86 protein-coding genes (2 of these 86 cut by a window edge) are annotated in these 115,343 nt (G+C 71.2%); 28 read left to right on the top strand and 58 right to left on the bottom strand.

Annotation, left to right across the window (positions count from 1 at the left end):
- From ACZ7CD_RS18275 to ACZ7CD_RS18300, 6 genes are all read right to left on the bottom strand, one after another.
- Nucleotides 1–258, bottom strand: the start of a protein-coding gene (locus tag ACZ7CD_RS18275) for a family 43 glycosylhydrolase (RefSeq protein ID WP_470379308.1). The gene continues 1,701 nt to the left of window position 1, outside the view; 258 of the gene's 1,959 nt are visible here — the first part of the coding sequence; it begins with the start codon at nucleotides 256–258; its stop codon lies off the left edge, out of view.
- On the bottom strand, nucleotides 255–1,901 hold the full coding sequence (locus ACZ7CD_RS18280; protein WP_458431836.1) for a glycoside hydrolase family 27 protein: 1,647 nt from the start codon (nucleotides 1,899–1,901) through the stop codon (nucleotides 255–257). The genes ACZ7CD_RS18275 and ACZ7CD_RS18280 overlap by 4 nt, the downstream gene beginning before the upstream one ends.
- A 98-nt stretch (nucleotides 1,902–1,999) precedes the next feature.
- The gene (locus ACZ7CD_RS18285) at nucleotides 2,000–3,472 is read right to left on the bottom strand and encodes a glycoside hydrolase family 62 protein (RefSeq protein ID WP_470379309.1); all 1,473 of its coding nucleotides are present in this window, start codon (nucleotides 3,470–3,472) and stop codon (nucleotides 2,000–2,002) included.
- A gap of 37 nt (nucleotides 3,473–3,509) precedes the next feature.
- On the bottom strand, nucleotides 3,510–4,532 hold the full coding sequence (locus ACZ7CD_RS18290; RefSeq protein ID WP_470379310.1) for a cellulose binding domain-containing protein: 1,023 nt from the start codon (nucleotides 4,530–4,532) through the stop codon (nucleotides 3,510–3,512).
- A gap of 230 nt (nucleotides 4,533–4,762) precedes the next feature.
- The gene (locus ACZ7CD_RS18295) at nucleotides 4,763–5,806 is read right to left on the bottom strand and encodes a LacI family DNA-binding transcriptional regulator (RefSeq protein WP_360389352.1); all 1,044 of its coding nucleotides are present in this window, start codon (nucleotides 5,804–5,806) and stop codon (nucleotides 4,763–4,765) included.
- A 157-nt stretch (nucleotides 5,807–5,963) separates the two neighbouring features.
- On the bottom strand, nucleotides 5,964–6,737 hold the full coding sequence (locus tag ACZ7CD_RS18300; protein ID WP_360389354.1) for a FadR/GntR family transcriptional regulator: 774 nt from the start codon (nucleotides 6,735–6,737) through the stop codon (nucleotides 5,964–5,966).
- A gap of 272 nt (nucleotides 6,738–7,009) precedes the next feature.
- Here ACZ7CD_RS18300 and ACZ7CD_RS18305 point away from each other — a divergent pair, with 272 nt between their 5' ends.
- Entirely contained in the window at nucleotides 7,010–9,379 is a 2,370-nt protein-coding gene (locus tag ACZ7CD_RS18305) for an RICIN domain-containing protein (RefSeq protein WP_360389357.1), read from the top strand.
- A 178-nt stretch (nucleotides 9,380–9,557) separates the two neighbouring features.
- Here ACZ7CD_RS18305 and ACZ7CD_RS18310 read toward each other — a convergent pair whose 3' ends face one another.
- Nucleotides 9,558–10,967, bottom strand: a complete 1,410-nt coding sequence (locus ACZ7CD_RS18310) for a glycoside hydrolase family 6 protein (protein WP_470379311.1) — start codon at nucleotides 10,965–10,967, stop codon at nucleotides 9,558–9,560.
- A 461-nt stretch (nucleotides 10,968–11,428) separates the two neighbouring features.
- Between ACZ7CD_RS18310 and ACZ7CD_RS18315 the strand changes: the two genes are divergently transcribed.
- From ACZ7CD_RS18315 to ACZ7CD_RS18340, 6 genes are all read left to right on the top strand, one after another.
- A complete protein-coding gene (locus ACZ7CD_RS18315) occupies nucleotides 11,429–12,784 on the top strand; it encodes a glycoside hydrolase family 10 protein (RefSeq protein WP_360389362.1) in 1,356 nt (451 codons plus the stop codon).
- 88 nt (nucleotides 12,785–12,872) lie between these two features.
- The gene (locus ACZ7CD_RS18320; protein ID WP_470370461.1) at nucleotides 12,873–14,342 is read left to right on the top strand and encodes a glycoside hydrolase family 43 protein; all 1,470 of its coding nucleotides are present in this window, start codon (nucleotides 12,873–12,875) and stop codon (nucleotides 14,340–14,342) included.
- Nucleotides 14,339–15,682: an extracellular catalytic domain type 1 short-chain-length polyhydroxyalkanoate depolymerase gene (locus tag ACZ7CD_RS18325; protein ID WP_470379312.1), complete on the top strand. Its 1,344-nt coding sequence runs from the start codon at nucleotides 14,339–14,341 to the stop codon at nucleotides 15,680–15,682. The genes ACZ7CD_RS18320 and ACZ7CD_RS18325 overlap by 4 nt, the downstream gene beginning before the upstream one ends.
- 133 nt (nucleotides 15,683–15,815) lie before the next feature.
- On the top strand, nucleotides 15,816–18,659 hold the full coding sequence (locus ACZ7CD_RS18330) for a glycosyl hydrolase family 95 catalytic domain-containing protein (protein ID WP_458431830.1): 2,844 nt from the start codon (nucleotides 15,816–15,818) through the stop codon (nucleotides 18,657–18,659).
- A gap of 72 nt (nucleotides 18,660–18,731) precedes the next feature.
- Nucleotides 18,732–20,012, top strand: coding sequence for a CE1 family esterase (locus ACZ7CD_RS18335; protein WP_470379477.1), 1,281 nt, complete (start codon nucleotides 18,732–18,734; stop codon nucleotides 20,010–20,012).
- The gene (locus tag ACZ7CD_RS18340) at nucleotides 20,009–21,331 is read left to right on the top strand and encodes a ricin-type beta-trefoil lectin domain protein (protein WP_360389375.1); all 1,323 of its coding nucleotides are present in this window, start codon (nucleotides 20,009–20,011) and stop codon (nucleotides 21,329–21,331) included. Before ACZ7CD_RS18335 ends, ACZ7CD_RS18340 begins: the two co-directional genes overlap by 4 nt.
- A 182-nt stretch (nucleotides 21,332–21,513) precedes the next feature.
- Here ACZ7CD_RS18340 and ACZ7CD_RS18345 read toward each other — a convergent pair whose 3' ends face one another.
- From ACZ7CD_RS18345 to ACZ7CD_RS18370, 6 genes are all read right to left on the bottom strand, one after another.
- Nucleotides 21,514–22,554 carry a LacI family DNA-binding transcriptional regulator gene (locus tag ACZ7CD_RS18345; protein WP_458431828.1) on the bottom strand — a complete coding sequence of 347 codons (1,041 nt, stop codon included), beginning with the start codon at nucleotides 22,552–22,554 and terminating at the stop codon, nucleotides 21,514–21,516.
- A gap of 165 nt (nucleotides 22,555–22,719) precedes the next feature.
- Complete coding sequence (locus tag ACZ7CD_RS18350; RefSeq protein WP_470379313.1) at nucleotides 22,720–25,158, bottom strand: glycoside hydrolase family 127 protein; 2,439 nt, start codon at nucleotides 25,156–25,158, stop codon at nucleotides 22,720–22,722.
- Between the two features lie 245 nt (nucleotides 25,159–25,403).
- On the bottom strand, nucleotides 25,404–27,143 hold the full coding sequence (locus ACZ7CD_RS18355) for a glycoside hydrolase family 6 protein (protein WP_360389384.1): 1,740 nt from the start codon (nucleotides 27,141–27,143) through the stop codon (nucleotides 25,404–25,406).
- A gap of 22 nt (nucleotides 27,144–27,165) precedes the next feature.
- Nucleotides 27,166–27,633, bottom strand: a complete 468-nt coding sequence (locus tag ACZ7CD_RS18360; protein WP_360389387.1) for a hypothetical protein — start codon at nucleotides 27,631–27,633, stop codon at nucleotides 27,166–27,168.
- Nucleotides 27,618–28,883 carry a lytic polysaccharide monooxygenase gene (locus ACZ7CD_RS18365; RefSeq protein WP_470379314.1) on the bottom strand — a complete coding sequence of 422 codons (1,266 nt, stop codon included), beginning with the start codon at nucleotides 28,881–28,883 and terminating at the stop codon, nucleotides 27,618–27,620. The genes ACZ7CD_RS18360 and ACZ7CD_RS18365 overlap by 16 nt, the downstream gene beginning before the upstream one ends.
- Nucleotides 28,884–28,908: 25 nt before the next feature.
- Nucleotides 28,909–31,692 (bottom strand): glycoside hydrolase family 48 protein, encoded by a 2,784-nt coding sequence (locus tag ACZ7CD_RS18370; RefSeq protein WP_360389393.1) that lies wholly within the window; start codon nucleotides 31,690–31,692, stop codon nucleotides 28,909–28,911.
- A gap of 742 nt (nucleotides 31,693–32,434) precedes the next feature.
- Here ACZ7CD_RS18370 and ACZ7CD_RS18375 point away from each other — a divergent pair.
- From ACZ7CD_RS18375 to ACZ7CD_RS18395, 5 genes are all read left to right on the top strand, one after another.
- Nucleotides 32,435–33,721: a cytochrome P450 gene (locus ACZ7CD_RS18375; protein ID WP_470379315.1), complete on the top strand. Its 1,287-nt coding sequence runs from the start codon at nucleotides 32,435–32,437 to the stop codon at nucleotides 33,719–33,721.
- Between the two features lie 69 nt (nucleotides 33,722–33,790).
- On the top strand, nucleotides 33,791–35,434 hold the full coding sequence (locus ACZ7CD_RS18380; RefSeq protein WP_470379316.1) for an AMP-binding protein: 1,644 nt from the start codon (nucleotides 33,791–33,793) through the stop codon (nucleotides 35,432–35,434).
- Between the two features lie 47 nt (nucleotides 35,435–35,481).
- Complete coding sequence (locus ACZ7CD_RS18385) at nucleotides 35,482–35,757, top strand: hypothetical protein (protein WP_360389405.1); 276 nt, start codon at nucleotides 35,482–35,484, stop codon at nucleotides 35,755–35,757.
- Complete coding sequence (locus tag ACZ7CD_RS18390) at nucleotides 35,754–36,950, top strand: cytochrome P450 family protein (protein ID WP_360389408.1); 1,197 nt, start codon at nucleotides 35,754–35,756, stop codon at nucleotides 36,948–36,950. The genes ACZ7CD_RS18385 and ACZ7CD_RS18390 overlap by 4 nt, the downstream gene beginning before the upstream one ends.
- A complete protein-coding gene (locus tag ACZ7CD_RS18395; RefSeq protein WP_458431823.1) occupies nucleotides 36,947–37,903 on the top strand; it encodes a ketoacyl-ACP synthase III family protein in 957 nt (318 codons plus the stop codon). Before ACZ7CD_RS18390 ends, ACZ7CD_RS18395 begins: the two co-directional genes overlap by 4 nt.
- A 94-nt stretch (nucleotides 37,904–37,997) precedes the next feature.
- On the opposite strand, the gene ACZ7CD_RS18400 is transcribed toward ACZ7CD_RS18395, so the two are convergent.
- Nucleotides 37,998–39,272, bottom strand: a complete 1,275-nt coding sequence (locus ACZ7CD_RS18400) for a PrnB family protein (RefSeq protein ID WP_470379317.1) — start codon at nucleotides 39,270–39,272, stop codon at nucleotides 37,998–38,000.
- Entirely contained in the window at nucleotides 39,265–40,077 is an 813-nt protein-coding gene (locus ACZ7CD_RS18405) for a cytochrome b5-like heme/steroid binding domain-containing protein (protein ID WP_470379318.1), read from the bottom strand. The genes ACZ7CD_RS18400 and ACZ7CD_RS18405 overlap by 8 nt, the downstream gene beginning before the upstream one ends.
- 269 nt (nucleotides 40,078–40,346) lie before the next feature.
- On the opposite strand from ACZ7CD_RS18405, the gene ACZ7CD_RS18410 reads away from it, so the two are divergent.
- Entirely contained in the window at nucleotides 40,347–41,111 is a 765-nt protein-coding gene (locus ACZ7CD_RS18410; protein ID WP_360389420.1) for a pectate lyase, read from the top strand.
- Nucleotides 41,112–41,150: 39 nt separating this feature from the next.
- Here ACZ7CD_RS18410 and ACZ7CD_RS18415 read toward each other — a convergent pair whose 3' ends face one another.
- The 6 genes from ACZ7CD_RS18415 to ACZ7CD_RS18440 form a co-directional block, all read right to left on the bottom strand.
- Entirely contained in the window at nucleotides 41,151–42,296 is a 1,146-nt protein-coding gene (locus tag ACZ7CD_RS18415; RefSeq protein ID WP_360389423.1) for an enolase C-terminal domain-like protein, read from the bottom strand.
- Entirely contained in the window at nucleotides 42,293–43,561 is a 1,269-nt protein-coding gene (locus tag ACZ7CD_RS18420; RefSeq protein ID WP_470379319.1) for an ABC transporter substrate-binding protein, read from the bottom strand. Before ACZ7CD_RS18420 ends, ACZ7CD_RS18415 begins: the two co-directional genes overlap by 4 nt.
- 9 nt (nucleotides 43,562–43,570) lie before the next feature.
- Nucleotides 43,571–44,452, bottom strand: coding sequence for a carbohydrate ABC transporter permease (locus ACZ7CD_RS18425; protein WP_470379320.1), 882 nt, complete (start codon nucleotides 44,450–44,452; stop codon nucleotides 43,571–43,573).
- On the bottom strand, nucleotides 44,449–45,324 hold the full coding sequence (locus ACZ7CD_RS18430; protein ID WP_360389432.1) for a carbohydrate ABC transporter permease: 876 nt from the start codon (nucleotides 45,322–45,324) through the stop codon (nucleotides 44,449–44,451). Before ACZ7CD_RS18430 ends, ACZ7CD_RS18425 begins: the two co-directional genes overlap by 4 nt.
- Nucleotides 45,321–47,504: a pectinesterase family protein gene (locus ACZ7CD_RS18435; protein WP_470379321.1), complete on the bottom strand. Its 2,184-nt coding sequence runs from the start codon at nucleotides 47,502–47,504 to the stop codon at nucleotides 45,321–45,323. Before ACZ7CD_RS18435 ends, ACZ7CD_RS18430 begins: the two co-directional genes overlap by 4 nt.
- Nucleotides 47,505–47,860: 356 nt before the next feature.
- On the bottom strand, nucleotides 47,861–49,057 hold the full coding sequence (locus tag ACZ7CD_RS18440; RefSeq protein ID WP_470370450.1) for an MFS transporter: 1,197 nt from the start codon (nucleotides 49,055–49,057) through the stop codon (nucleotides 47,861–47,863).
- Between the two features lie 71 nt (nucleotides 49,058–49,128).
- Between ACZ7CD_RS18440 and ACZ7CD_RS18445 the strand changes: the two genes are divergently transcribed.
- On the top strand, nucleotides 49,129–50,112 hold the full coding sequence (locus tag ACZ7CD_RS18445) for a LacI family DNA-binding transcriptional regulator (RefSeq protein WP_470379322.1): 984 nt from the start codon (nucleotides 49,129–49,131) through the stop codon (nucleotides 50,110–50,112).
- Nucleotides 50,113–50,116: 4 nt separating this feature from the next.
- On the opposite strand, the gene ACZ7CD_RS18450 is transcribed toward ACZ7CD_RS18445, so the two are convergent.
- Nucleotides 50,117–51,046 carry a cellulose binding domain-containing protein gene (locus ACZ7CD_RS18450; RefSeq protein ID WP_470379323.1) on the bottom strand — a complete coding sequence of 310 codons (930 nt, stop codon included), beginning with the start codon at nucleotides 51,044–51,046 and terminating at the stop codon, nucleotides 50,117–50,119.
- Between the two features lie 299 nt (nucleotides 51,047–51,345).
- Entirely contained in the window at nucleotides 51,346–52,155 is an 810-nt protein-coding gene (locus ACZ7CD_RS18455; protein WP_470379324.1) for a hypothetical protein, read from the bottom strand.
- A 157-nt stretch (nucleotides 52,156–52,312) separates the two neighbouring features.
- Between ACZ7CD_RS18455 and ACZ7CD_RS18460 the strand changes: the two genes are divergently transcribed.
- The gene (locus tag ACZ7CD_RS18460; protein ID WP_470379325.1) at nucleotides 52,313–53,140 is read left to right on the top strand and encodes an alpha/beta fold hydrolase; all 828 of its coding nucleotides are present in this window, start codon (nucleotides 52,313–52,315) and stop codon (nucleotides 53,138–53,140) included.
- Here the strand turns inward: ACZ7CD_RS18460 and araA are convergent.
- The 6 genes from araA to ACZ7CD_RS18490 form a co-directional block, all read right to left on the bottom strand.
- Nucleotides 53,110–54,612, bottom strand: a complete 1,503-nt coding sequence (gene araA / locus ACZ7CD_RS18465) for an L-arabinose isomerase (RefSeq protein ID WP_360389452.1) — start codon at nucleotides 54,610–54,612, stop codon at nucleotides 53,110–53,112. The genes ACZ7CD_RS18460 and araA overlap by 31 nt on opposite strands.
- Before the next feature lie 17 nt (nucleotides 54,613–54,629).
- Nucleotides 54,630–55,283, bottom strand: coding sequence for an L-ribulose-5-phosphate 4-epimerase (locus ACZ7CD_RS18470; protein ID WP_360389454.1), 654 nt, complete (start codon nucleotides 55,281–55,283; stop codon nucleotides 54,630–54,632).
- A complete protein-coding gene (gene araB, locus ACZ7CD_RS18475) occupies nucleotides 55,283–56,956 on the bottom strand; it encodes a ribulokinase (RefSeq protein WP_470379478.1) in 1,674 nt (557 codons plus the stop codon). The genes ACZ7CD_RS18470 and araB overlap by 1 nt, the downstream gene beginning before the upstream one ends.
- A 238-nt stretch (nucleotides 56,957–57,194) precedes the next feature.
- On the bottom strand, nucleotides 57,195–58,178 hold the full coding sequence (locus ACZ7CD_RS18480) for a LacI family DNA-binding transcriptional regulator (RefSeq protein WP_458434383.1): 984 nt from the start codon (nucleotides 58,176–58,178) through the stop codon (nucleotides 57,195–57,197).
- A 113-nt stretch (nucleotides 58,179–58,291) separates the two neighbouring features.
- Complete coding sequence (locus ACZ7CD_RS18485; protein WP_360389460.1) at nucleotides 58,292–59,734, bottom strand: family 43 glycosylhydrolase; 1,443 nt, start codon at nucleotides 59,732–59,734, stop codon at nucleotides 58,292–58,294.
- On the bottom strand, nucleotides 59,731–62,214 hold the full coding sequence (locus ACZ7CD_RS18490; RefSeq protein WP_360389463.1) for an alpha-L-arabinofuranosidase C-terminal domain-containing protein: 2,484 nt from the start codon (nucleotides 62,212–62,214) through the stop codon (nucleotides 59,731–59,733). The genes ACZ7CD_RS18485 and ACZ7CD_RS18490 overlap by 4 nt, the downstream gene beginning before the upstream one ends.
- Nucleotides 62,215–62,377: 163 nt before the next feature.
- On the opposite strand from ACZ7CD_RS18490, the gene ACZ7CD_RS18495 reads away from it, so the two are divergent.
- The 6 genes from ACZ7CD_RS18495 to ACZ7CD_RS18520 all read left to right on the top strand — a co-directional run bounded on the left by ACZ7CD_RS18495 (nucleotide 62,378) and on the right by ACZ7CD_RS18520 (nucleotide 68,286).
- Nucleotides 62,378–63,352 carry an ABC transporter substrate-binding protein gene (locus ACZ7CD_RS18495; RefSeq protein WP_360389466.1) on the top strand — a complete coding sequence of 325 codons (975 nt, stop codon included), beginning with the start codon at nucleotides 62,378–62,380 and terminating at the stop codon, nucleotides 63,350–63,352.
- Between the two features lie 139 nt (nucleotides 63,353–63,491).
- On the top strand, nucleotides 63,492–65,024 hold the full coding sequence (locus ACZ7CD_RS18500; RefSeq protein ID WP_360389468.1) for a sugar ABC transporter ATP-binding protein: 1,533 nt from the start codon (nucleotides 63,492–63,494) through the stop codon (nucleotides 65,022–65,024).
- Nucleotides 65,021–66,001 carry an ABC transporter permease gene (locus tag ACZ7CD_RS18505; RefSeq protein WP_458431811.1) on the top strand — a complete coding sequence of 327 codons (981 nt, stop codon included), beginning with the start codon at nucleotides 65,021–65,023 and terminating at the stop codon, nucleotides 65,999–66,001. The genes ACZ7CD_RS18500 and ACZ7CD_RS18505 overlap by 4 nt, the downstream gene beginning before the upstream one ends.
- A complete protein-coding gene (gene yjfF / locus ACZ7CD_RS18510; protein WP_360389474.1) occupies nucleotides 65,998–66,969 on the top strand; it encodes a galactofuranose ABC transporter, permease protein YjfF in 972 nt (323 codons plus the stop codon). The genes ACZ7CD_RS18505 and yjfF overlap by 4 nt, the downstream gene beginning before the upstream one ends.
- Nucleotides 66,966–67,808: an expansin EXLX1 family cellulose-binding protein gene (locus ACZ7CD_RS18515; protein WP_470379326.1), complete on the top strand. Its 843-nt coding sequence runs from the start codon at nucleotides 66,966–66,968 to the stop codon at nucleotides 67,806–67,808. Before yjfF ends, ACZ7CD_RS18515 begins: the two co-directional genes overlap by 4 nt.
- 46 nt (nucleotides 67,809–67,854) lie before the next feature.
- Complete coding sequence (locus ACZ7CD_RS18520; protein ID WP_470379327.1) at nucleotides 67,855–68,286, top strand: nitroreductase family deazaflavin-dependent oxidoreductase; 432 nt, start codon at nucleotides 67,855–67,857, stop codon at nucleotides 68,284–68,286.
- Between the two features lie 40 nt (nucleotides 68,287–68,326).
- Here the strand turns inward: ACZ7CD_RS18520 and ACZ7CD_RS18525 are convergent, their stop codons facing one another.
- From ACZ7CD_RS18525 to ACZ7CD_RS18580, 12 genes are all read right to left on the bottom strand, one after another.
- Nucleotides 68,327–69,748, bottom strand: coding sequence for a cellulose binding domain-containing protein (locus ACZ7CD_RS18525; protein ID WP_470379328.1), 1,422 nt, complete (start codon nucleotides 69,746–69,748; stop codon nucleotides 68,327–68,329).
- Nucleotides 69,749–69,910: 162 nt separating this feature from the next.
- Nucleotides 69,911–71,218 (bottom strand): jacalin-like lectin, encoded by a 1,308-nt coding sequence (locus ACZ7CD_RS18530; RefSeq protein ID WP_470379329.1) that lies wholly within the window; start codon nucleotides 71,216–71,218, stop codon nucleotides 69,911–69,913.
- Between the two features lie 161 nt (nucleotides 71,219–71,379).
- Nucleotides 71,380–72,042: an NADPH-dependent F420 reductase gene (locus ACZ7CD_RS18535; RefSeq protein WP_458431772.1), complete on the bottom strand. Its 663-nt coding sequence runs from the start codon at nucleotides 72,040–72,042 to the stop codon at nucleotides 71,380–71,382.
- A gap of 317 nt (nucleotides 72,043–72,359) precedes the next feature.
- Nucleotides 72,360–74,372: a cellulase family glycosylhydrolase gene (locus tag ACZ7CD_RS18540; protein ID WP_470379330.1), complete on the bottom strand. Its 2,013-nt coding sequence runs from the start codon at nucleotides 74,370–74,372 to the stop codon at nucleotides 72,360–72,362.
- A 24-nt stretch (nucleotides 74,373–74,396) separates the two neighbouring features.
- Complete coding sequence (locus ACZ7CD_RS18545) at nucleotides 74,397–75,878, bottom strand: glycoside hydrolase family 43 protein (protein ID WP_470379331.1); 1,482 nt, start codon at nucleotides 75,876–75,878, stop codon at nucleotides 74,397–74,399.
- A gap of 3 nt (nucleotides 75,879–75,881) precedes the next feature.
- Complete coding sequence (locus ACZ7CD_RS18550; RefSeq protein WP_470379332.1) at nucleotides 75,882–77,921, bottom strand: alpha-galactosidase; 2,040 nt, start codon at nucleotides 77,919–77,921, stop codon at nucleotides 75,882–75,884.
- Nucleotides 77,918–79,906 carry a beta-galactosidase gene (locus ACZ7CD_RS18555; protein WP_470379333.1) on the bottom strand — a complete coding sequence of 663 codons (1,989 nt, stop codon included), beginning with the start codon at nucleotides 79,904–79,906 and terminating at the stop codon, nucleotides 77,918–77,920. The genes ACZ7CD_RS18550 and ACZ7CD_RS18555 overlap by 4 nt, the downstream gene beginning before the upstream one ends.
- Nucleotides 79,903–81,942 (bottom strand): glycoside hydrolase family 31 protein, encoded by a 2,040-nt coding sequence (locus ACZ7CD_RS18560; protein WP_470379334.1) that lies wholly within the window; start codon nucleotides 81,940–81,942, stop codon nucleotides 79,903–79,905. The genes ACZ7CD_RS18555 and ACZ7CD_RS18560 overlap by 4 nt, the downstream gene beginning before the upstream one ends.
- Nucleotides 81,943–82,004: 62 nt before the next feature.
- Nucleotides 82,005–83,033, bottom strand: a complete 1,029-nt coding sequence (locus ACZ7CD_RS18565) for a LacI family DNA-binding transcriptional regulator (RefSeq protein ID WP_360389504.1) — start codon at nucleotides 83,031–83,033, stop codon at nucleotides 82,005–82,007.
- A gap of 6 nt (nucleotides 83,034–83,039) precedes the next feature.
- A complete protein-coding gene (locus ACZ7CD_RS18570) occupies nucleotides 83,040–84,017 on the bottom strand; it encodes a carbohydrate ABC transporter permease (RefSeq protein ID WP_470379335.1) in 978 nt (325 codons plus the stop codon).
- On the bottom strand, nucleotides 84,014–84,961 hold the full coding sequence (locus ACZ7CD_RS18575) for an ABC transporter permease (protein WP_458431765.1): 948 nt from the start codon (nucleotides 84,959–84,961) through the stop codon (nucleotides 84,014–84,016). The genes ACZ7CD_RS18570 and ACZ7CD_RS18575 overlap by 4 nt, the downstream gene beginning before the upstream one ends.
- Entirely contained in the window at nucleotides 84,958–86,637 is a 1,680-nt protein-coding gene (locus ACZ7CD_RS18580; RefSeq protein WP_470379336.1) for a type 2 periplasmic-binding domain-containing protein, read from the bottom strand. Before ACZ7CD_RS18580 ends, ACZ7CD_RS18575 begins: the two co-directional genes overlap by 4 nt.
- A 176-nt stretch (nucleotides 86,638–86,813) precedes the next feature.
- Here ACZ7CD_RS18580 and ACZ7CD_RS18585 point away from each other — a divergent pair, with 176 nt between their 5' ends.
- A complete protein-coding gene (locus ACZ7CD_RS18585; protein ID WP_470379337.1) occupies nucleotides 86,814–89,633 on the top strand; it encodes a glycoside hydrolase family 3 C-terminal domain-containing protein in 2,820 nt (939 codons plus the stop codon).
- 126 nt (nucleotides 89,634–89,759) lie between these two features.
- The gene (locus tag ACZ7CD_RS18590; RefSeq protein WP_470379338.1) at nucleotides 89,760–90,746 is read left to right on the top strand and encodes an acetylxylan esterase; all 987 of its coding nucleotides are present in this window, start codon (nucleotides 89,760–89,762) and stop codon (nucleotides 90,744–90,746) included.
- 67 nt (nucleotides 90,747–90,813) lie between these two features.
- On the opposite strand, the gene ACZ7CD_RS18595 is transcribed toward ACZ7CD_RS18590, so the two are convergent.
- On the bottom strand, nucleotides 90,814–91,506 hold the full coding sequence (locus ACZ7CD_RS18595; RefSeq protein WP_360389519.1) for a GH12 family glycosyl hydrolase domain-containing protein: 693 nt from the start codon (nucleotides 91,504–91,506) through the stop codon (nucleotides 90,814–90,816).
- Between the two features lie 139 nt (nucleotides 91,507–91,645).
- A complete protein-coding gene (locus ACZ7CD_RS18600) occupies nucleotides 91,646–92,644 on the bottom strand; it encodes a LacI family DNA-binding transcriptional regulator (protein WP_360389522.1) in 999 nt (332 codons plus the stop codon).
- A 233-nt stretch (nucleotides 92,645–92,877) separates the two neighbouring features.
- On the opposite strand from ACZ7CD_RS18600, the gene ACZ7CD_RS18605 reads away from it, so the two are divergent.
- On the top strand, nucleotides 92,878–93,879 hold the full coding sequence (locus ACZ7CD_RS18605; RefSeq protein WP_470379339.1) for a LacI family DNA-binding transcriptional regulator: 1,002 nt from the start codon (nucleotides 92,878–92,880) through the stop codon (nucleotides 93,877–93,879).
- Nucleotides 93,880–94,117: 238 nt separating this feature from the next.
- Nucleotides 94,118–94,963 carry a cellulose binding domain-containing protein gene (locus ACZ7CD_RS18610; RefSeq protein WP_470379340.1) on the top strand — a complete coding sequence of 282 codons (846 nt, stop codon included), beginning with the start codon at nucleotides 94,118–94,120 and terminating at the stop codon, nucleotides 94,961–94,963.
- Here ACZ7CD_RS18610 and ACZ7CD_RS18615 read toward each other — a convergent pair whose 3' ends face one another.
- A complete protein-coding gene (locus ACZ7CD_RS18615) occupies nucleotides 94,964–97,210 on the bottom strand; it encodes a glycosyl hydrolase family 95 catalytic domain-containing protein (RefSeq protein ID WP_470379341.1) in 2,247 nt (748 codons plus the stop codon).
- Between the two features lie 72 nt (nucleotides 97,211–97,282).
- The gene (locus ACZ7CD_RS18620; RefSeq protein WP_470379342.1) at nucleotides 97,283–98,686 is read right to left on the bottom strand and encodes an RICIN domain-containing protein; all 1,404 of its coding nucleotides are present in this window, start codon (nucleotides 98,684–98,686) and stop codon (nucleotides 97,283–97,285) included.
- Between the two features lie 343 nt (nucleotides 98,687–99,029).
- Between ACZ7CD_RS18620 and ACZ7CD_RS18625 the strand changes: the two genes are divergently transcribed.
- Together ACZ7CD_RS18625 and ACZ7CD_RS18630 are read left to right on the top strand one after the other, a co-directional pair.
- On the top strand, nucleotides 99,030–99,404 hold the full coding sequence (locus tag ACZ7CD_RS18625; RefSeq protein WP_360389536.1) for a hypothetical protein: 375 nt from the start codon (nucleotides 99,030–99,032) through the stop codon (nucleotides 99,402–99,404).
- Between the two features lie 5 nt (nucleotides 99,405–99,409).
- The gene (locus ACZ7CD_RS18630; RefSeq protein ID WP_470370613.1) at nucleotides 99,410–99,886 is read left to right on the top strand and encodes a roadblock/LC7 domain-containing protein; all 477 of its coding nucleotides are present in this window, start codon (nucleotides 99,410–99,412) and stop codon (nucleotides 99,884–99,886) included.
- Nucleotides 99,887–99,981: 95 nt separating this feature from the next.
- Here ACZ7CD_RS18630 and ACZ7CD_RS18635 read toward each other — a convergent pair whose 3' ends face one another.
- From ACZ7CD_RS18635 to ACZ7CD_RS18680, 10 genes are all read right to left on the bottom strand, one after another.
- Entirely contained in the window at nucleotides 99,982–100,299 is a 318-nt protein-coding gene (locus ACZ7CD_RS18635; RefSeq protein WP_360389539.1) for a helix-turn-helix domain-containing protein, read from the bottom strand.
- Nucleotides 100,296–101,684 (bottom strand): alkaline phosphatase family protein, encoded by a 1,389-nt coding sequence (locus ACZ7CD_RS18640; protein ID WP_470379343.1) that lies wholly within the window; start codon nucleotides 101,682–101,684, stop codon nucleotides 100,296–100,298. The genes ACZ7CD_RS18635 and ACZ7CD_RS18640 overlap by 4 nt, the downstream gene beginning before the upstream one ends.
- Nucleotides 101,681–102,763: a metabolite traffic protein EboE gene (gene eboE / locus ACZ7CD_RS18645; RefSeq protein WP_470370405.1), complete on the bottom strand. Its 1,083-nt coding sequence runs from the start codon at nucleotides 102,761–102,763 to the stop codon at nucleotides 101,681–101,683. Before eboE ends, ACZ7CD_RS18640 begins: the two co-directional genes overlap by 4 nt.
- Nucleotides 102,760–103,614 carry a TatD family hydrolase gene (locus ACZ7CD_RS18650; RefSeq protein WP_470379344.1) on the bottom strand — a complete coding sequence of 285 codons (855 nt, stop codon included), beginning with the start codon at nucleotides 103,612–103,614 and terminating at the stop codon, nucleotides 102,760–102,762. The genes eboE and ACZ7CD_RS18650 overlap by 4 nt, the downstream gene beginning before the upstream one ends.
- Entirely contained in the window at nucleotides 103,614–104,942 is a 1,329-nt protein-coding gene (locus ACZ7CD_RS18655; protein WP_458431754.1) for an EboA domain-containing protein, read from the bottom strand. The genes ACZ7CD_RS18650 and ACZ7CD_RS18655 overlap by 1 nt, the downstream gene beginning before the upstream one ends.
- On the bottom strand, nucleotides 104,939–105,718 hold the full coding sequence (locus tag ACZ7CD_RS18660) for an SCO3242 family prenyltransferase (RefSeq protein WP_470379345.1): 780 nt from the start codon (nucleotides 105,716–105,718) through the stop codon (nucleotides 104,939–104,941). Before ACZ7CD_RS18660 ends, ACZ7CD_RS18655 begins: the two co-directional genes overlap by 4 nt.
- Nucleotides 105,719–105,725: 7 nt before the next feature.
- Nucleotides 105,726–106,919, bottom strand: a complete 1,194-nt coding sequence (locus ACZ7CD_RS18665; RefSeq protein WP_470379346.1) for a substrate-binding domain-containing protein — start codon at nucleotides 106,917–106,919, stop codon at nucleotides 105,726–105,728.
- Nucleotides 106,920–106,989: 70 nt separating this feature from the next.
- On the bottom strand, nucleotides 106,990–107,976 hold the full coding sequence (locus ACZ7CD_RS18670; protein ID WP_470379347.1) for an ABC transporter permease: 987 nt from the start codon (nucleotides 107,974–107,976) through the stop codon (nucleotides 106,990–106,992).
- A complete protein-coding gene (locus ACZ7CD_RS18675) occupies nucleotides 107,973–108,965 on the bottom strand; it encodes an ABC transporter permease (protein ID WP_470370612.1) in 993 nt (330 codons plus the stop codon). Before ACZ7CD_RS18675 ends, ACZ7CD_RS18670 begins: the two co-directional genes overlap by 4 nt.
- 5 nt (nucleotides 108,966–108,970) lie before the next feature.
- A complete protein-coding gene (locus ACZ7CD_RS18680; RefSeq protein WP_470379348.1) occupies nucleotides 108,971–110,455 on the bottom strand; it encodes a sugar ABC transporter ATP-binding protein in 1,485 nt (494 codons plus the stop codon).
- A 156-nt stretch (nucleotides 110,456–110,611) separates the two neighbouring features.
- Here ACZ7CD_RS18680 and ACZ7CD_RS18685 point away from each other — a divergent pair, with 156 nt between their 5' ends.
- A complete protein-coding gene (locus tag ACZ7CD_RS18685; RefSeq protein WP_360389565.1) occupies nucleotides 110,612–111,787 on the top strand; it encodes an ROK family transcriptional regulator in 1,176 nt (391 codons plus the stop codon).
- Nucleotides 111,788–111,805: 18 nt separating this feature from the next.
- Here ACZ7CD_RS18685 and ACZ7CD_RS18690 read toward each other — a convergent pair whose 3' ends face one another.
- The 3 genes in view from ACZ7CD_RS18690 to ACZ7CD_RS18700 are tightly spaced (at most 56 nt apart) and all read right to left on the bottom strand, a layout consistent with a single transcriptional unit that may run on beyond the window.
- The gene (locus ACZ7CD_RS18690) at nucleotides 111,806–112,780 is read right to left on the bottom strand and encodes a polyprenyl synthetase family protein (RefSeq protein WP_470379349.1); all 975 of its coding nucleotides are present in this window, start codon (nucleotides 112,778–112,780) and stop codon (nucleotides 111,806–111,808) included.
- Nucleotides 112,777–113,421: a hypothetical protein gene (locus ACZ7CD_RS18695; RefSeq protein WP_470379350.1), complete on the bottom strand. Its 645-nt coding sequence runs from the start codon at nucleotides 113,419–113,421 to the stop codon at nucleotides 112,777–112,779. The genes ACZ7CD_RS18690 and ACZ7CD_RS18695 overlap by 4 nt, the downstream gene beginning before the upstream one ends.
- 56 nt (nucleotides 113,422–113,477) lie before the next feature.
- A protein-coding gene (locus tag ACZ7CD_RS18700) for a ThuA domain-containing protein (protein ID WP_470379351.1) crosses the window boundary here: on the bottom strand, nucleotides 113,478–115,343 show its 3' portion. Its footprint extends 1,572 nt past the window's final position; only the last 1,866 of its 3,438 coding nucleotides appear in the window; its start codon lies off the right edge, out of view — the gene reads right to left on this strand; the stop codon is at nucleotides 113,478–113,480.

Consider the following 115,343-nt stretch of genomic DNA (forward strand, 5'->3'; position numbering starts at 1 on the left):
GCCGCTCTGCGTGATCACGGCGTTCCAGTGCTGCCCGACCTGCTGACCGGAGGCGTAGGTCCATTCGAGGGTCCAGCCGTTGATCGCGTCACCGGTGTTGGTGATCGCCACGGACGCGCCGAAGCCGCCCTGCCACTCGGAGGTCTTGGTGTAGGTCACCGAACAGCCGGGTGCGGCCTGGGCCGCGGTGCTCGCGGCGAGCCCGCCCGCCACCAGGGTGACCGCGGCGAGTGCGGCCGCGTACGGTGCGCGCCTCATGACCGGCTCCACTTCTGGTTCGACTGGCCGTTGCAGGTCCACAGCACGAGCCGGGAGCCGTTCGCGGTCGCCGCCCGTTCGACGTCCAGGCACAGACCGGCCTGGGTGTTGCGCAGCGACCCGTCGGCCTCCGCGGTCCAGCGCTGGTTGGCCTGGCCGTTGCACTGCCAGATGATGACCCGCGTGCCGTTGGCGGTGCCCTGGTTGTAGGCGTCGAGGCACTTGTCGCCGAACACCCGCACCTCACCGCCCGCCCAGCTGGTCCACTGCTGGCTGGCGGCGGTGGCGCAGTCCTGGATCGTGGCGTTCGCGCCCGCCGCGGTCGAGCTGTTCTCCACGTCGAGGCACCGGTTCGAGCCCGCACCGCGCAGTCGTGCGGTGGTCGACTGCACCGGGCTGCCGCCGCTCACCCGGAACGCGGCCACGCCGTGCGCCGGGACGGACGCGGAGATCGCGCCGGAGGTCGACGACGTGCCACCGGTCCACAGGTCGGTCAGCGTGAAGCTGCTGCCGGACAAGCCGATCTGGGCGGCCGTGGTGGACACCGTCGCGGTGCCGCCGCCCCGGTTGAACAGGCCCACGGCGACCGAGCCGTCCGACAGCGGCTTGGCGAACACCTCGGTGTTGCCGTCGTCGCGCACCCGTCGGCCACCGGCGCCCAGTGCGTCCTGGTTGACCGCGATCAGCCTGGTGTTGCGCAGCACCGCGCTCACGTCCGCGGACATGGTGCGGATGTCGTTGCCCGCCATCAGCGGAGCGGCCATCAACGCCCACAGCGCGAAGTGCGCGCGGGACTCGGTCAGCGTGAGGCCCGGCCGGCCGACGACCAGCATGTCGGGGTCGTTCCAGTGGCCGGGACCGGCCTGCGCTGCCAGCGGGGCGGTGACGTCGAGGACGTTGCCCACGCCCATGGGGTAGCTGTTGACGTTGCCGTTCTGCCAGATGTCCAGCAGGTCCTCGGTCGTGCGCCAGAGGTCGGCGATCTCGCCCCAGTTGTACTTGTCACCGGTAGGGGCGTGGAAGCTGTTGGAGTTGATGCTGTAGACGATCGGGCGGCCGGTGGCGCGCAGCGCGTCGCGCATGATCGTGAAGCGAGCGATCTGCTCGTCGCGGGTGCCGCTGCCCGAGCACCAGTCGTACTTCAGGTAGTCCACGCCCCAGGACGCGAACGAGCGGGCGTCCTGGGCCTCGTGGCCCTTGCTGCCGGTCGAACCGGGGTGCGTGCCGACGCCCTGCGCGCACGTCTTCTCGTTCGGCGCCTGGTAGATGCCGAACTTCAGGCCGCGCGAGTGGATGTAGTCGCCCAGCGCCTTCATCCCGCTGGGGAACTTCGACGGGTGCGCCCGCAGGTTGCCCGCGGAGTCGCGTTGCGGGTCGAACCAGCAGTCGTCCACGACCACGTACTGGTAGCCGGCGTCGCGCATGCCGGAGGACACCATCGCGTCCGCGGCCTGGCGGACCTGGCCCTCGGTGATGCCGCAGCCGAAGCTGTTCCAGCTGTTCCAGCCCAGCGGCGGGGTGAGCGCCGGGCTGCCGGGCGCGGCGACGACGGGGGACGCGGTGACCTGGCTCGCCGTGACGGCGGCGACCGCGGTCAGCAGGGCGGCGGCGAGGTGCGCCAGTCTTCTCGACCGGGTGGGCATCGTTGCCTTCTCTCGGACAGGGAGGGTGTGGGGCGGTTCTGCGGCAGTGGGAGGACGCCGCCGGGGCGGGTGTCCGGCGGCGTCCGGCTGGGGGGCGGTCAGCAGGTCGAGTTGGTCTGCGTCAGCAGGCCGAGCTTCCAGGGCAGCTGGTTGTAGTCACCACCCGCGTTGGGGTCCATGCCCTGGTAGAGGAACTTCAGCTGGCACGGGCTGATCTCCATCGTCTGGTCCACACCGGAGCGGATCATCTCGCCGTGGCTGATGTCACGCGTCCACTGCCCACCGGGGAACGTCACGTTGTTCGCGCGGGCGAACGGGTTCGACTCCTCCGCGGCCAGCGGGGTCCACGGGCCGGTGATCGCCGGTGCGGTCCAGGTGCGGAACCAGCGCCGGCCGTCCGAGCCGATCGCCTCGTGCACCAGCAGGTACTGGTTCTTGCCCGCGATCTTGTAGACGTTGGACGCCTCGAACAACCGGTTGCGGTTGGAGTCCTGCATCGCGATCACGGTGTTGGTGAACCCGTTGGGGTACTGGGCGAGCGTCGTCTCCGAGCGGTACAGGTGGCCGTTGTCGTCGGAGGAGAACAGGTAGCACTTGGCGGTGTCGCAGACGACCCAGAAGTCGACCCAGTAGCCGTTGCCGATGTTGTCGCGGATGATCTGCGGCATGCCGCCCGCGTAGAAGTTCTTCGGCGCCGACCACGAGGACGGGTTCGAGATGTCCGTGGTCGTGGAGTACGACGCGTTCGAGCCCGTCTGGTACACGAGGTACCACAGGCGCTGGGGCGCGAAGTAGAACACGTGCGGCGCGGCCTTGTACCCGGTGCCCACGGCCGTGCGGTCCAGGTAGTAGTGCGGTGCCGAGGACGCCTGCGAGAAGTCCGTGAAGCTCGTGTACATGATGTTGTAGCCGGTCGTGTAGACCGACGCGAACACGTGGTACTTGCCGTTGTGGTAGACGATGCTCGGGTCCTTGACCGAGTACACCCTCGGGTGCGCGGAGTCCGGCTTCGGCGAGATCAGCGCACCGCCGGAGGACCAGCGGAAGCTCGACGGCAGGTTCCCGACCGGCGGGTTGTCCGACGTGGTGGTGGTCGTCGTCGTCGTCGTCGTGGTGGTGGTCGTGGGGCCGACGTCACCGGTGCACAGCGTGCCGTTGAGGGTGAACGCGGTGGGGTTCGGGGAGTTCGTGCCGGACGCGGTCCCGTTGAACCCGAACTCGACCTTGCCGCCGGTGCCGATCTGCGCGTTGTAGGCGACGTTGCGCGCGGTGACGTCGGCGCCGGACTGGGTCACCTGGGCGTTCCAGGCCTGCGACACCTTCTGCCCCGCGTCGTAGCTCCAGGTCAGCGTCCAGCCGTCGACCGCGTCACCGAGGTTGGTGACGCTGACGTTCGCGGTGAACCCGCCGTCCCACTGCGACGGTGCGGAGTAGGTGACCGAGCAGCCGGGGGCGGCCGAGGCGGGCGGCAGCGCGACCGCGGTCAGCGCGGTCACCGCCAGCAGCGGCACCGCGGTGAGCGCGGTGAGCCGGGCTCTGCGGGAGGAGAACAGTCGTCGTACGAGGAACATGATCACCCTTCGACGTCGGAGGGAGGGACCGGCCGGGTCACGCGCAGGTGGCGGTGCCGACCGAGGGCGCACCGGACCCGGAGGCGAGGAAGCCGAACGTGGTGGTGGCGCCGGGGGCGAGCGCGCCGTTGTGGGGGGCGTTGGTGACGGTCACCGCGCCGCTGGCGGTACCGCCCCAGAGCTGGGAGATGGTGTGGCCGCCGGGGAGCGCGAACCGGACGGTCCACCCGGTCAGCGCGGTGGCGGTGGGGTTGGCGACGGTCACCTCGGCCTGGAAGCCGCCGTTCCAGGTGCCGGTGACCTGGGCGGTGGCCGTGCACGATCCGCCGGGCTGCGGTTGCTGCGGGTCGCCGACGCTGCCCGGCACCGAGCGCAGCGCGGTGAACCAGGTGGCCGCCATCTTGGCGTAGCCGGCGGCGTTCGGGTGGATGCCGTCGGGCAGGTCCGAGATCGGGACCGACGGGTACATGTCCACGACGTGCACCCGCTTGCCCGCCGCCGCCTTCGCGCGCAGCAACGGCACGATCGCCGCGTTGTAGCCGCGCACGGTGGCGTCGGCGAACCGGATCGGGATGATCGTCGAGACGAACACCTCCGCGTTCGGCGCCTGCGCGATGATCTTGTCGACCAGCGCGGACAGCCGCCGCGGCGCACCGCCCGGATCGCTGCCGTACATGTCGTTGGTGCCGATGTGCAGCAGAACCGTGCGCGGTGTGTAGGTGCGCAGCCAGTTCACGACGTTCGCGTCGACCTGCGCGATGGTCCAGCCGGGGTGGCCCTCGTGGTTGCGGTCGGGCATCGAGGACGGGCCGTCGGCCAGTGACCCGACGAAGTCGACGGACCGCCCGTCGGCCCGCAGCTTCGCCCCCAGGTCGAGCCGGTAGCCGCCGATCGAACCGCCCTGGGTGATGGAGTCACCGAGCGGCATGACCCGCACCGGGTCCGCCGCGACGTCCACAGTGGACTGACCGGGCGACGTGGACTCCTCGGCCGCCACAGGCGGTGCCGCCAGCAGGACGGCGAGCGCGGCTGCGCACAGGGCGGTGAGCGGGCTCGGCATGGGTGGGCCTTCCCGGGAGACCGGGGTGGCAGGCCCGTGGTCTCCCTGCGTCGTCGCTGACGAGCGGTCCGCGGCAGGGGTCCGACTCCGGCCAATGTAACCAGGCCGTCACAGCCGGTCAAAGCTAAAGTTGTGAGCGTTAACCTTTAGCTTCACCCACGAGAAGCCGTCGAATTTCATTCGATCGAGCCAAGCACTGTTAACGCACACATCGACCGTCGAGTCCTCCGTCAACGACGCGGAGCGGCCACCGATCCCCCCTCGCGCACCGGCATCGGCACCCGGTGGACCATCGGCGCGCGGGCGTCGCGACCCCGCCGTTCCACCACGTCCACCAGCACCGCGACCGCCTTCGCGCCGAGCTCGTGGTGCGGCAGCGCGACCGTGGTCAGCCGGGGCCGCATCCACGAGGCGACCGGGTGGTCGTCGAAGCCGATCACCGAGACGTCGCCGGGCACCGAGAGCCCGGCCTCGGCGAGCGCCTGGTAGGCGCCGAACGCCAGCCGGTCGTTGAAGCACACCAGCGCCTTCGGGCAGTGCCTGCGCAGCAGGGCGCGGGTGGCCTCGTAGCCGTACTCCGGTGTCCACTTCGGACAGCGGTGGGCGCCGGCCACCTCGACCCCGGCCGCGGTGAACACGTCGCGCAACCCGAGGAGCCGTTCCACCGCCGCGATGCTGTTCGGCGGCACGTCGTAGGCACCGGGTCCGGCGCCGATCAGGTGCACGCCCCGGTCGTGCCCGGCCTCGACCAGCACCAGCGCCGCCGAGCGACCGGCCTGCAGCTCGTCGGGCACCACCGACGGCGCCCGCGTCCTGGTCCACGCCGTGGCGTTGAGCAGCACGGCGGGGCCGTCGTGCACGCTGTCGGGCACCACGATGGCCCTGGTGTGCATGGCGGCGAAGATGACGCCGTCCGCACGCCGGTCGCGCATCGCCTCGACCAGCGACCGCTCCACCACCGGGTCACCGCCGGACTCGCCGACGAACAGCATGAAACCGTTCTGGTAGGCCGCGTCCGCGGCACCGCGCACCATGTCGCCCGCGAGGCCGGAGGAGGCCACCGCGTCGGACACGAAGCCGATCGTCTGCGACCGGCCGGTGCGCTGGCCCGCCGCGAGGGTGCTGCCGCGCCGGTAGCCCAGCTCCTGCGCCGTGGAGCGCACCCTGCGCTCGGCGGCCTCGGAGATGCGCAGCTCCCGTGCTCTGCCGGTCAGGACGAGCGAGGCGGTGGTGACCGACACCCCGCTCGCCGCCGCCACGTCGGCCAGTGTCACGCGCGTTCGTCCCACTCCGGATCCGCCTCCCGTCGCAGTACGGGCCCCGACCGCGTTGGCCCGGTCGGGAGGTTGCACGAAATGCTCGTGGTCACACGTCTTCACACCGGGCGTTCGCCGACCGGTCCTGGCGGAGGGACCGGCGGCGGGCACCCGCCTAGCGCTTCAGCCGGCCGGGATCGCCGGCGGCACCGCGGCGCACCAGCCACGCCTCGGTGATGTGGGTGAACATCGCCGCCGCGGCGCCGGGTGCGTCGTGGGCGGCGATGCGCTCGTAGATGCGGCGGTGGCCGCGGTTGGAGGCCTTGCACATGTCCCGGCCGCTCTTGCCCTGGTAGCCGGACGAGTTGATGACCTGCCCCTCCAGCGAACGCACGACACCGCGGGCGATGCGGTTGCCGGAGGCCTGCATGATCGTGTCGTGGAACTGCCGGTCGTGCTGCTCGTAGGTCGCGGTGTCGTCGACCAGCTCGTCCATCCGGTCGACCAGCTCCCGCAACCGGTCCAGCACGTCCTGCCCGGCCGTGAGCGCGGCGACCTGGGCCATGTCGGACTCCAGCAGCCGCCGGGTCACGACGACGTCGTCGAGGATCGCGAGCGTCTCGTCCTCGGCGATGGTGGCGGCGAGGACCAGCTCGTCGAGCATGTTCCACTGCGCCTGCTGGGTGACCGTGGTGCCCGCGCCCTGGCGGACCCGGACCAGCCCCTTCTCCTGGAGGATCTTGACCGCCTCGCGGATCACCGTCCTGCTCACCGAGAACGTCTCGCACAGCACCGGTTCCGGGGGCAGCGTCGTCCCCGGCGGGTAGCTGCCGCGCACGACCCGCTGCACCAGCTCGGCGGTCACCGCCGCGGCCAGGTTCGCCGGTCGCCGCGTCCAACCGGGAGGCGCGGTGGTGACCGGCTCCGGCTGCGAACGTGTCGCTGACATCTGGCCTCCGTTGCGCTCCACGACGTCGTTGACGGCGATCCGACAGTATACGTAACACCATTGACGTCACACGTCATACGAGTTACGTTCCGATCTGTTTCCGGACGCGGGTGTTGACACCACGTCCGCGGCCCCTGGTGCGCCAGCCGGGGCCGCGGCCACCCGCCGGGTCGTTCCACGTCTCAGCCACGTCTCCGTCCACACCGGACATCACTCCGCCCGTCGCCGCAACGGGAGGGTGACCAGGCCACACCCCTGCACGAGGAGGTCCCTTGTCCACGTCCCCCACAGCGCGCCGGCGGAGCGCGGTCGCGCTCACGGCGGCAGTGGTCGCCGCGCTCGTCACCGCTCCCCCTGCCACCGCGGCGACCACCACGCTCCACGCCTCCCCCACGGGCACCGGCACCAGCTGCACCGCGACCGAGCCGTGCGCGCTGCCGGCGGCCCAGGCGGCGGTGCGGTCCCGCACCGGCTCGATGACCGGCGACATCGTCGTGGAGCTCGCCGACGGCACGTACCGGCTCTCCCAGCCGTTGCGCTTCACCGCGGCCGACTCCGGCACGAACGGCTACCGGGTGCTGTGGCAGGCTGCGGCGTCCGCGCGACCGGTGATCAGCGGGTCGAGGGCCGTGACCGGCTGGACCGTCGCCGACTCCGGCAAGAACATCTGGCGGGCCGACGTCGGCACGGGCCTCGACGCCCGCCAGCTCTACGTCAACGGCGCGATCGCCACCCGCGCGCGCACGCAGCTCAACCGCGCGGACTTCACGTTCACCGACACGGGCATGCGCTTCTCCAACAGCGCGCTGAACTACCTCAACACCCTCGCGAACCAGAGCCGGGTCGAAGTGGAGAGCGTCAACTCGTTCACCGACCGGTACTCGCCGGTGCAGAGCATCAGCGGCAACTTCCTGACGATGCAGCAGCCCGCGTGGAACAACAACACCTTCGGCTACGACACGCTCAGCAAGCCGCACCGGGCGGGCCCGCTGTACCTGGCCAACGCCTACGAGCTCCTCGACTCGCCGGGCGAGTGGTACCTCAACACCGGCACCGGCACGCTCTACTACATCCCGCTGTCCGGCCAGAGCATGAGCAGCACCAGCGTCGAACTGCCGGCCCTGCAGTCGCTGGTCAACGTCGGTGGCACCTACGACGCGCCCGCGCGGAACATCACGTTCGCCGGCATCACGTTCACCGGCACGTCGTGGCTCGGCCCGAGCAGCAACCAGGGCTTCGCCGACCAGCAGACCGGCGCGTTCATGACGGGCAACCAGAACTGGCCCGCCGACCGGATCAACTCCTGCCAGCAGGGTTGCGCGCAGTTCGAGGCGGCGCGGCCGAACTGGGCGCAGATGCCCGCGGCGGTGCAGGTGTCGGCGGCCAGCGGCATCACGTTCACCGACTCGAGGTTCTTCAACCTCGGCCAGACCGCGATCGGCATCGGCAACGACGCCAACGCCCACGCGAGCGGCGTCGGCCTGGGCGCGTCCGGCATCACCGTGACCCGTTCGGAGATCGCCAGGACCTCGGCGGGCGGCGTGGTCGTCGGCGGCGTGCGGGCGGATGCCCACCACCCCGGTGACCAGCGGATGGTCAACCGGGACATCACGGTGAGCCACAACCGCATCCACGACATCGCCGTCGAGTACCGCGGCAACGTGTCGGTGCTCAACACCTACGTCAACGGCGCGACCGTGGCGAACAACGAGATCTACAACCTGCCGTACTCGGGCCTGTCCCTGGGCTACGGCTGGGGCGCCAACGACGCGGGCGGCAGCAACCACTACGCCAACCGCGGCCTGTACAACTACCAGCCGCGCTACTCGACGCCCACCACCGCGGCGAACAACCGGCTGCTCAACAACTACGTGCACGACGTGATGCAGCAGATGACCGACGGCGGGTGCATCTACACGCTCGGGTGGAACCCGAACGCCGAGATCAGCGGCAACCACTGCCTGCGCACCAACGGCTGGTTCGGCCTGTACTTCGACGAGGGCTCGAAGTACTACCGCGCCACCGGCAACGTCTTCTCCAACACCGGCACGTGGGCCACCGCCAACTACTGGGGCGGCGAGAACATGGGCAACTGGACCGTGAGCAACAACTGGTCCACCAACAACAGCACGAACATCACCAACGGCGACCGCGGCAACACCGTCTCCGGCAACGTGGTCGTCTCGAACGGCAACTGGCCGGCCGGTGCTCAGGCGGTGATCGCGAACGCCGGTCCGACCGGCACCGGTGGCGGCGGCCGGCAGAACGTGACGGTCGTCGGCACCCAGTCGGGCCGCTGCCTGGACGTCGCTGCGGTCAGCAACAACACCAGGGCCCGGCTCTGGGACTGCACCGGCAGCACGAACCAGCGCTGGAACCACACCACGGGCCGGCAGCTCACGCTCGGCGGCAAGTGCCTCGACGCCTCCGGCCAGGGCACGGTGAACGGCACCGCGGTGATCCTGTGGGACTGCACCGGCGGCCTGAACCAGCAGTGGAACGTCAACGCCGACGGCAGCATCGCCGGTGCGCAGTCCGGGCTGTGCCTGGACGCCAGCGCCAACGGCACGGCGAACGGGACGCTGGTGCAGCTCTGGACGTGCCACGGCGGCACGAACCAGAAGTGGACGCTGCGCGACTGAGGGGCCGCGCGGTGGGTGCGGGGGCCGGCGCCGTCCGGTCCCCGCATCGAGCCGGGAGAGGAAGATCGTGCGTGACGCCCAGTCCTGCCCAGCTGGCGTGCTCGCGCGGGAGACGGCAGTCCCCGCCACGGCCGGGGTGTGGGCCGTGACGGGGAACCGGTTCCCTGCCCGAGGAACGTCAGGAGGAGCAGGCAGCTCCGTTCAGCGCCGGCGCCTGGAACGGCGGCGTGGACCCGGTGTAGTTCGCGTTGTACCCGATGACGGCCTGGCCGCCGGACGGGATGGAGCCGTTCCACGACGCGTTGGTCACGGTGACCACGTCGCCGCCGTCGCTCCACTGGCCGCTCCAGCCCTGCGTCACGGTGACGCCGGGTGCGGAGAAGGTGAAGGTCCAGCCGTTGACCGCGGCACCGCGGTTCTCGACCACGACCTCGGCGCTGTAGCCGCCCTGCCACGAGCTGAGCAGGCGGTGGGTGGCACGGCAGCCGCCGCCGGGGTTGCCGCCGGTGGTCGTCGTCGTGGTCGTCGTCGTGGTCGTGGTCGTCGTGGTGGTCGTGGTGATCGGGCCCGCCGCCATCGCCAGGTCGTAGGCGCGCTGCGGCACGAACTGGCCGGCCGGGGCGATGCAGCCGTCGGACTCGCCGGGCAGCTTGATCCACAGGAACGCGTCGATCTTGCCGTCGCCGGTGGCGGCCGTGCTGGGGGTGCCGATGGCGCGCCCGGCGGGGTCGCACCACTCGCTGCCCGCGGGGCCGTTGCCGTTGCGGCTGGTGTCGATGACGGCCTTCAACCTGCTGTCGCCCACCGCGTTCAGCACGTTCTTGGCGAAGTTCACCTCGTCGGAGGTGGAGCGGTAGTTGGACACGTTGGTCGAGATGCCGTCGGCGCTGTTGGAGATGTCCGCGGCGCGCAGGCGGTTCGCGGCCTCCGACGGGTTCAGCCACGCGCTGTGGCCGATGTCGAAGTACACCTTGGCCTGGGAGGAACCGGACTTCAGCTTCTTGCCCGCGTAGGCCATGGAGGCCTTGGTCTGGTTCTGCTGGTCGGCGCTCTGGCAGCTCGTCATGATCGGCAGGACGTCGGGTTCCAGCACGATCGCGGCCGGGCGTCCGCCCAGGCCCGCCGCCACCTCGTCCACCCACGCCCGGTACGCCTGGTGCGAGGGCGCCCCGCCGCCGCTGGCGCCGCCGCAGTCGCGGTTGGGGATGTTGTAGACCACCAGGATCGGGATCTTGCCGGCCGCGGCGGCCGCGCCCACGAAGGAGCTGACCTCCGACCGGACCGTCGAGGTGTTCGTGGTGGTGTACCAGCGCGCCTGGGGCACGGAGGCGATCCGGTCGCGGATCACCGCCGCCTTCGAGTCACCGGGGTTCGCCGCCACCCAGCGGGCGCTGGAGCTCGACGGGTCGACGTAGTACGCCGACTCCGCGGCGCTGACGGACGCGCCGCCGCTCACCGCCAGTGCGACGGTGCCGGCCACGAGTGCGCTCGCGGCCGCGCAGGCGCCCGCCGCGCGCCTCCGCGTGCCGGACGAGCGGGACTGGTCACGGGCCGGCGTGCCGGCGCGCGCGGGATCTGTTGCTCTCATTCAGGGGTCCTCGCAGCGTCGTTGCTGTTGCGATATGGGGCCGAACAATTGTGAGAGCGCTCTCACAAACCACCGAAGGGTGATTTCCGCTCGGCAGGTGCGTCCGAACTCGAACCACCGTAGGCACGCCGCCGAGGGCCGGTCAAACGCTAAAAATGTGAGCGTTAACTTTAGCGCTTTGCGTTCGACAGCCCTTCAACAATTCGTGTTCGACAGATTCGATGAGCAGACTGGGAGCGCTCCCTGCATTTTGTAGCCCGTTCAGCTCAATCTCGCCGGGAAACTGCGGCCGTCTTCTTGTGAGCGTGAACATGCAACTGCCACACTCCTTGACAGCAAAGGCAACACCACCGACGCACGCAGCACCGAGCCCGGCACTGGCGCACCGGAGCTCCGCCCGTGCGAACTGTCTGCCCTGCCCATCACGCCCGGCATTCGGGCAAGTTTCGAAAGTGTGGACGATGAAACTGACATCGAGGTCAGTGTCACTTGTGCCAATCGTTTCGACAGTCGCCGCGGCGGCACTCGGCGCGACACTGATCGTCACCGCCACCGCGAACGCGGCCACCACTCTCGGTGCCGCCGCCGCTCAGAGCGGGCGTTATTTCGGCACCGCCGTCGCGGCGCAGAAGCTCGGCGACTCGACCTACGTGAACATCCTGAACACCGAGTTCAACATGGTCACCGCCGAGAACGAGATGAAGTGGGACGCGACCGAGCCCAACCGCGGTCAGTTCAACTACTCCGGCGGCGACCGCATCCTCAACCACGCCATCAGCAACGGCAAGCGGGTCCGCGGCCACGCGCTGCTGTGGCACCAGCAGCAGCCGCGCTGGGCCCAGAACCTCAGCGGTTCGGACCTGCGCCAGGCGGCCATCAACCACGTCACCCAGGTCGCCACCCACTACAAGGGCAAGATCTACGCCTGGGACGTCGTGAACGAGGCGTTCGCCGACGGCGGCAGCGGTGGCCGGCGCGACTCCAACCTGCAGCGCACCGGCAACGACTGGATCGAGGCGGCGTTCCGCGCGGCCCGTGCGGCCGACCCGGCCGCGAAGCTCTGCTACAACGACTACAACACCGACGGCATCAACGCGAAGTCCACGGGCATCTACAACATGGTCCGCGACTTCAAGGCCCGCGGTGTGCCGATCGACTGCGTCGGCCTCCAGTCGCACCTGACGAACAACGCGCCGTCGGACTACCAGGCCAACATCAAGCGCTTCGCGGACCTGGGTGTCGACGTCCAGATCACCGAGCTGGACATCGCGGGCTCCAACCAGGCCAACGCCTACGGTGCCGTGACCAGGGCCTGCATGGCCGTCGCGCGCTGCACCGGCATCACGGTGTGGGGCATCCGCGACACCGACTCGTGGCGCGGTGGCGAGAACCCGTTGCTGTTCACCGGCTCGGGTGCGAAGAAGCCCGCGTACAACTCGGTGCTGGACGCGCTGAACTCGGGTGGCCCCGGCGTGACGACCACGACCACCACCACGACGACGACCACCAGCAACGGCCCCGATCCCGTCGGTGACTGCACCGCCTCGGTGGAGCTCAACCAGTGGGACGGCGGGTTCGTCGCCAACGTGAAGGTCACCGCGGGCTCCTCGGCCCTCAACGGCTGGCGTGTCACGACGACGCTCAACGGTGCCACGATCACCGGTTCGTGGAGCGCCAACCGCAGCGGCACCAGCGGAACCGTCAACTGGACCAACGTCGACTACAACGGCAGCATCGCGGCCGGCCAGTCGACCACGTTCGGTTTCCAGGGCACCGGCAGCGCTTCGGGTCTGAACCCGGCCTGCGCCGCGAGCTGACACCGCACCACGCAGCAGCCGAGGACGGTTCCGCGGACCGGAAGCGCAGTCCGGTCCGCGGGACCTCCCCTGCCCTCGGGAGACGAGAATGGTCACGACACGCAGGTTCTGGACGCACCTCGCCCTGGTGGCGGGCATGCTCCTGGCGGTGTCCGCCCCCGCGAGGGCGGACAACCCGATCGTGCAGCACATCTACACGGCCGACCCGGCCCCGCTCGTCCACAACGGACGGGTCTACCTCTACACCGGACACGACGAGGACGGCTCGACCTGGTTCACCATGAAGGAGTGGCGGGTCTTCTCGTCGGCCGACATGGTCAACTGGACCGACCACGGCTCGCCCATGAACCTCGGCACGTTCAGCTGGGCCAAGCAGGACGCGTGGGCCGGCCAGGCCGTGGAGCGCAACGGCAAGTTCTACTGGTACGTCCCCGTGGTCAACCGCGCCACCAACCGGATGGCGATCGGCGTCGGCGTCTCCGACAGCCCCACCGGCCCGTTCCGCGACGCGCTCGGCCGCCCGCTGGTCGAGAACGGCGAGATCGACCCGTCGGTCATGATCGACAGCAGCGGCCAGGCCTACCTGTACTGGGGCAACCCCAACCTCTGGTACGTCCGCCTGAACGCCGACATGACCTCCTACTCCGGCGGCGTCAGCCAGATCCCGCTCACCACCGCCGGGTTCGGCACCCGCACCGGTGACCCCAAGCGGCCGACCCTCTACGAGGAAGCGCCCTGGGTGTACCAGCGCAACGGCCAGTACTACAACGTCTTCGCGGCGAAGTGCTGCTCGGAGTTCATCGGGTACTCGACCGCGCCGGGCCCCACCGGTCCGTGGACGTACCGCGGCACCCTGATGCCCACGCAGGGCAGCGCGTTCACCAACCACCCCGGCATCGTGGACTTCAAGGGCGGCTCGTACTTCTTCTACCACAACGGCGCGCTGCCGGGCGGCGGCGGTTTCACCCGGTCCGTGGCCGTGGAGAAGTTCAGCTACAACGCCGACGGCACCATCCCGCAGCTCTCCATGAGCACCACCGGGCCACCGGCCGCGGACACGCTGAACCCGTACGTGCGCCAGGAGGGCGAGACGGTCGCGTGGGGCAGCGGTGTCGAGACCGAGGTCACCACGGAGGGCGGGCTGAACCTCAGCCACACCAACAACGGCGACTACGTGAAGCTGAAGAACGTGGCGTTCGGCAACGGCGCCGCCACCTTCACCGCACGGGTGGCCTCCACCGTGGCGGGCAGCTCGATCGAGGTCCGCTCCGGCAGCGCCACGGGCGCCCTGGCCGGCCGGTGCTCGGTGCCCAACACGGGCGGCTGGCAGGCGTGGACCACCGTCACCTGCCCGGTGAGCGGCCTGACCGGCACCCGCGACCTGTACCTGAGGTTCAGCGGCGGCAGCGGCTACCTGCTCAACCTCAACTGGTGGCAGTTCGGTCCCGCCGGCACGAGCTCCGCCGTCCGAGAACCGATCACGGAGGACACCATGTGCTCGACGATCCAGACCGTCGCCGCCACCAGGGCGAGTGACCTGACGTGCGGTGCGTCATGACCGCTCGCGCGCACTCGAGGAGGTACGGGCTCATCGCGCTCGTGCCCGTGCTGCTGCTGATGCTGGCCGCTCTCGCGGTCTCCCTGGTGCCCCAGCCCGCGCAGGCCGCCTCACTGGTCCGCGTCACGAACTTCGGCGCCAACCCGACCGGCCTGAACATGTACGTGTACGTCCCGGACCGGGTCGCCCCCAAACCCGCGCTGCTCGTGATGGTGCACTTCTGCACCGGTTCGGCCAGCGCCGTGCACAACGGCAACGGGCGCGACTTCGTCACCGCGGCGGACCGGCTCGGGTACGTCATCGTCTACCCGGAGGCCACCCGGGAGGGCCGCTGCTTCGACGTGGCGACCGCCGGTGCGTTGCGCCGCAACGGGGGCAGCGACTCCACCGGCATCATGTCGATGGTCGCGCACGCGCGGCAGGCCTACAACGTCGACCCGGCGCGCATCGTCGTCGCCGGCTTCTCCTCCGGCGCGATGATGACCAACGTGCTGGCCGCCGAGTACCCGGACGTGTTCAGCGCGGGGTCGGCGTTCTCCGGCGTGCCGGCCGGCTGCTTCGCCACGACCAACGGGTCGCTGTGGAACAGCCAGTGCTCCGGCGGCACCCTGCTGAAGACCCCGCAGCAGTGGGGTGACCAGGCCAGGGCGATGTACCCCGGCTACACCGGGCGCTACCCGCGGATGCAGCTGTGGCACGGCACGAACGACACCACGCTGGCGTACCCGAACTTCGGCGAGGAGCTCGACCAGTGGACCAACCTCCACGGGCTGAGCCGCACCCCGGCGTTCACCGACCAGCCGCGGCAGAACTGGACCCGCACCCGGTACGGCGCGACCGGCACCGCCGCGACCGTCGAGGGCGTGAGCATCCAGGGCGTCGGGCACGACCTGCCGCAGTCGGGGATGCTCGCGTACGCGATCTCGTTCCTCGGTCTGGACGCGCCACCGACGACGACCACGACCACTACAACCACGACGACGACCACCACCACCACGACCACGACCACGCCCGTTCCCACGGACGGATGCGCGGTCACGGCCTCGGTCAACGCCTGGAACAACGGCCTGACCGAGACGATCACCATCACCAACACGTCGGCCACCGCCATCAACGGCTGGCAGCTCGGCTTCACGCTGCCCGGCGGGCAGACCATCACCGGCGGCTGGAGCGCGAGCTACGCGCCGGCCAGCGGCGCCGTGACGGCGAGCAACGTCGGCTACAACGGCCAGATCCCGCCGAACGGCTCGATCTCGATCGGCCTGCAGGCCACGCACACCGGTGACAGCGCGGCCGCGTCCGGCTTCACCCTCAACGGCGCGCGGTGCTCCACGGCCTGAGCCCACCGCTGTCCCCAGGCGCCGGCGGGCACCACCGCGTGCCCGCCGGCGGCCCACACCCCCACCACCCCGCTCCTCGTGGCGAGCCACCAAGGGGAGTTCCGCGATCGCGCACACCCTTTGGAGGACTGGCATGTCCGACCTGAACCGGCGGCAGCTCATGGTGCTCGGCGCGGGAGCTGTGCTGACGCAGGCGGGGTGGACGGCGACCGCGGCCGCCGACCCACCTCGGGCGCGGGCGGCCGGTGACCTCTCGCTCTGGTACGACCGGGCAGCCGGGTCCGACTGGCTGCGCGCGCTGCCGGTGGGCAACGGCAGGCTCGGCGCGATGGTGTTCGGCAACACCGACACCGAACGCCTGCAGCTCAACGAGGACACCGTCTGGGCCGGCGGGCCGCACGACTACAGCAACCCGCGCGGTGCGGGCGCGCTCGCGCAGATCCGCCAGCTCGTCTTCTCGAACCAGTGGTCGCAGGCGCAGACCCTGATCGACCAGACCATGCTGGGCAGCCCGGCCGGTCAGCTCGCCTACCAGCCGGTCGGCGACCTCCGGCTGACCTTCCCGTCGGCCACCGCCACGAACTACCAGCGGTCGCTCGACCTCACCACGGCGACCACCGAGGTCACCTACACGGCGAACAACGTGCGCCACCGGCGTGAGGTGTTCGCGAGCGCGCCGGACCAGGTGATCGTCATCAGGCTGACCGCGGAGACGGCGAACTCGGTCACGTTCACCGCGGCCTTCACCTCGCCGCAGCGTGTCACGGCCTCCAGCCCGGACGCGACGACGATCGCGCTCGACGGCATCTCCGGCACCCAGCGCAACATCGCGGGCACGGTGCGGTTCCTCGCACTGGCCAGGGTCGTGGCCGAGGGCGGTTCGGTCAGCAGCTCCGGCGGCACGCTGCGGGTCACCGGCGCCAACGCGGTCACGGTCCTGGTCTCCATCGGCACCAGCTACGTCGACCACCGAACCGTCAACGGCGACTACCAGGGCCGTGCCAGGACCCACCTGAACGCGGCCCAGGGCACCGCCTACGCCACGCTGCGGTCCCGGCACGTCTCCGACTACCAGGCGCTGTTCAACCGCGTCACGCTCGACCTGGGCCGCACGTCCGCCGCCGACCAGCCGACCGACGTCCGCATCTCCCGGCACGGCAGCACCAGCGACCCGCAGTTCTCCACCCTGCTGTTCCAGTACGGCCGGTACCTGCTGATCTCCTCGTCACGCCCCGGCACGCAGCCGGCGAACCTCCAGGGCATCTGGAACGACCAGCTCGCCCCGGCGTGGGACTCGAAGTACACGATCAACGCGAACCTGCCGATGAACTACTGGCCGGCCGACACCACGAACCTCGCCGAGTGCTTCGAACCGGTGTTCCGGATGATCAACGACCTGACCACCACCGGCGCCCGCACCGCCCAGGTGCAGTACGGCGCCCGCGGCTGGGTCACCCACCACAACACCGACGCGTGGCGCGGCTCCTCGGTCGTCGACTTCGCCGCGGCCGGCATGTGGCAGACCGGTGGCGCGTGGCTGTCGACGCTGATCTGGGAGCACTACCGGTTCACCGGCGACGTGGCGTTCCTGCGCACGTACTACCCGGCGCTCAAGGGGTGCGCGCAGTTCTTCCTCGACACCCTCGTCACCGAGCCGAGCCTGGGCCACCTCGTCACGAACCCGTCGAACTCGCCGGAGCTCAACCACCACTCCGGCGTCAGCGTCTGCGCGGGTCCGACGATGGACATGCAGATCCTGCGCGACCTGTTCGACGGCTGCGCCGCCGCGTCCGAGGTGCTGGGTGTCGACACCGACTTCCGCACCCAGGTGCGGGCGGCCCGGCAACGGCTCGCGCCCACCAGGGTCGGTTCGCGCGGCAACGTCATGGAGTGGCAGTACGACTGGGTCGAGACCGAGCCGAACCACCGGCACGTCTCGCACCTGTACGGGCTGCACCCGAGCAACCAGATCACCAAGCGCGGCACGCCGCAGCTGCACGCCGCGGCCCGCAGGACGCTGGAGCTGCGCGGGGACGCCGGCACCGGGTGGTCGCTCGCGTGGAAGATCAACTTCTGGGCCCGGCTGGAGGAGGGGTCGCGGGCACACGACCTGCTGCGTTCGCTGGTGACCACGGACCGCTTGGCGCCCAACATGTTCGACCTGCACCCGCCGTTCCAGATCGACGGCAACTTCGGTGCCACGTCCGGTGTCGCGGAGATGCTGCTGCACAGCCACAACGGCGAGCTGCACGTGCTGCCCGCCCTGCCACCGGCCTGGCCCGCGGGCAGCGTCACCGGCCTGCGCGGGCGCGGCGGGTACACCGTCGGCGCGACCTGGGCCGCCGACGGCACCGTGACGCTGACCGTCACCCCCGACCGCGACGGCACCGTCCGCGTGCGCAACCGGATCTTCGGCGGCACCTTCGAGCTGCGCGACACCACGACCGGCGCGGTGGTCCAGCCGGCCCAGCCCGAGAGCGGCGTCGCCGAGTTCCCCGGACAGGCCGGGCACGTCTACCGCGCGACCGGCCAGGGCTCGGCTCCGGCGGTGGTGCGGCCGGGCGTCAACTACCGCCTCGTCGCCCGGCACAGCGGGAAGTACCTCGACATCAGTGGTGTCTCGACGGCGGCGGGCGCGCTGCTGCAGCAGTGGTCGCCGACGAGCGGGCTCAACCAGCAGTTCGACTTCCTCGACTCCGGCGGCGGGTACTACCGGCTGCGCGCCCGGCACAGCGGCCTGGTCATGCAGGTCGCGGGCTCGGGCACCGGCGCCGACATCACCCAGCAGCCCGACACCGGTGCGGCCACCCAGCAGTGGCGGGTCGTCGACCAGGGCGGCGGCGTCATCAGCCTGGTCAACCGGCAGAGCGGTCTCGCCATGGACGTCTGGAACGCGGCGACCACCGACGGCACCCGCGTGTCCCAGTGGAACCAGAGCGCGGCCGACAACCAGCGGTTCCAACTCCAGCAAGTCTGACAACCGAAGGGACGACGATGTTCCACCAACACGAGGAGCGCTGCCGTGGCAGGGCCTAGGACGGTGCTGGCGATGGCCGTCGCGAGTGCCGTGGTGCTGCTGGGCGCGGCGGGCATCGCGCTCGGCGGCACGACCACGACCACCGGCGGCGTGGGCGCGGCGGCGGCGACGGCGGGGTGCGGCAAGGCCCCCTCGCTGTCGAGCGGACGGCAGACCATCAGCAGCGGCGGCCAGAACCGCCAGTACATCCTGCGGCTGCCCGCCAACTACGACCCCAACCGGCAGTACCGGTTGTTCGTCGGGTTCCACTGGCTCAACGGCACCGCGAACGACGTCGACACCGGCGGGTCCGACGGCTACAACTGGTCCTACTACGGGCTGCGCAAGCTCGCCGACGCCGAGAACAACGGCACGATCTTCGTCGCGCCGCAGGGCAACAACAACGGCTGGGCCAACCCCGGTGGCCAGGACCTGACGTTCGTCGACGACATGCTGCGGCAGCTCGAGAACGCGCTGTGCGTCGACACGACCCAGCGCTACGCGGGCGGGTTCAGCTACGGCGGCGCGATGTCGTATGCCGTCGCGTGCGCCCGTGCCACCGTGTTCCGCGCTGTCGTCGTCTACGCGGGCGCTCAGCTCAGCGGCTGCAACGGCGGCACGCAGCCCATCGCGTACCTGGGCTTCCACGGTGTCAGCGACAACGTCCTGAACATCTCGCAGGGCCGCGCGCTGCGCGACAAGTTCGTGCGCAACAACGGCTGCACGGCGCAGAACCCGCGCGAGCCCGCCGCGGGCAGCCGCACCCACATCATCACCGCCTACAGCGGCTGCCGCGCCGGGTACCCGGTGGTGTGGGCGGCGTTCGACGGCGGGCACACCCCCGGCCCGATCGACTCCGGCGGTGACGGCTGGCGCACCTGGACCTCCGGCGAGGCGTGGAAGTTCATCACCCAGTTCGCGGGTCCGCCGATCACCACGACGACGACCACCACGACCACCAGCGACGGACCCACGTCCACGACTCCGCTGCCCCAGGGCGAGTGCAGGGTCGGCGCGGAGGTCAACGCCTGGAACAACGGGCTGACCTCGACCATCACCATCACGAACACCGGCACGGCCGCGATCAGCGGCTGGTTGCTGGGCTTCACGCTGGGCAGCGGGCAGACCATCACCGGCGGGTGGAACGCCACCTACGACTCGCCGACCGGACGGGTGGGCGCGACCAACGTCTCCTACAACGGCGACCTCGCACCGGGCACGTCGACCAGCATCGGCTTCCAGGCCACGCACACCGGCAACACCGCGGCACCGGCGCAGTTCACCCTCAACGGCAAGACGTGCACCTCCGCATGACCGCCACGACAGAGAGCGCGAACACCCTGATGCGTACCAGGCACCTCCTCCGCCGGACGGGGTGGCTGCTCGCGGCCGCCGCGCTGGCGTTCTCCGGCAGCAGCGTCGCCCAGGCGCAGGCACCGGCCGAGCCCGCCCCGCTCGCGGCCACCCCCGGCTGCGGCAAGGCACCGACGCTGCGCAGCGGCAACCAGACGATCCAGAGCAGCGGCAAGACCCGGTCGTTCATCCTGAGCATCCCGGACAACTACGACAACACCCGCCAGTACAAGCTCGTCTTCGGGCTGCACTGGCTGGGCGGCACCGCGCAGCAGGTGGCGGGCGGCGGCAGCGACGGCGACGTCTACGCCTACTACGGCCTGCGCAGGCTGGCGAACAACTCGACGATCTTCGTCGCACCGCAGGGCCTCAACAACGGCTGGGGCAACAGCGGCGGCGAGGACGTCCGGTTCGTCGACGACATGATGAGCCGCATCGAGAACGACCTCTGCGTCGACACCACGCAGCGGTTCTCGCTCGGCTTCAGCTACGGCGGCGCGATGAGCATCTCCCTCGCGTGCTCGCGCCCGACCGTGTTCCGCGCCATCGCCGCCATCGCCTCCCCCGGCGAGATCAGCGGCTGCGCCGGTGGCACCGCACCGGTGGCGTACATGGGCATCCACGGCGTCAGCGACAACATCGGCTCCGGCCGCGGCCAGCGGGACCGGTGGGTGCGCAACAACGGCTGCACGCCGCAGAACGCGCCGGAACCGGCCGCGGGCAGCCGCACGCACATCATCACGCAGTACGCGAACTGCCGCGCCGGCTACCCGGTGGTGTGGGCGCCGTTCGACGGCGGCCACCAGCAGGGACCGGTCGACGGGTGCGCGGGCTGCGAGAGCGGTGCCCGCAGCTGGGTGAAGGAGGAGGTCTGGAAGTTCTTCACCGGCGAGACGCCGCCGGCGCCGACCACGTTCCGGCTGCGCGGTGAGGCGGCCGGCCGCTGCCTCGACGTCAACGGCGCGAGCACGGCCAACGGCGCGCAGATGATCACCTGGGACTGCCACACCAACGCGAACCAGCAGTTCACCCAGAACGGCCAGGCGCTGCAGGTGACCGGCAAGTGCCTGGACGCCCCCAACAACGCCGCCTCCGGCGCACGGGTGCAGATCTGGGACTGCCACGGCGGTGCGAACCAGGCCTGGCAGCTCACCGGCAGCGGCACGGTGACCAGCGTCCAGACCGGGCTCTGCCTCACCTCCGCCGGCACGGGCAACGGCGCGGCCGTGACGGTCGCGACCTGCCAGGGCGGTGCCAACCAGCGCTGGGCCAAGGCCTGACGTCCTGCCAGAACCGGAAAAAGAGGAGTGCGCGACTCTCTCCGCCGAGCGCCGCGCACTCCTCCAGGACGGTGTCCGAGTGGTGGAGGTCCACCCGTGCGGGCCGCATTCCGCACGCGCGGCACCACCACCCGACCGCCCGGTCCGCGTTCCCGGCCGCGAGGCCGGGTCCGGTCGCCGGATCAGCCCGACGACCCCGTTCTGCGGTGCTGGTGCGGCACCGCCGGGTCCGGGGTGCTCGCCCGCCGCGAGAGCCGCGGTGGCAGCAGCATCAACGGCGGTGGCTGCTTGCCGTCGAGCTTGGCCGCGAGCAGGTCGACCGCGTGCCGGCCGAGCTCCTCCGCCGGCAGCCGCACCGAGGTGAGCGGCGGCGACAGCTGCTCGGCGAGCTCGTCGGGGCAGATCGCGACCACGGCGACGTCACCGGGCACCTGCCGCCCGGCCGCCCGCAGGCACGACGTGATCCAGCCCAGCGCCGCCTCGTTGTGCACCACCAGCGCCGTCATCGACGGGTGCGCGCGGACCAGCGCCTTGGTGGCCCTGAGCACCGAGTCGTGGTCGTCCTCGACCGCGAGCGCGGTCGCCGCCACTCCCCTGCGCATCGCCGCGGCGCTGAAGCCGTTCATCGTGCGGTGCGCGGACCCGGTGCTGCGCCGGTAGACCGCGCTCGGTGCGCCGAGGAAGCCGATGGACCGGTGCCCGAGGTCGGCCAGGTGGTCGACGCACTTGGCCCCGGCCGCCTCGAAGTCGAGGTCGACGCAGGTGAGCCCGCGCGCGGTGGCCGGGTGTCCGATGAGGACGGACGGCTTGGACAGCTGCCGCAGCAACGGCACCCGGTCGTCGTCCATCTCCACGTCCATCACGAGGAAGCCGTCGACCTGGGCGCTGTTGGCCGCTCTGCGCAGCCCGGAGGCGCCGTCGTCCGCCGTCATCAGCAGCAGGTCCATGTCGTACCGGCGCGCGGTGGTCACCGCGGCGGTGACGAACCGCATCATGCCCGGCAGGTGCATCCCCGCGCGCAGCGGCAGCACCAGCCCGATCACGTTGGTCCGGCTCGAGGACAGGCCCCTGTCGGTCACGTGCGGCTGGTACCCCAGCGCCCTGATGCTCTCCCTGACCCGCGACTTCGTGTCGGCGGAGATCGACCGCTTGCCCGTCAGCACGTAGGAGACGGTGCTCGGCGCGACTCCAGCGTGCCGAGCGACGTCCGCGATGGTGACCACACCGCCTCCTTCCCGCGTTCACCCGCTGTAGCGTTCCGACACCATAGAGATCCGGTTCAGTCCGTTACAAGAGTGATGTTCGCGTTAACATTGGTCATTTCTAGTGGTCCAGACGAAGTCCGTACCGTATGGAAAGTTTCCGGTTGGGCACGCTCACAAACCCGGTCAAGGATCGGCGTAGAGGGCGGCGACCTCGCCGGGTGCCAGTGCGCGGCCGTAGACCCGCAGGTCCTCGACGGCCGCGTCGAGGTGGGCGTCGCCCGCGTGCTGCGACCGCCCGAGCCAGTTCTGGGTGGTGCTGCCGAGCACCGCCGGGCTCACCGGGAACTCCGCGTCGCGTGCGACCTCCGCGCCGTTCACGTACAGCACGGCGAGTCCACCGGCCTGCGTGACGACGAGGTGCGTCCACTCGTCCACCGCGACCGGTCCCCCGTCGAGGTGCCGTTCGGCACCCGCGCCACCGGTCGTGATCGCGTACCGCACCCCGCCCCGGGGTCCGTGCGGCGTGAGGAACAGGTAGGAGTTCACGCCGCTGCCGAAGTCGGCGAGCCGCGCTCCCGCGACCGCCGACCGGGGCCGCACCCACACGGCCAGGCTGAACTCCTGCGCTCCGGCGAGCAGGCCCGGTGGCAGCACCACGTGCGCGCCCGCACCGTCGAGCGACAGCGCGGCCCCGGTGCGCCCGGTGCTCCAGCCCGCGCCACCCGCCAGCGTCGCCCGCTCGCCACCGGTGGCGTCCGCGGCGGTCGAGCCGCGGCCCTCGCCGAACCGGAAGTGCGCGATGAACGGCGGTGGCGCCGGGGTGTCGCCCACCCGCCAGTAGACGGTGTAGCGCTGACCGTGCAGCCGGAAGAACGGCAGCAGCGTGACCGGGCCCGTGCTGGCCATCGCGGTGTAGCGCAACGGGTTCGCGGTGGGCCGCAGGGTCGCGGTGCGCAGCGTGGGCAGGTGGGCGAGGTCGTTCGTGCCGTACGCGCCCGCGAGCACGATCGGCCCCACCTCGACCGTCCGCACCCGCTTGTCGTCCGGTGCCCGCCGCAGGTGCAGGTGCATCGGCAGGGTCACCTCGACCACGTCCCCGCTGCGCCAGTCGCGGTCCACCCGCGCGTAGGTGCCGGGCGTGACGGGCCCCGCGGCGACGCCGTTGACGTGCAGCAGCGCGCCCCGCGCCCAGGACGGGATGCGCACGCGCAGCTCGAACCGGCCGGTACCGGTGACGGTGAGCCGGGTCGCTCCCTCGTCCGGGAAGGACGTCTCCTGCCGCACCACCACGCCCCTGGCCGCCCAGGTGAGCACGGACGGGATGAACAGGGTGACGTACAGCGTGCGGCCTGCGTGGAAGTAGATGCTGCCGCCGTGCCCGGTGTCGGTCTCCAGGCCCGTGCCGTGGCAGCAGGTGAAGTCGTCGTAGTCGCTGCTGTAGGTGCGGATGCCGCCCGCGCGCAACGGCGTGAAGGTGCTGTGGTGGCCGTGCCGGGAGGTGGGGTCCTGCGCGCCGAGCAGGTGGTTGTGGAGCGCCTTCTCGTAGAAGTCGAAGTACCCCGGCTGACCGGGGTCGGTGCGGAAGAGCTGCCGGGTCAGCTTGAGCATCGTGTGGGTGGTGCAGCTCTCGCAGGTGTGGTCGGACAGCTCGGTGGCGATCCGGTGCGGTGGCTTGAAGTGCCCGTCGTTGGACGTGCCGCCGATGGCGTAGGTGTGCGCGCCGGTCACGATCCGCCAGAAGTTGACGGCGATGTCGCGGTAGCGGGTGGTGCCGGTGGCGTGGTAGGCCCTGATCGCCCCGAGCACCTTGGGGACCTGGGTGCCGGCGTGCAGACCGTTGAGCTCGTCGGTGCCCAGTGCGAGCGGGTCGAACACCGCGGAGTGCTCGAAGAACCGCGCGGCGGCCAGGTGCGCCGGGTCGCCGGTGACCTGGTAGAGGTTCACCAGGACCTCGTTCATGCCGCCGAACTCGGTGCGCAGCACCTCCTGGCGGTGCGCCTCGGTCAGCCGGCCGGCCCGCCACCTCACCCAGGCCGCCATCCCGGTCAGCACCCGCAGCGCCCGTGCGCTGCCCATCAGCACGTGCACGTCGAGCAGTCCCGCCATGATCTTGTGCAGGGTGTAGTAGGGCGCCTGGACCGGCTCCCCCGCCTCGACCCTGCCGAAGAAGCCCTCCGGGAACGCCGCGAGGTACCCGGTGCTGTAGCCGGCGGTCCTGGCCCGGTCCTGGCACAGCGCCAGCTGCTCGACCAGGTGGTCGGCCCCGGCGGTGAACGCGGGGTCGCCGGTGGTCGCGAACGCCTGCGCGAGAGCGGACAGCACGTGGCCGGTCGAGTGGCCGCGCAGCCCGCTGTCCTGCGCCTCCCAGCCGCGGCACGGGATGACGCCCGAGGGCAGCCCGACGTTGCGGCGGAACGTGTGCAGCAACCGGTCGGGGTCGAGGAACCTCAGGTAGGCGTGGGTGCGGGAGGTGTTGTCCAGGAACGGTCCCGGCAGCAGCGCCACCGCGCCGAGGGGGAACGCCTCCGCGGCCACGCCGAAGTCCTGGCGGGCCTGGCCGGTGCGCGGGTGCGTGACCGGCGTGCCGGCGGACAGCACGCCGTGGCGCGGGAGTTCTGGCATCGCGCATGACCTTTCGCAGGGGCCGGGCCATCCGCAGCGTGGTGCCGACCCGGGCCGGACACGAGGTCGGCCCGGGATCGGCTGCTGCCTTCGAACCACGTCGAACGCACGGGGTGCCGCCGCGCGCCGCCGCCGCGGGTGCGGGTGCGGCGGCGGCGGGGCTCCTGCGCGAGCGGAAGTCGCGCAGGAGCCGTTTCACAGCGGTACCGCGGTGGTGCCGGTGGTGCTGTGGTGCGGTGCTCCGGTCACAGCGCCGGGTAGGCGTTGCGCATGAGCTCCTGGAACTGCGCGGAGAACCACTTGCCCGACAGCGGGGCGTCCGGCAGCGCACCCGACAGGTTGTTGCCGTTGCGGATGTTGCCGGTGTAGGTCGGGTCGCACATCTTGTCCGCGCCCTTGCCCTCGTTGTTCGGGATCTCCTTGCTCGCACCGTCGGACTCACCCGGCGGCTTCACCCACACGTAGGCGTCGATGCCCGGCTCCGGCGCCGCCTTCGGGCGCTCACCGAGGCCGGCACCGGACTGGTTGCACCAGTTGCCGAGGTGGATGCGGCGGTCCAGCTTGCCGCCGTTGACGTAGGCGTCCACGGTCGTCTGCGGGCCGGGACCCGTCGGACGGGCGCTGCCGCCCCAGCCGTTGCGGCTGGTGTCGATCAGCATGCCGACGTTCGCGTCGAAGCCCGCCTGCACGGCCCGGTTGCGGAACGCCTGCGCGTAGGACAGCTCGTCGACGTAGCGGTTCCAGTCCACCCACTTCGACTGGCGGACCGAGGTGCCGTTCACCGAGTCCTCGATCTTGAAGTACGGCTCCTTCAACGCACCGTAGTTCGCGGTGTTGGCGATGAAGCCCTGCACGTTCGCCTTCGTGCTGCCGGACGCGTTCGCCGCCTGGAACAGCAACTCGGCCGTCGCGCCGAAGTTGTCGTCCCAGCCGATCCAGCCGTGGTGGCCGATGTCCAGGTAGTTGTAGACGTTCGGCACGGCACCCAGCTTCGCGAGCGCGTAGCCGACACCGGTGATGTAGTTTCCGTTGGCCTTCATCACGTCGCAGTTCGCCACCGCGGTGGGCCGCGGCGTCACGTTCGTGATCAGGTTCGGCAGCGAGTCGATCTCGACCGTGGTGACGATCCGCAGGTCCTTGTACGCGGGCCGGGCGAGGATCGCCGCGATCGGGTCGATGTACTCGGTCTTGTAGCGACCGATCTCGTCGGGCTTGAGCTCACCGTTCGACGCGAGCGCCGAGCAGTCGCGACCGGGCAGGTTGTAGATCACCAGCTGGATGACGAGTGGTGAGCCCGCCGCCTGGCGCACCGCCTCGTCCAGGTGTCCGACCAGTCCGCGCGAGTCCACGGTGCCGGTGATCGCCGCGATGCGGTCGAGCCACACGGCGGTGGGCTGGTTCGCGATCCGGCTGCCGCCCGGCTCCGCCGAGGCCTTGGCCGCCCAGTCCGGGTTGACGTACTGCTTCGCACCGACGTACGGGTTGTCGACCTTGCCGTTGCCCGGGTCGGGACCGGGGCCGTTCGACGTCGTCGTGGTCGTCGTCGTGGTGGTGGGTCCGACCTCACCGGTGCACTGCGTGCCGTTCAGCGTGAACGTCGCCGGGCTGGCGTCGTTGGCGCCCGCACCGCTGCCGTTGAAGCCGAGCTCGGTGGACGCGCCGGTGCCGAGGTTGCCGTTCCACGACAGGCTCGTCGCGGTCACGTCGGCACCCGACTGCGCCCAGGTCGCGTTCCACCCCTGTGCCACGCGCTGGTTGCCGGGGAGGGTGAACTTGAGCGTCCAGCCGCCCGACACGGCGTCACCGAGGTTGGTGATCTTCACCGAGGCGCCGAACCCACCGCCGCCCCAGCTGTTCGCCTTGTAGTCCACCCGGCAACCGGGTGCGGCGCCCGCGGGTGCGCTGAGCGCCACCCCGAACGTCGCCACGGCGGTGGCGACCACGACACCCGCCGCGGCCCACCGCCTTTGTCCGTTGAGCGTCATTGCTCCGGATCTCCTGTCTCTCTCAGTGGTGTTTGATCGGGACGAGCGAACACGCGGTGGGCGTGCACTCGAGTCTGTTGAGTCCCAGGTACTCCATGCCCTCCGAGCCGGTCAGCGCGAAGCCGTCGCCGAAGGCGAGGTCCGGGTCGCCCCGGACCTCGCCGTTCGCGAGCGCCGCTCGCCAGGCCTCTTCCAGCCCTGGCCGCAGGACCAGCAGCCCGAGCCGTTCGTACGGCTCCTTGCTGCAGGTCCCCCACTCCGCGATGAACGGCGCGTAGACCTTGGCGCGCACCGGACCCGCGAACTCCGCGAAGTCCGCCTCGCGCCGGACGGTCGTGCACTCGTCGGTCAGCCGGTTGAGCCAGGCGGCGATGCCGTCGACCCCCTTGCTGAGGTCAGGGGTGGGTTCGGCGCGCCCGACGAGGAGGGCGAACGCGACCGAACCCACCACCAGGAGGGCGAGCAGTGCCCTCGTCAGCGGACGGCGCACGCCGACCCGTTGAGGGTGAACGCCGTCGGGTCGACCGGCGTGGACGTCGTCGTCGCGTTGAAGCCGAACGACGCCGTTCCACCGGGTGCGATGTCCGCGTTGTAGTTCGCGCCCTTCGCCGTCGCCTTCCCGTTCGCGACCGTGACGGTGGCCGACCACGCCTGCTGCAGCTGCTGGCCGGACGGCACGTCCCACACCAGCTGCCAGGCGCTGATCGCGCTGGTGCCGCTGTTGGTCACCGTCACGTTCGCGGTGAAGCCGCCGTTCCAGGAGCTCGGCCGCGCGTACGCGACCGTGCAGGAGCCGGTGGGTCCGCCGCCACCCGTGGACGTCCTGACCGTGACGCTCGGCGACGCCGGCGAGGCGTTGCCCGCCGAGTCGGTCGCGACCACCGTGAACGAGTACTGCGTGTCCGCGCTCAGCCCGGTCACCGTCGCCGAGGTCGTCGACGTGGTGGCGACCACCTGGTCACCGCGGTAGACCCGGTAGCCGGTCACGCCGACGTCGTCCGTCGCCGCGCCCCAGTCCAGCTTCACCGAGCTGCTGGTGACACCCGACGCGACCGGCGTGCCGGGCGTCGACGGGGCGGTGGTGTCCGGCGTGCCGGTGCCACCGCCGAACTGGACGTCCGAGCAGCTGTAGAACGCCTCCGGGCTGTCCGAGCGCTGCCACAGCGAGTAGATGATGTGCCGGCCGGTCTTGTTGGGGAGCCGGGCCTGCCACGCGTACTCGCCGTTCGCGAGCGGCGGGTTCGTCACCTTGTCGAACGGCACGGACTCGAGGTCCGACCACTTGAGCGGCTTCGTCACGTCGAAGCCGTCCTTGGTGACGTACTGCTCCCAGGTGCCGGGGTGCGGTGCCCACGCGTTGTACCGGAACGTGACCGAGGCGTTCGCCTGCACCTGCGTCACCGGCCAGTCGGCGCGGGCGAGGTTGTAGGCGGCGAACTTCGTGGTGGGACCGCACAGGCTGCCGTCGGGCACGATCTCCCGGTGGCGGCCGCCCGCGTTGCTGATCAGGTTGCCGAACCAGTCCCACAGCGGCTGCTTGCCGCCCTGGGCCACCGCGGCCTGGCAGGCCGGGTTGGTGGGCTGCAGGTCACCGCCACCGCCGCCGGTCCGGCCGTCCTCGTAGCAGAGGTAGGTGCGGCTGCCGGGCCAGACCATCGAGCCGTGCGCGACCGCGGTGCCGCCGGTCTGCACGAGCAGGGCACCGGTCGTGGCAGCAACGAGCGCAAGCGCCGTTGCCATGCGTTTTCTCATCTCGCTACTCCTCTCACCCGTAGAGCTCTGCGTGCAGCGAGAACGCCGTGGCGATCTCGGTCTGCGCCCAGAAGCGGTGGTAGGTGAACGTGGGTGCCGGGCCACCGTCCAGGTAGGCCTGGACCTTCGGCCACTGCGGGTCGTTGCGGAACATCGACCGCATCGACAGGAACGACGAACCCTGCTTGATGTCGTCGCCGTTCGGCATCTTCCCGGTCCAGCCCGGCGGCACGTACGGGCCCTCGAGCGTGCTGGTGTTGTAGACGTCGTCGAACCGGTTGTAGTCGGACCGGGTCTCCGGCGTCGCGATGCCGAGGCTGTCCTGGTGCGAGAGCAGCCCGGTCAGCAGTGCCTCACCCGTGGTCTTGGCCGCGGCGTCGCCCGACCTCGACGCGTAGTTCAGCAGCACCTTCGCGTACGACGCGGCCACGCCGACGTCCTGGTTGTGGTTCAGCACCCGCACCCGCAGGTTCGCGTTCGCACCGGGGTTGGTGGCGTTCCACGTGTCGGGCGCTCCCGACCACTCCAGGTCCGCGGGGATCTGGAAGTTCGTGCCGGTGGTCGTGTTCGCGATGGCCCACGGCACCCACTTGTCGAGGATCTTCTTGGCGCGCGCGTCACCGGTCAGCCGGTACAGCGCGGCCGTGCGCTCGATGCCCCACACCTGGAAGCCGAACCACCGGTTGCTCGGCGGGTCGCGCCACACCGGGTGGGCGTCGTAGTACATGCCGTAGAAGGTCGGCGTGCCCGCCGGGGGCGAGGCGTACTGGCCCTCCCAGCTGTTCGTCACACCGCCGGCAAGACCGCCGTCGGCCGACTGCAGCCACTGCAGCATCTCGAGCTGCCGGTCGAGCGAGGTCGCCCAGTCCTGCTGCCCGGTCGCGGACAGCGGCTTGAGCGCGGGCACGTTCGACAGCGCGTACGCGGCCAGCGGGTTCTGGTAGCCCTGGTGCGAGGCACCGTCACCGATGCGCCACGCCCAGCCGGCGGACGTGTCGGTCGCGCCACCCCACGCGTAGTACCAGGACATCAGGTAGTGCGCGCTGTTCTTGCCGGTCGCTCCGGGACACGTCGTCGGGCTGGTGCAGTTGCCGATGCGCTTGAAGTACTTGTCGAACATGGCGTACCGCAGGTAGTCGCCCATCTTGGCCGACTTGCCGATCTCGCTCGCGATGTCGCCGGCCTTGCCCTGCGCCGTGGCCCACTGCTGGGCGAGCAGCGCCACCTGCACCACGCGGGCGTCCGCGTCCGGTGCGTTGGTGTACTTCCACTGCTTGGCGTAGGAGGAGTCCTTGGTGAACAGGTCGAGGAACCCGTTGGGGCCACCGTGCTTGAACGTGTCGCACGAGGGCTGCGGGATCGTCTCCCACACCGACTCCGACGAGCCGCGCTGGTAGGTGTTGATGTACGCGGGCGCCGTCGTGCCGTCACCGCAGCGGCCGAAGCCGTAGGTGTTGTCGACGTCGATCAGCCAGTGCATGCCGTAGACGTCCGAGCTGCCGTACGCGGACTTCAGCTCGTTCGCGATCGGGTCGGTGCCCACCGGCGCGGTGCTGCTGAGCACCGACGGGTACTGGTCCATCCGCGGGTGCTCGGGCGCGTAGGTCGCCGGCTTCGACGGGTCGTACTTGTCGTTGGTCGGCTGGTCGGCCTTCGCGGGGATGATGTACTTCTCCATCGACGCGAACGCGGACTTGAACGGCGCCCAGTCACCGGTGACGCGGCCGTAGCTCGCCTCCAGCCACAGGTAGTAGCTGTAGGCCTCCGACGTCGTCTGGTGGCCGTGGTCGGGTGCCTCGACCATCAGCGTCTCGACCGAGTGGTACGGCACGAGCAGGTCGCCGAACTTGCGGAAGTAGCCGCTCGCCGGGTCCTTGATCTTGTTGTACTGGTCGAGGAACGCCTTGTTGAAGTCCGACGTGCTCGGGTCGAGCTCCTTGACCGTCACCGTCGCCGGGGTGTGCCCGCTCGCCGACGCGGTGAACGTCGCGGTCGCGAGGTCACCGCCGTTGGCCGCCGACGTCACCGTCACCTTCTGCTTCGCGGTGCCGGACAACGTGAACGTCGTCGGTGTGGCGGTCAGGTCCGCGCTGCCGCTGCGGGCGAGCGTGACCGTGACCGGTGAGGTGGGTGCCGTGGCGAGGGAGACGTCGAACGTGGCCGTCTGCCCCTGCTTCACCGAGACCGCGCTCGGCGAGGCCACCACCGCGGGTCCGGCCAGCACCTTGACGGCCACCGGCGTGGACGTCGTGGTGGCGCCGCGGTTGTCGGTCGCCCGCGCGGCGATGCTGTGGTCACCGGCCGCGACCCCGGACCAGGTGCCGGTGAACGGCGCGCTGGTGTCGGTCGCGATCAGCTGGTCGCCCGCGTAGAAGTCGACCTTGGCGACCGTGCCGTCGGAGTCCGCCGCGGTGGCCGCGAGCGGGATCGACGCGGGCACGGTGTAGCTGCTGCCGTTGGCCGGGGACGTCAGCGCCACGGACGGCGCCTGGTTCGGGCCGGTGCAGGACACCCCGTTCACCGCGAAGTCCGTCGGTGGCTGGTTGGTCGAGCCCTTGCTGCCGTTGAACCCGACCGAGGCGCTGCCGCCGGACGGGATCGTGCGGGCCCAGTCCGGGTTGGTCACGGTGACGACCGCGCCGCTCTGGGCGAAGGTCCCGTTCCAGCCCTGCTGGACGCGTTGCCCGTCGGGGAACGTCCAGGTGAGCTTCCAGCCGTTCAGCGCCTCACCGTCGTTGCGGATCGCCACGCTGGCGCCGAAGCCGTTGTTCCATTCATTGGTTACCGAATACGTCACGGTGCAAGCAACCGCGAGCGGTGCCGCCACGGCGGGTACCCCGCCCATGACCACCACCGCCGCAACTGTCAACGCCGTTGTTCGCCGAGTCATGCCGCCGCCCTCTCGACAACTGGGAGCGCTCCCAGAGTTCACGGCACTGTAACGCGGGCCACATCGACCAACTGGCCGCCGGTGCAGCGGCTGTTGAACCGGAAAGCCGTTGTCGTTGCGCCACTTGACACAGCACCGGTTCGTCCACCGGTTACTCTTACTGCTCTCTTCGAGTGGAATTCTGGGAGCGGTCCCAGATGAGAGCGGGGATGCCTGCCTCGCGGCAGGGACCCCTCTGGGCCCGTCAGCCACGCCCGGTTCTCGCACCGGCCGTGACCACGCTCTTGCCGCTGCTCGCGCCGTCGAGCGGGTACGAGCAGGGCAGCGTCTTCACCGAACCGCCCCGGTCGCCCGTTCCCGAAGTGGTCGTCGCGCGCGACCAGCGAGCTGCCCTCGCCGCGGTGGAACGGGTCCTGGATGTTCTCGAAGCAGTTGCCTGCGACGAGCACACCGGCCTCTGTGGTGGACGCGACGCCGTAGCCGGTCACACCGCCGCAACAGTTGTCGTGGACGTGCACCGGACCGGCTGCCGTGCAGCCGATGTTCCACCCTGCGGCACACGCCGTTGTCGCCTGAGGAGGAGCCGACCTACGGTTCGCCCGGAGTAGAGACTGTGCGAGCCCGACGCTCCTGCCGCGAGAGGCACACCATGTCCACCCCCAGTTGTCCTGCCCACTCCTCCAGCACCTCGGTCACGCCGGCGGAAACCTCGTTCCGGCCCCTCGACTCGGAGGACTACCGGCGCGCGGCAGCCCCTGCTGTCTTCGCCGAGCTGGCCGCGCGAGGTCCCATCCACCACGTCGTGCTCCCCGGTGAGGCTCCTGCCTGGCTCGTGACGCGGCGGGCCGAGGCCGAGGCAGCACTGCGCGATCCGAGGCTGACGAAGGACCCGCTGGAGGTCGCGCGCTACGGACAGGCCGTCGGCCGCCGACGCGTGCCGGAGGACTTCACCGCGGTGAGCGGACGGCAGTTGATGAACCTCGACGGAGCCGACCACGCGCGGATCCGGCGGGTGATCACCAGGTACCTCGTCGACAGCGCCGTCGCCCGCAAGCAGACCGTGCTGACCGAGACGGTCCGGCACCACGTCGACGCCCTCGCCGCCGAGGAGACCGCTGACCTCGTCGCGGACTTCGCCGTACCCCTCGTCAACGACGTCATCGGCCGGATCATCGGTGTCCCACCGGAACTGAACGAGATCATCATGACCGGAGGGGCGTTGTTGTTCGGCCCGGACGACCCGACCGCACCGGCGATGATCGACGCGTACCGGCAGGTCACCGCTGCCGCAGGCCGCGCTGTTGCGGAGGGTTCCACCGCGGAGGGCGCGGACGACCTCCTGGGAGGGCTCGCGTGCGCGGTGCGCGACGGGCTCGTGAGCAGGCGGGAGGCGGCGTCCAACCTGGCCATGGTGATGATCGCGGCGACCGGCGGTCCGGTGAAGATGCTGGCTCATTCCGCGGTCGCGCTGCACGACGACCCGCTCCTGCGCCACGCGATGCTCAGCGGCGACCCGATGGCGGTCGTCGAGGACCTGCTCTACCAGCAGCCTCCCATTCCGTTCACGAGCTGGCGGTTCGCCACGGAGACGATGGAGATCGCCGGGCAACAGGTGCGCGCGGGCGACGCCGTGATGGTCCTCATCGCCACGGCGAACAGCGAGCCCGCTCCACCGGCCTGCCCTTCCGGCGCTCCCGCGGCTCCAGGTGAACGTGCTCCGGCGGAGCGGCGGCCCGAGAGGAACCTCGCGTTCGGCGGCGGCCGGCACCGCTGCCCCGGCCAGTCGCTCGCACGACGGTTGGCCGCGACGGCACTGCCCGCCCTCTTCCGCGCGTTCCCCTCCGTCCAGTTGCAGGTCCCCGGCACCGAGCTGATCTGGCGAGGTGGTTTCGGGCCCCGGGGGCCAGGACGCGTCCCCGTCCGGTTGCGCAGCTGAACAGAACGCCGGGCGATGTCACCACCCGGACCACCACCCTCCGAACATCGCGCAGATCAGGAACCCCGCATGCCCAATGACGGCCGTGCCGCCGCGACCACCCTCGCCGAACTGATCGACCACCTCGACGACGAACACGGTGGCGTGCTCGTCCGGTTTCCCGCCACCGGTGAACAGCAGTGCCATGCGGACGTGCCCGCGCTGGCATGGGGCGTGGCCGATGAGCTCCTGCGGGCCGGTGTCGAGGAGGGCTCCGTCGTCGGAGTCCTGTCCGGCACCGAGCCGGGTTTTCTGCCTGCCGTGTTCGGTGTCTGGGCCGCCGGCGGAGCGATCACCGTGCTGCCGGTGCCACCGATGCCGACGCCTCCCGAGTCCGTCGCCGCCGCGCTCGGTCCCGTGGCGGGCCTGCTGACCCACGTCGTCGTCACGGACAGCCAGATCGGTGTGGCCGAACAACTCGCCGCGCGCCATCCGGAGTTGCGCGTGGTGCGGGTCAGCGACTGCGCGCCGAAGCCGAGGATCGCGTCTTCCGCGCGACCCGAGTCCCCCGCCGTCGTCCAGTTCACGTCGGGCAGCACCTCCCGGCCGAAGGGCGTCGTGCTGTCCCATTCGGCCGTGCTCGCCTGCTTCGCGTCGACGGCGTCCGCGAGCGGCGTCGCCGCGGGGGACATCTTCGTGTCGTGGGTACCTGTGTTCCACGACTTCGGTCTCATCACGATCCTCTTCGGACTGTGGTCGGGCTACGAGCTGCACCTGTTCTCGCCGTGGCACTTCATCCGCAGGCCGCGCAAGGTCATCGAACACATGAGTGCCGCTGGTGCCACTGCGTTCGGTGGTCCCAACTTCGCCTACGACCGCATCGCCACGGCCTACGACGACGGTCTGCTCGACGGGCTCGACCTGAGCAGGTGGCGACTGGCGCTCAACGGTGGCGAACCCGTGAAACCCGGCACGGTCGAGCGCTTCTCGGCCGCGCTGCGCCCCGCTGGGCTCGCCCCCGGCGTGTTGTTCCCCGTGTACGGCATGGCGGAGGCGACGTTGTCGGTGGCCTGCCCGGAGCCGGGTACGCCCGCTCGGGCGTTGTGGCTCGACCGCGCGTCGCTCGGAGATCGACGGGTCGCCGTTCGCGTGCCGGACGGTTCCTCGGACGGGATCGGACTCGTGTCGGTCGGCCGGCCCGTGCCCGGCATGGAGCTGAAGCTGCTCGCCGACGACGGAACGGAGGTCGCGGACGGCTCCGTGGGCGAGATCGTGCTGCGCGGGCCCTCGGTGATGACCGGGTACTGGGACGACCCCGTCGCGACCGCGACGGCGTTCCGCGACGGCTGGTTGCAGACCGGTGACCTGGGCGTGCGGATCGCCGGTGAGCTCTACGTGACCGGCAGGCGCAAGGACATGATCATCGTTGCGGGCCGCAACTTCTACGCCGAGGACGTCGAAGACGTCGCGCGCACACTGCTGCCACCGGAGCTCGGTCGCTGTGTCGCGTTCGCCGACACCGACGAAGAACGCGTCGTCGTGGTGCTCGAGACGTCCGATCCGGCAGCCGGCGCCGAACTGGGCGACAAGGTTCGAGGACTTGTGTCAGCACGTCTGGACCTCGGCTCGGTCGACGTGTACGCGGTGCCGCGCAACACGTTGCCGCGCACGACCAGTGGCAAGTGGCAACGCAGGCTCACCTCGCGGTTGTTCCGCCAGCTGACCGGATCCTGACGGTCCGCTCAAGGCGGAACCAGTCTTTCCTGCGAAGGAGTTCAACCATGGCCGACACGGCTCGCACTGAAACCGACTACCTGGAGCTCGTCCGCAGCGCGTTGACGCACGCGCTCGAAGTCGAACGCGAGGACACCGACCTCGGTGAGGACGTCGAGCTCGTCGGGATGCCGAACATGAGCTCTCTCGCGATGCTGCGCGGTCTGATCCACGTCGAAGGTGTGCTGGGCTTCGAGCTGGCGGACGACCGACTGGTCACCGTGCGCACCATCGGCGAACTGGCAGCCGCGATCGCGGAGCAGGACGAGGAGTCCGCCCGATGACAGCGCGAGCTGTGCGTTGTCCGCTGCACACGAGCGACTACACCACCTCTCCTCATCCCGCGGTCTTCGACGAGCTCGCCGACAGCGGCCCCGTGCACCGCATCTCGCTCCCCGGCGAGGTGCCGGCGTGGTTGATCACCGAACGCGACCTCGCCGAACGGACCCTGCGCGACCCGCGGCTGGTGAAGGACCCGATGCGGGTGGCGCGGTACGGCCAGCCCGTCGGCTCCCGCCGCGTGCCGGACGACTTCGCCTCCGTGGGTGGTCGCACGATCATGAACCTCGACGGCGACGACCACGTGCGCATCCGGCGCGTCATCGGCAGGCGGCTGTCCGGTGCCGCGCTGACCACCGCACGGCCGATGGTCGAGACGCTGGTGCACCACCGGCTCGACACCATCGCCGGAGCCGGCACGGCGGAACTGGTCGAGGACTTCGCGGTCCCCCTGGTCACGGACGTGATCGGACAGCTCTTCGGGGTGCGCGAGGACTTCACCCGAGCCATCGTCACCCACGGCAGCAAGCTGTTCGGGCCGCAACACCCGGCAGATCCGGACATGCTGGCGGCTTATCCCCTGCTCGTCCAGGCGTTGAACGGGGCACTGGCCGAGGGCATGTCGAAAGAAGGCCGCGACGACCTGCTGGGAGATCTGCTCGCCGCCCAGCGGGATGGCAGGCTGCGCAAGCGGGAGACCATGTCGAACCTCGCGCTGCTGATGATCGCCGCCGCCGACCCGGTGATCGCGCTCATCTCCCGCGGCGTCGCACTGGTCCAGGCCGACAGCCACGCGCGTGCCGAACTGCTGCACGGCGACGCTGACGCCGTGGTCGAGTCACTGCTCCGCGAACAACCGCCCATCCCCTTCACCGGCTGGCGGTTCGCCACCGAGCCGATGGACCTCGACGGCCACTCCGTCGCACCAGGCGATGCGGTCCTGGTGCTGATCCCAGCCGCGAACCGCGCGGTGGACGCCGGGAACCGGCAGGGGCACCTCTCCTTCGGCGGCGGAGTGCACCGCTGTCCCGGCGGTCACCTCGCGCGCATCGAGGCGGTCGCGGCTCTGCGCGGGTTGTTCAGCCGGTTCCCCGATCTGCGGCTCGAGCTGCCGTTCGAGGAGTGGGTGTGGGTCGGTGGTATCGGTCCGCGGGTCCCTGAGCGCGTACCCGTCCTGCTGAACGGCGCAGCGCGGTGAGGGTCGCGGGAGCGATCACGATCGCGGGAACCGCCCTGTGGCTTCCCGACGAGGTCTACTCGGCGTCCGAAGCGCAGACGGCGGGCTCGGTGACGGCGGCGGATTCCGAAGGTGAGCTCATCGGCCGGCTCCCGGTGGCGGACATCGCACCACCCCGGATGGCCCGGCTCGCCGCACAACGCGCACTGGAGCACGCGGGGGTGACGGCAGCGGAAGTAGGGCTGCTGGTGCACGCCTGGGTGTTCGACCAGGGCCCGCAGACGTGGACTCCCCCGCATCGTGTCGCACGGGAGCTGGGCGCGCGGCGCTGCGCCGCGATCGGCATACGACAGATGTCCAACGGTGGTGCGGCCGCGATGCAGACCGCCATCGCCCATCTCCTCGCGGAGCCTCGCGCAGCCTCCGCACTCGTGACCACAGCGGACAACTTCAGCAGCCTGCCCTACGACAGGTGGCTTTCGGTGCCACCGCTCGGCGACGGTGCCACCGCCGTCGTGCTGACCAGAGGCCCCGGCCCGCAGGTGGTCGAATCCATCACGACAGCGGGCGATGCCGGGATGGAACTGCACTTCCCCACCTCCGATCCCTTCGAACCGGGTGCCGCCCGCACGGCCGGCTCACCCAGCAGGCAGGCGCTGCACGCGTTCGCCGCCCACGTGCGCGACGCCGCCGAGCAGGCGCTGGAGGACGCCGGGCTGGACTGGAACGACATCAGCTCCGTGCTGCTCCCCCGGCTCGGCAAGACGTTGGTGAGCCACCTGGCCCGCACCGGACTGCCCGCTGGTGTGGCCGATCGAGTCGTCCGGACGGGATACGCGACCGGACACCTCGGTTCAGGCGACATGCTGGCCAACCTGGCCGAGCACCCGGGTCCGCGGAAGGACGAGCACCACCTGCACGTCAGCACCGGGGCAGGACTCACCACCACCTGCTTGATCACCCGTGGTCGCTGAGCATGGACGGACGGCACACGCCAGGTGTGGTGGGCAGGCCGGTGTGTCACCGGTTCCTCTTCTGAGCGCGGTCAGCGAGACGTTGCCGGCGGGGTCAGATCGCGAGCCCTGTGCGCTCGTCCCGCGCGTGTTGCAGTTTGCCGGCCATCTCGGTCCACGTCGCGTCCGCAATGAAGGTCTGATCGTGCGCGGTCGACTGGTTTCGCCCCACGATCGTTCCCACACCGAGGTAGTTGACCACTTTTCCCTTGTGCACTCCCAGGAAGCCGGAGTCGCCCGCGAAGGCGGAGACGGCGTCGTTGAACGCTTCCACGGCCGTGGTGTGCCGTGCCGGCGCTACCTCCGCCAGGCCTGCCACGTACCCGCGCAGGCCGAGGTCGCGGACCAGGTCGAAGAACGACCGGTGTTTCCGCGGAAGTTGGCTGCCGCGCAGTTCCTGGGCGAACACACCGAGCGCCGAGTCGTACTGCGTGCGGCCGATCAACGCGTCGAACAGGTGCACCAGCGGTGTGGCGGAGCCGCTCGGTCCGGTGGGGTAGCCGGGCGGTGGAACCGTCCAGGTGACGAGGGTCTTGGCCCAGTCGACCGGGTCGCAGAAGGTCGTGCTGTCACTGCGCGGGCTGACCCGGCGGAAGGACTTCGTCGCCCGCCGGGCGCACTCGGCCGCGACCAGCAGGACCCGGCAGACCTCGTCGTGCGCGTCCGGGCCGTGCTCGCGCACCACCTGCTCCAAGCGGCACAGTTCCCCCACCATCGGCGTCGCCGCGGCGTTGATCTCAAAGAAGGCCGAGGTGAACACCTGCTCGGCGCGATTGTCGTACACCGGGAGCGAGGGACGCAGGTTCTCGATGACCGCGTCCTCGATCCGGTACTCACCCGAAGGTCCCATGAGGCCGGGATCGCTGAAGGTGACGTTGTTGAACACCCAGTCCTCCAGGGTGAGCCCCGCACCGTCCCGGCCGAGCCGGTGGCACACCTGCTGCCACGGCTGTGTGATCGCCGGGGGCAGCTGATCCGGGATGTCGCGGTTGCGGGACACGTACATGCGCGCGACGCCGAACCGCCAGTAGGAGTGAGCCACCAGGCCCAGCACGGTCGCCGCCCGCTTGACCTGGTCGTCAGGAAGGTCGTCCGGACCTGCGGCCAGCAGCGGGAGGTCCGCGATGATCGCTTGGGCGTCCTGGGCGAAGGCGAGCTCCGGCAGCCGCGCGGCCACCTGTTCCCAAGCCGCATGCGGACCGGTCAACGGCGAACTGGCCACCGTCCGGGGCATGAACCCGTGGTCGACGGTGATGTCGCCGTCCAGGTTCCTGGCCGAACCCGCGGAACAGGTGGCGATGTGCTGGGCGAGCGAATCCGATTCAGGCATCATCGAGTTCCACCTCGTCATTGTTGTAGACCCAATCCTCGATCACCGACATGACTTCCCCGACGCGGTCCGCTGATTCGGTGCAAGACGTGCGGAGCGCACGCACGGCCACGGAAGTGCGAACGATCAAATCGTCCAACAGGACGACGCAGTGTTGCTGAATCCATTGCGCCAACGACGCGGTGGCGGTTGTGTCGGCCTTCGCCAACGATTCCTCCACACGGGCTTGGGCATCGGCTGAGAGCTCATCCAGTCGCCGCAGCATCGCGGGATCCGCAGTCCGCCCGAGCAGCGCGGAGAACCCTTGGACGAAGGTTCGGAGGTGGTCGTCCAGGAGGTGGCGGTAGGACTGACCGAGGTAGATCAGGTCGTGAACGGGGTTCCTCCCCGCGCTGTGCTGGACGGCGAAGGAGTTGCGCACCAGCCTGATGTGGTCGAGCAGCTCACCGAGGGGCGCCCACGCGGTGGGCGGCGGAACGTCGTCGACCTCGGCGACGGCGAGCTGCCGCACCTTGTGCCGAACGCCGGGACGTGCGTGCGCCGACACGTGGTGAAAATCCACGGACGCGTCTCGTCCCAGATTCGCGAGCAACACCGCTTCGCCACCTGGATGCCAGCGCAGGAACTCGCTCACGTCGAGAACTTGCGTGTCCACCACGATCAGTGGACACGACATTCCCGACCTTTCGAGGACATCCTCCATCGACATGACATTTCGATCCACGCTGATGCTCCAAGCACGGGGAATTCGAACTCGACGCCTGTCCGCAGTACGATTAGCTCCATCTAACGAAGCATCCGTCATCTGCACAAGATCGGGTTCCACAGCGTGGAACGCCGCACAGTCGAGCCATTCGCCCCGATGATCTTCGATACGACAATCGATTGTCGCACTTCGGCAACGTTGACAACTGTCCTATGATCCCCACGGGCTGCGCGGGACTCCCGCGTCGTACCCGATCCGGTCAACCTCTTCGACGTTGTTCGAATCGAACGTTCGAATGCGGTTGACAGAAAACAGCACCGCTCTACGATATAAAATACCGCCGCGCATCCACTTCAAGCGGAGCGCACATGAAGAAACTGGCAACAATGGTGTTGGCCGCGGCACTGGCCGCGTTCCTCGCACCTCAGGCACAGGCAGCGGGCAGCACTTTCCCCACCCCGGTGGGCCAGAAGGCCGTGGGTGCCACGATCAAGGTCTCGTCCAGCGGCTACGACGGTGGCATGCAGCGGTTCTACGGCACCGGGAACCTCGGTTCCGGTGGCCAGGGCGAGGGTCAGGACCCGATCTTCCAGCTGGCCGACGGCGCGACCCTGCGCAACGTCGTGCTCGGCGCGCCGGCGGCGGACGGGGTCCACTGCCTGGGCACCTGCACGCTCTCCAACGTGTGGTGGGAGGACGTCGGCGAGGACGCTGCCACGTTCAAGGGCACGTCGTCGGGGCAGACCATGACCATCACCGGCGGCGGCGCGCGCAAGGCGTCGGACAAGGTGTTCCAGCACAACGGACCGGGCACGATGATCATCCGCAACTTCCAGGTGGACGACTTCGGCAAGCTCTACCGGTCCTGCGGCAACTGCAAGACGCAGCACAAGCGGAACGTGGTGCTGGAGAACATCACCGCGTTCTCGCCAGGCAAGGCCCTCGTCGGCATCAACACCAACTACGGTGACACGGCCCGGTTCTCCCGGATCACGATCGTCGGCGACAGCAGCCGCAAGATCGCGATCTGCGACAAGTACCAGGGCGTGACGAGCGGTGAGCCGAAGAAGATCGGTACGGGCGCGGACGGGAAGAACTGCTTCTTCTCCGCATCCGACCTGACCTACCGCTAACGGATCGGGGCCCCGGCGAAATGCCGGGGCCCCGATTTCTCACCACACTTCAAGGGTGTGAACTCCGATGTACTCCGAATTCCAGTCGTCACCGATTCCCGGTAACGCGGACAACGCGACCGTGCCGTCCTCGTCGAGTGGGTCGGGAATGGAGTTGCGGTGCGGTGGCACCCGGTCGAAGTCCACGTGCGGGTGCAGCAGGCCGCGTTCGTACCACCGGCCCGCGTCGGTGGCACCGAGCACGGTCAGGCTCGCGCTGCCGTTGCCGTGCACCTCGCAGTCCATGTTGAACGCCTCTGCCAGGTGCACGGTCTTGAGCACCGGCGTGATGCCACCGGACCCGGCCGGGCCCGCGCGCAGCACGTCGCACGCGCCGGCCGTGATCCACTCGGCGCGGGTGAGGTGCTTGCCCCAGGCGACCTCCGGGCCGATCACCGGGATCGCCAGCTGCTCTGAGAGCCAGCGGTAGGAGCTGATCGAGGCCTCCTCCATCGGTTCCTCGAACCAGTAGAAGTCCAGCTCCTCCAACGCCCTGCCGAGCTTGAGCGCCTCGGTGCGCGAGTACCAGTGGCTCGCGTCGAGCATCAGCTCGACGTCCGGTCCCACGGCCTCCCGCACCGCCCGGCACGCCTCGACGTCCCGCGCGACGCTCGGCGCACCCGGTACCGGCGGCATCCACGTGTGCAGCTTGATCGCCCGGTACCCGGTCGCCACGAGCTGTTTTGCGAAGTCGGCGTAGTCGCCCGGCGTCGCGAGGCCGCCGGTGTCACCGCACATCGTGCTGGCGTAGGCGGGCACCCGGTCGCGGGCGCCACCGGCCAGCCGCCACGCCGGCAGCTCCGCCCGCCGTGCCACCAGGTCCCACAGCGCCTGGTCGACGAACCCGAGCGCCCGGTCGGTGAACCCGCCGTGCGCGCCGCGTTGCCGCCGGGCCAGCAACCGCCACAGCTTCTCGCGGTCCCACGGGTCCTGCCCGAGCAGCACCGGCCGCACGTGCTTGTCGAGCACCGCCGGGCGCAGCTGGTCCGGCTGCACCTGGCAGTACCCGGTCACGCCGTCGGTGTCGGTGATCTCCAGCAGCGCCTCGGTCACCTCGTGCTCGGGCGCCGGGTGCCGGTGCCCCTCCGCGTCGACGGACGTGCACGCGGTCGTCGTGAACGTCCGCACCGCGACCCGGTCGATCATTTGCGCTTCTCCCAGTCCTGCTGGGCGGTCGTCAGCTTGGCGGCGAGCTGGTCGAGGAACTCCTGCGCGGGCATCTGGCCGAGCAGCACCTTCTGGTACAGCGGCTCGGTGTCGGTCTTGGTGATCGAGGAGTACTCCGGCAGGTGCACCGGTGCCGGCACGAGGACGGTCGCCGGGTCCTCCAGCACGCCGAGCGCCATCTTCACGGCCGGGTTCTTCTGAATCCACTCGGCGCCGCGCACGTCGGTGTTCGCCGGGATCTGCCCGACCTTCTCGTTCCAGTAGCCGTTGCTCTCCGCGGACACCAGGAACTCGACGAACCGCCACGCGGCGTCGGTGTTCTTGCCGCCCTTGAACACCGCGAACCCGTCGGTCGGGTTCGGCACCACGGTCCGCTTGCCCGAGGGCCCCTTCGGCAGCGGCATCGCGGCGACTCGCTCCGGCCCGAGCGTCTTCATGACGTCCGCGGTCGACCCGAGGTTGTGGTGCATCATCGCGACCGTGCCACCGGTGAACTGGGCGACCATCTGCGTGTAGTTGTTGTTGACGTCGGCCTCCGGCGTCGCCTTCTTGTAGAGGTCGGCGACCTTGCGCACGAGCTCGGCGTTGCGCGGGTCGGCCACCGTGCTCTTCCCGCCGTCGTAGAACTTCTCGACACCGGAGTAGGAGTAGGCCTCGGACAGCAGCTGGAAGACGGACCCGGCGCCGCCGCGGATGGTGAACCCGTACTGGTTGGCCGCCGGGTCGGTGAGCTCGGTGGCGGCCTGCACGAGCTCGTCCCAGGTGACCGGCTCGGTGATCCCCTTCTCCTCGAACCGGTCCGACCGGTACCAGACGACGTCCATGTTGCCCGACGCGGGAACGGCGTAGAGCTTGCCGTCCGACGACGTCTGCCGCACGGTCTCCAGCAGCCCCGGGATCAGCTTGCCCTTGAGCGAGCTGCCCTCCAGCCGCTCGTCGACCGGCTCCAGCGCGTCCTGCCCCGCGAGGTGCGCGAGGTAGGACGTGGTGACACCGCCGACGTCCGGTGTGGAGCCGCCGGCGATGGCCGTGTCGTACTTCTGCTGCACCGACGAGCTGGGGATGCCGACGTACTCGACCTCGACGTCCGGGTTCGCGGCCTCGAAGCGCTTGATCAGCTCCTGGTAGATGGGCGTGCGGCCGGGACCGCCGTTGTTGTCCCAGAAGGTGATCGTCGTCTTGTCGTCCTGGGCTCCGGCACACGCGCCGAGCAGGAGTGCCAGCGCGACCAGCAGTGCTCTCATCTCTCTCCTCTATCCCTTCACTGCGCCGGCACTCAGTCCCTGCACCAGGAACCGCTGCACCACGGCGAAGACCAGAACGACCGGCACCGCGGCGATGACGCCACCCGCCGCGAGCGCACCGAAGTCGGTGTTGAACTCGCCGAGCGCGTAGCTCAACCCGACCGGCAGCGTGAACTTGTCCTGCTTGCTCGCGAACATCAGCGCGAACAGGAAGTTGTTCCAGGCACCGATGAACGCGAACGACCCGACGGCCACGAGTGCGGGGCGCAGCTGCGGCAGGGTCACCGCGAAGAACGCACGCAGCCGGGTGCAGCCGTCGACCATCGCGGCCTCTTCGAGCTCCACCGGCACGTTGCGCACGAAACCGCTCATCAGGATCAGGGCGAGCGGCAGCTGGAACGCCGTGTCGGCGATGACCAGACCGGTGAGGCTGTTGAGCAGGCCGGCGCCCTTGAAGATCACGAACAGCGGGATCAGCAGCATCGCGCCGGGGATGAACTGCGTGCACAGCAGTGCCAGGAGGAACACCCGCTGGCCGCGGAACCTGAACCGCGCCAGCGCGTAGCCGCCCATGAGCGCGAACACCGTGACGACGACCAGGGTGCCGACGGCGATGATCAGGCTGTTCTGGAAGAACAACCCGAACCCGATGCCGTTCCACACCGTGTCGAAGTGCTCGAACGTGATCGGCCACGGCACCAGTGCGGTCTCCCCCGCGGGCCGGAACGCGAAGACGAGCATCCAGTAGAACGGGATCAGCGTGAACAGCAGGTAGAGCACCAGCGGGAGGTGCAGCCGGAAGTAGCGGCTCGGGTCGCGCTGCCTGCGGCGCCTGGGCGGTGGTGGCGGCGGGTCGAGGGCCACCTCCGGGCGGACGAGGGTCTGGGTCATGCCCGGCTCCCGAACTTGGACAGCCTCAGGTAGAGGATGGAGAAGAACAGCAGGATCACGAAGCCGGCCATCGTGAGCGCGGAGCCGTAGCCGAAGTCGTGCGAGTCGACGGCCTTGCGCGCCACGTACAGCGGCAGCGTGGTGGTCTGGTTCGCCGGGCCACCACCGGTGAGCGTGTAGATCAGGTCGACGTTGTTGAACTCCCACACCGCGCGCAGCAGTGTCGAGAGCACGATCGCGTCGCGCAGGTGCGGCAGGGTGACGCTCACGAACCGCCGCCACCGCCCGGCACCGTCGACCGAGGCGGCCTCGTAGAGGTCGTTCGGGATGGTCTGCAGGTCGGCGAGCAGCAGGATCGCGAAGAACGGCACCCCGCGCCACAGCTCGGTGACGACGGTCGCGGGGAACACGGTCGCCGGGTCGCCGAGCACGGACGTGCCGGGATCGCCGATGCCCCACTGGGCGAGCTGCTGGAAGATGCCCGTCGAGGGGTTGTAGAGCAGGATCCAGATGCCGGTGGTGAGCACACCGGACACCGCCCACGGCGAGAACACCAGCGAGCGGGCCAGCGCACGGCCGACGAACGTCTCGTTCACGATCAGCGCGAGGACCAGCCCCAGCACCAGCTGCAGGCCGACCTCGACGAACACCCACTTCGCGCTGAAGGCGAGGCTCTGCCAGAACAGCTGGTCCTCGAACAGCATGCGGCGGAAGTTCTCGAAGCCGATGAAGCCGTTCTTCCACGGCTGGGTGACGGTGTGCTGGCGCAGGCTGAACCACCCGACGCTCGCGATCGGGTAGACCAGGAACACGAGCATCAGCACGAGCGTCGGGGCGATCAGGGCGTAGGGCGCCCAGGTGCGGGTCCTCACGCGGGGTTCCACCCGCCGAGGTAGGCGCTCTTCGTGTACTGCCGCGCCTGGTCGTCGGTGAGCTGCGGCCGGTCGGCACCGGTGCCCGCGCCGGGGCCGGTGTTGCGGTACTCGGCGAACCGCGCGCCGCGCCACGGGAAGCCGGACATGTCCGTCCACGGCGTGCGCTTGATCGCGGCGGGCAGCTCGGTGTTGCGGATGACGACCTGGGCGATCGCGTCCGGGTCGCCGCTGGGGTGCCACGGGCGGCCGAGGTAGTAGGTGCCGGCCGGGGCGTCGCTGCGGATCTTCGAGTCGACCACGAGGAAGCCGTACGGGTTGTCGCGGCGGGTGCTGGCGGCGGTGACGTAGCCGTTCGGGTCGCCGCCGCGGTTCAGCGCGGTGATGGTGGCGCGTTCGAAGACCGCGGTGGCGCGGCCGAACAGGAAGTCGACGTCGCCGGTGATCGCGCAGTCCCGGTAGTACTGCCGCGCCTTCGTGCCCACGGCGGCGGTGTCGGCGTAGAGCGTGTCCTGGTGGCCCAGGAAGTGGACGCGGTCGAACAGCATCCGGTCGCCGGTGGCCTTGACCGCCACGGCCTGGGTGGCCGTGATCTCCGGGTGCTTCGCGCGGTCGAAGGAGTTGCTGAAGGTGAGGTCGCGCGCGGTGAAGTCGTCGGCGGCGATGGTGGCGGTGGCGCTGCCGGTCGTGCCGTAGGTGGTGCCGTCGGGTTTCTTGGTGCCGCTGGCGTTGTCGAAGTCGACCACCACGTCCTGGGCACGTCCGGTGGCGCCGCGCAGGGTCAGGCCGCGCTTGGTGGCGGGAACCTTGACGACCTCGCGGTAGACGCCCTGGGGCAGGGTGACCACACCGCCCGCCGGTGCCGCGTCGATCGCGGCCTGCACGGTCGCGAAGCCCTGGCCGACGACGAGGTGGTGCCCCGCCGGCTGGGCGCCGGCCCTGAGGTGCCGGACCCGGTGCGCGGGTTCGAGGCCGCGGTTCAGCGCCGGGGTCCAGCCGGCGTCGGTGCCGAGCTGCTTGTCCGGGAACGCGGCGTTGTGCGCGGCCACCAGGCTGACGGGCCGGCCGTCGACCAGGTTGCCGGTGTCGGTGAGCGCGGTGCCGCCCCAGTTGTAAACGACCTCCTCCGGCGCGATGCCGCGGATGAAGTTGTTCTGCGCGTACAGCTGTGACCGCACGCCCACGCCCCAGCTGTAGACCTGCTCGCCCTCGTAGAGGTTGTTGTAGACGTGCACCTGCCCGAACCGGACGCGGGGCGCGCGTTCCTGGACGTTGCGGAACACGTTGTGGTGCACCGAGACGCGCAGCTTGCCGGGATCGGTGGTGGAGGTGTTCGACGAGCCGATCAGCATCGTCTTGCCGTGGTCGGCGAACACGTTGCGGGACACCGTGACCAGGTCGCTGCCGGTGGTGATGTCGAGCTGCCCGTCGTGCACCTGGTAGGGCCGTCCGAAGTGGAGCGGAGCGGCGCTGTCGAGGTTCGGCTCGTCGGTGAACGTGTTGTGGTCCACCCACACGTGCTCGGACCGCTGCAGCGACACCGAGTCGTAGAGCGAGTTCCAGTTGCCGGGGGACGCGCCGGGGCTGGTGTCGGTCGGGTCCCACTGCGGGAAGCAGTCGTGGGTGTCGCGGAAGGTCAGGTTGCGCACGACCACGTTGCGCACCCCGTGGATCCGCAGGCTGCCACCGGTGATCCCGGCGCCGCGCCCGACGCCGATGATCGTGGTGTCGGAGCCGACGTCGAGCGCGATGGCCGCCTCCTGCCGCTTGGCCGACGCGACCCGCGCGTCCTCCAGCGGTCCCTCCGGCTCGCGCTCCCAGCCCCACACCGCCGGGTCGTAGGCGGCGAGGTACCCGGCCCGCGTGTAGCCGCCGGTCTCGTAATCGGTGCAGCGCAACGGTTTTCCGTCCGCACCGGTGTTGGCGTCGATCACGCCCCTGACCTTGACGATCCGCGGCGCGGGTGCCGCGAGCGCCGCGACGAGCTCCGCCCGCGTGCGCACCTCGTGCACGTGACCGGCGGGTGCCGCGGCACCACCGGTCGTGCCGGGCCCGCTGGACGCCCAGCCGTCACCGGCGGGCAACACCTGCCGGGCCGGGTCGTGGCCGGCCTGCGCGGGCACGCCCACCACCCCGGTACCCAGGCACGCCACAACCACCGCACCAACGAAAAGCCGCATCGGGGAATGCCCTCTCGATCGACTGATTCACATTCTTGAACGACGTACACAAGCGTGAAGCGAGTATTGCGCTCGTTTCCGGCGCACGTCAACGAAGTGAATTCATTCGACGAAGAGGTGGGGCGTTCGACGTTCCTTCGAATCGAATGTCGTCGAACCGCATTTGCCCCGGAGGAATGTGCCGCACAGCAAGGAGCCCGTCCCACCGGTGCCAGGCAGCGGCGGGACGGGCTCTGCGCGGTTGCTCGTCCAAGCAGGTTGCCAGCTGTTGCGCCTTCAGCGCCCCGCATTCCCGACCTTGCTCCACTGGCGTCTGCAAGGAGGGGAAGGGGGCGGGCGAGACTTCTGGCTGGTGCTTAGCGGCTGACTTCCTCCGGGACTGACTGCGGCAGCGGTCGCAGCGCGGGCACGAAAGCCAGCGCGGGCAGCAGCAACAGCGGCACGACCAGCAACCCGCGCAGCACCCCGACGTGGTCGCCGAGGAACCCGACGAGCGGCGGACCCGCGAGGAACGCCGTGTAGCCGATCACCGCGACCACGCTGACCCTGGCCGCCGCGTGCGCCGGGTCGTCGGCCGCGGCGCTCATGCCGACCGGGAACCCGAGCGCGGTGCCCAGCCCCCACACCGCGACACCGGCGATGGCCAACCCGGGTGAGCCGGCGAACACCGCCAGGGTCACGCCGGCCGCGGCGAGCAGCATCGTCACGACGAGCACCGGCACGCGGCCCCACCGGTCGAGCGCGACGGTGCCGGCGATCCGGCCCGCGGTCATGGTCGTCACGAACACGCCGAACACCAGCGCGCCGGTGCCGGGGTCGAAGTCGTAGCCGTCGACGAACGCCACCGCGACCCAGTCGTTGGCCGTGCCCTCGGTGAACGCGAGCACCAGCACCAGTGCGCCGACCAGCAGCGTGCGGGGTTCGCGCCACGCGGCCAGGACGCCGCTGCCGGTGCCGTGCTCTGGCTCGCCCGCGAAGCGGTAGGTCCGCGCTGCCAGCAGGGTGCCGGCCGCGACGACCGCCGCCACCACGAGCAGGTGCGCGGTCACCGGCAGCAGCAGCCACGCCACCAGGGACGCGAGACCGGCCGCGGCCACGGTGCCAAGGCTCCACATCGCGTGGAACCGGGGCATCACCGTCTTGCCCAGCGCGCGTTCCACCTCGGCGGCCTCGACGTTCATCGCGACGTCGCAGGTGCCCGAGCCGTAGCCGAGCACGAAGATCCCGATCGCCGTCAGCGCGACCGACGGGACCGCCCCGATTCCCGCACCCGCCACCGCGAGGCCGGTGCTCACCACGGCCGCCGACAGCACCACGGTCCGCCGCGGGCCGAGCCGGTGGGTCACCTCCCCCGCCGTGAGCATCGCGAGGAACGCGCCCGCCGACATCGACAACAGCAGCAGTCCGAGCGCACCCGCGGTCAGCCCGAGCGCCTCGCGGGCGACGGGCACGCGGGCGAACCAGGTCGCCACGGCCACGCCGTTGAGCCCGAACGTCACCGCGACCCCCGCTGCAGCCGCGCGGACCTGCCCGCGTGTCACCGTGAGCGTCATCCGGTTCTCCTTTCTCGATCCACAAAGCCACACCCCACACGTGGAAGCGCTTCCACCGCAATACTGCGGAGATGACGGGACAACACACCCCGACACTGGACGACGTGGCCCGCGCCGCCGGCGTGTCCAGGGCCACCGCCTCCCGCGTGGTCACCGGGCAGGGCGCCGCCTCCCGGCAGGCGCGCGACCGGGTGGCCGCCGCCGTGGCGATGCTGGGCTACGTGCCCGACGCCGCCGCCCGCGCACTGGCCAGCCGCAGCGGGACCCGGCTCGCCATCGCGGTCATCGGCCACACCGCCGCCGTGCTCGACGACCCGTACGTCGGCCGGGTCCTCACCACCGCCGCGCACACCGCCGCCGAACGCGAGGTCGGCGTGTCCCTGCACTGGCTGCCCCTGCACGACCCGGCGTCGCTCGCGCGGCTCGCCGAGACCCGCGGGCTGGGCGGGCTGCTCGTGGTGAACCCGACGCAGTCCGCGCTCAACGCGGTGCCGCGGTCCCTGCGCGGCCGGGTCGCCGCGATCGGGGTCGGCACGCGGCACGTGCCGTCGTTCGACGTCGACAACCGCACCGGCACCGAGGGCGTCGTGCGGCACCTGGCGAACACCGGCCGGCAGCGGATCGCGATGGTCACCGGTCCGTCGTGGCTGCCGTGCGGGGACCGGGCCGTGGCGGCCTACCGGCGGGTGGTGCACGCCTGCGGCGGCGAACCCAGGGTCGTCCCCGGCGACTTCACCGCCGCCCGCGGTGCCGAGGCGGCCGTCGAGATCATGGCGCGCTGGCCGGACACCGACGCGGTGTTCGCGCTCAGCGACCTCACCGCGCTGGGTGTCCTCGACGGACTGCACGCGCTCGGCGTCCGGGTGCCGGGCGACGTGGCGGTCGCCGGGTTCGACGACATCGCCTTCGCGTGCCTGAGCCGCCCGGCGCTCACCACTTCGACGCACCCGGTGGAGCAGATCGCGGCGGCAGCGGCACAGACCGTGCTCGACCGCCACGACACGGGCACCGCCACTTTCTACCCCTCCACCCTGGTGGTGCGCGAGAGCGCCTGACGGCCTACTCCGCGGTGCAGTTCTCGCCGTTCAGCGTGAAAGCGCCGGGAACGGGGGTACCGCCGCGGGTGGAGCCGGTGAAGCCGATGACGACCGTGCCGCCGGCCGGGAGCTGCGCGTTGTAGCTCGCGTTGGCGGCGTGCACGGTGGAACCGGACTGGCGCGCGGTCGCGTTCCACATGCCCGTCACGGACTCCCCGCTGCCGAACGTCCACCGCAGCGTCCAGCCGTTGACCGGCCGGGTGCCGGTGTTGCGCACGGTCACGCCGGCCTGGAACCCGCCGGGCCACTGGCCGGTGACCCGGTAGGCGACGGCGCAGACCCGGGCAGGTGGTCGCGGCGGGACCGTCGTCGTCGGTGCCGGGGCCGGACGCGGCGGCACGACCGCGGTGGGTGCCGGTGTCGTGGCCGGCGCGGGCGGAGGGGGCGGTACCGGCGCCGGGAGAGGCGGCACCGGTACCGGTCCGGGGCCGGGGACGAGGTCGAGCCCATTGCACGGCTCGCCCCACAGGCCGAGGTCTGCGGCCGCAGCCTGGGACTCGGCGGCCGGCAGCGGGCCGCCGTCCACGTCCTGGGCCCGCAGCACACCCTGCCGCACCGCGAGCTGCGCGTAGTCGGCGCCGTCCGCCAGCACGATCTTGACGCCGCCGCTGAGGAAGTCGACCCGCACCGCGCCGGCCAGCAGCGTCGTCCGCGCGAACGCGAGCGCCGCCTCCGCCCAGCAGTCCGCCGGTGGCGCCAGCTGGGCCACACGCACCGTCGTGCCGTCGGCCAGCTCGACCGTCCTGGGGTCGAGCACGTCCCGCACGTGGTGCAGCACGCCCTGGGAGATCGTCTCCTCGTTGACGAGCGAGGGCGGTGGTGCTGTGGGCGGTTCCGCCGTGCACGCTCCGGTGAGCAGTGCCAAGACCACGAGCAGACTCCTGCGCGTCACCACAACCCCTGTTGTCGTTCAACCATCGACAACCCCAGGGGTTCGCCCCGCCGGTTCAACCGACCGTTCGGAGTGGACTACCTGCGCGGAACGGGTGCGGTAGCAGCACCGGCCACAGTGGACAGACTGACCGCGGACGCGGCCAGCAGAGCGAGCGTTCTGGTCATCGGTTCTGCGTTGAACGCGCGATGTTCACGCTAACAACCACCGAGGCCGCTCACGGGACGTCAAGGTCCTGTCGAACGGGACCGCACCCGTTCGACAGGACCCCCGGAGACGCACACCCCCGAGGAGAGGTGTCACCTGAGCGAACAGGTGGCGAAGCGCTCCAGGCCCTCCGGCTTCACGGCCACGCGGCCGATCGCCGTCTCGATCCGGTTGAGAGCCGCGACCCGCTTGTCCGCCAACGGACCCAGGATCGCGTTCTGCACGAAGTTCGGGCCGCCCTGGCCCACCGAGGTGCGCAACCGCTCGTTCGCCTCGGCGACCTGCCTGTCGAGGTTCGCGAGCTCGCGGTCCACTTCGGCCCGTGCCGCGGCGGGCACGTCGGGCACGGCCGGTGCCGGGCACGCGATCGCACCGGCGGCCGCGTTGTTCCCGCCGCCGTTGTTGTTCCCGCCGTTGTTGCCGCCGTTGTTGTTGCCGTTGCCCGCGTTCGCCCGCGTGGTCGTGACGGGCGCCGGGCCGACCGCGGGTGCCTGGCCGAGTCCGCAGCTCGCGAACCGCTCCAGGCCCTCCGGTTTGTCGGCGACGCGGCCGATCGCCGTCTCGATCCGGTTGAGCGCGGCGACGCGCTTGCTCGCCAAGGGGCCGAGGATCGCGTTCTGCACGAAATTCGGGCCGCCCTGGCCCGCGGAGGTGCGGAGTCGTTCGTTCGCCTCGGCGATCTGCTTGTCCAGGTTGACCAGCTCGCGCTGCACCTCGGCCTGCGCCTGTGCGGGGACCGCCGGGACGACCGGCTGCGGGCAGGCGATCGACTGGCTGCCGTCACCGGACCCGGTGGCCGCGAAGGCGACGGCGGCCGTGACCGCCGTCAGCGTGCCCGCCACCGCGATGCCCGCGATCAGCCGGCGCTTGCCCCGTTCCGGTCGTGCATGTGCTCTCGACATATTCGAACCTCACGACTGTGGTGGACTGCTCTTCTGCCGGCACAGCGGAATACGGATCACCGTCGTGAAGGGTTCAACCACTTGTGAGCGTTCACAGTGCAATGGCATGCTCACTGCTCGTTGCGCAGACCGCACCTGCGACGATCGGGGAACCGCCATGCCGCCGGCAGACAACGTCGTGCACGAACAGCTCCCGCTGCGCGTTCGCGGGGTGGACCTGGCGGTGGCGTCCGTGCGCCGCGAAGGGGTTGACGCGCCGATCGTCTTCCTGCACGGCTTCGGCACGAGCAAGGAGGACTACCTCGACATCACCCAGCGGCACGACTTCGCCGGGCGCGCGTTCTTCGCCTACGACGCACCGGGCAGCGGCGCCACCGAGTGCGCCGACCTCACCGCCGTCGACATCCCGTTCCTGGTGGACGCCGCGCACGCGGTGCTCGACCACGTGGGCATCGACCGGTTCCACCTGGTGGGGCACTCCACCGGTGGGCTCACCGGGTTGCTGCTCGCGCACCGGCTACCGCGGCGGGTGCTGAGCTTCGTGAACATCAAGGGCGTGCTCGCACCGGAGGACTGCCTGCTGAGCCGACAGGCGCTGATGGCACCGGACCCGGCCGAGCACTTCTTCCGGTTCGCCGAACGCACCCGCAACGCGTCGCACTACGGCAGCGGCCTGTACGCCGCGGGTCTGCCGCACAAGATCCGCCGCGGTGCCGTGGCCGGGGTGTTCCGCTCGATGGTCGAGCTCGCCGACCACGGCGACCTGATCGCGAAGTTCCTGGCCCTGCCCTGCCCGCGGATGTACCTGTACGGCGAGCAGTGCGCAGGCCTGTCCTACCTGCAGAGGCTGGACGCGAACGGGGTGGAGCTCGCCGAGGTCCCGCACAGCGGGCACCTGCCGATGTACTCCAACCCCGTCGCGATGTGGCGTCAGCTGGCGGAGTTCCTCGCCCGTCAGCTCATTCCCATGGCCAGGCGGTGGTAGGCCTGGTTCCAGCGCAGCCGGTCGACGAACGAGGCGGGCGTGGTGTCCGCGTCGATCAGCACCAGCTCGGTGGCCGCCATCTGGGCGAAGTCCCGCAGCACCTCCGCTCCGACCGCCTGGGTCATCACGGTGTGGTGCGGCCCGCCGGCGGTGAGCCAGCACTCCGCCGACGTCGACAGCGACGGCGCCGGCTGCCACACCGCGCGCGCCACCGGCAGCTTCGGCAGCGGCTCGTCCGGCTCCACGACGGTGACCTCGTTGGCCACCAGGCGGAAGCGGTCGCCGAGGTCGGCCAGGCCGACCACGACAGCGGGCCCGGTCGCCGCGTCGAACACCAGCCGCACCGGGTCCTCCCGGTCGCCGATGCCCAGCGGGTGGATCTCGCACGACGGCTGCGCGGTGGCGATCGTCGGGCAGACCTCCAGCATGTGCGCGCCGAGGATCTTCGGCGTACCCGGCCCGAAGTGGTAGGTGTAGTCCTCCATGAACGACGTGCCGCGCCCGGTGCCGGTGCCCATCGCCTTCACGGCGGCGAGCAGGGCCGAGGTCTTCCAGTCGCCCTCGCCGCCGAAGCCGTAGCCGTCGGCCATCAGCCGCTGCACCGCGAGCCCCGGCAGCTGCCGCAGCCCGCCCAGGTCCTGGAAGTTCGTGGTGAACGCGCCGAACCCGCCGTCGTCGAGGAAGGACCGCAGGCCGATCTCGATGCGGGCGGCGTAGCGCAGCGAGTCGTGCCGCTCTCCCCCGCGCGCCAGCTCCGGTGCCAGCCGGTACGCCTCGGCGTAGTCGGTGACGAGCAGGTCGACGTCGGCGTCGGCCACCGCGTCGACCACGGCGACGAGGTCGTTGACGCCGTAGGTGTTGACCGAGACGCCGAACCGCAGCTCCGCCTCGACCTTGTCGCCCTCGGTCACGGCGACGTCGCGCATGTTGTCGCCGAACCGCGCCAGCCGCAGGTTGCGCATGTGCGCGCTACCGGCCGCCGCCCGTGCCCAGCCGTCGATCCGCTGTGCGACAACGGGATCGCTCGCGTGCCCGGCCACGGTCTTGCGGGCCACCCCGATCCTGGTCTGCACGTAGGCGAACTCGCGGTCGCCGTGCGCTGCCTGGTTGAGGTTCATGAAGTCCATGTCGATGGTGGACCACGGCAACGCCTCGTTGAGCTGCGTGTGCAGGTGCAGCAACGGCTTGCGCAGCAGGTCCAGGCCGGTGATCCACATCTTCGCCGGCGAGAAGGTGTGCATCCAGGCGATGATCCCGACGCACGACGGGTCGTTGTTCGCCTCCTGCATGACCGCGCGGATCGCACCGGAGTCGGTGAGCACCGGCTTCCACACGATCTCCGCGCTGATCTTGCCGGAGTCGCTCAGCATCCGCTGGATCTGCTGCGACTGCGCGGCCACCTGGTCGAGCGTCTCGGGGCCGTAGAGGTGCTGGCTGCCGGTGAGGAACCAGATCTGGGGCTTGTCCGGCATGTGCTCTCCTTCTGGGCTCACTGGCCGTAGACGTTCTGGTAGCGCTCGTAGAGCCGGTCGACGTGTTCCTGCTCGATCACGTCGGGCTTGCCGAGCTGGAGTGCGAAGTGGACGGTGCGGGCGACGTCCTCCAGCAGCACGGCGGCCTTCACCGCGGCGCGTGCCGTCTCGCCGATCGTGAACGGGCCGTGGTTGCGCATCAGCACGGCCTTCGACCGGCTGGCGCTCAGGGTCTCCACGATGCCCTGGCCGATGGAGTCGTCGCCGATCAGCGCGAACGGCCCGACCGGGATGTCGCCGCCGAACTCGTCGGCGATCATCGTGAGCACGCACGGGATGGGCTCCCCGCGCGCCGCCCACGCCGTCGCGTAAGGGGAATGCGTGTGCACGACACCGCCGACGTGCGGCATGTGCCGGTACACGTAGGCGTGCGCGGCGGTGTCGGAGGACGGTGCGAGCTCGCCCTGGACAAGGGTGCCGTGCAGGTCGGTCACGACCATCGCGTGCGGGCCCAGGTCGTCGTAGGACACCCCGGACGGCTTGATGACCATCAGGTCCTGGTCGGGCACACGGGCCGAGATGTTTCCGGCCGTCCAGCTCACCAGCCCGTAGCGGGTCAGCTCGCGGTGCAGCTCGGCGACCGTGCGGCGCAGCTCTGCCGTGGCGGACATCAGCTCTTCCCCTCCAGTGCGTCGCGGCGGTACTGGCGCAGCCGGTGCATGACATCGTTGGCACCGCGGCCGAAGTAGTCGTGCAGCTCCAGGTAGTCGAGGAAGAGCCGTTCGTACGCCTCGACGTTCTCCGGTACGGGCGTGAAGACGTTGCGCCGCACGGAACCCATCGCGGCGGCGGCCTTGCGGATGTCCGGGTGGGCGCCCGCGGCGACGGCGGCGTGCATCGCGGAGCCGAGCGCGGGGCCCTGTGCCGAGCCGATCACCGACAGCGGCAGGTTCACGACGTCGGCGTAGATCTGCATCAGCAGCTCGTTCTTGACCAGTCCGCCCGCGATCACGAGCTCGGTCACCGGCACACCGGAGTCGGTGAAGGCGTCGATGATGACCCGCGTGCCGAACGCGGTCGCCTCCAGCAGCGCGCGGTAGGCGTCCTCGGCCCTGGTGGCGAGGGTCTGGCCGATGATCACGCCGGACAGCTCGTGGTCGACGAGCACGGACCGGTTGCCGCTGTGCCAGTCGAGCGCGATGAGCCCGTGCTCCCCCACCGCCTGGCCGGCGGCCAGCTCGGTCAGCAGCTCGTGCACGGTGATGCCGCGTTCGGCGGCCTGCTCGTGGTAGGCCGGCGGGACGCTGCTGCGCAGGAACCACGCGAAGATGTCGCCGACACCGCTCTGCCCGGCCTCGTAGCCCCACAGCCCCGGAATGATGCCGCCGTCGACCACACCGCACATGCCCGGCACGTCGCGCAGCACGGCGCCGCTCATCACGTGGCAGGTGGAGGTGCCCATGATCGCGACCATCTGGCCGGGCTCGACGGCCTGGGCGGCCGGTGCGGTGACGTGCGCGTCGACGTTGCCGACCGCGACGGCGATGCCCTCGGGCAGCCCGGTCCACTCCGCGGCCCTGGCGCTGAGCCCGCCCGCGCGGTCGCCGAGCGCCGAGAGCGGGTGGTCGAGCTTGTCGGCGACGAACCCGGCGAAGTCGAGGTTGAGCTCGGCGAGGAAGTCCTCGCCGGGGTAGGCGCCGTCCTGGAGGATGCCCTTGTACCCGGCGGTGCAGGCGTTGCGCGTGTAGGTGCCGCAGAGCTGCCAGGTGATCCAGTCGGCGGCCTCGACCCAGTGCTCCATCGCCGCGTAGACCTCGGGTGCCTCCTCCAGCACCTGCAGGCCCTTGGCGAACTCCCACTCCGAGGAGATCAGGCCGCCGTAGCGCGGCAGCCACGCCTCGCCGCGGGTGCGGGCCAGCTCGTTGATCCGGTCGGCCTGGCCCTGGGCGGCGTGGTGGCGCCACAGCTTCACGTAGGCGTGCGGGTTCCCGGCGAACTCCGGCAGGTCGCACAGCGGTGTGCCGTCCGCGGTGACCGGCACCATCGTGCAGGCCGTGAAGTCGGTGCCGATCCCGACCACCTGGGACGGCGAGATCCCGGCCGCCTCGACCGCCTGTGGGACGGCGGTGCGCAGCACGTCGAGGTAGTCGGCCGGGACCTGCAGGGCCCACTCCGGCGGCAGCGGACGGCCGGTCGCGGGCAGGACCTGGTCCACGACCCCGTGGCGGTACTCGTGGACGGCGGTGCCGAGCTCGGCGCCGTCATGGACGCGCACGACCACGGCGCGGCCGGACAGCGTGCCGAAGTCGACACCCACCACGCACGCGTCGCGGTCGATCGTCATGTCAGTCACGGCCTGAGTGTTATCGCTAACAATCACGCCGTCAAGATGCGCCGCGAACATCGTGATTTCCCAGCAAGAACACCGATGTCCACCGCCGTGAGCGCACGACAAAACGCCCACCGGTGTGCCACCGGCGGGCGGTCCTCACATCTCGTCACACGCGCTGTCCACCGCACGCGGGGAGCTTTCGTACTCTCCTGGTGAACGAAAGGTCCCCGCGTGCGGGAAGCAGCGGGGGTCAGGCGGGTGGGGACACGCTGTCCCTGGTCACCAAGTAAGGGGCCACCGTGCGGCGCGGGCGGGCGGTCTCGCCGTCGCTCACCTGCTCCAGCAGCAGACCGAGGGTTTCCCGTGCCACCGCGGCGAAGTCCGGGCGGACGGTCGTGAGCGGCGGGATGAAGTAGGCCGCTTCCGGCACGTCGTCGAACCCGACCACGCTCACGTCGTGCGGCACCCGCCGGCCCCGTTCGCTCAGCGCCCGCAGCAGGCCGAGGGCCAAGTGGTCGTTGGAGCAGAACACCGCCGTCACCTCGGGCATCCGCGCGAGCATCTGACCCGCGCGGTACCCCGACGCCGCGCTCCAGTCGGCCGTCACCACCGGCGGCACCTCGGCGTCCACCGACTCCAGCGCACGCCGCCAGCCCTGCACGCGACCGGCCGCGTCGAACCAGTCGGCGGGACCGGACACGTGCCACACCGTGCTGTGGCCCGCCTGCAGCAGGTGGGTGGTGGCCTCGAACGCACCGGCCGCCTGGTCGACCGTGACCAGCGGCGTCGCGCGGTCGGGGTCGCCGTCCACCGTCACCAGCGGCACGCCGGCGGGCACGTCCGCCAGCGCGTCGGCGGCACCGGAGTTCGGCGCGATCACCACGATGCCGGCCACGCGCTGGTCGCGGTGGCGTTCGACGGCCGCGGAGATGGACTCGCGGTCGAGCACCTTGACCCGGCCGACGCTCACCGCGAACCCGGCCTGGCCCGCCGCCTCCTCGAAGGCGGACAGCAGCGAGGCCGGGCCGTACAGCGTCGAGTTCTGCGCCACCACGCCGATGAGCTGCGTCTTGCCGGTGACCAGCGCGCGGGCCGCGCGGTTGGGCCGGTAGTCGAGCTCCTTGATCGCGGCCTGCACCCGCAGCCGGGTCTGCTCGCGGACGTTGGGGTGGTTGTTGAGAACGCGCGAGACCGTCTGGTGGGACACCCCGGCGAGTCGTGCGACGTCGGTCATCGCGGGGTCGCGCGAAATCTTCTGGTCCACGAACGGTCTCCGATCCTTGGTCTAGACCGATGATGTTAGCGATAACACCGGTCAGTCCTGGTACAGCTCACCCATTGTGACCGCTATTCGAGCCGAAACGTCGCACGTCGGCGCGCGTCGCGGTCGTTTCCGGGTTTGCCGGTCACCAGTCTCCCCCGGTCGTGGATGAGATAAGAATCTGCTCCAACATTCAACGAAATCGCCGTGCTGTCAGCGAGTCCGGCAACCCGGACGAAGCTCGCCGCACGGCCGTAGGCGTCCGTGTCCTCGTACGGGTCGATCCGCACCACGTCACCGTCGACGCGCACGTACCGGTCCGGGAAGTTCACCGACTGCAGCGCGACCGTCCCGGAGCCCGAGAAGCCCGGCACGAACCGGAACTGCGAGTCGGCCAGCTCGCGGACGTTGCCGTCGACCCGCAGCCGGTACTCGTAGTGCCGCACGGTCAGCGCCGGGGAGTCCAACGGCGACAGCCGCGTGATCGGCCCTCCCTCCCCCACCGGGACGCCGAACGACGGGGTGCCGTCGGCGTTCCAGTGCAGCCGCTGCACACGGGTGTGCCGGTTCGGGTCGAACAGCGGGTCGCCGCTGATGTCGCGGTAGTCGCGGGAGTGGTAGATGAGCACGTCCACGTCGCCGACCGTGGTGAACGAGTTGTGCCCCGGCCCGTACTGCGAGGTCGGCACATGCGTGGCGAACACCGGGTTCGGCGACTTCGTCCACGACCGCGCGTCGAGCAGGTTCGCGTTCTCGTCGGCGGTCAGCAGGCCCATGCAGTACCGGGCGTCGGTGGCGCTCGCGGAGAACGTCACGAACACGCGGCCGTTGCGGATGAGCACCGCCGGCCCCTCGTTCACCCGGAACCCCTGCACCTCCCACGACGCCGTCGGCGTGGCGATCCGCACCGGCGCCGTCCGCAACGCGAGCGGGGAGGCCATCTCGGCGATGTAGAGGTTGGTGCCGGAGCCGACGGCGGGCTCGTTCTGCGCCCACAGGAAGTAGCGCTTGCCGCGGTGCGCGAACGTCGTCGCGTCGAGCGTGAACGTGTCCAGGTGTGTCGTGATCTGGCCGCGCAGCACCCAGCCGTCCAGCCGCGGGTCGGCGTTCGGGGACTCCAGCACATAGGTGCGGATGCGGAACGGGTCGTCCTTGTCACCGGCAGCGAAGTAGACGTACCACCTGCCGTCGATGCGGTGCAGCTCCGGCGCCCAGATGTAGCCGCCCATCTTCCCGGTGGCCGGACGGCGCCAGATGGTGCGCTCGCGGGCGGCGGTCAGGCCGTCCAGGGTGGACGCTCCGCGCACGACGATCCGGTCGTACTCGGGCACGGACCCGGTGAGGTAGTACATGCCGTCGGTGGGCGGTGTGACGAACGGGTCGGCGCGCTGTTCGACGAGCGGGTTGCGGGTGGGCAGCCCGGCCGCGGGTTCGGCGGCGACGGCGGTGGCCGCGGGTGCGGCGGAGGCGAGCGCCCCGGTCGCGGCGAGCACGCCGCCCGTGCGCAGCAGGGATCGGCGGTCGATCACGAGCGGCTCCTGATCCGGAGGAAGGTGACGGAGTTCGGCGGGAACGTGTGCGTGAAGCTGCTCGCCACCCGCACCTGCTCGGAGCGGGGCTTGATCGGCTGGGCGAACTCGGTGTTCACGTCGTCGGGACGGCCCTGCAGCACGGTCGCACGCGCCGTGGACGACACCGGGACACCGAGGTCGACGCGGGTGCGGGCGGCGTTGTCCTGGGCGTTGACGACCTTGACGACCAGCTCGCCGGTGGCGCGGTCGCGGGTGACGACCTGGCGGAACGGTTCGGCGACCTGGTCGGTGAACTCGCCCCACTTCCGCCCGTCGAGGAACAGCGCGACCTTCCGGCCGCGCACCTCGACCCGCACGTCGTAGGTGCGGCCGGTCTCGATGCGGGTGCCGTCGGTCAGCAGGGTGCTCTTGCCGCCGCCGGCGGCCTTCTCCACAGCGGACTGGGTGTTGTTCCAGCCGCCGAGGTTCCACCAGTAGTAGTTGCCGGTGTCCTTGACGCCGAACGCGACGAGGAAGCCCTCGCGGCCGGACTGCTTGGTGGCCTTGAGGTTCAGCGTGTAGTCGTGCCAGCTCCTGTCGCCGGCGGTGACGAGCGTGTCCTCGGCGGCCGCGTCGGACTGGACGTAGGCGCCGTTGACGACGTTCCACGCGCCGCGGCCGGTCTTCGTCCACTGCGCGTCGGTGCCGGAGAAGTCGTCGCCGAACAACGCCTCACCGGACGCGCCGGTGACCCGCACGTCGTCGTAGCTCGCGGCGGTGGCCCAGGTGGACAGGCCGATGGCGCCGGTGATCGGGGTCTGGGTGGCCGGGGTGGCGGTCGCGGTGCTGGGCACGACGTGGTCGCCCACGTTGGTCATGAACAGCTTCTGCACCTCGTAGCTCGCCGAGCCCCACGACGCGTGGTTGTTGAACCAGATCATGTCCGGCTTCCACTGCACGTAGTCCTCGTTGGCCAGCAGCGGCGCGTACGACGCGAGCTTCACGACGTCGGCGTTGCGTTCCAGGCCGGTCATGAACGCGGCCTCGCTCAGCGCGTTGAAGAACTTGTTGTCCTGGGAGGCGTACTCGCCTAGGAACACCTTGGGACCGTTGCGGTCGTAGGAGTCGTAGCGGGCATTGTTCTCCAGGAACCAGCTCGGGCTGTTGTAGTAGTGCTCGTCGACCATCTTCACGCCGGCCTGCCGGTTGAGCTGCCAGAGGCGGTCGAACACGCCACCGGTGTCGTCGGGGCCGGAGTTGCTGACGACCGTGATGTCCGGGTACCTCGCGTTGATCGCGGTGCGGAACTCGGTGAAGCGGGCGAAGAACTCGTCGGGCAGGTTCTCCTCGTTGCCGACGCCGAGGTGCGTGAGCCCGAACGGCTTCGGGTGGCCCATCTCGGCGCGCTTGCGGCCCCAGGTGGAGTCGGCGGGGCCGTTGGCGAACTCGATCAGGTCCAGCGTGTCCTGGACGTGCCGGCGCAGCAGCGCGGGGTCGTCCGTGGCGCGGTTCTGGCCGCAGCCGGTGACCAGGGCGGGCACGACGGGCAGCGGCATGGCGCCGATGTCCTCGGCGAACTGGAAGTACTCGTAGTAGCCCAGGCCGTAGGACTGGTTGTAGCCCCAGAAGTTCCAGTTCGTGGCGCGCTGCTCGACCGGGCCGATGGTGTCCTTCCACTGGTACGAACGGCGGCGCTCGTAGCCCGGCGCGTCGTAGCCCTGGTGGCTGCCGGTGTTGACCAGGCAGCCGCCGGGGAAGCGCACGAAGCCGGGCTTCAGCGCGGCGACCTTCTCGGCTAGGTCGCGGCGCAGGCCGTGGCCCTTGAAGGTGTCCTGCGGCAGCAGCGAGACCATGTCGAGCCGCAGCGTCCCGGTGCCCTCGCCGGTGACGAGCAGCCGGCCGGTCGTCGTGGACCTGCGGGCGCGGACGGTGCCGGTGTACTTCGCCCAGCCGTCACCGCGGACCTCGACCCGCACCGGGTCGCCGAGCGGGGCACCGGCTGGATCGGTCACGGTGGCGGTCAGCGCGGTCCTGGCCTGGTCGGTGCGGGCCCAGACGGAGAAGTCGTAGCGCTGGCCCTCCCGCACGGCGATGCCGGAGTTGTAACCGGAGTTGATCACACCGGCGGGCAGGCCGAGCTTCAGGTAGCGGCGGTTGCGCTCGTTGAGGCGCCCGGCGTCGTCGGCCACGTCCAGGGTGCCGCTGTGCGGTGCCCACGCGGTGAGCCCGGTGTAGCCCGCGTTGTCGGCGGGGTCGTACTCGAACGAGCGGTTCTGCACGAGCTCGGCGTACAGGCCGCCGTCGGCGGCGCGGTTGATGTCCTCGAAGAACACGCCGTACATCGAGTCGTCGATGGACGGGCCCTTCGCCGTGGCGTCGACCTTGAGCGCGTAGTCGGTCTCCGCGGCGGCGCCCGAACCCGGCACGCCGACCAGCAGACCGGCGGCGAGAGCGGCGGACAACAACACGTGCTTGCGGGGCACGGACTTGCGGGGCACGGATTTGCCTCCCCTGCTCGGAAGTGAGCGTTAACATAGGGCTGCGAACTCGTTACGGGCAAGGACTTGACGCGGCAGATGTGAACGTTCACTGTTGTCCACCTGACAACCGCGGACACGCGGTCGAGCTCCGCGACACCGTCGTCACCCCGGAGGAATCCCAGTGCTGAAGAAGATCACGACAGCCGCCAGCGTGGTCGCGCTGTTCGCGTTGACAGCGTGCGGCGGCTCGAGCGGCGGCGGCGATGCCGCCTCCGGCCAGTCCGGCGACAAGATCACCATGGGCTTCGCCCAGGTGGGCGCCGAGAGCGGCTGGCGCACCGCCAACACGAAGTCGATCCAGGACGAGGCCAAGACCGCCGGCATCGACCTGAAGTTCTCCGACGCGCAGCAGAAGCAGGAGAACCAGATCAAGGCGATCCGGTCCTACATCCAGCAGAAGGTGTCGGTGATCGCGTTCAGCCCGGTCGTCGAGACCGGCTGGGACACCGTGCTGCTGGAGGCCAAGCGCGCCAACATCCCGGTCATCCTCACCGACCGCTCGATCGACTCCGACGACACCTCGCTCTACAAGACGTTCCTCGGGTCGGACTTCGTCGAGGAGGGCCGCAAGGCCGGTGACTGGCTGGTGGCCAACGCCTCCGGGCCCACCAACGTGGTCGAGCTGCAGGGCACCACCGGTGCCGCGCCCGCGATCGACCGCAAGAAGGGCTTCGAGGAGAAGATCGCCGGCAAGTCCGACATCAAGGTCGTCGCCTCGCAGACCGGTGACTTCACCCGCTCCGGCGGCAAGCAGGTCATGGAGGCCTTCCTCAAGTCCCAGCCCAAGATCGACGTGGTCTACGCCCACAACGACGACATGGGCCTGGGCGCGATCGAGGCCATCAAGGCCGCCGGCAAGGTGCCCGGCAAGGACATCAAGATCATCACCGTGGACGCGGTGAAGGACGGCATGACCGCGCTGGCCAACGGCGAGATCAACTTCATCGTCGAGTGCAACCCGTTGCTGGGCAAGCAGTTGATGGACCTGGCGAAGAAGGTCGTCAAGGGCGAGGAGGTGCCGGCCAGGGTCGTGACCGAGGAGGGCACGTTCACCCAGGAGCAGGCCAAGACCGCGCTGCCGCAGCGCCAGTACTGACCCCGGTCCCCGCCGCAGGACAGCACACGCGGTGGGTGGTCGCGCGGTCGTGACCACCCACCGCCCCACCAGACCGCGGGACCCGTCGCTCCGCCCAAGTGGCGACGGGTCCCGCACCTCAGCGACGAAGGCCTGAGCCATGACCGAGTCACCGCCGCCAGTCGTCGAGATGCGGGGCATCACCCTCGCGTTCCCCGGCGTGAAGGCGTTGCAGGACGTCGACTTCCGGTTGTTCCCCGGCGAGGTGCACGCCCTCATGGGCGAGAACGGCGCCGGGAAGTCCACCCTGATCAAGACCCTGACCGGCGTGCACCGCCCCGACAGCGGCCAGGTCGTGCTGGCCGGCGCCGACGTGGCGTTCTCCTCCCCCGGCGAGGCGCAGCACGCCGGCATCAGCACGGTCTACCAGGAGGTCAACCTCTGCGCGAACCTCACGGTCGCGGAGAACATCCTGCTGGGCCGCGAACCCCGCAAGCGCGGCGGCATCGACTTCCCGGCCATGCGCAAGCGCTCCGCCGAGGTCCTCTCCCGCATCGGCGTGCACATCGACCCGGCCTCCAGCCTCGGCGAGCACCCGATCGCGGTGCAGCAGCTCGTGGCCATCGCGCGCGCGATCGCGGTCGACTGCCGGGTGCTCGTGCTCGACGAGCCGACGTCCAGCCTGGACGCCGGTGAGGTCGCCGAGCTGTTCCGCATCATGCGGGTGCTGCGCGACGAGGGCGTCGCGATCCTGTTCGTGTCGCACTTCCTCGACCAGGTCTACGAGATCTCCGACCGGATGACGGTGCTGCGCAACGGGACCCTCGTCGGTGAGCACCTCACCGCCGAGGTCGACCGGCGGGCGCTGATCGCCCAGATGATCGGCCGCGACCTCGGCGCGCTGGAGGCCATCGAGGACGCCGCCGAGCAGCGCCACCCGGAGGGACCGGTGCTGGTGCACGCGGAGGGCCTCGGCCGCCGCGGCGCCATCGAACCGTTCGACCTGGAGATCCGCGCGGGCGAGGTGGTCGGCCTGGCCGGTCTGCTCGGCTCCGGCCGCACCGAGCTCGCCCGGCTGCTGTTCGGCGCGGACAAGGCCGACTCCGGCCGGGTGCTCGTCGACGGCAAGCCCGTGCGGCTGCGCGGACCGCGGTCGGCCATCGCCGCCGGCATCGCGTTCAGCTCCGAGGACCGCAAGGGCGAGGGCGTGGTCGCGGACCTGTCCATCCGGGACAACCTGGTGCTCGCCATGCAGGCCGCACGCGGGTGGACCCGGCCGCTGTCGCGCAAGACCAAGGACCAGCTCGTCGAGAAGTACCTGACGGCGCTGGACATCCGCCCGGCCAACCCGGACGCGCTGGTGCGCACCCTGTCCGGCGGCAACCAGCAGAAGGTCCTGCTCGCCCGCTGGCTCGTCACCGAGCCGCGGCTGCTGATCCTGGACGAGCCGACCAGGGGCATCGACATCGGCGCGAAGGCCCAGATCCAGCAGCTCGTCACGACCCTGGCCGCGGAGGGCACCGCGGTGCTGTTCATCTCCGCCGAGCTGGAGGAGGTCGTGCGCATCGCCGACCGGATCGTGGTGCTGCGCGACCGGCGCAAGATCGCCGAGCTGGACGGGTCGGTCACCGGCGTGGACGAGGTGGTCGAGCTCATCGCGGGCGGAGCCGCACCGGAGAAGGTGGTGTCGTGAAGAACCGTTTGCTGTGGCCGTTGCTCGCGCTGGCCGCGCTGCTGCTGCTCAACCTCGTCGTCACGCCGTCGTTCTTCTCGTTGCGCGTCCAGGACGGCCACCTCTACGGCGGCCTGGTCGACGTGCTCAAGAACGGCGCGCCGACCCTGCTGATCGCACTGGGCATGACCCTGGTGATCGCCACCCGCGGCATCGACCTCTCCGTCGGCGCGGTGGCAGCGATCGCGGGCGCGGTCACGTGCGTCCACATCGGAACGTCCGACTCGGCGGGCACCGCGTTCGCCGGCATGGCGATCGCGCTCGTGCTGTGCGCGGTGCTCGGGCTGTGGAACGGGTTCCTCGTGGCGGGGCTGGGCATCCAGCCGATCATCGCGACCCTCGTGCTGATGACGGCGGGCCGCGGTGTGGCCATGCTCGTCACCGAGGGGCAGATCGTGACGGTCAACAACGACGCCTACCGCCAGGTCGGCGCCGGGTTCGTCGTGCTGCCGATCTCGATCCTGATCAGCCTGCTGGTGCTGGGGCTGGTGGCGTTCGCGACCCGGCGCACCGCGCTGGGCATGCTGATCGAGTCGGTCGGCGTGAACCCGGAGGCCTCGCGGCTGGCCGGCGTGCGGTCGCGCACGATCATCTGGACCGTCTACGTGTTCGCCGCCGTGTGCGCGGGCATCGCCGGTCTGATGATCAGCTCGAACGTGAGCGCGGCCGACGCCAACAACGCCGGTCTGTGGATCGAGATGGACGCGATCCTCGCCGTCGTCATCGGCGGCACGTCGCTCGCGGGCGGGCGCTACTCGCTCACCGGCACGCTGCTCGGTGCCCTGATCATCCAGACCCTCACCACCACCGTCTACACGATCGGCGTCGCCCCGGAGGTCACGCTGCTCTTCAAGGCGGTCGTCGTCATCGCCGTGTGCCTGGTGCAGGCCCCGAAGGCCCGTGCGGCGCTCAGCTTCCGGAAGGTGGCCGTCTCATGACCACGCTCGTCGGCGGGGTGCGCGGGGTGCCGTCGCGGTTCCTGCCCGTCCTCGCGACCGTCGTGCTGTTCGTCCTCTCCTTCGGGATCGGCTCGGTGCGCTACGACGGCTTCGCGTCCGGCCAGGTGATCGCGAACCTGTTCATCGACAACGCGTTCCTGATCGTGCTCGCGGCGGGGATGACGTTCGTGATCCTCAGCGGCGGCATCGACCTGTCCGTCGGGTCGGTGGTCGCGCTGTCCACGATGGTCACCGCGGCCGGGCTGCGCGCGGGCTGGCCGGTGCCGCTGGTCGTGCTGGCGGTGCTGGTGATCGGCTCGACGCTGGGCCTGCTGATGGGGCTGGTGATCCACAAGTTCGACATCCAGCCGTTCATCGTCACGCTGGCCGGCATGTTCCTGGCCCGCGGCCTGTGCTTCCTGATCAGCGTCGAGTCGGTGTCCATCAAGGACCGCACGCTGCGCGACATCGCGACCGCCGCCATCCCGCTGCCCGGTGGCGTGACGATCACCTACAACGTCGTGATCGCGCTGCTGGTCGTGCTCGCCGCCATGTACGTGCTGCACCGCACCCGGTTCGGCCGCACGGTGTACGCGGTGGGCGGCAACGAGTCGTCCGCGCTGCTGATGGGCCTGCCGACCGCGCGGGTGAAGGTCGGCGTGTACGTGATCAGCGGGTTCTGCTCGGCGCTGGCCGGGCTGCTGTTCAGCCTGTACATGCTGTCGGGCTACGGCCTGCACGCCGTCGGCATGGAGCTGGAGGCGATCGCGGCCGTGGTCATCGGCGGGACGTTGCTCGCCGGTGGTGTCGGCTACGTGCTGGGCGGGCTGGCCGGGGTGCTGGTGCTCGGCACGATCCAGACGCTGATCTCGTTCCAGGGCACGCTCAGCTCGTGGTGGACGAAGATCGTGATCGGTGTGCTGCTGCTGGTGTTCATCGCGGTGCAGCGGACCATGGTGCGGCGGTGAGGCGTGCCGCCCCGTACGCGCTGGTAGTGCTCGTGGTGCTGGTCGCGGTCGTGGTCGTGGTCCGCGACCCGCCCGGCATCGCGGGCACCCCGGCCGCCGCGGCCGGGTCGGGTGCTCCTCCCCCGGTTACTACGGCCGTGCCCACCTCGTCGTCGTCGCCCGTGGTCACGACCACCGCGCCGACGACCACCACCGCCGCCGTGCCTGCGCCGGTCGGGGCACCGCTGGCCGGGAAGATCCAGCCCGGGGTGACACGCACGGGCGTGGCGACGTTCTACGACTCCGACGGCGGCGGTGCCTGCTCGTACGACAAGAGCCCCGACCCGCTGACCGTCGCGATGAACTGGGCCGACTACGAGAACTCGGCGGCCTGTGGTGCGTACGTGCTGGTCAAGGCCGCGAACGGGAAGAGCGTCACGGCCCGGGTCACCAACCTGTGCCCCGCGCCGTGCCGGGCCGGGCAGCTGGACCTGGGCGCGGAGGCGTTCGCCCTGCTCGCGCCACCTGTGCAGGGTGAGATCCCGGTGACCTGGTCGCTGGTGAGCCCGCCACTGGACCGCACCCTGTCGATCCGCTACAAGACCGGCTCCAGCCAGTGGTGGTGCGGCCTCCAGGTGATCGACCACCGCAACCCCGTGGCCAGGCTCGAAGTGCAGGTCAACGGCCGGTGGCGGCAGCTGCCGAGGGCCGAGTACAACTACTTCCTCGCTGAGAACGGCGCCGGCTGCGGCGGGCCGGTCGCGGTCACCGACCTCTACGGCGAACGGCTCGTGCTGCCCGCCCTACCGGTCCGGCCTGACGTGGTCCAGCCGACGGAAGCGCAGTTCAGCGACCACTGACCCGATCGTGGGGAACATTCGCGGCCCGCGCGATGTTGATCGTTGCATGGCAGACGACACCGTGGCGCTCAGCCCAGAGGACTGGGTGCAGAACCAGACCAAGCAGATCCTGGAGACCGGGACCACCGAGGGCGTCCTGATCTTCGACCGGCCGATCGTGCTGCTGACGGTGCGCGGCGCCAAGAGCGGCCAGCTGCGCTATACCCCGGTTATGCGCGTGGAGCACGACGGCAGCTACGCGGTCGTGGCCTCGAAGGGCGGCGCGCCCGAGCACCCGGCGTGGTTTCACAGCATCAAGGCGTACCCCGAGATCAAGCTGCAGGACGGGACCGTGACGAAGGACTTCGTCGCACGCGAGGTCGACGGCGACGAACGCGCCCAGTGGTGGGAGCGGGCCGTCGCGGCCTACCCGCCCTACGCCGAGTACCAGACCAAGACCGACCGGCAGATCCCGGTGTTCGTGCTCGAAGCGAAGTGACGTGCGGGCGGTCCCGGTGTCGCGGGACCGCCCACCCCTGTCACCAGGTGATGCCCAGCCCGGCGAGGAAGTCGCCGAGCTTCGTGGCGATCAACCGGTGGTCGCGGGCGGAGAAGTGCCAGTCGCAGCCCAGCCGGTCGATGGCGGGGTCGGCGAAGTTCCAGTGGCGGACCCGGCTGTCGCCCTGGGCCGTGCGCTCCTGCACGACCTGGCGTGCGGCGTCGGCGAACACCCCGGACGCCTCCGGGACGCCCACGACGATCTCCGTGCCGGCGCCGTAGCGGGTCCGCAGCTTCGCGAGGAACCCGAGGTAGGCGCTCTTGTAGGCGGTGACCAGGCTCTCCTGCGTCGGCCACTGCTCACCGGGGTTGAGCGCGGTGGAGAAGTCGTTGGTGCCCAGGCCCACCACGACGACCTTCGGCTGCCAGCTCGGGGGCTTGACCCACACGTCGCCCTCGACGTGCAGCAGCGCCCGGTCGTAGTAGGTGCGGTAGCTGGTGCCCGGCTGGCCGCCCGCGTAGTTGCGCACCATGCCGCGCCCGGAGAACGCGTTGATCTGGTAGTCCGCGTTCAGCGCGCGAGCCGTGAGCGCACCGAAGCTGATGTCGGAGTTCGTGTTGCGGTCGACGCCGCCGTTGGCGGAGCAGTCCCGCGTGGTCGAGAGGTTGCCGTAGCCGGCGGTCAGCGAGTCGCCGATGAACTCGATCTGCCTGCTGCGCGCCGCCGGCCGGTCGAGCACCACGCCGCCGTTGGCCGCGACGAACCCGCCGAACTGCCCTGCGGCGTACGTGCTCTCCGTGCGCTTGACGACCCGCACGCGGTGCTCGGCGTTGCTGAGCCCGCTGACCTGGTGCGTGACCCTGCCGGGTTTGACCAGCGTGGCCACCGTCGTGCCGTCGACCTGCACGTCGTAGTCGTTGACCGCGTCGTTGAGCACCACACCGACGCCGGTGCCGCGGAACCGGCCCTCGAAGTAGACACCGGGCCAGGTGTACTGGCCGGTGGCGGTGACCCGGCCGGCGGTGTGCGCCTGCGTCAGCGGGTCCGGCGCGGGCGTGTCCCCCGTGCAGGCGGTGCCGTTGAGCGCGAACCCGCTGGGGGCGGGCGTGGTGGCGCCGGTGGCGACGAAGCCGACCCCGGCGGTGGCACCGGTGCCGATGCGGGCGTTGTAGCCGGTGTTGGTGACGGTCACCTGGGCACCGGACTGCCGCACGGTCCCGTTCCACAGCTGCGTGACGGTCTGCCCACCGCCGAACGACCACGTCAGCTGCCAGCCGTCGACGGCGTCACCGAGGTTCGTGACCTCCGCCGAGGCGATGAACCCGCCCTGCCACTCGTTGGTCACCTGGTAGACCACCCGGCACCCGGCTGCGGCACCGACCGCCGGCGCACCGGCGGAGAGGACGGCCGCTGTCATCGCGGCGGTGAGGACGGCGGCTGCCGTCGGCTTCAACCGGTGCACTTGCTCTCCTCGTTCGGCCGTCCACTGCGGACTGTGCGGGAACGCTCCCGGAACCTCGACCGTAGCGTCGAACGAGATCGAAAACGAGCCTGGCGGTGTTCGACGACGACCGGTCGAACCGGGTCGAAGCCGGACCTGCCGGCCGGTCGGACGACGCGTCGATCACCCGACGCGCGTGCAGACCACGCCCAGCGCGTCGACCTCGCTGCCCGCGCGGCCGTGGAAGCCCGCGATCTGGAACCCGGCCGGTGCCGTGTACGTGACGGCGTTCGGTGTCTCAGTGCCGCCGGACAGCGTGCGGCCGGTGTTCGTGGTGAAGCGGGCGAAGAAGATCCGGGTGCGCCCGTCGTGTTGTCCGGAGTGGAGGGTCACCGACGTGAGGTGCTCCCCCGGTGCGAGGGTCAGCTGCTGGGCCGTGCCGCCGCTGCCGCCGTGGGTGAACGTCGTGCCGTCGGCGAGTGCCAGGCCCACCTGGTCGACCCGTGAGCCCGTGCGCAGGGTCAGCTGGGTCACCCGTTGCGCCGGCGGGACGGTGGCCACGTCGGTGAACGGAGTGCCGTGCGGGCCGCCCCACTGGTCGCTGAGCGACAGGGCCGGGTCGAGGGTCCACCGGAAGTCCGCCGCGATCGGGTAGTGGTCGGACAGCATCTTGTCGTCCGCGGTGCGGAAGGCGGCGTTCTCGTTGGCGTAGCGGGTGAGGCTGAGGGTGATGTACCGGTTGCCGCGGAACAGGACCTTGTCGACGACCTCGCACGCGTCGGTGACGTTCGCGTCGTCGCAGACCAGCGCCGGGCTGCCGGCCTCCGGCGGCACGCCACCCCGTTCCTCCTGCACCCACGCGTCGGTGAGGCCGTTGGCGGTGACCAGCTCGCGGATGTTGTCGCCGGCGCGGGTGTAGCGGGTGTTGGTGTCACCGGCGACCACGACGGCGTTGCCGGCGGAGTTCGCGGCGATGAACCGGGAGAGCTCGCTGATGTTGGCGCGGCGGGCGGCCAGGTCCGCGTCGGTCGAGCCGGCGTTGGAGTGCACGTTGTAGAAGTCGACCAGCACGCCCTCGGCCAGCCTGGTGCGGGAGAAAGTGAAGCCCTTGGGCGTCAGGCAGTCCGTGCCGTTGCAGCGGTCCCACTTGTCGCGAACGAGGTCGGAGTACGGGTAGTTCGCGAGGGTGTTGAGGCCGTCGCCGAACGGGACGCCGCCGCTGGTGGGCGTGCGGAACGGGTGGGTGTTGTTGGCGTACAACGACGCGTGGTAGTTGAAGTCCTCCTGGACGTGCACGACGTCGTACGGCCGGATGCGCTGGCCGATGATCGGCGTGTTCACCCTCGGGTTGCCGCTGGACAGGCCTTCCGGCAGCCCGGCGACGTTGTAGCTGAGCACCGAGAACGTCCCACCGGCCGGCGCCGCCACGGCTGTGGCCGGGAGCAGGGCCGCCGCGACCAAGCCGGCGACGACGACAGTTCTGGTCAACACCTGCACGGCACCACTCCCGCCTCGCGATCGAGCACGACGCCGCGAGGCTAGAGCAACGCGAAGAAACTTCACATACCGTGGAGGTGACAACACCGCAACGAAGAACGGGAAACCGTCGAACGCGTCGAACGGCATTCGACGGTTTCCGTCCTGAGTGGACCTCAGATGACGAAGTCCGGCGTCCGCTCCCGGCTCGCGTCGGCCAGGGCCTTGGTGACCCCGTCGACGCCCTCGCGCAGGCCGTAGACGGGGGTTCCGGGCTGCTGGCGCCAGGACTCGTCGATGCCGCCCGCGTCGACCGTGTCGAACCCGAGCTCGTCGATCAGCGCGCGCACCTTCGCCTTCGCCGCCTCGTCGTCGCCGGCCACCGGCAGCGCCATCCGGTCGGGGGCACCGGCCGGGCGGGCCCGGTCGAGGATGTCGGCGGCGTAGGTGCCGTTGAAGGCCTTGACGACGGGGTGGCCGAGGTGGCGCTCGGTCCAGCGGCTCTCCGTGACCCCCTCGTCGAGGATCTCGGCGATCCGCCCGTCCCGCTGCTGCGGGTAGTAGTTGCCGGTGTCGATCACCGCGAAGCCCTCCGCCGCGTCGGCGAACAGGCCGGACGGCAGGTCGGGGATCGCCTTCAGCGGGATCGTGACGACGACGACCTCCGCGCCGCGGGCCGCCTCCTCGACCGCGACGGGCGTCGCTCCGGTCTCTTCGGCCAGTGCGGTGAGCGTCTGCGGGCCGCGGGAGTTGGCGACCGAGACGTCGTGCCCGAGCGCGGTCAGCCGCCTGGTGAGGTTGCCGCCGATGTTGCCGGCGCCGATGATGCCGATCTTCATGACAGGCCCTTCCAAGATCGATGGACCTGCACGTCAACACCCCGCCCCTCTCTCCTATTCCGCTCCCCGCCGAACCTCCCCGCCGAACTTCCCACTCGCACCACCGCCTCGTTCACCCCACTCCCGCATCGTTCACCCCCACCCCCGGCCCGTTCACCTCTACCCCCGGCTCGTTCACCCCCACCCCCGGCTCGTTCACCCACACGCCCCTCACGCGCCTCATTTCACCGCACGCGGGGAGCCTTCGTACTCCAGGACCGCACGAAAGGCCCCCGCGTGCGAACCGGGCAAGGGAGGGTGGGTGCGGAGAGTGAGGGTTAGGCGGGGGAGCCGGAGGCGGTGTCACCTGTCCTGGTGACGTGGTAGGTGACCTTGGCGCCGCTCCAGTAGTGGAACGTCAGCGTCACCCGCGCGCCGTCCCGCACGGCCGCGAAGAACTCCGCGGTCAGGCGGGTACGGGACTCCGAGTAGCCGGGGGTGAAAGCGCGGTCGTACTCCTTGAACGACGTCCAGTCGTGCGGGCCGGCGAAGGTGCCGTCGTCGTACTTCGCCTCCATGGTGGCGAGCTGGTCGCCGCGGAACGCGGTCGGGACGTCGAACGCCGCGGTCGAGCCGGTCGCGGCCGACAGCACCGGCGTGTCGTGCGTGATCACGTAGAACCGCCACGGCACGCCCTGCGAGAACCGGGCGGTCAGCACCGCGTTCGTGCCGTACCCGCGCGACCCGCCCAGCCTGGTCAGCGCGGCGGCCGTGAGGGTGAGCTGGTCGCCGGAGACCGTGTAGTCCCGGCCGCGGACCAGGGCGGTGTTCCCGTTGTGCAGGCCGGTGAACGCGGTGCCGTTCAGGTTGAGGGCGATCGTCCTCGCGGTGACGGGACTGGACTTCGCGAGGAACACCTGGTCGGTGAACGCCGTGCCGGAGCGCGTGGTCCAGCTCGACCTGATCTGCGCGTACAGCTCGGGATCGCTCCACTGGAACGACGTGCGGCCCAGGTGCTGGCCGTTGTCCCAGAGCATCGTGGTGATGTTCTTGGCCTTGGCGTAGTGGCCGAGCTGTTCGAAGAACTTGAGCTTCTCGCCCTGCTCGATGGTGCCGGTGTGCCGGTCGAAGCCCAGCAGGCCGTACTCGCCCAGCACCACCGGGATGCCGCGCGCGACCAGCGTGTCGTGCACGCGGTCGAACGAGTCGGTGAGGTCCTTCTGGGCGGTGGCGTCGAACCGGGTGCCACCGGCGACGTTCACGCTGAACGGCCAGTAGCCGTAGTAGTGCACGGTCGCGATCAGGTTGGGGTCGGCCAGGCCGCGGATCTGCTCCGCCAGCGGGTCGAGGTACTGCTGTTCGGACGAGGTGTGCAGGGACGGCAGGACGAGCAGGCGGGTGGCGTTGTTGCCACCGGAGCGGCGGACGACGCCGTGGAACGCCGCGTTCAGCTCGGCGTTGAGCGCGATCTCCTGCGGCTTGCCGGTGCTGCCGGTGAACTGCGGCTCGTTCCAGCTCTCGAACGTGAGCTTCGGCCCGTACTCGGCGAAGGCGCCCACCAGCTGCGTCCAGATCCGGGTGAACCGGTCGAGCACCTGGTCGTGCTCGGCGGGCATCCTCGACATCCACTGCCACGAGTCGTGATGGACGTTGAGCATCACGTACAGGTCGCGGGCCAAGGCCCAGCGCACGACCTCCTCGACACGGGCCAGGTACGCCGCCTCGACCGTGCCGTCCGGCCCGAGGTGCGCGCTCCACGTGACGGGGACGCGGATGCTCTTGAAGCCCTGCGCCTTCACGTTGTCCAGCAACGCCTCCGTGACCCGCGGGTTGCCCCACGACGTCTCGTCGGCGCCGGTCGAGTCGAGCGTGTTGCCGAGGTTCCAGCCCGGCTGCATCGCCGCGGTGTGCTGCGCGGCGCTGAGCTGCCTGCCGCCGTGCACGCACGTGACGCCGTTGAGCGAGAACGCCAGCGGCGCGGTGTTGGCGTGGTCCCAGCTGCCGGAGAAGCCGAACCGCGCGGTCGCCTGCGGTGCCAGCTCCGCGTTGTGCCCGGCATTCGTGGCGGTGACCACCTCGTCGGGTGACTCGGTGACCGTCGCGTTCCAGGCGTGGCCCACCTGCTGGCCGGTCGGCCACTCCCAGCTCAGCCGCCACCCGTCGAGGGCGGGACCGAGGTTGGTGACGGCGACGTCGGCCGTGAAACCGCCGGGCCACTGGCCGGAGACCTCGTAGGTGACCCGGCAGCCCGGTGGTGCGGCGGCGGTCGCCGTTCCCGCGGTGAGTCCCGCGGACACCACGACGGCCACCACCGCACCGGCCAGCCTTCTCACACCGGTCGAGTTGAACATCAAGCGCCCCGCAATCGTCGTTGATCAGTCGAGCGGCTCGTAGTCGATCCAGTCGAGGTGGACGGTGCCGGTGGCGGCGTAGGCGCCGATGACCCGTCCGGTGAAACCGCCGGCCACCTCGGTCGAGAGGTACCGGCCGTCGAGCTCGGCGAGCGTGGTCGGGGTGCCGTCGGCCGCCTCGACGGCGAAGGAGACGGTGTCCGGGCCGGACCGCGCGTCGCGCAGCTCGCGCGCCTCGTCCACCCGCACCACGAGCACCACCGGCCCGGCCGGCACCGGCTGCACGGCCACGACCGTCCGGAGTGGACCGATGCGGACGTGCACGCGCACCTCGCCGGAGCCGGCCTCGACCTCGTAGTGGTGCTCCTCGTCGAGCCGCACCGCCAGCCCGCCGCTGCCCCGCTCCACGTCGACCAGTGCGCGGACCCGGCACGACCGGTGCTGCTGGCGGCGGCCGACGAAGACGACGGACGGGTCGTCCAGACCGGCGCCGCGGGCGTGCAGGGTCAGCCAGCCCGGCCGCACCTCGGTCGTGCAGTGCTCCTCGGAGCGGTCGCGCACGGAGATCCACGACGGCCGCAGCGCGCTGTCGTCGAAGTCGTCCCGGTCCGGCTCCACCGGTCCTGGTCGCAGCGGCCACGGCGGCGTGGCGGTCAGCGGGCCGGCCACCGGCCAGTCGTCGACCCAGCGCACCGGCGCCAGGAACGTCTCCCGGCCCAGCACGTGCCAGCCGGGGGTGCCACCGCCGGGCCGCACGCCCAGCAGCACCATCCACCACGACCCGTCCGGGCCCTGCACCAGATCGGCGTGACCGGTGTTCTGGACCGGCTCGCCGGTGCCGCGGTGGGTCAGGACCGGGTTGGCGGGGCAGGGTTCGAACGGGCCGTCCGGGGCGGGACCGCGGGCGATCGAGACCGCGTGACCGCGTTCCGTGCCGCCCTCGGCGATCAGCAGGTACCAGAAGCGGCCGATCCGGTACAGGTGCGGTGCCTCCGGCGCCTTGGCCCGGTCGCTGCCGGACCAGAGCGGCTGCGGGCCGCCGAGGACGGCACCGGTGGCGAGGTCGACGCGGTACTGGTGGACGCCCGCCATCGTGCACCAGCAGGTGCCGTCGTCGTCCCACGCCAGGTCCGGGTCGATGCCGTGCACGCCGGGCAGCGGGATCGGGTCCGACCACGGCCCCGCGGGGTCGGTGGCGGTGAACACCACCGTCCCGCCGCCGTGGCTCACGCTCGTGACGATCAGGTGGAACTTGCCGTCGTGGTGGCGCAGCGTCGGCGCGTAGATCCCGGCCGACGACGGCGTGTCCGCGGTCAGCAGCAGCTGGCTCGGCCGGTCCAGCGCGTTGCCGAGCTGCGTCCAGTGCACCAGGTCCCGGCTGTGGAACACCGGGACTCCCGGGAAGTACTCGAAGCTGGAGCACACCAGGTAGTAGTCCTCGCCGACCCGGCAGACGCTCGGGTCGGGGTACATGCCCGCGAGAACAGGGGTGGCGGCGCCGGTCACCGGTCACGCTCCCCGTGGGGTGAGGCGGTGGAGGACCGCGGAGGGGGCGGCGGGCAGCGTCAGGGAGAGCTCACCGGGCGACCACCGCACCTCCGCGGCGCTGTCAGCGGGGTAGAGCCGCTCCACGTCCACATCGGACAGTCCGGGGAACGGCAGCGTCACGGTGTCCGCGCCGCCGCGCCGCCAGACGGCCAGGTAGGTGGTGGACGACGTGCTCAGCGCGAGCGCGAGCCACGGGTCCTCCCAGCCGGGCAGGCCGAGCGGCCAGGACGGCACCGCCCGCGGCAGGTCGGCGCGGATCGCCTTGTACACGGCCAGTGCTTCGTGGACGAGCGCTCGTGCCGGCGGGGCGAGGTCGGCGAGCTTGCCCGAGAGGTGGATGCGGCCGAGCAGTGCGCTCGTCAGGCCGAAGGCGACCTCGTCGAGCGAGTCCTCCGGTTGCGGGTAGGCCCAGACGGCGCTCTGCTCCGGGGTGATCGCGGTCGGCGCGGAGGCCGCGATCGGTGCGTAGCGGTCGTGGTTCTGCTGGTCGCTCGTGGACTGCAGCTGAAGCCGCGACAGCAGCGCGTGGTCGATCCGCATGCCGCCGGAGGCGCAGTTCTCCAGCACCAGGTGCGGGTGGCGGTCGAGGACGCCGTCGAGCCAGTCGAGGTGCGCCCGGTTGTGGCCGAGCAGGCCGTCCGCGGGACTCTCCCCCTCCTCCGCGCTCGTGCCGGAGCCGGGGTCGACGTTGTGGTCCAGCTTGAGGTAGCCGACGCCCCACTCGCCGACCAGCCGGTCCACCACCTCGTCGAGGTGGGCGCGGGCGGCCGGGTGGCGCAGGTCGAGGTGGTGGCGCCCGCAGTCGCCGACCCGCGTGCCCGAGCGGCGGAAGAACGCCTCGTCCGGCAACGACCGCGCGAGCGGGCTGCGCACCCCGATGACCTCCGGTTCCAGCCACAGCCCTGGCACCATGCCGCGGTCGCGGATCCGGTCGAGCACCTCGCCCAGCCCGCCGGGGAACCGGGTGCGGGACGGCTGCCACGCACCGACGCCGTCCCACCAGCTCTCGCCGATCTCGGCGTACCAGCCCGCGTCGATGACGAAGTACTCCGCACCGGCGTCGGCGGCGGCGTCGACCAGCGGCAGCAGCTTCGCCGTGGTCGGGTCGCCCATCAGGCAGTTCATGTAGTCGTTGAAGATGATCGGCAGGTCGTCGTGGTCGGTGTGCGGCCGCCGGGTGACGCGGCGGTAGCGGGTCAGCGCGGCGAACGCGTCGTCCGGCCCACCGCCGGCGCTGAACGCGAGCGCGACGGGCACGGTGCGGAACTCCTCACCCGGTGCCAGCACCCGGTTCCAGCCGTGGTCGAGGTCGGCGGGCCCGGACAGCGCGACGTAGCCGCTGCCGTCCTGCTCACCGAGCTCCCACCGCCACCCTCCGCCGTTGTGCTCGACCTGCCACACCCACGAGCGGCCCGTCGCCCGGTCGGTGACGCCGCCCATCGGCAGGTGGCCGCAGCTGGACCAGACACCCCGCCCGGCGACGACCTCCGCTCCCTTGTGGCGGTAGTCGGGATGCCTGCCGTTGCGGTCGGGCACCGTCAGGCGGGCGGGCTGCCGGCGCCACCGGCACTCCGCGAGCCAGTCGTTCTCCGCCCGCAGCACGTCGGCGGTGGCCAACGGGCCGAGACCGCCCAGCACGAGGGAGGTGACGGACTCCAGCCGCAGCGGGGCGGTCCCGTCGTTGCGCACGAGGACTTCCCCGCGCACCACGGGAATGCCCTCGGGGGAACGGAGGGACACCTCCGCGGTCACGCCGCTCACCTCGTCGTGCAGCTCGACGACGACGCCCTGCCAGTACTCTTCGGACAGTGCGCGGTGGCCGCGGTACCGCAGCCGTGCCCCGATGGCGGTGTCGACCAGGCGGCTGCTCGACCAGGTCCGGCCGTGGTCCGCCGTCGTGATCTCCACCAGCGGTGACGTGCTGCCGGCGTGGTGCACCCCGTCCTCGGTGACGTGCAGCTCGTGCTCGATTGCGGTGTGGCCCCAGCGGATCGTGGTCACGGCCGTCCTCCCCTCAGCACGGCGCACGCTCCGGGCGCCAGCGCGGTCAGCGGTCCACCGGTCAGCAGGTCGTGCGCGGTCTCCGGCAGCGGCACGCGTTCGGTGGTGTGGTTGAGCACCACGTGCCACCGCTCGTGCTCGCCCTGGCGGGTCACGGCCTCCACGCCGGGCGGCAGGCCGGGCAGCACGGGGCCGACGCCGGTGGCGTCCAGCAGCCGGGCGATCAGTGCTTGATAAGCGGTGTCGTCGAGGCGGGTGGACAGGTACCAGCCCTCTCCCCCGCCGTAGCCGTAGCGGGTGAGCGCCGGGGAACCCGCGAGCGCGCCGTGGGTGTACTCCACGACCACTTCGGCGCCCCGCGTGCGCAGCGACTCGCTCCACACCGTGCCGTGCGAGCCGTCGGAGAGGGTGATGCGCTCGTCCTGCCGCAGCGGCCGGTACTCCTCGACCCGGATGCCGAGGGCCGCGCGCAGCGGTGCGGCCGGGTAGCCGCCGAGCCGGGCGTGCGCCCGGTCGTCGACGACGCCGCTGAAGTGCTGCACCAGCAGCGTGCCGCCGCGGGCGACGTAGCGCCGCAGGTTCTCCGCTCCCGCATCGGACAGCAGGTACAGCGCCGGGGCCAGCACGAGCCGGTAGCGACCCAGGTCAGCGGTCGGGTGCGCGAAGTCGGCGACCACCCCGGCGTCCCAGACCGCGCGGTGGGCGGCCCGCAGCGCCGGGTGGTAGCCGAGGTCGGACGAGGGCAGGCCGTCGGCGTTCAGGGCCCACCAGGCGTCGGAGTCGTGCAGCACCGCCACCTGCGCGGTGACGGTCGAGCCCGCGAGCGGGGCCAGTCGCGCGACGGCCCTGCCCGTCTCGGCCACCTCGGTGAACACGCGGCTGTCCGGCCCGGCGTGCGGGACCATCGCCGAGTGCCACTGCTCGGCACCGGCCTTCGACTGGCGCCACTGGAAGAACAGCGCACCCTCGGAACCGCGCGCGATGTGCCCGAGCGAGTGCCGCAGGACCTCACCGGGCTCCTTGGCGAGCACCCGGCCGCGGTCGTAGACGGTGCTGGTGCCCTGTTCCATCAGCAGCCACGGCCCGCCGCCGGCGAACGACCGGGCGCGGTCCGCGGCGAACGCCACGTCGGCGGCCGCGTCGAGACCCGGCCGGTCCGGGTAGTGGTCGATCGCCACCACGTCGACCTCACGGCCCAGCGCCCACAGGTCGACGTTCTGGTAGGCGGGCATCATCAGGTTCGTCGTCACCGGCCGGTCGCTGTGCGCGCGGATCGCGTCCCGCTGCTCGGTGTAGGCCGCGACCACCTCGTCGGAGAAGAACCGGCTGAAGTCGAGCGTGTGGCCGGGGTTGCGGTGCCACTGGGTGGCGCGCGGCGGCAGGACCTGCTCCCAGCTGCCGTAGCGCTGGCTCCAGAACGCCGTCCCCCACGCCTCGTTCACCGCCTCCAGCGAGCCGTGGCGGGCCCGCAGCCACACCCGGAACGCGGCGGCGGTGTGCTCGCACCAGCACAACGTCATGTACTCGTTGTGCACGTGCCACAGCGCCAGCGCCGGGTGGTCGCCGTAGCGTTCGGCGAGCGCGGCGGCGATCCGGCGGGCGGCGGACCGGTAGGCGGGCGCGGTGAGGCAGTAGGTGTCCCGGCTGCCGTGCACGAGCCGGGTGCCGTCCTGGGTGACCGGCAGTGCGTCCGGGTGCGCGAGCGTGAACCACGGCGGCGGCGAGGCGGTCGGCGTGGCCAGGTCGACCGCCACACCGCCTGCGTGCAGGCGGTCCAGGTGCGCGTCCAGCCAGCCGAAGTCGTAGCGGCCCTCCTCCGGCTCCAGCAGCGCCCAGGAGAACACGCCGACCGTGGCCAGGTTGACCCCGGCCTGCCGCATCAGCTCGTCGTCCTCCTTCCACACCTGCTCGTCCCACTGCTCGGGGTTGTAGTCGCCGCCGAACGCGAGCCCGCCGAGCCGGTAGGTCAGCCGGCGTGCCGTCATGCGCCCTCCTCGCGCACCGGCAGCACCGCGCCGTCGCGCAGGAACAGCGGGATGCGCTCGATCGGCGCCGCGACGGTGACCGTGCGGCCGCCCTCGTGCTCCTCGCCGGTCCACGCGTCGGTCCACCGCGCGCCCGCGGGCAGGTGCACGTCGCGTTCCCGCACACCCGCCTCGGTGACCGGGGCCACCAGCAGGTCGGGGCCGAGCAGGAACGCGTCCTCGACCCGCCACGCCGCCGGGTCGTCCGGGAACTCCAGGAACACCGGCCGCATCGGCGGGACACCGGTGCGCGCCGCCGTGCGCATCTGCTCCAGCACGTAGGGCCGCAGGCGTTCCCGCAGCCGCAGGTGCGCGGCGAGGACCTCGTAGGCCTGTTCGCCGTAGGACCAGACCTCGTTGGCCAGGCCGGTCATCGCGGGTTCCAGCACCTGCTCGGAGCCGCGGAAGCCGTGCAGCCGGAACAACGGGCAGAAGGTGCCGTACTGGAACCACCTGACGAGCACCTCGCGGTAGGCGGGGTCGTCCGGGTCGCCGCCGTGGAACCCGCCGATGTCCGTGGTCCACCACGGGATGCCGGACAGCATCACGTTCAGCCCGGCTTTGATCTGGGCGCGCAGCGTGGCGAAGTCCGTGCCGATGTCACCGGACCACAGCGCGGCGCCGTAGCGTTGCGCGCCCGCCCACGACGACCGGTTGAGCGAGATGACCTCGGTCTCCCCGGCCACTGTGAGTCCGTCGTGGACGGTGCGGGCGTTCTCGCGCGGGTAGAGGTTGCCGACCTCCAGGCCGGGACCGGCGTGGTAGCGCAGGTTGTACTGGTGGCCGGGCTTGAGCTCGGGTTCGCCGGCGTCCAGCCAGAACACCTTGATCCCGAGGTCGTGGTAGCCCTGCCGGATGCGGTCCCACACGTACTCGCGCGCCCGCGGGTTGGTGGCGTCGTAGAACGCGACCTGCGCGGAGTAGGCCCCGAGCCCCTTGTCCGGCCAGTCGGCGTGCGCCATCGGCCCGAACTCCGTGCCGATGAACAACCCCTGGTCCAGCATCGGGTGGTAGGTCTCGCTCGCCGGGCTCACCGACGGCCACACCGACACCATGAGCTGGACGCCCATCTCACCGAGCTCGCGCACCATCCCGGCCGGGTCGGGCCACTCTGCGGGGTCGAACCGCCACTCGCCGAGGTGCGTCCAGTGGAAGAAGTCGCAGACGATCACCGACAGCGGCAGCCCGCGCCGCTTGTACTCGCGTGCCACGGCCATCAGCTCGTCCTGGTCGCGGTAGCGCAGCTTGCACTGCCAGAACCCGGCCGCCCACTCGGGCAGCTCGGGCGCGTGCCCGGTGGCGTCGGCGTAGGCGCGCAACACGTCGGCGGGCTGCCCCGCGGTGACCCAGTAGTCGATCTGGCGGGCGCTGTCGGCCACCCAGCGGGTGCCGGTCTCGGCCAGCTCCACGCGGCCGATCGCGGGCGAGTTCCACAGCAGGCCGTAGCCGCGGTCGGAGACCAGCAGCGGGATGGTGACCTCGGCGTTGCGCTGCACCAGGTCGATGACGGCGCCCTTCTGGTCCAGCAGCCCGTGGGTGTGCTGCCCGAGCCCGTAGAGGCGTTCGCCGGGGTAGGCGCGGAACCGCTGTTCGAGCCGGTGGTAGCCGTTGCCCGTCGCGGTCGCGAGCCGCGGTCCCGGCCACCAGAAGTGGGCGGGCTGTTCGGCGAGCAGCTCGCTGCCGTCCTCCGTGCGCAGGAACGTGAGCGAGCCGGCCGACGCGCCCAGCTCGGGGGTGAGCTGGCCCTCGGTGTGCGCGTCCACCCTGACCGTGATCCGGCCGTTGACGAGGGTGGCCCGGTGCTCGGTGATCTCGACCTCGGCCGCGCCGCCCTCCGGTGGCGCGTCCAGCAGCGCACCCGGCAGGCCGTCCAGCAGCGGGCCGCCCGGGGTGGCCCTGACCCGGACGGCGTCCGGGCCCCAGGCCTCGACGCGCACGGTCTCGCCCTTGGCCCGCCATTCCAGTGCGGTGCCGAGGTCTCGGAAGTGGTGGGGCATGCGGGAGCTCCCTCGCGTTCGTGAGTGAGGCGGAGAAGGTCGGGCGTGCGGTCGCCGGCGCGTCAGGCCGGGCGCGGTGCGGGTCCCGTGCTCTCGCGGACCGTCAGGGCAGGCGTCAGCAGCACCATGTCGTCGACCGGCCGGCCACCGTCGTTCACCGCGGTCAGCCGGCGCATCACCTGCTCGACGGCGACCCGGCCGAGCTCCTGCGCCGACCCGGTCACCGCGGTGAGCCGCGGCGCGAACTGCTCGGCGAGCTGGTCCTGGCACAGCGCGATCACCGAGGCGTCCTCGGGCACGGTGCGGCCGCTGGTGCGCAGCAACGTGAGCAGCGGGCCGATCGCGCCCTCGTTCTGCACGACGAACCCGGTGGTCGCCGGGCGGTCGGCGAGGATGCGGGCCAGCGTCCCGGCCGTGGACTCGTAGGTGCCCTCGCAGGAGCGGTGCAGGAACCGCAGCCCGCGCTGCTCGGCCCGGTCGCGGAACCCGGCGAGCGTGCGTTCGGCGTAGGCGGCGTGGCGGTGGTAGACACCGGAGCCGTAGCCGATGAACGCGACCTCGCGGTGACCGAGGTCCGCGAGGTGGTCGGCGCACTGCGCGCCCGCGGCCACGAAGTCGTGGTCCACGCAGGACAGCCCGCGGGTGTCGGACGGCAGGCCCATCAGCGTGGCCTGGGTGCCCTGGCCGCGCAGCACGGGGATGCGCTCGTCGTCCATCTCGACGTCCATCACGATCACGCCGTCGGCCAGTCCGCTGGCACCGATGCGGCGCACCCCGTCCGGGCCCTCGTCGTTGGTGATCAGCAGGACGTCGTAGCCGTGCTGGCGGGCCGCCACGGTCACGGCGATCGCGATCTCCATCATCACCGGCACGTACACGTCGGTGCGCAGCGGCACCATCAGCGCGATGATGTGCGACCGCCGCGCGGCCAGCGCCCGCGCACCGGCGTGCGGGTGGTAGCCCAGCTGCTGCACGGCGCTGCGCACCCGGTTGCGGGTCTCCTCGGAGATGGCGCGCTTGCCGCTCAGCACGTAGCTCACCGTGCTGGACGACACGCCCGCGTGCCTGGCCACGTCGGCAATGGTCACCATGAGTTCTCAGCCCTTGATAGCACCGGTCAGGACACCCGTGCGGAAGTGCTTCTGCACGAACGGGTAGACGACGAGCAACGGCACGAGCGTCAGCACGACCACGGCCATCTGCAGCGACAGCGGCGCGGTCTGCGACAGCGCGTCACCGAAGCCGTTGTTGACCGAGCCGGGCATCCCGTTACCGCGGCTGACGTAGGTGTAGAGCACGTACTGCAACGGCCACTTCTCGCTGTCCGTCGGCATGTACAGCATCACGTTGAAGAACGAGTTCCAGTAACCGACGCCGTAGAACAACGCCATCACCGCGGTCACCGCCCGCGAGGTCGGCAGCACGATGGACCACAGGATCCGCCACTCCCCCGCGCCGTCGATGCGCGCGGCCTCGATCAGGTCGGCCGAGGTGCTGGAGTAGAACGCCCGCAGGATCAGGATGTTGAACACCGACACCGCGCTCGGCAGGACCAGCGACCACAGCTGCCCGTACCCGCCGAGGCCGGTGACGACGAGGAACGTCGGGATCAGGCCGCCGTTGACGAACATCGTGACGATCAGCAGCGACAGCAGGAACCGGTGCCCGAACGACCGCGACCGGGACAGGCCGTAGGCGCACAGCACCGACACCACCATCGACACGGCCGTGCCGACCAGCGTGATGCCGAGGCTGACCACCAGTGCGTTGCGCACCGTCACGTCGCTGAGCATCACCCGGTAGGTCTCCAGGGTCAGGCCGTCCGGCCAGATCACCAGGCCACCGGCCCGGTTGACCGCGCCCTGGGTGGACAGGCTGGTGAGCACGACGATCCACAGCGGGACCAGCATGACCAGCAGCACCCCGCCCAGCGTGATGCCCTTGGCCGTCTCGCCCGCGACGGTCGGCGGCCCCTCCCAGACCGGGCGCTCGTTCCTGCGCCGCTTGCGGACCGGTTGCGGTGCGAGGGGTTCCGCGGCCGTGTCGCCGCCGGTGCGTTCGATCGCGAGTGTCATCTCCGGTACAACCCGTCTTCGCCGAAGGCGTGCGCCAGCTTGTTCGCACCCCAGATGAGCAGCAGCGAGATCACGCTCTTGAACAACCCCGCCGCCGCGCCGTAGCTGTAGTCGTTGGTGGCGATGCCGAAGTAGAACGAGAAGGTGTCCAGCACGTCGGCCGTGTCGTGGCCGACCGCGTACCGCTGGATCAGGAACTGCTCGAACCCGACGGTCAGCGCGTTGCCCAGGCGCAGCACCAGCATCAGCACGATCACGCCGCGCAGGCCGGGCAGCGTGATGTGCCACAGCCGCCGCCACCGCCCGGCACCGTCGGCGGCGGCCGCCTCGTAGAGGTCGGTGTTGATCGCGGCGAGGGCGGCCAGGAACACGATGATGCCCCAGCCCGCCTCCTTCCAGACCACCTGCGCGGTGACGAGCAACGCGAAGGTGTCCGGGTTCGTCATCACGTCCCAGGTCGCCAGGTCGTTGCCGCGCAGGAACTGGTTGAGCACGCCGGCGCCGCCGAGCATCTGCTGGAAGATCGTGATCGCCAGCACCCACGAGAAGAAGTGCGGCAGGTAGACCACGGACTGGATGAAGTTGCGGACCCGTTCGCTCAGCACGGAGTTCAGCAGCAGCGCCAGCGCGATCGGCACCGGGAAGAACAGGACCAGCTGCACGAAGCTGAGGTAGAGCGTGTTGCGCACCGCGCCCCAGAACAACGGGTCGGCGAAGAGCCGTTCGAACTGGTAGAAGCCCACCCACGGGCTGCCGGAGACACCGGAGAGCGGGTCGTACTCCTGGAACGCGGTGACGACGCCGAACAGCGGCACGTAGTTGAACACCAGCAACAGCAGGACCGCGGGCAGCGTCATCAGGACCAGCGAACGGTCCCGCAGCAACCTGGCCCGCCAGCCCAGCCGTGCCGGCCGGCCGCGCCGGCGCGCCCCGAGCGTGGTCACTGCCCCGTGCCGTGCTTCTGCAGGACGTTCTCGTCCATCCACGCGATCAGCCGGTCACCGCCACCGCTGGTCTTCCAGGTCGCGACGGCGTCCCTGACGTCCTGCACCTTCTTCTTGCCGCGGTAGCAGTCCTTGACGGTGTCCTCGACGGCCTGCGCGGCCTCCGCGGTGGCCTGCGCCTGCGGCATGCTGACGTTCATGCTCCAGAACACCGGCTTGGCGAGCGTCTGCACGTTCGCGTTCTGCCAGGCGGTGTGGTCCCTGGTGACGCTGTCGCCGGTGGGGTTGCTGACCACGGCCGGCGACGAGGCCAGGAACGGGTAGGTCAGCGCCTGGACCTCCTTCTTGCCCGCCTCCGTGGGCGTCGGCACGCCGTCGACCGTCGTGAAGTGGGTCCCCTCGACGCCGAAGTTGACCATCGTGTACTCGGCGGAGCCGAACGGTGCGGCCAGGTAGTTCGCGACGGCCAGCAGCTCCTCGACCTGCTCCGGCTTCAGCGAGGCGTTGAGGTAGCTGAGGATGCTGGTGGACGGGCCCATGTCGACGCGCGGCTTGCTCGTGCCGTCGGCGGCGATGACGTTGAACGCGCCGCGCCGGTAGTTCGGGTTCGCGGCCCGGCCGGACTGGTGGTCGGCGAGGTTCCACGCGCCCATGCCGTCGCCGGTGATCAGCGCCTTGCCCGCGTAGAACCGGGTGGTGCCCGCGGAGTCGCCGGCCAGCGAGTCCGGGTGCACGTAACCCGCGGTCGCGAGGCGGTGGTGCCAGTCGAGGGCGGCGAAGAACTCCTCGGTCTCGTACTTGTGGATGAGCTTGCCGCCGTCCACCTTCCACTTCAGCGGTGCGCCGAAGGCGGTGAAGAGGTAGGTCCAGACGTCGCCGAACGCCCAGACACCACCTTTCGCGTCGGTCAGCTCCTTGCCGAGGTTCATCAGGTCGTCGGCGGACTTGACCTGGTCCGCGGTGATGCCCTTGGCCTCCAGCACGTCACGCCGGTAGTACGTGGTGCCCGCGATCTCGAACCCCGAGGACACGCACGGAATGCCGTAGAGCTTGTCGCCCCACGCGCCGGCCCGCCAGGCCGCGGTGGGGATGGCGGCCAGGTTCGGGTACTTCTTCACCTTGTCGCCGGCCAGGTACGGGGTGAGGTCGGCGAGCTGGCTGCCGGCCAGGCCGCCGGTGTTGAAGTTCGCGTTCCACCACGCGGGCAGCTGGATCCAGTCCGGCAGCTTCTTCGCCGCGGTCATCGTCGAGACGATGGTGTTGTAGGTGTTGCCGTCGGCGGGCTTCATCTGCAGCTCGACGCCCAGCGCCTTGTTCATGGCCTGGTAGAAGGAGTTGTCCGCGGGCGGGATGGTGCCCCACAGCGGTGTCACCGCCGCGTACCGGCCACCCGCGCCGGGCACACCGGGCACGGTCGCGACCCGGTCGGCCGGGTAGCCGAGGAACCCGGGCTTCGTGAGCACGTCGGGACCGCCCGCCACGGACGGGATGTCCGGCTTGATCGCCGTGTTCGGCACGTGGGCGGGCAACGCGGCCTGGAGCCCGGCCCCGGAGTTCACCCCCGCGCGCTGCGCCGCGCTGCCCCCGCAGGCCGACAGCAGTGGCCCCACCGCGACGAGACCGGCCGCGGAGACGGCGGCGCTCAGGAAGTTCCTGCGGTTCAACTCGATGCCCATGACGGATCCGATCCTTCGTCGTCGAAGTGTCGAAGCGCTTAAACAGATGCCCGGCACAGTAGTGACGCAGATCGCACGAGACAAGACCGTTGACAGCAGAAACCCAAGCGTGCCACCGTCGAAACGCTTCACTGCACGCGCCAACCCGGAGGGGTCACCACGTGGTTTCCGAGGCTGTGTCCGCCGTCGATCGGCTGCCTTTCCGCGACCCGTCGCTCCCGACGCGCAAGCGCATCGACGACCTGCTCGGGCGCCTCACGCCCGACGAGCGGCTCGCGATGCTGCACCAGTACTCGCCGGCCGTACCCCGGCTCGGCCTGGCCGCGTTCCGCACCGGGACGGAGGCGTTGCACGGCGTCGCCTGGCTGGGGCAGGCCACGGTGTTCCCGCAGGCCGTGGGGCTGGGTGCGACGTGGGACGAGGAGCTGGTGCACCACGTCGCCGAGGCCACCGCGGTGGAGCTGCGTGCGTTCCACTACCACCGCCCGACCGCGGTCGGCACCGGCACGAACAGCCTCCAGGCGTGGGCGCCGGTGCTGAACCTGCTGCGCGACCCGCGCTGGGGCCGCAACGAGGAGGGCTACTCCGAGGACCCGCTGCACACCGCGCGGCTCGGGACGGCGTTCTGCCGCGGTCTCGCGGGCGACCACCACCGGTTCCTGCGCACGGCCCCCGTGCTCAAGCACTTCCTGGCCTACAACAACGAGGACGACCGCTGCACCACCTCGTCCGGCCTGCGCCCGCGGGTGCTGCAGGAGTACGACCTGGCGGCGTTCCGGCCGGTGGTCGCCTCCGGTGCCGCCACCGGCGCGATGGCCGGCTACAACCTGGTCAACGGCCGCCCGTGCCACGTCAGCCCGCTGCTGGGCACCGAGCTGCGCCGCTGGGCGGAGCCGACCGGCCGTGAGCTGTTCGTGGTGAGCGACGCCGAGGCACCGTCCAACCTGGTCGACCCCGAGCACTACTTCCACGACCACGCCGAGTCCCACGCCGCCGCGCTGAAAGCGGGCATCGACAGCTTCACCGACCACGGGCAGGACAGCGCGGTCCCGGTCGGCCGGTTGCGCGAGGCGCTGCGGCGCAGGCTGATCGACCAGTCCGATGTGGACCGCGCGGTGCGCAGGCAGCTGGAGCTCCGCTTCCGCCTGGGCGAGTTCGACCCGGAGCTCGACCCGTACTCCGCGATCGGGCCCGAGGTGGTCGACTGCCCCGAGCACCGCGCGCTGGCGCTGCGGTCGGCGACGGAGTCGGTGGTGTTGTTGCGCAACACCGGGTTGCTGCCCATCGACGCGGCCGCCTCACCGCGGGTCGCCGTCATCGGGCCGTTCGCCGACACGCTGTGCGAGGACTGGTACAGCGGCACGTTCCCGTACCAGGTCACGGTGGCGGACGGGTTCTCGGCGGTGCTGGGGACCTACGGCGGCGAGGTGGTCGTCGCGAACGGCGCCGACCGGGTCGCGCTGCGCTCGCGCACCACCGGCGACCTGCTCGGCAAGACCGCGTTCGACATCCTCGACTGGGGCGACGGCGTGCTGACCCTGCGGTCCGCGGAGACCCGGCGCTACCTGAGCCTCCGGCGCGAGGACGGGACGCTGGCCGCGGACCAGGAGCAGATCAAGAGCTGGGACGTCAGCGAGACGTTCCGCCTCGTGCCCGCCGATGGTCCGGTGCTGCTGCAGAGCGTGCTCACGGGCCGATACGCCGTCGTCGACCCGGTTGACGGCCACGTCACCGTCACCGCGGAGTCTGCGGAGACCGCCGAGCGCTGGGAACGCGAGGTGCTGCGCGACGGCACCGCGGACGCGGTCGCGGCGGCGTTGTCGGCGGACGTCGCCGTGGTGGTGCTGGGCAACCAGCCGCTGATCGGTGGCCGCGAGACCCAGGACCGCGCGGGCATCGCGCTGCCGGAGTCGCAGGAAGCGCTGCTGCGCCGCGTCGCCGGGGTCCGCAGGGACACCGCGCTGGTCGTGATGAGCAGCTACCCCTACGCCCTCGACTGGGCCGACGAGCACCTGCCCGCCGTGGTGTGGACGTCCCACGGCGGGCAGGAGACAGGCCGCGCGGTCGCCGCCGTGCTGCTGGGCGAGGCCGAGCCCGCCGGGCGCTTGCCGCAGACCTGGTACCGCGGCGACGACGAGTTGCCGCACCCGCTCGACTACGACGTCGTCAAGGCGGGCTGGACCTACCAGTACCACCGGGCAGCGCCGCTGTACCCGTTCGGCCACGGCCTGTCCTACACCCGGTTCGAGCACCGCGACCTGTTCCTGTCCGCGGACACGCTGACCGCGGACAGCGCGGTCGACGTCTCGGTGACGCTCGCCAACACCGGCGACCGGACCGGCAGCGAGGTCGTGCAGCTCTACGTCCGCGCGCTCGACGCGCGCTACGAGGCACCGCGGCTGCGGCTCGCCGACTTCCGCAAGGTCGTGCTGGCGCCGGGGGAAAGCCGCGTGCTGGCGTTCCGGCTGTCCACCGACCGGCTGGCCCACTGGGACGTCGCGACCGGTGCGTTCACCACCGACCCCGGCCGCTACGAGCTGCTCGTCGCCCGGTCGGCCGAGGACGTCGTGCTCACCGCCCCGCTCGCGGTGGCCGGCCCGGCTCCCGCACCGCGTGCCGGTGTCGACCGGCGGGTGCTCGCCGTGGACTTCGACGACTACGACAGCGCCACCCTCGTGGACGCCACCCGTGTGGACGGTGACGCGGTCACGCCCGCGGCCGGTGCGGCGACGCTGTGGTTCCGCTCCACCGACCTCTCCGGCGCTGTCCGGGTCGAGGCGGAGGTCGCGGCGGAGAACGACGAACCGGACGCCCGCGTCGCGTTCTGGACCGGCGAGGACCTGCTCGCGGAGCTCCCCGTGCCCTCCACCGGCGACCGCTACCGGTGGACGACGGTGTCGGCGGCGTTGCCCGCACCCGTGACCGGAGTCCAGGATCTGCGGGTGACGCTGCGCGGTTCGTTCCGGCTGACCGCGTTCCGCTTCGGATCCGCCTGAGACCGGTGGCCCGCCGAACCGGCGGAGGCGGGCCACCACCTTTCTCCAGGCCGCGCGGCCTGGCCGGGACCGGTGGCCCGTCGCTCGGCGGGGACGGGCCACCACCTTCCCCTGTGAGGAGCTGCGATGCCGCTGACGGACCTCTCGCTCGACGAGCTCACCGCGTACCACCCGGACCTGCCGGCACCACCGGACTTCGACGCGTTCTGGGAGCGCACGCTGACCGAGGCGCGCTCGCACGACGGCGCGGTGACCGCGGAGCGCGTGACCGACCGGTACCGGCTGCGCACCGTCGAGGCCTACGACGTCCGCTTCCCCGGCTGGAACGGCGACCCGGTCGCGGCCTGGCTGCTGCTGCCGCGCGGCGCCGACGGCCCGCTGCCCGTCGTCGTCACCTACCTCGGCTACAGCTGCGGGCGCGGCGTGCCCACCGACCACCTGCTGTTCTCCGCCGCCGGCTGCGCCCAGCTCGTCGTGGACAGCCGCGGCCAGGGCCACGACACCCCTGACCGCCACGCGAGCGGCGGAACCCAGTGGGTCAAGGGTTTCCTGACCCGCGGCATCGACTCCCCCGACGACCACTACTACCGGCGGCTGATGACCGACTGCGCCCGCGCCGTGGACGCGCTGCCGCAGCTGCCGGGGGTGGACCCCGGCCGGGTGGTCGTCGCGGGCGGCAGCCAGGGCGGTGGGCTGACGATCGCGGTGGCCGGGCTGCTGAGCGACCGGGTGGCGGCGGCGCTGCCGGACGTGCCGTTCCTGTGCCACTTCCGGCGCGCGGTGGACATCACCGCCGACGGCCCGTACCCGGAGGTGGCCGAGTACCTGCGCCTGCACAGCCGGCACCGCGTCGACCCGGCGTTCGCGACGCTGTCCTACTTCGACGGTGCCCACTTCGCCCGGCGCGCCACCGCGCCCGCGTTGTTCAGCGTCGCGCTGATGGACCCGGTCTGCCCACCGTCCACCGTGTACGCGGCGTTCAACCGCTACGCCGGTGCGGACAAGACGATGACGGTGTGGCAGTTCGCCGACCACGGCGGCGGGTACGGCTCCAACGCCGCGGTCCAGCTGGAGTGGCTGCACGAGCGCGGGCTGGTGCCCGACGCCGGGTGAGCCCGTTCTCCGCACGAACTCCGCGTGGCCCACCGGGAACACCGGTGGGCCACGCGTTTCCGGGCGGTCAGCCCACGGACACCGAGTAGCTGTTGGTGGCGAAGTTGAGGCCACCGCTGGACGAGGTGATCTCGTAGCCGAACTGCACGGCACCCACCGTCACGTCACCGAACCAGCCGCGGCCGCGGATCCAGTCCATGACCGCCTTGACGTCCACGGTCCCGGCACCGGTGTTGGACGTGCGGACGAACGAGAACACCTCGTTGTGGCCGTTGGAACCGCGGTAGACGTTCCAGCTGTGACCGCCCACGGTGGCCGAGGCCTGCCACGAGCCGATCGGGCCGACGTTGCCGACCTTGTTCATCCACAGCATGATCTCGTAGGCGTTGTTGTTCGCCCAGATGTCGTACGCGGTGGTGTACGAGCCGGCGTTCGGGTAGCTGACGTTGAAGCTGCTGCGCAGGCTGCCCAGCGAGCTGAGCCTGCGGTTCACCATCTTTTCCGAGTGCGGGTACGACTTCACGCCACCGGTGTTGGGCTGGTTCGACCACACGCCCCAGTTGCTGTAGGAGTTGGCCCAGACGGTCTGCGGGCCGTACCCGTTGCCCCACACGTTGTTGCGGACCGTGTACCCGCCGTTCGACCAGGTGCCCCACCGGTCGGTCGAGCTCCAGGTCGCGGCGAGTGCGGTGCCGGCGCCCAGCGACACCGTCAGAGCGGCGACGACCGCGAGAACCAGATAACGCGCTTTCCCGTACATGTCCGATTCCTTCCGTGCTGCGTTGAACGGAATCCGCACCGCCGGCGTCGAAGCGGTTCACCACGAAGCTAACATCGAACAGATCGAATACAACCGCGCGAAATCGTTCGACCGCATTTGCGGCAAAACCACCTGCGAATCAGCTCAGGCGCTGCGGGCCGGTGCGCACGGACAGGTTCGGCGGCAGCAGCGTCAGCGGCGGCGCCTGCTGGCCGTTCAGCTTGGTGACCAGCAGCTCGACGGCCCGCCGCCCCAGCGCCTCGGCCGGCAGCTGGACCGAGGTGAGCCGCAGCCGTTCGGCGAGCTCGTCGGGGCAGATCGCCACCACGGCCACGTCGTCGGGCACTCGCCTGCCTTCAGCGCGCAGGCACTCCAGCACCCAGCCGAGCACGGCCTCGTTGTGCACGACCAGCGCCGTCATCCGCGGCAGCTCCCGCAGCAGCGTGCCCACCACGGCGTGCACCGAGTCGTACCGCGGCTCGGCGGGCAACGCGGTCGACGCGACACCGCGCCGCATGGCCGCGGAGCTGAACCCCGCCAGCGTCCGCTGGGCGAAGCCGGTATTGCGCGCGTAGACCACGCTCGGCGCGCCGAGGAACCCGATGCTGCGATGACCAAGCTCTGCGAGGTGGTCGACGCACCGCGCGCCCGCCGCCTCGAAATCCAGGTCGACGCAGGTCAGGCCCTTGACCGCGGCCGGGTGCCCGAGCAGGACGGCCGGGCGGCCCAGCTCGCGCAGCACCGGCAGGCGCTCGTCGTCCAGGCCGACGTCCATCACCACGCACCCGTCGACCCTGGCGCCGTTCGCCAGCCGCCGCAGTCCCGCGGCGCCCTGGTCGGCGGTCACCAGCAGCACGTCCATGTCGTGCTGGCGGGCGGCGGTGACGACGGAGGTGACGAAGCGCATGACCACCGGCAGCTGCACGCCCTCGCGCAGCGGCAGGACCAGGCCGATCACGTTCGAGCGGCTGCTCGCCAACGCCCGTGCGCCCGCGTGCGGGTGGTAGCCCAGCAGCTGGATGCTCTCCCGCACCCGGACCCTCGTGTCGGCCGAGACCGGGCGGTTGCCGGTGAGCACGTAGGAAACGGTGCTGGGCGCGACTCCCGCGTGCCTCGCCACGTCAACAATGGTGACCACGTCGACACCTCCGCAAATCGAAGCGCTTCGAACGTGGTTCAGTACCGTGACACAGTCGAAACGCGGGCGTCAAGAGAACGACTTCCGTTCGACGATTTCGACGAATGCCCACCGCTGTTCGACCGCCGGGTGGTGCCGCGAGGGCCGCGCCGGAGCCGCCGGACGTCTGCGCGACGCCGTTCCGCGCGCACTACGATGATCGCCACCACTCGTGGCGAACCCGAAGGGCGGGCATGATCACCATCAAAGAGGTCGCCCGCCACGCCGGCGTCTCGATGAGCACGGTGTCGTACGTGCTCAGCGGGAAGCGGAGCATCTCGGAGGAGACCAAGCGCCGCGTCGAGCAGAGCATCGTGGCGCTGGGCTACCACCCGAACGCCGGTGCGCGCGCACTCGCGTCGAACCGCTCGCAGGTGCTCGGCCTGGTCGTCCCGCTGCGGTCGGACCAGAACATGCCGGTGATCATGCAGTTCGTGTCGTCGATCGTGGCGTCCGCCCGCGGCCACGACTACGACGTGCTGCTGCTGACCAAGGAGGCGGGTCCCGGCGAGGCCCACCGGGTCACGGCGCGGTCCATGGCGGACGCGATCATCATGATGGACGTCGAGAGCGCGGACCCGCGGGTGCCCGAACTGCGCGCGGTCGACGCCCCGGTGGTGCTGATCGGCATGCCCGACGACCACGGCGGTCTGAGCTGCGTCGACCTCGACTTCACCAGCGCGGGCAGGCAGATGGCGGCGCACCTGGCCGACCGCGGCCACCGGTCGATCGCGTTGATCGGCTCGCACCCGTCGGTCTACGAGCGCGGCACCAGCTACGCCGCCCGGCTGCTGGCCGGGTTCCAGAGCGAGACCACCAGGCGTGCCCTGCCCGCGTCGGTGCACTCCTGCGCTCCCGGCTACGACTCGGTCGCGGCCTGCCTGGACGAGGTGCTGCACCCCGACCGCGGCACCACCGGCCTGGTCGTGCACAACGAGGCGGTCCTCGGCCAGCTGCTGCTCGAGCTGCGGCGCCGCTCGCTGGACGTGCCCGGCGACCTGTCGGTGATCACGCTGTGCCCTGACGACCTCGCGCAGGACCTGCCCGTGCCGCTCACGTCGATCTCCGTGCCCGCGCAGGAGCTGGGCGCCATCGCGGTCGAGATGGTGATGACCCGCCTCGCGCACGACCACGCGCCGGAGGTGCGGCTGCTGCAACCCCGGCTCACCGACCGCGGCAGCACCGCCGTTCTCTGACAACGATTTCCCGTCCGCGTTCGACGCGATTCGACTCGAATGCGTCGAACGACAACGCGCATTCCAATTACGTGAAAGTTCTTCCGCGCCTTGGACGTGCGACGTCGCCTGCCGTGACGAGATCAGCCGTTCGGCCGAACCGGTTGTGGTACGAGCGCCGACGGCTCCTTGCCGCAGAGGGACGATGAGAAAACTACTGGGCGCCGTCAGGACAAGACCCGTCGCATCGCTGTTGGTCGTGGCCGTCCTGGTCGCCGGCGCGGCGAGCGCCTGCGGCGACGACGAGCCGCCGGCACCACCGGCCCAGCCGGTGCAGGCCGAGGTCCCCACCATCGAGCCGCCGCGCAAGGAGGCGCTGACCACGACCGTGCAACGGGTCCTGGACGTGCGGACCGTGCAGCTCTCCGACGGCGAGCAGGTCGAGGTCGAGGGCCTGGCCGAGCCCGACGCGTGCTGGTCGGACGCCGCCACGGCGTTCGCGCGGACGGTGCTGCTGGAGAAGCCGGTCGAGTCGACGTCGACCGGGTCGCTGCGGCTGGCCGACGGCACGGACTACGCGGTGCTGGCCGTCGAGCTCGGCATGGTGCGCAGCGAGGCGGGCGACGACCGCGTGCTGCGCGAGGCCGAGGCGTCCGCGTCGGCGAAGGGCCTCGGCCGGTGGGGGCCGCCGTGCGTCCGGCCGAGCACCCCGGTCCCGCCGCCGGCCCCGGCCCCGGTCGTCCCGTCACCGGCCACGACCACGCCGGCCGCGCCGCAGCCGGTGACCGGCTGCTCGGTCGAGTACCGCGTCACGAACTCGTGGCCCGGCGGGTTCCGCACCGACGTCACCATCCGCAACACCGGCACGACCGACGTCACCGGCTGGACGTTGCGGTGGAAGTTCGCCAACGGCCAGACGGTGACGGAGATGTGGAACGCGACGCACCGGCAGACGGGCGCCGACGTGTCCGCGACCGCCGTGTCCTACAACCAGGCGATCCCGCGCGGCGGGACGGTGCCGGCCGGGTTCACCGCCAGCGGTGGCAGCACCAACACCGCGCCGCGTGCGTTCAGCCTCAACGGGTTCGCCTGCACGGTGGTGTGATCAGGTCACGTCCAGGTGGAAGAGGCGGTCGCGGTACCGCACCGCGACCGTCCGCGCCTCACCACCGCGCACGACCACGCCGGTCAGCTCCCCGTCGTCCCAGCCGATGTCGACGGTGAGCCCGCCGCGGGCCCGCAGCCCGCGCACCGAGCCGCGCCGCCAGGCCGGTGGCAGTGCGGGCAGCACGCGCAGCTCGCCGGTGTGGCTCTGCAGCAGCATCTCGGCGATCGCGGCCGTGATGCCGAGGTTGCCGTCGATCTGGAACGGCGGGTGGGCGCAGAACAGGTTGCGGTAGACACCACCGCCGTGCGCGCCCTCCGCGGTGACGTCGGTGAGGAAGAGCGCCAGCAGCTCCCCGGCGCGGTCACCGTCGCCGAGCCGGGCCCACAGCGCCGTCTTCCAGGCGAGCGACCACCCCGTGCCCGCGTCACCGCGTTCCAGCAACGCCTCTCGTGCCGCCGCCGCGAGCTCCGGTGTGCGGTGCGGGTCGATCCGGTTGCCGGGGTACAGGCCGACGAGGTGCGACACGTGCCGGTGACCCGGTTCGGCGTCCGGCAGCTCGGTGGCCCACTCCAGCAGCTGCCCGCGGCTGCCGATCGGCGGGGAAGGCAGCCGCGGCAGGAGCTCCCTCGACCGTCGCACGATCTCGTCCTCGACTCCGAGCACCTCGGCGGCGTCGACGAGGCGGGCGAGGAGCTCAGCGATGAGTGTGAGGTCCATTGTGGACCCGACACCCACCGCGACCGGACGGCCGGCGCTGTCGAGGTAGTGGTTCTCCGGCGATGTCGACGGCGCGGTGGTGAGCCCGCCGTCGTGCTCGACGAGCCAGCCGGCGCAGAACTCGGCGGCCCCGCGCACCACCGGCCACGCCCGCTCGCGCAACCAACCCTTGTCCCCGCCGAACTCGTAGTGCTCCCACAGGTGCAGCGCGAGCCACGCCCCGGCCAACGGCCAGTTCGCCCACGCCGGGTCCCCCGTGCCCGCACCGACCGGCGTGGCGGGGCACCACGGGTCGCTGTTGTGGTGCGCCGTCCAGCCGGGCAGGCCGTACAGCTCACGTGCGACCTGTTCGCCCCGGGCGGCAAGCCTTTCGACGAACTCCAGCAACGGCTCGTGGCACTCGGGCAGACCGGTGACCTCGGCGGGCCAGTGGTTCATCTGCAGGTTGATGTTGAGCGTGTAGTTGCCGCGCCACGGCGGGTCGACGTGCGGGTTCCAGACGCCCTGGAGGTTGGCGGGCAGCGTGCCCGGCCGTGAGCTCGTGATCAGCAGGTACCGGCCGAACCGGAACAGCAGCGCGGCCAGCGCGGGGTCGGGCGCCGCGATCCGTTCGTCGGTGGGCAGGTCCGGCGCAGGCCCGAGGTCGAGGTCGGCCCGGTCGAACAGCTCCCGGTGCGCGGCAACGGCTTCCTCGCGCAACCGGGACCAGCCGAGCGCACGGGCCCGCCGCACGCGGTCGGTGGCGAGCCGGGCGCACACGGCGGGGTCGCGTTCGGGGTCGGTGGCGGGGCCGCGGTGGCCGGCTTCGGTGGCCACGTAGACGGTGACGGTGTGCGGGCCGTCGTGGTCGGTCCGGTCAGCGCGGTCGGTCCGGTCAGCGCGGTCGGTCCGGTCAGCGTGGTCGGTCCGGTCGGCGAGGACTGCGGCGGCGTAGGCCATGCCCACCGCACCGGCGAGCCCCACCACGTCCTCGTCCGCGAACTCCTCCGCGGCCAGCGCGCTGTCGAGCCGTACCCCGACCTCGACCGGCCGGTCCACCCGCACCCGCCACGCCAGCACGTGCAACCCGGGGTGGCACACCGCCTCCCGCACCACCCCGGCGCCACCGGCCCGGCAGCGCACCGAGTAGACCCCGGTCGCGAGGTCCAGCCGCCGCTCGTACCCCTCCGCCGCCGCGTCCTCCACGGCAGCGTCCCCGACCCGCAGCTCCAACCGCAGGTCCGCGAGCGGCAGGTACCGGGCCGTGTCCGGGCCCTGCACCGCCTTGAGCAGTTCCTCCGCCCCGACGGCATCCCCCGCCAGCGCGAGCCGCCGGGCCCGTTCCACCACCGCCGGATCACCCGCCACCGCGGCGACCGGCCCACCGGTCCACAACCGGTCGTCGTTCAGCTGGAACAGCTCCGTGCGCACACCGCCGAACGCCATAGCGCCCAGCCGGCCCGTGCCCAGCGGCAGGGCTTCCTCCCACACCGCTGTCGGCGTGCGAAACCACAGCGCCGAATCCGAAATCGAAGCGCTTCGATACACGTGGGAAAGGTGACCACGCCACCTTCCCCAGCGTCAAGGAATCGGCCCGAGGCGAATTCCGCGGTGACCGGCTCAGCCCGCCGGGAGGATCCGCCACTGCTGGTTCGTGCTGTTGCTGTCGGCCCACTGGCCGAGGTTCGCCGCCGTCGCCGTGCGTCCCATGCCGTCGAGGTAGAGCCCCGTGGCGCGGTTGCGGATGCGGACGTCGTTGCCCCTGGCCTTGCCGGTCACCACGGTCCACTGCTGGCTCGTGGCGGTGCTGCTCGCGCGCTGGCCGGTGTCGGAACCGTTGCCGGTGCGGCCGGCGCCGTCGAGGTACAGGCCGGTCACGGTGTTGCGGAAGCGCACGAACGAACCGGTGTTCTCGACCACCCAGCGCTGGCTGGCGCTGGTGCCGCCGGTGCCCTGACCGGCCGCGGCGTCGGTGCTGCGGCCGAGGCCGTCGACGTACCAGCCGGTCGCGACGTTGCGGATCTCGACGGTGGTGGAGCCGTTGTCGCCGAGGCCCCAGGAGTGCCGCAGCTGCTGGAGGCCGGACGGGTTCGTCAGCGTCAGCGCGGTGTTCTGGCCGGTGCCGCTGCGGGTGGTCATGCTGTACCAGTCGCCGTCGCGCAGACCGGGCCAGTAGACGCTGCCCATGCCGAGGCTGCGCAGCTTCGCGGCGACACCGCGGACGTAGTCGGCCATGTAGGAACCGCTGGGGACGCTGTAGTCAACCGCGTCGAAGTACACGCCGTTCTTGGTGCCGGGGCCCATCGCGCCGCCCCACTCGGTGGCGATGGTGCGGCTCGCGTAGGCGCCGATGTAGCTGCCGATGTGGTCGGCCCACTCGGTCTCGCTCTCGAAGCCGGCGAAGAACGAGTAGTCGTGCACGGCGAGCAGGGTGCCGTTGAGCCGGCTGTCGCCGCCGACCGCGGGGACGTTCTGGGCGAGGCCGGCGCCGTCGAGGACGACCCGGCCGCGCGGGACGGACGAGTACCTGTTCAGCCAGTCGTTGTACATGTTGTTGAGGTCGCCCGTGCTGTACCCGTGCGGTTCGTTGATGACCTCGAAGTAGGCGTTGGGGTGCGAGCCGTACTTGGCGACCACCCGGTCCCACATCTGCTGGAACGCCGCCTGGTTCTGCGGCCGGCCACCGGTGTGCGCCCAGTACGCGAGGATCACGTTGCCCTTGGTGAGCGCCGTGTCGATCGCACCGGTGTAGGTGCCCCAGTAGGTCGACACCGTCGGCTCGTTCACCGGCAACCGCACGGTGTTCGCGCCGGTGACGGCGTAGAGCCCGCCGACGACGCGGTCGGCGACGGTGGCGGCCGAGGAGTAGGTGTCCGAGGCGCTGAGCCCCGAGGGGTAGAGCACGCCGTTGACGAAGTTGTCGCGCTGGTCGGCCCAGTTGACGCCCCGGAACCCGGCGGTGGACGCCTGCGCGGCGGTCGTGCCCGCGGTCAGCAGCCCGGCCACGAGGAGGACGGAGGTCAACAGGCGTAATGTGGTAAGCGCTTTCCAAGGTCTCATCGGCCCATGAGAGCAGCGGTTTCGGACGAGCGTCAAGACGGCGGCAGGGGGATGACAGAACACCGCCACACCCCGTTCGGCAGCTAAAGTCCACACAGGACGTTTAGCACCGTTCCCGCAGAACGTTTGGGATCAGACGACGATCGGGGCCGTCCTGGGCGCGGTCCTCATAGGAGCACGGACCGTCCACACGTTGCTCCAAACGGCCATGGCCGGGCGACTCGCTGCGACGTAAGGTGATCCACCACGCGGCCCACGGGAGATGTCGCCGCGTGTGACCGTTCGCGCACGAGGGGAAATCGCCGGGATGAACATCGATACCGCGCTGAAAGAAGCCATGACCATCACCGGCGCGGTGGGGGCCGCGCTCGTCGACTACGACAGCGGGATGTCGCTGGGGTCGATCGGCGGTGGCGACTGGCTCGACCTGGAGGTGGCGGCGGCCGGGAACACCGAGGTCGTGCGGTCCAAGCAGCGGGTCATCTCGGCGCTCAAGCTGAACGACGAGATCGAGGACATCCTGATCACCCTGCAGCGCCAGTACCACCTGATCCGGCTGCTCTCCCCGGGCAAGCGGGGCTCGTCGATGCTCTTCCTGTACCTCGTGCTGGACCGGGAGCGGGCCAACCTGGCCCTCGCCAGGCACAGCCTGAGGGCCATCGAAGCCGACCTCACGGTGTGAACGAGATGTTCATCCACCCGTCGTCGTCCCCGGAAGCCCTGCCGACGCGCCGGCGCGGAGCGACGACACCGAGCCACGGCCCGGTCACCACTCCCCTGCCGGGCACCGACGCGAAGGTCATGACCGAGGCGCTGGCGGAGGTCCACGGGTCGATCGACTCCGTCGCGATCAACGGTGTGCTGGTCGCCACCAGGGACGGCCTGGTGCTGTGCGCCGTCACCCGCGGCGTCCAGGACGACGGCGTGGCGGCGATGGCCGCGGCGGCGGCGGGTCTCGCGAACCAGTTCACCGCGCAGGCCGGTGTCGGCAGCCCGCGGGCGGTGTTCTTCGAGGGCGACTCCGGTCAGGCCGGGGTGTTCGGCGTCGACGCCGACACGTTGCTGGTCGTGCTCGGCACGCGTGACACGACGATGGGCATGTTCAACGTGGTGGCGAAGCAGGCCCTGGCGTTGCTGCAGGAGGCGGTGGCCAACCGCCGCTGACCCCCTCGCTCCGCACCTCTCCGGCATCTGCGTGGCGAGCAGGAGGGAGGCCCGCCTGCCGCTGCCGCGTCCCACAGCGGCCGGCGGGCCCGTTCTCACTCGCCCACGGCCTGCCGAGGCGGGGACACCACGAGCCACTCCAGCTCCGCGGCGAGCACGCCGAGCTGGAACCGGGACTGCACGCCGAGCAACGACTGCAGCCGCGCGATCCGCCGGTGCAGGGTGCGCAGGCTGACGTCGAGCTCGCGGGCGATCGCCCGGTCGGTGGCGCCGGTGCCCATGAGCCGCAGCAGGCGGCGGGTGGCGGCCGTGGGTTCCTTGCCGACGGCCACGGTGTGGTCCTGGCGCACCGCGGGGACCGCCGTCAGGTGGCTTTCCCGCCGGGTGGGGCGTGACGTGAGCGGTCTGGTCATCGGCTGAACTCCTCTGCGGGCATGCCCTGCAGCGCTAGCAACAGGTTCCGTACTTCGGTCGCGGCGACGCGCCCGGTGCGCTCGACCGACGGCGGCACCGCCGGGTCCGAGCAGAGCAGCACCGGGCCGTCGGCCGCGCGGTCGGGCGATCTGCCGTGCGTGCCGCGCACGCACGACGGGTCCAGCGGCACGACGTTCATCGCGTACCGCAGGCCGAGCTTCTTGCGGGCCAGGTTGAGCCCCGCCCTGGCCTTCGCGAGCGGGTCGGCCGGGTCGAAGAAGAGTTCCGCCGGGTCGTAGCCGGGCTTGCGGTGGATGTCCACGCCACGGGCGAAGTCCGGCGCACGGTTGTCGTCGGTCCAGTAGTAGTAGGTGAACCACGCGTCCGGCTCGGCGACCGCGACCAGCTCACCGGACCGTTCGTGGTCCAGTCCGACGGCCGCCTGCCCCTCGCGGTCGTACAGCACGTCGACGCCGGGCAGTTCGGCGAGCACCGCCCTGGTGCGCGGCACGTCGGCCGGGTCGGCGACGTACACGTGCGCGACCTGGTGGTCGGCCACCGCGAACGCCCGGGACGTCCACGGGTCCAGGTACTCCATCCCGGCCTGCGTGTGGACCTCCAGCAGACCGGCGGCGCGCAGTGCGCGGTTGACGTCCACCGGCCGGCGCGCGTCCGTGATGCCGTACTCCGACAACGCGACCACGGTGGCGTCCGCGACATCGGCCAGCAACGGCGCCAGCGCGCGGTCCACGTCCGCCGCCGCCTTCACCGCCTGCGGGGACGACGGGCCGAACCGCTGGAGGTCGTAGTCCAGGTGCGGCACGTAGACCAGCAGCAGGTCGGGCCGCTGCTCGGTGAACACCTTCCTGGCAGCGCCGATGATCCACTCGCTGGACGCCAGCGCCGCCGTGGGACCCCAGTACTGGAACAGCGGGAACTCCCCCAGTGCACCCACCAGCTCGTCGTGCAGGCCGGGTGGGCGGACGTAGCAGTCCGGCGACTTGCGGCCGTCCGCGTGGTAGATCGGCCGGGGCGTGACGGTGATGTCGGTGGACGCGCCCATCGCGTACCACCAGCAGATGTTGGCGGCGGTGTAACCGGGGTGGGCGCGGCGGGCGGTCTCCCACAGCTTCTCGCCGCCGACGAGCCGGTTGTGCTGGCGCCACAGGTGGACCTCGCCGAGGTCGCGGAAGTACCAGCCGTTGCCGACGATCCCGTGCCGTGCCGGGGTGAGGCCGGTGAGCAGCGTGGCCTGCACGCTGCACGTCACGGCCGGCAGCACCGTGCCCAGCTCCGCCTGCCAGCCCAGCCGCGCCAGGTTCGGCATGTGGGCCAGCAGCGCCGGGGTCATGCCGACGACGTTCAGCACCACCAGTGGTTTCACGCCGCCACCCCCGCCGCCAGGTGCTGGTGCGCCCACCGCAGCTCCGCCGCGATGCCGTCGGCCAGGTCGCCCGCCCCCGGCAGCACCGTCCAGGTGTAGGTCTCGACCTCGACGTGGGTACCGGGGTCCACCGCGGCGACCGCGGCCACGAGCACGTCGGTGGTGGACGTGAGCGGTGCGGGTGGCACGGCGTGCAGCGGCACGTGGAAGTGCACCCGCCACGGGTGCTCGGCGGGCAGGGTGTGGAACGCCTCCGGCAGGTCGTCCGCGGCCAGCACGCCGCCCGGCGCGTTCTCCCGGACCTGGTGCAGGTACCGGGGTTCGCCGTAGGCCGCGACCGCCAGCCTGCCCTCCTCGGTGCCGGGTTCCGCGACTTCGAGCGCCGCCGACGCCTGCACCTTGACGATCGACAGCCCCGCCCGCCGGATCGACTCGACCGCCGCCACCGGGTCGGCGAACGACACCGCGAGGTGGCAGGTGTCCAGGCACAGCCCGACGAGCTCGGGGTCGGCCCGGCCGGCGAGCCAGCCGACCGCGTCGGCGACGGTGTCGAGCACGCAGCCCGGTTCCGGCTCGACGGCGAGCTTGACCGGCCGGCCGGGCAGTTCACGCAGGAACCGGGTGAGCTCGGCGAGCGCGGCCGTCGCGGCGCCGTCGTCCATCAACGTCCACGGCTCCCGCCACGCCAGCGGCAGGGTGGAGATGCTGCCGTACGAGGCGGAGTCGGGCAGCAGGTCGGCCAGTACGGTCGCGCAGTCCTTCGTGTACTCGAGCCGTCGCGGATCGGTCCACGTAGGGAAGTACACCTTGTGCTTGACGACCTCCTCGTGGAAGTCGCCGTACGGGAACGCGTTCAGCGTCGACACCGTCAGGCCGCGCGCCGCCAGCTCCGCCCCGAACGCCCGCCGCGCGGACACGTCCTCGGCGAGGCCGTGGGCGACCGGTGCGGGCAGCCACAGCCCCAGCGGGAGCGTGTCCGCGCCCAGCGCCTCCCGCACGCGCACGGCGTGCCGGTCGAGCTGGGCGAGGACGCCGGGCAGGTCGGGTGCCGGGTGGACGTTGGTGCAGTAGGCGATCACCGCTCACCCCGCAGCACCGAGCTGCCGGTGGCCGCGTCGACCGCACCCGCCGCCACCGGGTCGAGCACGAGCCGGCCGCTCTGGCCGTAGAACTCGACCGGGTTGTGCCACAACACCTTCTCGACGTCGTCGGCGGAGAACCCGGCGTCCAGCATGGCCTGCCCGGTCTTGTACGTCTTCAACGGGTCGGAGCGGCCCCAGTCGGCGGCGGAGTTGACCAGCATCCGGTCCGTGCCGTGCTCGGTGAGCAGCGCGACCGTCCGCTTCTCGTCCATCTTGGTGTCCGGGTAGACGGAGAACCCCATCCAGCAGCCCGCGTCCGCGACCATCCGCACGGTGGTCTCGTTGAGGTGGTCGACCAGCACCCGTTCCGGTGCCAGCCCGGACTCGCGGACGACGTCGAGCGTGCGCCGGGTACCGGCCTGCTTGTCGCGGTGCGGGGTGTGCACGAGGACCGGGAGGTCGTGCCGCTGCGCCAGTTCCAGCTGGCGGGCGAACGCGTCGTCCTCCTCGGGCGTCATCGAGTCGTAGCCGACCTCGCCGACCGCGACCACGCCGTCCTTGGCGAGGTAGCGCGGCAGCACGTCGAGCACCTCGGCGCAGCGCGGGTCGTTGGCCTCCTTGGGGTTCAGCGCGAGCGCGCAGTGGTGGGCGATGCCGAACTGGGCGGCACGGAAGCGCTCCCACCCGAGCAGGGCGTCGAAGTAGTCGACGAACGACCCGACGCTCGTGCGCGGCTGCCCGAGCCAGAACGCGGGCTCGACGAGCGCCTCCACCCCGGCGTCGCGCATGGCCTCGTAGTCGTCGGTCGTGCGGGACGTCATGTGGATGTGCGGGTCGAAGATGCGCATCACGAAGCCTTTCCGAGCAGGGCGAGGGCGTCGGCGGGCACGGGACGGCCGGCGGCACGGCGTTCCTCCGCGAACGCGGCCACCATGCGCAGCAGCTCCGGGTCCGAGTGCCGGTCCAGGCCGTCGACCGCGGTCAGCGGGATGCCCATGAACAGGCACTTGAGCACGCCGTGGCGCCACGCGTGCCGGCCCAGGTGCCGGGTGGCGAACGGGCCGAGCGCCGCCGCCACGAGGCCGGTCTCGTTGCTGCGCAACGCGTCCTCGACCAGCGCGACACCGGCGGCGGGAGCCCGGTCGCCCAGCTCGGCGAGGCCGCGCAGGACGCCGCGCCGTTCCGCGGAGGTGCCGTACCGGTAGAGCCGGGTGAGGCCGTCGACCGGGTCGCCGGTCGCGTCGGCGAACGCGGTGAGCAGCCGGACCCTGGCGGCGTCCTCACCCGTTCCGACCGCTCTGCCCACGGCCGGGAACAGGGTGTCGATCGCGTTCGGGTCGGTCCGCACCGCCCGTTCGGCGTCGGCCAGCCACCGGGCCGCGCGCAACGCCCGCAGCGCCCGTGCCGCCACGTCCGGTGCCGCGTGGCTGTGCCGGGGCAGCTCGACCGCGGCGACACCGGTGTACCCGATGTCGGTCAGCGCGGCGAGGGTGGCGGGCAGGTCCAGGTGCCCGTCACCGAACTCCAGGTGCTCGTGCACGCCCGGCAGCATGTCGTCGAGCTGCACGTTGACCAGCAGCTCACCGGCCTGCCGGATGCACGCGGCCGCGTCCTGCGGCTCGACGGCGACGCAGTGCCCGACGTCGAGGGTGATCCGCAGCTGTTCGGGGTCGCCGAGCTCGGTGCGCAGCCGCAGCGCCTGCTCCAGCCACTGCACGACCATGCCCGGTTCCGGTTCGAGTCCGATGGGGACGGACGGGCCGTTCTCCAGCACGGCGGCCACCCCCGAGCGCAGGTGGTCCCAGTCGTCCGGCGAGCCGATGCCCGACCAGAACGACACGCAGTCCGCGCCGAGGTCGGCCGCGATCCGCTTGGCGCGCACCAGGAAGTCGACCCGGCGGTCCTGGTCGGAGCTGACCAGGGTCGGGTGGTGCTTGCGACGCGGGTCGAGCAGGTACCGCGCGCCGGTCTCCACCACGGCCCGCAGGCCCAGCTCGTGCAGGCGGGCGGCGAGCCGGTCGGTCTGCCGGGCGACGTCGTCGGCGAACGGGTCGAGGTGGTGGTGGTCGAGGGTCAGCGCCACGGCGGTGTAGCCGAGGTCGGCGATCACGGCGAGCGCGTCGCCGAGGCGGTGGTTGCTGAAACCGTTGGTGCCGTAGCCCAGGTGGAACGTCATGTCGGGCTCACCTTCCTGCTCAGCGCCTGCGCCAGCGGCAGCACGACCGGCAGTGCGGCACCGCGCTCGGCGAGCGCGGACTGCAGCAGCACCATGCCGTGGATGCCTTCCTTCGTGGCGGTGCGGACGTTCCGCGCGCTCGGGTCCTGGACCACGTTCCACTGCGCGCGCCCGACCGTGACCGCGTAGCCCAGCGCCCCCGCGATCCCGGAGATGCGCCGGGACGACACGGCCGCGGCGACGGCGGTGAGGACCGTGCCCGCCAGCACCGCCTTCGCCGTGGCGGGCGACGTGCCGTGCACCTCACCGCGCGACAACGCCGTGACGCCCAGGGTGTGCGCGGCCATCAGGCCCGCGGGCAGCACGGCCCGGCCGCCCAGCAGGACGTCCAGCGCACGGCACGCGGCCATCGCGAACGGCCCGGCGGGCGTGGCCTTCAACGCGGTGTCATAGGCCCACACGGCGGCGGCGAGCGGCAGTGCGTTGCGCCCGGCGGCCGCGGCGAGCCCGACGCCGAGCGCGGTCAGGCCCGCCGCCGTCGCCAGTGCCGCGTCCGGTGCGACCCGGCCGGACGGGATCGGGCGCTCCGGCCGTTCGGCCGCGTCCAGGTCCCGGTCGGCCCAGTCGTTGAGCGCCATGCCCGCCCAGTACAGCGACACCGATGCCAGCGGCAGCAGCAGTCCCCTGCCGCGCAACGGTTTTCGCGCGCCGACCAGGGTGTCCCCCAGCACGGTGAGCGCCGCCGGTGCGCGCACCAGCTCCACGTACGCCTTCATCACCGGGTCACTTCCACGGCGCGGGGTAGCCGGGCATCTGCTCGCAGCCGCACATCGCGTAGTGCAGCGGCGGCATGTCCTGCTTGATGAAGTCCTTCAGCGTGTCCTGGGTGACCTTGGGCTGCGGCAGCACCCACTCGCGCGGCACCTGCTTGCCGCCGAGCACGCGCAGCGCGGCGATCACCGGCGTGCGCCACTGGTAGGTCGGGTAGGTGGGGGCGACCGCGGTCATCTTCTCGTCGGCCCAGATGCGCAGGAAGTCCTGCTGGTCCTCGCCCACGAACGGCGGGATGGCCACCCCGGCGTCCTGGAACGCCTCGACCGCGGCCAGTGCGGTGGCACCGGCGTCCATCCAGACGCCGTCGATCTTGCCCTCGCGCTGGATGTACTCGTTGACGATGCTCTTGGTCTTGGCGGCGTCGCCGTCGGTGAACTCGACGCCCACGACCTTCACCTGGCTGCCCGCGAACACCTCGTCGGCCGCGGCCCAGCGCTGCTCCAGCACGTCGACACCGGGCAGGATGCGCAGGGCGAGGACCTTGCCTCCGGGCGCCACCTTCTCCTTGAGGAACTCGGCGCCGTCGGCACCGAAGGCGAACCCGCCGATCGGGTGGATGAACGTGACCGGGCAGCTCGTCTTCACGCCGCGGTCGAACACGATCACCGGGACGCCGGTCGCGCACGCGGCCTCGACCGCCGGGGTGAGCGTGGCGGTGGTGTTGGGCGAGACGACCAGCGCGCTGCACCCCTGGGAGGCGAGCGACTGGATGTCGCTGATCTGCTTGTCGTCCTTGGCCTCGGCGTCCAGGACGGTGAACTTGGTGATCTCCGGGTGCAGCTTCACCTCCTGCTGCATGGTCTTGAACCCGACCTGCCGCCACGGGTTGTCCACCGAGGCGTTGGAGAAGCAGAGGTGGTAGCCGCCACCGGGCTTGGCGTACTTGGCCGTGTCGGTCAGCTCCGGATCGAGCGCCTGCTCCCAGGGCCCCGCCGTGCCGTCCTGGCCGTCGAGCCCGGTCGCCTTCGCGGTGCGGAACCGCAGCTGGCGCGCGAGCTCCGCCTGGTCGTAGAACTCCGACTTCGCGGTGGCCTTCGCCGGTCCGGAGGTGCCGCCGGTGCCCGTGGCGGCGGGCAGGTCGCTGGAGCACCCGGCCACCACCAGCGCGCCGGCCAGGGCCACGACGGACCAATTCCTGTGCATGTGCTTGCTCCTCGGCTTCTTCGGCGGGGGCTCAGGCGGTGTGGTCAGGAGAGGTGGTGTGGCGGTGCGGTCACGTGCTGTCCACAGTGGTCTGGCGGTGCGGCAGCAGGCGGCGCAGCGCGGTGCCGCGGGCGGCGTAGGCCACGGCGGCGATGATGATCACGCCCTGCACGGCGGACTCCAGCGCACCGGAGACGCCGAGCAGGTTCAGCAGGGAGAAGAGCGCTTCGAGCGTCACGGCACCGGCGGCGGCGGCAACCACCGAACCCCGGCCGCCGCCGAGCAGGACCCCGCCGAGCACCACCGCGGTGATGGCGCGGAACTCCAGGCCCTGGCCGACCTGGGCGGAGACCCCGGCGAACCCGGCGAGCAGGATCGCGGCGACCGTGGCGAGCAGCGCCGACAGCACGAACGCGAGCAGCCGCAACCGGTCCACCCGGCCACCGGCGAGGTGGACGGCCTTCTCGTTGTCGCCCACCGCGACCAGCAGGCGTCCGGTCGGGCCGCGCATGAACCACACCGCCGCGCCGACCACGACCAGCAGGACCACCACCGACCACGGCACCTGCCCGAGCAGCGGCACGTCGGCACCGCCCCGGCCGGCCACCCGGAACGACGGCGACAGCGCACCGCGCGGTGCGCCACCGGTCCACAGGAACACCGCGCCGTCGAGGACCAGCAGCATCCCCAGCGTCACGATGAACGACGGCACCAGCAGCTTCGTCGTGACCAGCCCGTTGACCAGGCCGACCAGCAGCCCGAAGCCGAGCAGCAGCGCGACGACCCACGCGGTGTCGGCGTCGTCGCCGTCCACCAGCCGGGCCGCGATCACCACCTCGGCGGTCACCAGCGAGCCGACCGAGAGGTCGAACCCGCCGGACACGACCACGAAGTACTGCCCCACCGCGAGCACCACGAGCGGCGCCGCCCGCTTGAGCAGCGCGAGGTAGCCGCTGGGTTCGGAGTAGGCGGGACCGGCGAACGCCAGTGCCACCAGCAGGACCACGAGCACGACCAGCACGGGTGCCGTGCCGTCGGCGAGCCGCAGCCGGGTCACGACGACCTCCCCGTGTGCCGGCGGCGCGCGTACAGCGCCACCGCCACGACGAGCACGACACCGCGGACGACGTCCTTGAAGAACGAGTTCACGCCGAGGTCGTCGAAGATCGTGTCCAGGGTGGCCAGGATCAGCACCCCGCCGATGGTCCCGGCCACTCCGCCGCGACCACCCGCCAGCGCCGTACCGCCCAGCACGACCGCCGCGATGGACTCCAGGTCGTACCCGGCGTCGGTGCCGACGTACGGTGCGCCGGACCCCAGCCGCGAGGCCAGGAACACCCCGGCGAGCCCGGCCATGACGGCGCACACGACGTGCGCGGTGACGATCGTCCGCCCGGTGCGCACGCCGGACAGCCGCGCCACGTCGACGTCGCCGCCGACGGCGTACATGTGGTAGCCGGTGCGGGTGCGGCGCAGGTACCACCACGCCGCCGCGGCGAGCGCCAGCATCAGCAGCGCGGACACCGGCACCGGGCCGATGCGGTCGTAGCCGAGGTGCTGGAACGCGCGCGGCACGCTGCCGGCCGGTCCGGTGTAGCTGTGCTCCAGGTAGCCGCGCAGGACGAGCGCGACGCCGAGCGTGGCGATGAACGCGTTGGCCTTCAGCACGGTGATCACCAGGCCGTTGACCAGCCCGACGACCGCGGCGACGGCCAGCGCTGCCAGCACGCCCGGCACGACCATGGCGGTGCTGCCCGCCATGGTCTCGGCGGCGATCAGCGAGCACAGCCCGGCGAGGTAGGCCACGGACAGGTCGAGCGAGCCGGTGACGATCACCAGCGTCTGCCCGATCGCGACGAGGCCGAGCACCGTGCTGCGGGTCAGGATGTTGAGGACGCCGCCGTGGTCGAGGAGCACGCCGCCGTCGAGCGCCACCAGCACGCTGCCGACGACGAGCAACGCCGCCAGTGCCAGGTAGACGACCACGACCGGGGTGAACGCGACCGCGCGGTGCCGCGCGGGCAGCCGGCCGGCCGCCACGCCCACGGCGCTCACGCGGGTTCTCCGACCAGGTGTCCGGTGGCCAGGCCCATCACGGTCTCCTCGTCAGCACCGGCGGGCAGCTCGCCCGCGAGGGTGCCCTCGCGCAGCACGAGGACCCGGTCGCTCAGCCCGATCAGCTCCGGCAGCTCGGAGGAGACCAGCAGGATCGCGAGGCCGTCGGCCGCCAGGTCGCGCAGCAGCCGGTACAGCGCCTGCTTGGCGCCGACGTCGACACCGCGGGTCGGTTCGTCCACGAGCAGCACGCGCGGCCGCACGGCGAGCCACCTGGCCAGCACGACCTTCTGCTGGTTGCCGCCGGAGAGGTAGCGCACCTCCTGGTGCGGGCCGCGTGCGACGACGGCGACCGAGGCCAGCAGCTCCCGCAGGTCGGTCTCGCGGCGGGCGCGCGCACCGCGCGAGGTCGCCCGGCGGACGAGCAGGGTGTTGTCGCGCACCGACTGCCGCAACGCGAGCCCTTCGCCCTTGCGGTCCTCGGTGACGTACCCGATGCCCTTGCGCACCGCCGTGCGCGGACCGGTGACGCGGGCCGGGGTCCCGTCGAGCTCCAGCGTCCCGGTGGTGAACGGCTCGACGCCCCAGATCGCCCGCAGGAGCGCGGACCGGCCGGAGCCCTGCAGCCCTGCGACGCCGACGACCTCGCCCGACCGCACCTCGAACGTCAGGTCCCGCACCCGGTCGTTCCCCGCGCCGCGCAGCGCCAGCCGCACCTCGCCGGGCGCGGTGGCGCGCTCGGGGTAGAGCCTGTCGAGTGGACGGCCGACCATGTGCCGCACGACCTGGTCGGTGGTCAGCTCGGCGGTGGGCGCGGAGGTGACGAACGCGCCGTCCTTGAGCACCGTGATGCGGGTGCTGAGGTCGAACACCTCGCGCATCCGGTGCGACACGTAGAGGATCGCGATCCCGCGGTCGCGCAGCCTGCGCACCAGCCGGTACAGCAGCTCGACCTCGCCGTCGGCGAGCGCGGCGGTCGGCTCGTCCATCGCGAGGACGGTCGCGTCGGCCGACAGCGCCTTGACGATCTCCACGACCTGCTTGCGCGCCACGGAGAGCCGCGCCACCTCGGTGCCGGGGTCGATCCCGTCCTCGCCGAGCGAGCCGAGCAGCCGCCGGGTCTCCGCCTCCATCGCCCGCCGGTCGACCTGGCCGCGGCGCACGGGTTCGCGGCCCAGGAAGACGTTCTCGGCCACCGTGCGGTGCTCCAGCAGCGTGAGCTCCTGGTGGATGATCGCGATGCCCGCCGCCTGCGCGTCCCTCGGCGCGGCGAACGAGACCTCCTCGCCGCGCACGACGACCCGGCCCGTGTCCGGCCGGTGCACGCCCGCCAGCACCTTGAGCAGGGTGGACTTGCCCGCGCCGTTCTCGCCCACCAGCGCGTGGACCTCGCCGCCCCGCAGTGCGAGGTCGACGCCGCGCAGCACCGGCACGCCCAGGAAGGCCTTGCCGATCCCCTCCAACCGGACGACGTCCGTCACGCCGCCACCCCCGGTGTTACGCGGGTCACAGTCATGAGGCGAACGTAGAGTGGACTATTGGCGACTGTCAATCAAAAGTTGGCGCTTCTCTGCCAAAGGACACATGTCTTCGGGATGAATATCGCCATTACTCGGTCTATTTGGTTCACTGATCCGGTGCCGGACGTACCTTGGGCCCCCGCAGCATCGCCTGGACAGCTGCTGCGGCTGCTGCTCGACGGAGTGCCACGCACCCGCGCCGAGCTGGCCACCCAGACGGGCCTGACCCGCGCTGCGGTCCGGACCCGGCTCGACGCCCTGCAGGGAGCGGGGTTCCTCACCGACCGCGTGATCACGGTGGCGACCGGCGGCCGTCCGGCCGGGCGGTTCGCGTTCAACGCGGGCGCGCGCACGGTGCTGGCCGCCGACGTCGGTGCCAGCCACGCCACGATCGCCGTCACCGACCTCGTGGGCGGGCTGCTGGCCTCCCGGCGCCTCGCCCTGGACGTCGCGACCGGCCCGGAGCGCGTCCTGGCGGCGCTGGCCGGGACGTGGCGGGAGATGGTGCGCGACGCGGGGCTGTCCGCGGTGTCGCTGGCCGGTGTCGGCATCGGCCTGCCCGGCCCGGTCGAGCACTCGTCCGGCCGCCCGAACCACCCGCCGATCATGCCGGCCTGGAACGGCTTCGACGTGCCCGGCCACCTGCGCGCCGAGTTCGGCGTGCCGGTGCTGGTGGACAACGAGGTCAACCTGATGGCGCTGGGCGAGCACGCGCACTCGTTCCCCGGCACCGACCACATGATCGTCGTTAAGGTCGCGACCGGCATCGGCTCCGGCTTCATCAGCAACGGCGTCCTGCACCGCGGCGCGGCCGGCGCGGCGGGGGACCTCGGCCACATCCGGGTGCCCGACGGCGACGGCGCCGACTGCGGCTGCGGCAACTCCGGCTGCCTGGAGGCCGTCGCGAGCGGCTCCGCGGTCGCGGCCCGGCTGCGCTCCAGGGGCGTCGAGGCGCACACGAGCGCCGACGTGGTCGCACTGGTCCGCGCGGGCAACGTCGAGGCGGGCCAGGCGATCCGGCAGGCCGGCCGCACCATCGGCGAGGTGCTCGCCGCGTGCGTCAGCATGGTCAACCCCTCGCTCATCGTGGTCGGCGGAGACCTCGCCGCGGCCGGTGAGATGCTGCTGGCCGGGGTGCGGGAGGCGGTCTACCGGCGCTCGCTGCCGCTGGCCACGGAGAACCTGCGGATCGTGCCGTCACGGGCCGGCGAGGTGGCCGGTGTGCTCGGTGCGGCGGCCATGGTCATCCACCACGTCCTGTCCCCCGCCGTCGTGGACCAGCAGCTGGGCTGACGCTTGCGGCGGGTGGCCTCACCGGTCCCTGGCCACGACGAGCCCCGCCAACGCGCGCAGCTCCGCCGCGCCGGCGGAGGTCGGGCAGGCCTGCCGCAGGCAGTCGAACGCGAGCCGCACCCGCCGGTCCGCCTCGGCCTCGGTCCAGGCCCGGCCACCCGCCTCGGCGACGAGGTGCGCGATCTCCTCGGGATCGGCCGGCTGCCCGGCGTAGCACCGCGCCAGCCGGCGGGCGGCGGGCGACTCCTCGGCGAGCGCCGCCACCACGGGCAGGGACCGGCGGCGTGCGCGGAGGTCGGCGTGGGCCGGTTTGCCGGTCCTGGCGGGGTCGCCCCAGATGCCGAGCAGGTCGTCGACGGCCTGGAACGCGACTCCCAGGTGCACGCCGAACCCGCGGTGGTGCTCGGCCGTGGCCTCGTCGGCACCGGCCGCCACGGCACCGAGCCGGCAGGCGGCACCGAGCAACGCACCCGTCTTGCGTTCCGCCGTCGTGAGGCACTGATGCACGGACATCGGCTCCGCCGCGACGTCCACCGACTGCCCCTCGCACAGCTCGACCAGCACGTCGGCCAGCACCGGGGCCAGCGCGGGCGGCACCTGGCGCACCGCGAGCCCGATCAACGCGTCACCGGCGAGGATCGCGGCCGTGGTCCCGAACGCCATCCACGCCGACGGCCGGTGCCGCCGGGTCTCGTCGCCGTCCATGACGTCGTCGTGCAGCAGCGAGAAGTCGTGCAGCAGCTCGACCGCCGTGGCCACCGCGACCACCCCGGACGAGACCTCACCGCCGGCCGCACGAGCGCTCGCCAGTGCCAGCGCCGGACGCAGCGCCTTCCCCGTGGCCCGCGCGGGTCGGCCGTCCGCGTCCCACCACCCGATGTGGTAGCCGGCGACCCGTCGCAACGCGGGTCCCAGCCCGTCGACCGCCGCCCGCCGCACCGGCTCGACCGCCGCCCGCGCCTCGTCCAGCAGCCGCACCGGGTCAGCCGTCACCGCCCCTCCGGCGCACCGTCGACCGTGAGCCCGCCGGTGTCCCCGTCGCCGGACAGCTGCACGTGCACGTGCCCGCGCCCGGCCTCGATGTTGAGGACGTCGAGCTGCACCGCCGCCACCGACCACGTGCGGACCGCCAGCATCCGCTGCTCCTGCGCCAGTGCCAGCAGCGCGGCCCGGTCCGCCTCGGCCCCGCCGAACGCCAGCTCGCAGGTCTTCACCGCCGCCGCCAGCTGCTGCACCGCCGTGCGCATGCCGGTGCGCGCGATGTTGATCCCGTTGCCCGCCGACGGCGACTGCTCGTACGTCCCGGCCACCTCCGCCACGACGTCCCGCCAGCCGCTCACCGCCTCCGCGGTGGGGGCCTGGGCCATCGCCGCGAGCACCGGGGCCAGCCGGTCGCGGCTCTGCCGGGCCTGGTCGGACAACGGGCCGAGCTGGGCGGCGTCGCGGTCGGCCTCCTCGCGTTCGAGCTCCGCGATCCGCTGCTCGGTCGCGTCCGGGCCGGTCCACGACCCCACCAGGAACGCCACCGCCAGGCCGAGCAGGAACGCGGTCACGAGCCCCGCCCAGAGCGGCCGTGCGGCGGGAACGGGCCGCGCGGCCGGTTTGACCGCACGGCTCCGCACGGTTTTGACCATCGAGTCCTCCTCCGGGAACAAGGGCGGCCGGCGGCGAGCCGCCGGCCGCCCTCCCGCTAGCGGAAGGTCCACCTCTGGTTGGTCCCGCCGTGACAGGTCCAGATGATCAGCTGGGTCCCGTCCGCCGAGCCGGCCCCGTTGGCGTCCAGGCACTTCGAGCCGTTGCGGATCGTGCCGTCGGACTGCGCGGTCCAGTTCTGGCCCGACCCGCCGTTGCACGACCACAGCCGCACAGCGGTGCCGTCGGTCTGGCTGTTGCCGGTGACCTCCAGGCACTTGTCCAGCGCGCGCAACGTGGTGCCGTTCTGCGTCCACTTCTGGTTGGCGCCGCCGTTGCACGTCCACAGCTGCACCTTGGCACCGTCGGCCGAGCTGGCGCCGTTCACGTCGACGCACTTGCCGGAGGCGCCGACGATCTCCTTCGCGCCACCGCCACCGCCGCCCGTTCCGACACCCGGCCCGACGTAGGTGATCGAGTCGAGGTCGAAGCTGGTCGACGAGGACGTGCGGAACACCGCGAACAGCTCAACGGAACCGGACGGCGCGGTCACGTTCACCGCGGGCAGGTTCACGTAGTTGTCCCAGCCGCCGGTGCTCGACACCGCCGCCGACGCGACCAGGGCGCCCGTCGGGGAACCCGACCGCAGCTCGATGGTCCCGCCACCGCCGGAGGGCGCGGACACCCGGAACGACACCTGGTTGATGCCGGTGAAGTTGACCGGGTTGAACGAGATCCAGTCGCCGTTGCCGATGTCACCGATCCGCGCACCGGACTCGGCACCGGACTGCGACACCACCCGCACGCCGGATGAGCCGGTGAAGAACTCGGCCTGCTTCTGCTTGGGCTGCAACACGACCTGGGCGCCGCCGGTCAGCGCCGGCACCCCGCTCGCGCCGCCGTCGGTGTACTCGGCGGACCCGATGACGTGCACGTTGAGGCCCTGGTGCCCGGAGTCGATGCCCGTCTGCAGCGTTCCCGTGCAGCCGGTCGCCGGTGAGCCGATCGGGTGCTTGTGCGTGTCGTGGCCCATGTTCGACTGCACGGTCACCCTGGAGCAGTCGATCGTGCCGTCCTCCGGGTCGGTCACCGACACGGTGTACGGGACGGTGTCACCGAAGTTCACCATGCCACCGTCTGCGGGCCCGGTGAACCGCACGACCGGTTCGGTGTTGCCCGACGTCACCGTCACGTTCGCGGTGCCCGTCTTGCCCTTCGCGTTGGTCACGGTGAGCTGGGCGGTGAACCGGCCGCGGCCGGTGTAGGTGTGCGTCGGGTTCGCCTCGGTGGAGGTGTTGCCGTCGCCGAACACCCAGCGGTAGGTCAGCGCGGAACCACCGGGGTCGGCCGATCCGGCGCTGGAGAAGCGCACCGTCAGCGGCGAGCCGCCCGACAGCGGGGTGCCGGAGGCCTGGGCGACCGGGCTCTGTTCACCGGAGGCGGTGTAGTCGATGCGCCACAGACCCGCGCCGGGCAGCGGTTTGTTGTCGTCCCAGCCGGTGCCCCAGGTCAGCAGGTACATCGACCCGTCCGGCCCGAACTTCGCGTCCATCGGCGAGGCGAAGGACATGTTCGACAGGAAGTTGTTGATTTTCAACAGGTTTCCGGACGAGTCGAGCCGGAACTCCCACATCCGGTTGCGCGACCACTCGCCGAAGAACGGCGTCTGGTCGAAGTAGGCCGGGAACTTCGTGGTGGACGGGTTGTTCGCGTTGTACTGGTAGGCGGGGAACGCCATCGGCGCCTCGCCGCCGGTGCCCATCTCCGGCCACACGTTGCCGTTGGCCCCGTTGCCGTACCACATGTCCGCGGCACGGGCGGCGGGCAGTGTGGTGAGACCGGTGTTGTTGGGCGAGTTGTTCACCGGTGCGGCGCAGTTGAACTTCGCGCCGGAGGTGTTGTTGGCGAAGTTCCAGTCGTTGTA

The sequence above is a fragment of the Lentzea sp. NPDC036949 genome (assembly GCF_055608075.1).

Coding starts and splice junctions, on each gene's coding strand:
- ACZ7CD_RS18280 (WP_458431836.1), bottom strand. CDS start 1,901: ATGCCCACCCGGTCGAGAAGACTGGCGCACCTCGCCGCCGCCCTGCTG.
- ACZ7CD_RS18285 (WP_470379309.1), bottom strand. CDS start 3,472: ATGTTCCTCGTACGACGACTGTTCTCCTCCCGCAGAGCCCGGCTCACC.
- ACZ7CD_RS18290 (WP_470379310.1), bottom strand. CDS start 4,532: ATGCCGAGCCCGCTCACCGCCCTGTGCGCAGCCGCGCTCGCCGTCCTG.
- ACZ7CD_RS18300 (WP_360389354.1), bottom strand. CDS start 6,737: ATGTCAGCGACACGTTCGCAGCCGGAGCCGGTCACCACCGCGCCTCCC.
- ACZ7CD_RS18310 (WP_470379311.1), bottom strand. CDS start 10,967: ATGAGAGCAACAGATCCCGCGCGCGCCGGCACGCCGGCCCGTGACCAG.
- ACZ7CD_RS18315 (WP_360389362.1), top strand. CDS start 11,429: ATGAAACTGACATCGAGGTCAGTGTCACTTGTGCCAATCGTTTCGACA.
- ACZ7CD_RS18320 (WP_470370461.1), top strand. CDS start 12,873: ATGGTCACGACACGCAGGTTCTGGACGCACCTCGCCCTGGTGGCGGGC.
- ACZ7CD_RS18325 (WP_470379312.1), top strand. CDS start 14,339: ATGACCGCTCGCGCGCACTCGAGGAGGTACGGGCTCATCGCGCTCGTG.
- ACZ7CD_RS18330 (WP_458431830.1), top strand. CDS start 15,816: ATGTCCGACCTGAACCGGCGGCAGCTCATGGTGCTCGGCGCGGGAGCT.
- ACZ7CD_RS18335 (WP_470379477.1), top strand. CDS start 18,732: ATGGCCGTCGCGAGTGCCGTGGTGCTGCTGGGCGCGGCGGGCATCGCG.
- ACZ7CD_RS18340 (WP_360389375.1), top strand. CDS start 20,009: ATGACCGCCACGACAGAGAGCGCGAACACCCTGATGCGTACCAGGCAC.
- ACZ7CD_RS18350 (WP_470379313.1), bottom strand. CDS start 25,158: ATGCCAGAACTCCCGCGCCACGGCGTGCTGTCCGCCGGCACGCCGGTC.
- ACZ7CD_RS18355 (WP_360389384.1), bottom strand. CDS start 27,143: ATGACGCTCAACGGACAAAGGCGGTGGGCCGCGGCGGGTGTCGTGGTC.
- ACZ7CD_RS18365 (WP_470379314.1), bottom strand. CDS start 28,883: ATGGCAACGGCGCTTGCGCTCGTTGCTGCCACGACCGGTGCCCTGCTC.
- ACZ7CD_RS18375 (WP_470379315.1), top strand. CDS start 32,435: ATGTCCACCCCCAGTTGTCCTGCCCACTCCTCCAGCACCTCGGTCACG.
- ACZ7CD_RS18380 (WP_470379316.1), top strand. CDS start 33,791: ATGCCCAATGACGGCCGTGCCGCCGCGACCACCCTCGCCGAACTGATC.
- ACZ7CD_RS18385 (WP_360389405.1), top strand. CDS start 35,482: ATGGCCGACACGGCTCGCACTGAAACCGACTACCTGGAGCTCGTCCGC.
- ACZ7CD_RS18390 (WP_360389408.1), top strand. CDS start 35,754: ATGACAGCGCGAGCTGTGCGTTGTCCGCTGCACACGAGCGACTACACC.
- ACZ7CD_RS18400 (WP_470379317.1), bottom strand. CDS start 39,272: ATGCCTGAATCGGATTCGCTCGCCCAGCACATCGCCACCTGTTCCGCG.
- ACZ7CD_RS18405 (WP_470379318.1), bottom strand. CDS start 40,077: ATGACGGATGCTTCGTTAGATGGAGCTAATCGTACTGCGGACAGGCGT.
- ACZ7CD_RS18410 (WP_360389420.1), top strand. CDS start 40,347: ATGAAGAAACTGGCAACAATGGTGTTGGCCGCGGCACTGGCCGCGTTC.
- ACZ7CD_RS18415 (WP_360389423.1), bottom strand. CDS start 42,296: ATGATCGACCGGGTCGCGGTGCGGACGTTCACGACGACCGCGTGCACG.
- ACZ7CD_RS18420 (WP_470379319.1), bottom strand. CDS start 43,561: ATGAGAGCACTGCTGGTCGCGCTGGCACTCCTGCTCGGCGCGTGTGCC.
- ACZ7CD_RS18425 (WP_470379320.1), bottom strand. CDS start 44,452: ATGACCCAGACCCTCGTCCGCCCGGAGGTGGCCCTCGACCCGCCGCCA.
- ACZ7CD_RS18435 (WP_470379321.1), bottom strand. CDS start 47,504: ATGCGGCTTTTCGTTGGTGCGGTGGTTGTGGCGTGCCTGGGTACCGGG.
- ACZ7CD_RS18440 (WP_470370450.1), bottom strand. CDS start 49,057: ATGACGCTCACGGTGACACGCGGGCAGGTCCGCGCGGCTGCAGCGGGG.
- ACZ7CD_RS18445 (WP_470379322.1), top strand. CDS start 49,129: ATGACGGGACAACACACCCCGACACTGGACGACGTGGCCCGCGCCGCC.
- ACZ7CD_RS18455 (WP_470379324.1), bottom strand. CDS start 52,155: ATGTCGAGAGCACATGCACGACCGGAACGGGGCAAGCGCCGGCTGATC.
- ACZ7CD_RS18460 (WP_470379325.1), top strand. CDS start 52,313: ATGCCGCCGGCAGACAACGTCGTGCACGAACAGCTCCCGCTGCGCGTT.
- araA (WP_360389452.1), bottom strand. CDS start 54,612: ATGCCGGACAAGCCCCAGATCTGGTTCCTCACCGGCAGCCAGCACCTC.
- ACZ7CD_RS18470 (WP_360389454.1), bottom strand. CDS start 55,283: ATGTCCGCCACGGCAGAGCTGCGCCGCACGGTCGCCGAGCTGCACCGC.
- araB (WP_470379478.1), bottom strand. CDS start 56,956: ATGACGATCGACCGCGACGCGTGCGTGGTGGGTGTCGACTTCGGCACG.
- ACZ7CD_RS18480 (WP_458434383.1), bottom strand. CDS start 58,178: ATGACCGACGTCGCACGACTCGCCGGGGTGTCCCACCAGACGGTCTCG.
- ACZ7CD_RS18500 (WP_360389468.1), top strand. CDS start 63,492: ATGACCGAGTCACCGCCGCCAGTCGTCGAGATGCGGGGCATCACCCTC.
- yjfF (WP_360389474.1), top strand. CDS start 65,998: ATGACCACGCTCGTCGGCGGGGTGCGCGGGGTGCCGTCGCGGTTCCTG.
- ACZ7CD_RS18520 (WP_470379327.1), top strand. CDS start 67,855: ATGGCAGACGACACCGTGGCGCTCAGCCCAGAGGACTGGGTGCAGAAC.
- ACZ7CD_RS18535 (WP_458431772.1), bottom strand. CDS start 72,042: ATGAAGATCGGCATCATCGGCGCCGGCAACATCGGCGGCAACCTCACC.
- ACZ7CD_RS18540 (WP_470379330.1), bottom strand. CDS start 74,372: ATGTTCAACTCGACCGGTGTGAGAAGGCTGGCCGGTGCGGTGGTGGCC.
- ACZ7CD_RS18555 (WP_470379333.1), bottom strand. CDS start 79,906: ATGACGGCACGCCGGCTGACCTACCGGCTCGGCGGGCTCGCGTTCGGC.
- ACZ7CD_RS18560 (WP_470379334.1), bottom strand. CDS start 81,942: ATGCCCCACCACTTCCGAGACCTCGGCACCGCACTGGAATGGCGGGCC.
- ACZ7CD_RS18565 (WP_360389504.1), bottom strand. CDS start 83,033: ATGGTGACCATTGCCGACGTGGCCAGGCACGCGGGCGTGTCGTCCAGC.
- ACZ7CD_RS18570 (WP_470379335.1), bottom strand. CDS start 84,017: ATGACACTCGCGATCGAACGCACCGGCGGCGACACGGCCGCGGAACCC.
- ACZ7CD_RS18580 (WP_470379336.1), bottom strand. CDS start 86,637: ATGGGCATCGAGTTGAACCGCAGGAACTTCCTGAGCGCCGCCGTCTCC.
- ACZ7CD_RS18590 (WP_470379338.1), top strand. CDS start 89,760: ATGCCGCTGACGGACCTCTCGCTCGACGAGCTCACCGCGTACCACCCG.
- ACZ7CD_RS18595 (WP_360389519.1), bottom strand. CDS start 91,506: ATGTACGGGAAAGCGCGTTATCTGGTTCTCGCGGTCGTCGCCGCTCTG.
- ACZ7CD_RS18605 (WP_470379339.1), top strand. CDS start 92,878: ATGATCACCATCAAAGAGGTCGCCCGCCACGCCGGCGTCTCGATGAGC.
- ACZ7CD_RS18625 (WP_360389536.1), top strand. CDS start 99,030: ATGAACATCGATACCGCGCTGAAAGAAGCCATGACCATCACCGGCGCG.
- ACZ7CD_RS18630 (WP_470370613.1), top strand. CDS start 99,410: ATGTTCATCCACCCGTCGTCGTCCCCGGAAGCCCTGCCGACGCGCCGG.
- ACZ7CD_RS18635 (WP_360389539.1), bottom strand. CDS start 100,299: ATGACCAGACCGCTCACGTCACGCCCCACCCGGCGGGAAAGCCACCTG.
- ACZ7CD_RS18650 (WP_470379344.1), bottom strand. CDS start 103,614: ATGCGCATCTTCGACCCGCACATCCACATGACGTCCCGCACGACCGAC.
- ACZ7CD_RS18655 (WP_458431754.1), bottom strand. CDS start 104,942: ATGACGTTCCACCTGGGCTACGGCACCAACGGTTTCAGCAACCACCGC.
- ACZ7CD_RS18660 (WP_470379345.1), bottom strand. CDS start 105,718: ATGAAGGCGTACGTGGAGCTGGTGCGCGCACCGGCGGCGCTCACCGTG.
- ACZ7CD_RS18665 (WP_470379346.1), bottom strand. CDS start 106,919: ATGCACAGGAATTGGTCCGTCGTGGCCCTGGCCGGCGCGCTGGTGGTG.
- ACZ7CD_RS18695 (WP_470379350.1), bottom strand. CDS start 113,421: ATGGTCAAAACCGTGCGGAGCCGTGCGGTCAAACCGGCCGCGCGGCCC.